This is a genomic window from Psychrobacter sp. CX21, assembly GCF_057396255.1.
The window spans coordinates 1-100,198 of the sequence record NZ_JBXYJG010000013.1 but is presented as its reverse complement, the minus strand read 5'-3'; the positions used below and the strand labels follow the sequence as shown (position 1 = coordinate 100,198).

Genomic DNA, 100,198 nt, shown 5'->3' with positions numbered 1-100,198 from the left:
GTAGATACCATCTTAAAAAATAAATATCAAGCAGAAATAAATTCAACTTTTGCCTGATAAGGAGATTGATGTTTCAATACACCATAGCAGATATGCACAAGCTTACGCATAGCAGCGCAAATCGCCTGCATCTTGCACTTACCATTGGCTAACAGCCTCTCGTACTGTGCCTTAATATCAGGATTCCATTTAGTGGATACCACTGCAGCCATATACAGTTTAGCTCTAATAGCACTTGAACCATTCTTAGCTAAACGTGATTTGCCTTTAAACTGTCCTGACTCAATATGTCTAGGAACAAGACCAATAAAGGCTGCAACCTGTGACGCTTTAGTAAACTGCTTATTGTGCATCAGCGATAGCATCTGTCTTGATGTGGCAGGGCCTACACCTTTGATAGTTTGTAGTAGCTCTTGGTCATGCTTTAACTTAGGATGTTTATCGATATGATCATCAATATCATCGTTAAGCTTTGCAATAGCAACTTCTAAAGCATCAATCATAGTGCCAATGGATTGCTTCACAATAGGCGCAGTATCAGTAGCATATGCTTTTTCTTGACGGTTAAGCTCACGTTGCAAGTCTTGCTGTAGTGCATCTAAACGAGTCAATAATGACTTTAATTGTCTTGCTTCTACTGGTGGCGGTGTCCACTGTTCTGGCTTAGCACTATTAGCATAACGAGCCAGTAAGACGCTATCCTTTTTGTCAGTTTTATTGCGACTACCAAGAGAGTTTGCATAGCTTCTGACATAGGCTGGATTTACGATACTTAGAGCAATACCTTTATCATGTAGAAAATAAGCCACATTCTCATGATAGACACCTGTTGCTTCAAGGGTTACGTGTATATCACTTAAATTATCGCTGACGTTTGTTTTTAGCCAGTTGATAAGATTATCAAAGTCGTCTTTGTTGTTTTTAAATACTTTGGTTTTAACCTTTAGCTTGTCTGCATCTTTAAGCCATGCAACATCAAGCTTTGCTTTACTAACATCGATACCAATATAATGAGTCATCTTGTCATCTTCCCTTGTTCATGCAGTGTCACTCGTATTGAGGCACTTGGATACCATTCAGAGTATTAAGATGATAAAAATGAGCATTGGGCATTATCTACGCTACAGTGTCTAGGCACTAAGGGTGCGCTCATGCTCTCAATGCTCGTGATTAACCGCTTTAGTTTATCAACTCTCGTTGATTGCGTTAAGGGGTCAGTCAAGATACAAGGGTGCGCCCCGCGCACCAACTCATTTGTATCATCAAATATAATAGGTGCGCATGGCGCACCCCACGCAAAATACCAAAGTCTAAGTTTAAACTCAGCCCAGTTTATCATCTTCGCTTTTTGCTATAGCGTCGCCTTAGGTGTGGTTTAGCCCTGATTGTAGCGGATATACTGGTAGGCTTGGCAAGTTGCGGAGGTTTGGTTTGGGGTGGCATGGCGTCTAGCCAATGACACTCCAAACCTTAGCCACCGCCTTGCTAAGACTGGCAGATAGTAGCGTAAAACAGGTTTCCGCTGCATATTTTTTGTTCTAGGGTGTGTGTTAATCTCTGTGTTGATTGCTGTCTTCACAAATGGTTATCGCAACCTTGCAATAATCGCCACTAAATAACAAATGCGCCACGTAATTTACGTTGTGCGACTGGTCTAGAACGTGACCTATTGGCATACTTTTAAGCAGTGATTAACGCAGATAACTACTATATAACCATAAGTCAGATAAGCTTAAGCCAGATAACCATAAGCGTTAATTACTTTAACAAACAAAATAATAAGTGATAAGGAGTATAACGATGGCACGTTTACAAGATAAAGTCGCAATTATTACCGGCGCGGCGCAAGGTATGGGCAAGTCGCATGCCGAACTGTTTGTAGCTGAAGGTGCAAAGGTAGTGATTACCGATATCAATAGCGAGAAAGGCGAGGCGGTCGCCAAAGCGCTTGGCGATGAGGTGTTGTTTGTTAAGCAAGATGTAACCGATGAACAAGATTGGCAAAACGTGGTTGAGCAAACCAAAACAACGTTTGGCAAAATTGATGTGTTAGTCAACAATGCGGGCATTACCATGCGTAAGTCGCTGTTGGATACGTCGGTAGAGGATTATATGCGTATTTTAAAGATTAACCAGTTGTCGGTATTTTTGGGTATGAAAGCGGTGATACCGTCTATGCAGGAAGCGAAGCAAGGCTCGATTATTAATGTGTCGTCTTTAAATGGGTTGGTGGGCGGTGCGATTGGTTATACTGATTCTAAGTTTGCGGTACGTGGGATGACCAAAGCCGCGGCACTTGAGTTTGCGCCCGATGGTATTCGTATTAACTCGGTGCATCCGGGGGTGATTGAGACGCCGATGATTACGCAAGGCGATACCAAAGATGCGGTAGAGCAGTTTGCAAAATCGATTCCGTTACGCCGTATGGCAACATCTGAAGAGGTTAGCCAAATGGTACTGTTCTTGGCATCGGATGAGTCCAGCTATTCTACTGGGTCAGAGTTTGTGATTGATGGTGGTTTATCCGCTCAGTAGGGTTTGCTTTCGGCCATAATAACAATTATTGCGGTCATTAATATTTGTAATAATAGTGTGCAGCCAAAAGTCTATTAGGTTGATTTATAAGTTTTTAGGCGGATTCATTAACGGGGCGCACACTATTTTTTCGTCCCAATTTTATATCAATGTACGTTACAATTAAGAGGCGTAATTGGTGATTTAGTATTAGTTATTGAACCATAAATTGTATAGTCAAAGAACTTTAAAGTAGTCACAAGGCAACCGAGTGCAAGTACTACAAGGGTAGGCTTAACGAGGTTAACACCGTGACTCTTTATAAGTTCGCTGACTATAGTTATAAACTCTCAAGGATGAGCGACATCATGTTTCCTTTCAACCAACGTCATCATAGGTCAGCATCTACGGCAGCTGACTCTAGTTCTAGTCCTAAAAATGATGACAATAGTAATACGCCGTATATCTCCTTTCGGCAGAAGCTGCCACAATTGCCAAGCCTGCCCAATTTGCCTAAACAAGCGGCTGCTAAGGTGCGTAAATTTAAGCCTACCCTGCCTTATAGCGCAAAAAAATCCCCCCAACTGGATGTTTTAATCATCGGTGCGGGGATATCGGGTGTCGATATGGCAAACCATATCAAGCGTGACACGCTGCTGTCCAAATCTATAAAAAAAGGACGGGTTAAGGTTGTTGAGAAGCGCAATGCGATTGGGGGTACGTGGGATCTGTTTAAGTACCCTGGTATTCGCTCGGATTCGGACATGACCACATTTGGCTTTGCTCATCGTCCGTGGATGGGTACAAAAACTTTGGCAGATGCCGATTCTATCAAGCACTATATCGAGGCGGCAGCAAGAGACGCTGCTATCGATAGCTTGATTCAGTTCAATACCGAGGTGACACAGATTGAGTGGTCAAGCCCGCTTAAGTATTGGACGGCCACGTTGACAGATACTCATACTGGCGAGAGCCAAACGGTGACCAGTCGCTTTGTTATCGGGGCAACAGGTTATTACGACTTTGATCAAGGTTATCAGCCGCATTTTAGAGGTGAGGAGCAGTTTGAGGGTCAGATTATTCATCCTCAGCAGTGGCGCGAAGACACGGATTACGACAACAAACGTGTGGTGGTGATTGGTAGTGGGGCTACGGCGGTTACTCTCGTGCCAGCACTGGTGGATCAAGCAAATACCTCTGATGCTGATAGCGTCCAACGTGCCGCGCATGTAACCATGCTACAGCGCTCGCCCACCTATATCGGCAGCGTGCCTAGCGAAGACGATAGCTTAAACTTACTCACTAAGTATTTAAGACTTAGTGATAAGACAGCATACGACATCGTGCGCTGGCGTAATATTCTTATTCAGCAAGGGCTGTATCAGTTTGCTCAAGCAGCCCCTAAGCTTGTGCGAAGAAGCCTACTCAATAAAGCCAAAGATGCGCTTAAGGGTAGCGATGTCGATATCAAACATTTTGAGCCAGAGTACAACCCGTGGGATGAGCGTTTGTGTGCAGTGCCTGACGGGGATTTATTTAATGTATTACAAACGGATAAGGCAGATATTGTCACCGATACCATTGAGTACTTTACGCCCACTGGGATTCAATTGACCTCAGGACAGCATTTGCCTGCCGATATTATTGTTACTGCCACAGGGCTTAAGCTTCAAATGCTGGGCGGCGCTAAGGTGATTGTCGATGGGGAGGTTAAAGCAGTGAGTGAGCGTATGACCTATAAAGCGGTCATGGTAGATAGCACGCCAAATTTGGCAGTTTTATTTGGATATACGAACGCCTCATGGACGCTTAAAATTGACTTGGCGTGTCATTACATCACTCGTCTTTTAAGGCATATGGTTTTGTACGGTTATTCAACCGCTGTTGCCAGTCCCGTTGCTAAAGATGGTGAAACGGTTTCTAAGCTGCCTGATACGGTCATGGGGTCTTTAACTGCTGGATATATCAAACGAGCAAAGAATGTGCTACCAAAACAAGGCGATCGTTATCCTTGGTACGTGACCAACAGCTACTTTAGCGACCTTATAATGCTTAAGCATCAACGGCTTAAGGATAAATGGCTAAGGTTTGGCAAATAGATTTTACTAATTTTATGACTAAAGGTTTGTGAATTTGTTTTTACCACACACTAAAAATGCTTAATAGCCAATTCTTTATGAATGACTATTAAGCATTTTGGTAAGCGTTTTGGTAAGCGTTTAATTGCTATGTAGCTACTAGAAATTAGTACTTAATATAATACAATATAATTTAATTAAGCTTTATCTAACAGAGTCCAGCAAAGTGTTCACTGCAAGCTTACCAAAGTCATTGGCGGCAAGTGGACCATCTCCTGAGATTAAGTTTCTATCTTTGTGCGTATTGCCAGTGGCCAATCTATTAGTTATTGTAACGCCAAGCGCTTCTAGCTTTTCGTTAAAGTACCAAGGCATCTCACCCGGTAAGTAGCCCATCTTCGGCATTTGTTTGTCCATAACATCTGGGAAGGCAACAATGTCATAGCCTTCATAGATAAAGTCTTGTTCTAAGTCCGAATCTGTATCTGTATTAGCGCTCATACCTTCTGGACGATCCAAATCAGCTGCCAATAATGCGGCTGGACCATGACAGATGACTAAGGTTAGCAGCTCATTTGATTTACCCCAGCGCAGTAGCTCCCCTAAATATTTGTCTTCAGGAAGCCCTAACATCGCCCCATGACCACCAGGTATAAAGATGGCGGCATACTCATCATTGTCTGCCATTTTGTTTTTGACAAAGTCTTCGATGCTATTAGGCGCTTCAAGTTTTGTCTTATACTCATTATAGATGTCTTTTACCTTGTCATCCTCTTCTGGCATCGCCCATTGTTCAATTTTGACCGCCTCGCCAGTTGGGGTGAAAATATCTACGTCAAATCCTGCTTTTTTAAAGTGCAGTAATGGCACAAACATCTCAACAGGATGGTTACCTGTATCAAACTTCTTACCATCCGCCATTGTCATGTACTGCTCTTGAGTACAAACCATTAAAATACGCTTATCGCCTGCATATGGCATGTCGTAATCGCTATCGTCATAGTTTGTTTTGTTTGGCGCAGCAATCTTAAGTGCGGACTTCGCAGGAATGTAGACGCCTTCTTCCACTTCTTGTGGCTGTATGCCTAGGGTTTCTTTGATATTGTCTAGTTCTACATTATCAAGCTTTTCCTCGATCTTTTTCTTAACCGTATTCAACGCGTCGTTTAAAGTGTCTTTGATAGTCATTATTCAATTGCCTCTTTTTAATTTTAAAGTGAGTGTTTTAATTTCGAAGTGAATGTTTTATAGCATATAGGATTTAATTGATATATTCCCTTATACATCCATGCTTTGTTATATGTTTCAATTTTATTTTCTTTAATTCTAGCTATATAAAATGGATAGGGTAATCGATCTCTGTGCTAATAACTGCCAAGTAGTCTGTGTGTTAAAACCATACTTTATTAAGATATCAAATTCGTCACCGTTTATAACGCGATTCATGTGCTTTAATTTTGGGTGTTTCGTAAGCTATGTTAAGACTAAGTATCTAAATTTGCGCGACAGTTTGCGCGGGTCGTGAGCTACGGATGTGCGTGTTTTGCGACGGTTTGCATGGATCTTGATAGTTTATGAATTTTAAAACACTGTTTTTAATTTTTGAAAAGTTCTAACGCGTTCCACTTTATTCTTATTTATATTTTATTTAATGGGTCATATTAATAACTTTGTAACACCAAACTGATAAAACTGAACTTGAAACTCTTATTGATAGTTAATTTATGGTTTACCTAGGATGTGAATATGACCTCTACCCCCTCTTTTAAAAATGATAATAAATACTTAATACCGTCGCCACTTTTTAAGACTGCCTATACCGCATTGACAGCCTTTATGATGACGATTACTTGTAGTACTGCCATGGCAGACGTATTGCCCGCCTATCAAACCAACGATCCTTGGTTTACCGATGCCAAAGCCAGCGTTCAGCAAAAAGTCAACAGCTCAAAAGACGTAGGCCGCGCCAAAAACGTTATTTTATTTGTGGGCGATGGTATGGGCATCTCAACCTTAACCGCAGCGCGTATTTTAGACGGACAACAAAAAGGGATGATGGGAGAGGAAAACTACTTAAGTTTTGAGCGTTATCCCAATACCGCCCTTATTAAAACTTATAACACCAATCAGCAAACGCCCGATTCGGCAGGTACTATGACTGCGATGGTATCTGGCGTTAAGACTCGAGCAGGGGTTTTAAATATTGCCCCTGATGCACGGCGCGCAGACTGCGCCAGTGCCAGCGGTCGAGAGTTAAACACCTTGTTTGAATATGCTGAAACTCAAGGGCTATCCACTGGTGTGGTGACCACTGCCCGTTTGACCCATGCAACACCTGCAGCAACCTATGCCAAGTCTCCTGAGCGTAATTGGGAAAGTGATGACAAGCTCACTGATGAAGCAAAACTAAACGGCTGTCAGGACATCGCCACACAATTTGTCGAATTTGGTACCAAGCCTGGTCAAGGCGATGGTATAGATGTCGCCTTTGGTGGGGGTCGTCGTCACTTTATCAGTAAAGAGGCGGTAGATAATGAAGGCCAAAATGGCAAACGCACGGATGGTAAAAACCTTATAGAAGAATGGCAATCTCGTACAGGCGGCGTATACGTAGAAGATGAAACTGGGTTTAATACTATTCCAAGCGATGCAGACAAGGTACTGGGCCTATTTAACGCCTCCCACATGCAATATGAGTCTGATCGTAGCAATGACGTGTCTGGTGAACCTTCACTTATTGACATGACTACCAAAGCCATCGAATTGTTAGAAAATCGCAGCGCAAAAACAGACAAAGGTTATGTGCTGGTGGTTGAATCAGGGCGTATTGACCATGCCCACCATGCAGGCAATGCATATAACGCGCTAGAAGACACCATCGAATATTCAGAAGCGGTGGATGCGGCGCAAAACATGGTAGGCGACGATACCTTAATCATGGTAACCGCCGATCATAGCCATGTGTTTACCCTAGCCGGCTATCCAAAACGTGGGAACCCCATCTTAGGTAAAGTCGTGGGAACGGATGAGCACGGGCTTCCAGAATCAGCGCCAAAGCTTGCATTAGATGATATGCCTTACACTACCGTAACGTATGGTAATGGTCTTGGTTATCGGGACTTAGGTGATGACACCAATGCAGATAAATCGTACGATGCTGGCCCTGAAACAGGACGCCGTGATTTAACTCATATTGACACGACGCGCCCAGGATATCATCAAGAAGCCTTAGTTTCTCTTGATTCAGAATCACATGCGGGCGAAGACATCTCATTACATGCTAAAGGCCCTGGATCAGCTTATGTACAAGGTGTTATGGAACAAAATGCAGTATTTCATGTCATTAACAAAGCGCTTGGGCTTGGCGTCGTCGCCAAATAGCCCTATGTTTTTCGATCTGTTTAGCGGTTTGTATAGCGCTCTGTATGACAATTTATATAACTAGCTATAGCCATTGTCAGATGAATAAGTCATACAGCAACCGACTCAAGTACAACTAAAGCTACTAAAAAACGATCAAGCTATTAAAACGATCAATCATTTTACATATACCAATTAAACTTATTCGTCGTTAATTCGGCAGGAGAAACTTATGTTGCACCGCAGAACCGACAACATTCATAAAAACAATACCTCTAGATATAGCCTTAAAAAAAGCCGTCTAAATACCGCCCTACTGACTGTAAGCATGACTCTACTAACAGCTACGATAACCAACTGTACTAGCCTGTCTGCACAGCAAACAAACTATCAAGATAATATGTCCCCCATTCAAGCGCCATTAAATGAAAAAAGCGAAGCTTGGTTTGAGGCGGGTGCTCTAAAAGTGGCGCAAAACGAAGCTGAAATAAATAAAATTATTTCAGAGTCAAAACAAACCACTATCGATCAAGGTAAAGCCAAGAACATTATTCTATTTATAGGCGATGGCATGGGCGTATCTACCGTGACCGCCGCGCGTATCTTAGAGGGTCAAAATCAAGGCAATACGGGGGAGGAGAACTTATTATCTTTTGAAACCCTACCTTATACTGGTTTGATCAAAACCTACAATACCAATCAGCAAACACCCGATTCGGCAGGCACAGCGACGGCAATGCTCACCGGCGTTAAGACAAAAGCTGGGGTACTAGGGATTACTGACCGTGCCAACCGCGCAACATGTACCGGATTTAAAGGTGAGAAGCATGCAGAGCTAGTGACAGCGCTAGAGCTGGCATCTATGGCGGGCAAGGCCACCGGGATTGTCACCACCGCACGCTTAACGCATGCAACTCCAGCTGCCGCTTATGCCAAAACCTCTGAGCGTAACTGGGAAAGTGATGACAAATTAAGTGACGAAGCCAAACGTGGCGGCTGTAAAGATATTGCCACCCAGTTCGTTGAATCGCCTTATGTCGATGTGGCATTTGGGGGTGGTCGCCGTCATTTTATTAATAAATCCAGCACTGATCTAGAAGGTAAGACAGGTAAGCGTCGAGATAACACTGACCTCACTCAAATATGGCAACAGAATACAGGCGGCGTGCTGGTACAAAACAAGGCCCAGTTTGATGCCATACCCAATCATGCCAAAAAAGTCCTTGGTTTATTTAATTCCTCGCATATGCAGTACGAAGCAGATCGGCATAATGATAAGTCTGGCGAGCCTTCGCTGACCCAAATGACCACCAAAGCCATAGATTTGTTAAATCAAGACGAGGATGGTTTTTTTATGCTGGTTGAGTCAGGGCGTATTGATCATGGCCATCACGCGGGTAGTGCTTATAATGCGCTAACCGACACTATTGAGTTCTCTAACGCGGTTGAAGCCGCCATGCGCAAGACATCCCCTGAAGATACTCTAATCATCGTTACCGCAGACCATAGCCATGTATTAACCTTGGCAGGCTACCCTACCCGTGGCAACCCAATCTTGGGTAAAGTTGTGGGCAATGACAAATACGGTGAGCCTAAAACAACGCCTGATTTGGCGATGGACAACAAGCCTTATACCACTTTAAGTTATGCAAATGGCCTAGGACATCATGACTTAGGAGACGAAACGAATGCGGATGTGGTGTATGATAATGACGCCGTTAGTGGCCGAGATGCGCACGATTTACACGCAGTCGACACCTTAAGATCGGGCTTTCATCAAGAAGCCTTAGTACCTTTAAAATCAGAAACTCACGCTGCTGAAGATGTGGCTATTTACGCCCGTGGTCCTGGCGCCCGACTGGTCTCTAGTACCAGCGAACAAAATGAGATCTTTCACATTATGGATTATGCTGGTAATTTGACGAATTTAGCACGGTCTAAGGCAGCCGCAAACTAAATAGTTAAATACATACATTTTATAAATCATTTATTGTTATTGATACTGACATCAAAAAGGACAGCACATAGGCTGTCCTTTTTGATACATCAAATTATATACGTCATATACAGAGCAATAATTTGATACGATAGACTAAACTATTCGATTTAAAATTTAGACTATAAACAGCAGTTATAACTAATATTCTATAACTTATAAATAAGTTAAACGCTTATTTCTTAGATTTTTTTGACGCTTTTTTCTTCGCTTTTTTCTTTTCTACCTTCTTGTCTATCTTTTTTTCATCTTTAAGCTTATCGAGCTTTTTGACCTTTTTTTCGATCTTCTTTTCAGCTTTTTTGATGTCTTTTTTCAAATCTTTAATCTTTGAGTTATTCGCCATAGTGATTTCCTTATTTTCTAGTTAACGGTCTTAATTGCGTCTTAATCACAAGCTATAGTCAGCGAACTACTAAACGGTTACAGTGTTAACCTCGTTAAGCCTACTCCAGTAGTACTTGCACTCGGTTGCCTTGTAACCATTTTAGACTTCATTGACTATATCTGCAATGAAAGCTTCGCTTATAAGACGGATTGCACTCATCAAGATAACACCTATTTTGTATATTGACTGCAAAAGAAGCTGTTACTGCAAAAGAGGCTAACGCTTTACATGACTATTTTACTTTAGCCTTCACTTGACTTTAACCTTAAAGCGGTCGTCCTATTGCAGACTCATTGAATGAGCTTAATTAAATACTAGCAAAGTAGGGTATAAATACAAATTTATACTGTATAAGCTGTGTACTATTAAGGTAGCTTCATATCACCGTAATTTATCAATCCAATACGGCGCATAACCCATGCTGCCCCGCCTGCGATTAAGGCGGGTAAGACAAACATTAACAGCACAATCCCCATCCACATCATGGTAGGTGACAGGATGTCTTTGGATGCTTCAAGTACCCCAAATACACCCACAAAACCTGCGGTTCCCATACCTGAGCCGCTCGCGGTACTCATTAGCCCAAATCCAACTGTGGCAATAGGGCCCACAATCGAACTGGCGATCACCACAGGCAGTAAGATAATGGGCTTTTTAAATATATTGGGTATTTGTAGCATACTTGTGCCCACCCCTTGTGCAATAAGCCCACTCATTCCATTGTCTTTATAACTTGCGACGGCAAACCCGACCATATGCGCAGCACAGCCAACCACCGCCGCCCCGCCAGCCAAACCATCTAAGCCAATAGCGATACAAATAGCAGCGCTAGACGTCGGCATGGTCAGTAGCAATCCCACCACTACCGCAATCACTACCCCCATCATCAACGGTTGTAATTGAGTGGCCACTTTAATGCCTTCACCAATGCTATTAACAACGCTGACCACAGGTGGATTTAACCAGGCGCAAACTGCCAACGCCAACAGCCCGACAACAGCAGGGACCAAAATAATATCAAGCTTTGTCTTACCTTGAATCCATGTACCAGCGCGATAAGCAAACACAGTGGCAAGGTAAGCGCCAATAGGATTACCTGGAAGCGCTAAAAAGGTAGAAGGCGCTCCTTCTTGCGGTATAAACAAACGCCCAGCCATTAACGCCTCTGAATGTGCGCCCATCATACCAGCCACCAAACACGCAAATACGACCAATGTGGGCGCTTTTAGATAATAAGCAATCCCTACCCCAATTCCCGCGCCCATTAATATTGAGGCAAGCTTTCCTAAGTCAATTAAAAGGGGTAAATCTAGCGCACGTCCTACTTGAGAGAAGATCAGCCCTGCAATCAAAGTCACAAATAAGCCTAGCGCCATACCCGTAAAGGCGTCAATAAAATATTTATTAAAAAAAGCTTTTACCGGGGCATGAACTGGCGTAGTAGACGGAGTCATAGACGTATCCTAAACAAAAGAGCGTATATTATAAATGTATTATTACTAAAATAACTATAAACACTTTTTCAATGCTCTTTTTATGCACTTTTTATTCGCAGCAACTTTATTAGCATGGGTTTTATCAAACATCTACATTAAACGACTACTTTTAGGTTATAGGAGCTCCTATGTCATCGGATTTACAACATCCCCTTTATCACACGCTACTTGATATCAGAGGTGCAGACAATGAAAAGCAGCAGGTTCGTCTTGCCGTAATTCAAGCAGACATTACCAAGCTTGAGGTAGACGCCATTGTCAATGCTGCTAACTCAAGCTTGTTAGGTGGCGGCGGTGTGGATGGCGCCATTCATCGTGCGGCAGGTCCAGAATTGGTTGAGTACTGCCGTACTTTGGGCGGTTGCCCAACTGGCAGTGCCAAAATTAGCTCTGGATTCAAACTGCCTGCAAACTATGTTATCCACACCGTTGGGCCTGTATGGCATGGTGGCGACTGCGGCGAGGCGCAGCTGCTTCGCAATTGTTATTTAAATTCAATACAGCTTGCGCAGCAAAACAATGTGACCAGCATTGCCTTCCCTGCCATTAGTACAGGCGTTTATGGCTATCCTGTTGAACGTGCTGCACGCATTGCAATCAGTAGTGTGATAGAAAACTTAACACAAGATAAAAAAGAACATGCTGCAACCGCTGACAATTCGATTAGAGACGTTATCTTTTGTTGTTTCTCAAAAAAAGATGCCGACGTTTATATACAAGCCATAAAGGCGCTATAACGCTTGTCTTTTAAGACCGTTAATCTGTTGACTATGCAGGCCATATCTTACCTGGGTTTAAGATATTTTTGGGGTCTAAGGCTTTTTTGATTGCCTGCATCACGCCTACCGCATCTCCATGCTCATACTGCATGTATTTTTGTTTGCCCTGACCAATACCATGCTCGCCGGTACAAGTGCCTTCCATGTCAATGGCTCGCTTAGCCAATCGTCCAATAATTTTATCAGCTGTCTCTATTTCTTCGGCATTATTAGTATCGACAAGCAATAATACATGGAAATTACCATCTCCAACGTGACCAACTATTGGGCCTATCATGCCTGAAGCTTCAATATCTTTTGCAGTCTCGCTGACACACTCAGCGAGTCGTGATATGGGTACACAAGCATCGGTAGAAAGTGCTTGCGCTTGAGGACGTAAGGCGCAACTGGCCGGATACGCATTATGACGAGCATGCCATAGTTTTTTGCGCGCCTCTTCATTGCTGTCCCAAGCGAAGTCTGAACCGCCACACCCTTCTACAATGTCAGCAAATATTTCGGCTTGTTCTTGTACGCCAGCCGTACTGCCGTGAAATTCAACAAACAATGTGGGCATTTCTTTTAAGTTTAAATTAGAGTAGCTGTTGCACGCTTTAACTTGTAAGGTATCAAGCAGCTCGATGCGGGCGATAGGCAAACACATTTGAATGGTCATCATTGTGGCTTCACAGGCTGCTTCCACACTGGGGAAATGACATACCCCGCTAGCCACACATTCACTAATACCAAATAGCTTTAGGGTAATCTCAGTCACGATACCTAGGGTGCCTTCTGAGCCAATCATCAATCGGGTTAAGTCATAACCTGCTGCAGACTTCTTAGCTCTGCTCCCCGTTTTAATGATGTTTCCTTCGGCAGTAACGACTTCTAAAGCCAATACCACATCTTTCATCGTGCCATAGCGTACTGCATTTGTCCCTGAAGCACGCGTGGCGACCATACCACCGATAGTCGCATTGGCTCCGGGATCAATAGGAAAAAACAAGCCAGTATCACGTAAGTAATGATTAAGCTGTTCGCGCGTGACACCTGGCTGCACCGTAACCGTAAGATCTTCGTTATTTACTTTGATAATATCGTTCAGGTTACTCATGTCGATACATAAGCCACCATACGGGGCGTTGAGCTGACCTTCTAAAGAAGAGCCAATCCCAAAAGCAATAACTGGCATCTGATGACGGTTACAAATCGCCACCGCTTCAGCCACATCGTCTTTAATGTTCGCCATCAATACAGCATCAGCAGGCTGGCTAGTCAGCCAAGTCATCGTATGCGCATGTTGCTCGCGATTAGTGAGATTGGTACTTAAATCATTACCAAATTTGGCCTTAAGCTCTTTAATGGCCTCATCGAATTTGAAGTTATGAAGGCCATGCTTAGCAGTACCTGCCCCAGAAGGGCTTACTTGTTCATTCTGGTTATCAAAAGGGTTATCTAAAGGATTATCTAAAGAGTTATCTAAGATTTGAGTATCGGATAATAATTGTGACATGACCACCTCTTATGGTTCTTTTTAGCTTATTAATAACGACTTTAAGCAGACGGATTCTAGGATATATTTGAAGATTTACAGCAGGTTAGAATTGTAGACAAGCTATTTATTGTCAATAAGATATCCACTATATTCAATGCACAAGTGTACAAAACAAATTTGAATTAATTGATTGACTATAGGTATTTGTTTTCTTAGAATAAAGTCCATATAAAGACTTTGTTACTATCTTTATTACTAGCATTGTTAATAGGTTTATATACTAATTTAATATGTGGCTGTGATTTAAGACATTGAAAGTTAGCTTACTATATTTGTTTATTATATTTAGCTTATCATCACCCTTTACATGTTTTATGGCTTTATAATTCTTATCTAATTTTTATATTGCTAATGATGTATATCGCTAGTAACGGTAAAATAGTAGACGCTAATCTAGTAATTGCTTATCGGTAACTGTAACATACTTTACTCGTCTTATCTGACGAGAATTCGGTGCATATGGACATCACTCTTATACCGAATTATTTATACTAAGCTGTATTTTTCGCCACAAGGACGTACCATGAAAAAATCAATCTCGCTTGCCTGCGCGCTTGCCGTACCCGCTTTATTTGCCCAATCCGCTAATGCCCAATTTGACTTTTTTAAAACTGATGGTAGTTTTAAGCGTTTCTCTGTCTCTGCAGGTTGGTTACATGCTGAACCAACTGGCGATGCAACACCGGTTAAGAATAAAACAGCCATTTATGACGGATTTTTAGCAGAAAATGGCAGTGTCACTGTAGGTCAGGTTAAAGAAGTTATTGATCCAGCACAAGGGGAAGCCCGAGTTAATGATATCGAAACAGCTCTAGGCTTGGCAGGAGATAATAATACCGATTTATCAGATACGTTACTTGGCGATCTATCAGGTGTGAGTAAAAGCTACGGCTTGAAGAACTTTGCGACACCTGGTACAGGACTGGAATCAGATAGCGTTGATACTATCGGTCTCCTATTTACGTATTATATTGATGAGCATTGGGCCGTAGAATCTAAAGCAGGTATTCCACCAAAAGTTGATATCTTGGGTAAAGGTGAGGTTTTCGCGCCTTTTGAAGGCACAGTAACTCCATCTGGTGCAGCAAACAATATTGTAGGCGACTTTGATATTAAAAAAGACATCCAAATCACTGACCTGACTCAAGGTAATGGGGTTTCTTCTACAGCACGAGCTTGGTTACCTGCAGCCTTAGTACAATATCAGTTCGGCAAGCCTGGGGTTAACAAATTCCGTCCTTATGTTGGCGCTGGCGTTATGTTTGCCTACTTTAATGACATTGACTTAAATAAAGGTCTGGTTAATGATTTGGCGATCTCTGCTGGTCGCTTGCAATTAATTAGCGACAACAAAGCCGGAGCTGCATTAGGAACTAAAGAAGATATCGTTAATAATGCTGATGCTCAAGTAGCCACTATGAAAGTAGAAGCAGAAGCTGACAGTGTTTTTGCCCCTATCATTAATGTGGGTGCCACCTATGATTTGAATGATGATTGGTTTGCTGTTGGTTCAATCAGCTATGCCAAGCTTGATAGTGACACGACCATAACGGTCAAAAACGCTCAAGGTGAAAAACTTATTAAAGCCGTGTCTAACATTGATATCGACCCATACATTACCTATTTAGGTGTGGGTTACCGTTTCTAATATAGTCGGCGAACTTATAAAGAGTCACGGTGTTAACCTCGTTAAGCCTACCCTAGTAGTACTTGCACTCGGTTGCCTTGTGACTACTTTAAAGTTCTTTGACTATATATTCGTATCTAGATTATTGTTAAATGCATTAGTATTAAACGCACCTATTATTTAGGTGCGTTTTTTATTTTTATTTCATTTAGGGTCTGTTGAACATTCAAATATGGAACTGGCGGCGGTTATTTTTTAGGCAATATGCAGGGAAATTTTAGACACTTAGTTATTCTAAGTTAGAAAATTTCACAATATATTTACAAAAAATAGACCCGCCCCGTAGGGCTGATGCTAAAATTGCCCCAAACGTTGTTATAAACCTAGCTAAGGTCTAGACATTATCGTTGGTTTACGCCTAGTTTGGAACAATTTTAGCTATCAGCAGTCCTAATATTTGAATGTTCAACAGACCCTAATATAAGAACATTACTTAAATGATTGTTCTTAGACTTAGCTGTCTATAATCGACTGTAGTCTAAATGACTATCTTTAAAACGACTGTCTTCAAAACAGCTATTTATAAAATACGGGTCTTACATGAATTAGCTTGTTTAAATAAGATGTTAAAGTATAAAACGCTAAATAGATGGCCAATTTGGGTTATAGTTAACACTATAAACTCTGCACATTGTAGAAAACTTAAAGTATATAGCCAATTATATAAAAGTGTATTCAAATTATGACTCAAAACGCTATCGATCATACTCGAGATATTACCAACACCGACCTTCCTTACCAAATCGCTAATTTGCAACAGGTTCGTACCGGACAAGCGATGCCTTTCACGCGTGAACAGCAAAGCGCCATTAATAAATCACCGACAAAAGTGCCTACTGAAGTTAATTATTTAGGTTTGGTTACGGATGAGCAAGCAGACAGACGTCATCATGGCGGTCATCTAAAAGCGATTCATCAGATGAGTACCAAAACCTATGATCGCCTTAATGAAGCTTTTGGACTTAGAGTGGAGCCTGGCCTATTAGGTGAGAACTTAATAACCACTTCTACCAATAGCGCCATGCCTATGACCGAGGCCAACGTATGTATTGGCGATATCTATCAATATGGCGACACTGAAGATTGTGTTCAACTTATGGTGGTTCAGCCAAGAAGACCTTGCTATAAAATCAATGATCAAATTGGTGTTAATACGGTTAAAACCAACATCGCCTCATGGATAAGCCGTCAAGGTATTTCGGGATGGTATTTCAAAGTCGTAAAACAAGGCGTTATACAAGAAAACATGCCTGTGTATTTGGTCGATCGCCCTTATCCCTTTGCAACTTTAGCAGCGTTATGGAAGCTTACCAATGAAAAGAATAAAGTAAATGAGACTATAATAGCGCCTTGGTTGAACATAGCCTGTTTAGAAGACAGTTGGAAAAAAGCTTTAGCTAAAAAGATACTTTAAGTCAGTTATGAAAAGAACAAGAAACTTGCATAAAAAAAGAGAGCGTTAAGCTCTCTTTTTATAACATATATTTTTAAATGAACGTATTTTAATACAATTTCATTAAATGACCCTAGTTGGATGAGACTATTTATATAAGAACTATAAATAGCAAACTTAAAATTTATAATTAATTAAGGTAAGCTCATATAATTAAGCTTAACGATCACTTACAACACGACGACTTTCTTGAATTTCTATTTCGCCTGGTTGTGTGGCTTCTAATTCACCAACTCTGTCTTTGATACGTTCTTGAAGCGTAATCGGTGCAGGTTGTGTACGCTGACTAGCAGGCGTTATATTACCATATGTTTCGCCAGGTAATAACGGCGTATTGTCCATAGCTTGAGTGTTTCGATTATTGGTATTATAACTAGAATTAGAAGCTGACTGAGCGCGGTTGTTTTCACTAATCTGCACCCTACCTGGTTGAGTTGCTAGTAATTCACCATCTGGACCTACAATCTTTTGCTGTAGTGTATTATCAACTGGGTGGTTAAGCGCTCTAGCAGGTGTCACCTTACCTCTATTCACATTAGATGCAGCGTTCGCAGAACGGTTCATGTTATTCATAGTAGCTTGATCACTTACACTACCAGTATAGCTCGAAATCTCAACTTCACCTGGCTGTGTCGCAATTAGCTCACCACGCTCATCTTCAATCTTTTCTTGTAAGGTTATCTTAACTGGCGTATTACGCTGATCAGCTGGTGTTACATTACCATAACTTATCGAGTTTGTATTGGCCATAGCTGAGCCTGATACAGCAATCAAACCTGCCAAAACAGAGGATACAATAACTTTAGGATTTTTTAGTGTCTTATTAAATGTCATGAAGATCTCCAGAATTATAATTATTAATATTTAAAGTAAATGTTTAGATTAAAAATCAAGCAGCTATAGGCCGCTTAAAAACATTTACTAAACTTAGTATCTATTACTTATTACTTATTACTTATTACTTATTACTTATTACTTATTACTTATTACTTAGAATATATTATAGATATTATCTGCAAGATGTTAATTAAGGTTTGTTAGTTTTATTTAAAAGATGTAGCGTAGCGCTCATATGTTTACGTATATTTTCACGATTTGCATTAAGCCAATACTTAGTTTAACTATTGTTACATTTAGAACTTACCAATATTCTATGGTCTACTCTTAAACCAGATAACCACACTATTATTTATAGTGATTTTCTATTTAATAGCGACCGTTTTAAAAGCGACCGTTTTGGCTCAATAATAGTCAAAGTTTAGTCTTTAAGGGTTAGACGTTAGCTATAAAAAAGCCTTTCAACATAATCATAAATTTTAACGTATAATTTGAATATTTGTTAACTAACTATTTAATGAGTACATCATTAAAACCATACAGACGCCACTACTTTCGTTTGTGAGACCGATATGACAAAACTTCCTAATCAAAAAGATACATCCTCCCATTCTAATAATGATAAATCAGCACCTACTTATCCTAACCTTACTTCGAAGCGTAATTACAACTGGTTATGGTTGTTGCTGGCATTAATAGCTGCACTAGCAATAGGGTTACTAGCAGGGCGTATGTGGGGTGTTAAACAAGCTACTGAATCTACAGCAGTCGGCGATGATAACAACTCTATAGTAGGTTCAAAGTCTGATAAAGCCGATTCTGAAAGTTTGGCCTCTCAAAAGCCCGTTTTGACTGTAGAAACGGTTAAGCCTTCTCAGTCTACCATTGAGAATGATATCAGTGCTGACGGTACTATCAGTCCTGAAAGCACTTCTACAGTAAGCGGTAAAATTAATAACGTGGCTATAGAAAGAGTACTTGTTAAAGAAGGCGATCAAGTTAAAAAAGGACAGGTTCTGGCTGTGTTCGACACCGATGCCTTAAACCAAGCATTGACGCAAGCCAAGGCAGAGCTCGCTGAAGCTGAGACAAGCTATGAACTAGCTCAGCGAGACGCTAATCGTATTCTGCCCTTACTTGAGATTGATGCTATCAGTCAGCAAGAGGCAGATCGCTATGTGGCGACAGCAGAGCAGGCTGCTGCCGCGGCCGCCGCTTCAAAAGCACGCTTAAACACTCAAACACTTAATTTAAATAACGCACAAGTGACTGCGCCAGTGAGTGGGACGATTAGTAATAAAAACGCAAATGTGGGCAGCGTACCTGGTCCAGAGCCATTATTTACAATTATTGAAAATGGTAAGCTTGAGTGGCAAGCTTTAGTCGACCCTAATAAAGTGGGTCAAATTAATGTCGGTACAGGCGTAGAAGTCAATCTACCCAACAATAAAAGCGTTTCAGGTCAAGTGACTCGAATATCTCCTACCGCTGAAGAAGGCAGTCGTAAGATTGCCATTTATGCCTCATTAGCCCCGCATCCAAATGCACGCGCTGGCATGTATCAACGCGGTACATTCAAGCTGGGTGTGGACAACAAAGTGACTATTCCAGTCAGTGCGGTAATTACTCAAGATGGCTATGATTACGTGATGCAAGTCAAAGCGGTAAAAGATGAGAATCGCAAGACAATATACCGTGTGAATCGCGTTAAGGTTAATCTTGGTGAGCGTCAAGGTGATCGCGTGGTATTGCTTGAGCCTTTAAAAGGAAAGGGTAATATTGTGCGTCAAGGCGGTAGCTTTTTAAGTGATGGTGATATTGTTCGAATAGCAGGTACAGATTCTGAAACGCAAACGACCACAAAAGATAATAATCAAGCTGAAAAATAATCTTGAAATAAACCTAAGGGCTAATTACTTAAACTTATTATCTAAACTAAGTATTGAAACGGATTACTTAAACCTAATAAATTAGCTTTTTATTTTATACTTATTACGCCAATTACATCAATAATAATTTACGAATTTAAAAGTATTATCAAATTTTGTTTAATCCCAGGCAGGATGCACTTATGAGCCTTAACGTCTCAGCTTACTCTATTAGAAACCCTTTGGTAGCCATATTACTATTTATCCTCCTAACGCTAGGAGGTATTTATGGTTTTATGCAAATGAAAGTGCAGCAGTTTCCCGACATTGATTTACCCGCTGTGGTCGTTACTGTCACCTTACCTGGAGCCGCGCCTAGCCAGCTTGAAAATGATGTCGCCAAAAAGCTTGAAAATAAAATCTCAAGCATTGAGGGCGTTAAGCACATGCGCACTACTCTACAAACTGGAGCGGCAACCATAGCGACTGAGTTTGTTCTTGAAAAAGATATTCAAGAAGCCGTAGATGATGTGCGTTCTGCGGTTGGTGAAGTTCAAGGTGATTTACCTGCGGCGGCTAACGATCCTATAGTCACAAAGGTGACCACTGCTGGACTGCCTGTAGTTACTTATAGTGTGTCTGCCAATAATATTAGTACTGAGGACTTGTCTTGGTTTGTTAATGATACCATCAGCAAACGCTTGTCTGATATTAAGGGGGTAAGCACCGTAAGCCGTGTTGGGGGTCTTGAGCGAGAAGTGAGTGTCGAAGTCGATCCTATTACATTAAACGCTTTACAATTACCCATTACTCAATTGTCACAGCAAATTGCCAGTATTCAGCAAGACAGCTCTGGGGGTGAGGCGGAAATAGGCAGTAGTAAACAAAATATTAGGGTCTTGGGTGCGGTTGAAAGAGCAAACGAATTAAATGATCTTCAAATCGCACTGCCCACGGGCGGCGCCCAGCGTCTAGGTGAAATTGCTACTATCACAGACGGTACAGCGGACCCTGGTTCTATTGCTAAATTAGATGGCGAAACGGTAGTGGCTTTTAACGTCACCCGCGCTAAAGGTGCCAGTGAGGTTGAGATTGTAGAGCTGGTTGATGCAGAGCTTGCTAAGTTACAAAAAGATATGCCCAACTATAAAATAAGTAAGGTATTCGATAGAGCAACCCCAGTCGATGAAGATTACCAAGCGTCTGTACGAATGCTAATCGAAGGCGGTATATTGGCAGTTGTCGTGGTATTTTTATTCTTACGTAACGTGCGAGCCACCATTGTATCAGCAGTTGCGCTTCCATTATCGGTAATACCTACCTTTTTGGGTATGTATCTGTTTGATTTTAGTTTGAATATTATTAGTCTATTGGCATTGTCGTTAGTAATTGGGGTTTTGGTGGATGACGCCATTGTCGAGGTGGAAAACATCATGCGGCATTTGCGTATGGGAAAAACACCTTATCAGGCAGCTATGGAAGCAGCGGACGAGATTGGGCTTGCGGTGGTAGCCACCACGTTTACTCTCATTGCGGTATTCTTACCAACTGCCTTTATGAGCGGTGTTGTTGGCCAGTTCTTTCGTCAGTTTGGATGGACAGCTGCCATATCTATTTTTGTGTCTTTAATGGTGGCGCGCCTTATTACACCAATGATGGCCGCATACGTCTTACGTCCTGAAAAAAACCATGTCGAAAAGACAAGTCGCGTGATGCAGCTATATCTAAAAACAGTAGGATGGACCCTGCATCATCGCTGGTTGACTTTAGGCATCACCTTACTGTTGTTTATGGCGTCATTAACATTAGTAACCCAATTGCCCACGACGTTCATCCCTGAGAATAATATTGATCAAACTCGGGTTGGGATTGAGCTTACGCCAGATGCGAGTCTGGAAGATACCAGTCGCATCGCTAAAATGGTAGAAGAGCGTGTATCGCAAGTTGAGGGCGTCAAGAGCGTCTTAAGTGTCGTGGGCGATCCACAAGAAGCCAGTTTGGACTCCGCATCCAACGCCGCCAGTGTCGAAAATGCAGCCAGTTTAGATATCGTGCTAGAGCCTCGCGGCACTCGTCCAAGTAAGATTGAGATTGAGCGTGAGATCAGCGATATATTAACCTCTGTCCCAAGTGCACGCTTTGATGTCGGGTTATCAAGCGGCGGTGAATCAGGATACAGTTTTGCCGTTACGAGTACCGATCCTCAACTATTAGAACAAACCGCACGCCAAATTATGTCCGAAATTCGCGCTTTACCTCTAGCAGGTAGCGTGACCAGCAACCGAAGTTTACCGCGTCAAGAGCTCTCCATCATCCCAGACCGCATAGCGATGGCCGATCAGGGGGCAACGACTCAAGGCGTTGCAGATACCTTACGTGTCGCTACACTTGGTGACTACGAACAGCGTCTTTCAAAATTGAATTTAGAGACGCGCCAAGTGCCTATTGTTGTACGTTTACCTGAAGAGGCTAAGGACAATGTGAGTCAACTCGGGGATTTATTTGTACCCAGTAATAGCCCTGCAGGCGCACGTGTTAGTGACGTTTCAAATTTAGAATTTGGTACTGGCCCATCAGAAATACTGCGATTTGATAGAGAGCGTGCTATTACAATTACAGTGCAAGTTGCAGACGGTGAGCTTGGAGAATTGGTAGAAGCCGTTAAAGCCATACCATCGCTTCAAGAGAAGAATATACCTCAAAGCATATCTATCATTGATCAAGGTCAAGCTGAGAGTATGTCTGAGCTATTTAGTGGCTTTATAGTGGCTATGAGTGTGGGTATTATCTGCATTTTTGGGGTCTTAATTTTACTCTTTGGTAAGGTGCTTCAGCCCTTTACTATTTTGATGGCCCTCCCTCTATCAATAGGCGGCGCGTTTGTCGGTTTGGTAATTACCAACAGCAGTTTGTCCATGCCCTCTATGATTGGTTTTATTATGCTGATGGGTATTGCCACCAAAAACTCAATTCTATTGGTGGATTACGCTATTTTGGCAGAAAGAGACCATGGTCTGAGCCGTTTTGATGCGTTACTCGATGCTTGTAAAAAACGGGCAAGACCCATCATTATGACCACGGTGGCCATGGGAGCAGGTATGCTTCCGTTAATATTTGGATTGGGTGATGTGGATTCAACCTTCCGCCGTCCGATGGCAGCCGCGGTATTAGGCGGGCTAGTTACTTCAACCTTCTTAAGTCTGATTGTTATTCCAATGGTTTATACTTTCATGGATGACGTTTCAAACTGGTTTGCAAAGTGGTTACGACCACATGGTAAAACACAAGAGTCGTCTTGAAGTAACCTGCACGATAGTACATAAAGATAGCTGTCTTAACACTTACTAGCTTTTGACATTTACTAGCTTTTAAAAATTAGCAGTTAATAAGTGTTAATGACGTTATCACACTTTTTTTTTGACGCTATTATCTTGGGGGCTGAGCATAGCCATTATCCGCTGGAAAAGATTGCGGATTTTGATATCTAGGTTTATTAGGATCATAGAGCTCATAGACCACGGTACCTATAACACCCGTGTTATTAATTGATCCTGCGGAAGTATTAGCCGCATAAGCACTTTCTGGTTTGCTGAATATAAAGGAGGCGACCGCATTTTGACTTTTGCGGAAACCTTCAATGACCAATTCATCATTTGGATATAGAACATAACCATCATTATATCTACTCGCCGACGCGCCATTAAGAACGTCTAAACCATCGACACTGGCAACAATCTCATAAATTTTTTGGCTATTATTACGATATGTCAGACGATAGGCTTGTCCAGCCTTACCTTGTAGATAGTAGTTACCTGCATCACGATATATCGGTAGCCTACCTCTATCACCCTGTACGGCGAAGTCGAGCTTCCCTGCAACCAATGAGATACTATTTAAGGCGCGCCCTGAATAATATTTATCGGCGTAATTCACTTGCATAGTATCAATTGGCTCGCTACTTACTCGGCGCATATCAACCTCATGAACTCTAGAGGTGACTTCATCGCCCCACTCTGTGCCCAGTCGCTCTGACTGTGCTGCCACTTGCGTCGACTCAACATTGTAATTATCGTTTTGCGAGGAGCACCCCACCAGTAAAGCTATTGAAGAAACAACAGCCACGCCAATAGTTTGCTTAAGCTTAAATCCTTGTAATGCCATCCGAGTTCCCTAATAGTAGTTAGTTAGCTAGTTAACAAATAAATTAATAAATGTATAGTAATTTTAGTTACTTTTTTAGTATATCTTAATAAAACAATTACACAACTTAATGTTTATATCAAATACTCGGCCTTGTAATTAAGCCCTGATAATCAAATAGCCAGTTTTATTGAAAGCCTTTAAAATTTATTGATTGATTATAATTATATGGGTTTAAAAGTTATGAAGAGTTTTAATAAATACTCTACTTAAAAGCTTAGAATTTACTAAAGTTAGAATTTACTAAAGAATGTAAACTGATGCAAGTTTATTCGTTTCTATATTGTTAAGCCTACGTTATTCTTATTTACATAGATACATATGTTGGATAATCTTTAATTAAAACAAGATTATTAAATCAAGGATAATTAAAAAAGGTGCGCATTTAGTATTTTGATAATAACTATATATCTCATAACTTTATATGGTATTGAAATATTTAAAGTATTGAACGTTTAATGTCCTACCCCTTATTTTAACCATTAAGCCAGTATATAAGTACTAGCCAAATGAGGAAGTTATGAAGTCCATATCTGCTTTATCATTTAACAAGCTGTCCCCTCGACACTTATCTTCGATGTCGTCCATATTCATATCAAAACTCATGGCGGCTACTTTATTCTGTCTATCTTTTGGCTCAGCCAATGCCGCACCTACTATGATGCCTTCGTATAGTGAAGCAAATAGTGCGCTTGTTAATCAAGGTGCTTATGTCGCGCGTCAAGCAGACTGTATGGGCTGTCATAAAGAAAATTACTCAGGCGGTATCCCTATTGAAACGCCAATGGGTAAAGTCTATGCCACTAATATCACCCCTTCTGTAAAATATGGAATTGGTAACTACACAGAGCTGGATCTCAAAAAAGCCATCACCCAAGGTAAAACACCGACGCATCGATTATATCCAGGTATGCCTTATCCTTCCTATAGTGGTATGACAGATGAGGATATTCACGCTTTATTTGCTTATCTTCAGACGGTCACACCCGTAGATAAAGAACCCGAATACGAAACCCAGTTAAAGTTCCCATTTAATATTCGCCAGTTTATGATTGGATGGAATATTATAAATATGCCGAATTGGGAAGTTCGAGATGGCCTGACCGAACAGCAAGTTAAGGGGCAGTATTTGGTCGATAATCTGGGACACTGTGGTACTTGTCACACGCCGCGTACCTCTACCATGGGTTACAAGTTTGATAAGTACTTGACAGGCGCTATATTAGGTAATGTATTTGCACCTAATATTACTCCAGATGATGCAAGTGGTATTGGTAGCTGGACAGAGGATGAGATTGTCGAATATCTTCGTTCTGGTGAACTACATGGCAAAGCTTTGGCAGCAGGCCCCATGGGTGAAGTAGTTATGAATAGCACTCGTTATTTAAGTGATGAAGATCTTAATGCGATTGCAAGCTATCTAAAAGCCATACCTGCTATTGAAACTGATGATACACTGCAGCCAGTTAACCTTGCGGCATTACCCAAAAAACATAGCGATGACATCGAAATCAATTTAATGAAGCAAATTGATTATCTTGAGACGGCTAAATCTCAAGCACAGTCACCTGCAGAATCTTTATATCTATCTAAGTGTGGCAGCTGTCATGGAGTGAATGGATATGGACAATCGGATGCGGGATATGCGCCAATTATCGGTTTATCCAGCTTACGTCGTGATAATCCAGCACCAGTCATCAATGTGATCAACTATGGGGTGCATGATGTCGTCAATACCCGCCCAAAAATGCCTGGATTTGCTAACGATTTAAGTGCAGGTGAAATTGCACAATTAACCAACTTTGTGCGGGTTAAGTTTGGCGGGTTATCAGAAAGTAATGTTTCTGCTGAGGATGTTATTACACATCTTAATGCGAGACCTGACACCCCTTTTTTGATTAAAAATGCTGGGTGGCTTGCCATCCTAGGTATTATCGCCGGATTAATCATATTGTTCTTGATCATTCGAGCCTTTATCAAACGCAATTAGTGCGCTGACTTAGTTAGGACGATCTAAACTTAGTTAAAACAAACTAAAGCTAGTTAAGACGATCTAAACTTAGTTTAATCAGGTCAAACTTAGCGATTAAAAGTTACAAGGACAAGATAATGTTAGACAATCTTAAATCCCCAACCCGCCGGCAGCTACTCACCATGATTGGTAAGACAGCGGGCGCTACTGCCATGTATCAGGCGATGACAACATTAGGCTTTGCATCTGAATCTAGTTTTAAAGATCAAATGGATCTTAAAGGCGCACCTCCAGGTGCTAGTATTGTTGTACTAGGCGCTGGTCTAGCGGGTATGGTAGCGGCGTATGAATTAAGAAAAGCTGGCTATAAAGTGACTATTCTTGAATACCAAGATCGTAGTGGTGGCCGCTGTTTGACCTTACGTGGAGGCGATAGCTTTACCGAACTTGGGGGCGAAGAGGTTACCTGTAACTTTCAAGATGGCAACTATTTAAACCCAGGGCCGTGGCGTCTTCCCAGTCATCATTATGCCGTGTTCCATTACTGTAAGAAATTCGGGGTGAAACTTGAACCTTTTATTCAAACCAACAACCGTGCTTATCTACATCGCATTAATCATTTCAATGGTGCACCGCAGCGTTTAGGTGATGTGGAAGCCGATGTGAGAGGTCATGTCTCTGAATTATTGTCTAAAGCGGTGAATGTTGGCGGCTTAGATCAAGCCGTAACCAATGAAGATAAAGAAAAACTTTTAGAAAATCTCAAAAGCTGGGGCGCTTTGGATAATAACTATACCTACAAGCGTAGTATGGATACCGCGACATACCGTGGGTATTCTGTTTACCCTGGAGGCGGTGACATGCCCAAAGCTCAGCCCTCTACGCCTATCCCACTTGATGCACTATTAAACTCAGGCGTGTGGTCAGACATCTACGCCAACTTCACTCCGTATATGCATCATCCCACCATGTTCCAGCCAGTAGGGGGCATGGATGCCATTGGTAATGCATTTGCACGCGAATGTCAGGATATGATCACGCTAAATGCCAAAGTAACCCGTGTGCATCAAGATGATAATGGGGTACGAGTAGATTATGTGAACACTAATGATACGGGTGGCGCAACCCAATCGGTTACTGCGGATTGGTGTATTTGTACCATACCTTTATCGGTATTAACACAAATTCCTGTTAACTTCTCAAGACCTATGCAAGAAGCTATATCAGCGGTACCTTACCAAACCTCATTCAAAGTAGGGCTTGAATTCAAACGTCGTTTTTGGGAAGAGGATGAGTGGATTTATGGCGGTATTTCTTACACTGATTTGCCCATTCAGCAAATTGCCTATCCGTCTCAAGATATGTTTAGTCAAGGAACTGGCGTTCTGTTAGGCGCTTATGGATGGGGTCCAACCTCGTATAAATTTAACACGCTAACTCCTCAAGAACGTATTGATGCAGCGCTTGCCTATGGTAAGCACATTCATCCGCAGTATCCTAAAGAGTTTTTATCAGGTACGTCGTTGGTTTGGCACCGTATACCGTGGACGTTAGGGTGTTACGGCATATGGACTTATGAAGCACGCGATCAATATTATAAGACCTTAACTAGCATTGATAACCGCATTGTGCTAGCAGGTGAGCATTGCTCACATATACCTGCATGGCAAGAGGGATCACTTTTATCTGGGCTTGATACCGCCAATCGTCTGCACAAAAGAGCCAAAGCGGTTTAATTTGCCTTTCAGTAGTATGATTGAATCATTGGTGATAAGTAATGCTAAGTTTCAAGAATAACAAAGGTTATTATTAAATACCGTTATTAGTTATTAACTTAGGCTTAGTAAAGTTATCTCGCATTGGTTTTTAAAACTATTGTTAATTACGACCATAAGGCTTGTCTACAAAATAATGAGATTAATATGACTTATTTTACATACCGACTCATCAGACCTATCAGCGCCCTGCTTATGGCATCCACATTAGGGCTATTATATGGCTGTTCAACCGCAGATCAAAATGCAGAAACTTTAGCAAAAACCACAGACGGCTATGCACCAACAACTCCGCAAGCACAGTTTGATCCGCAATCCAGTCGTAATAATGGCTCTTGGGGCGCAGTTTATATGACAGAAGCGGAATTAAATGATGCGAATAGAAATGTCGTTGACTTTAGCGACATAGCCCCCTATCAAGAAGACCCTGAACTTGATAAATGGAAGCAGAAGTTTGGGGAGGAAAATTCATTTGCCACGATAGATGGCAAAAAGCTATATCATGATTCTTGTGCAGGATGTCACATGCATCAAGGAGAAGGCGCCTTTGGTGCAGGCTATTATCCACCACTTGCTAATAATACTAAGATGGATTCTAAATACTATATTATCGATATCTTGATTAATGGGTTACGCGGTATGCCATCTTTTGACTTAATGATGAACGATCAACAGATAGCGGCAGTCACCCAATATGTGATGAATGATTTAAACAACTATAATGCTGAGGTTACCGAAGATGATGTTATTCATTTACGCCCTGACCACGCGCCAGTTGAAGATGAAAGATAGCTCAAACCGTTAAGCACGCTCTGGGTTAATTATTAACTAAGCTAACTATTGATTTAAACAAGCTGCTATGATTATCAGCTTGTTTATTGCTTTTACTAGATTGCTTTTACTAGATTGCTTTTACTAGATTGCTTTTACTAGATTGCTTTTACTAGATTACTTTTACTAGTTTACTTCTATTTATTAGTACTTATCTAATAATCTCAACCACTTAATTACCGCGATAGCTGAGTGCTTCACTCAAATGAGGCGTTTGTATATCAGCACTATTTGCCAGATCAGCAATGGTGCGAGCCACCCGTAATAATCGATGATACCCTCGGGCAGATAAATTAAGCTTACTTTGAGCCATTGCAAGTAGCTGCTTTTCATTTTCTCCTAACGTGATATGTTTGTCCATTTCACTGGGCGTTAACTCACTATTTGGCTTATTCTGCCTTTTATGCTGCTGCGCATAGGCACTGGTAACTCTTGAGCGCACCGTATGCGACTGCTCGCCCGCTTGGCTATTTTGTAAATCACTGATAGGTAGTGCCGGCACACTGACCTGCAAATCTATTCGATCCAGTAAAGGCCCAGAGATTTTATCTTGATAGCGCTGGATTTGCTCCGGGCGACAGTGACAGCGGTTAGAAGAATCACCATGATAACCACATGGGCAGGGATTCATAGCGGCCACCAATTGAAAGTTCGCTGGAAAGGTTGACTGTTGGTTAGCACGGCTAATGGTAATTTGTTTTGACTCTAACGGCTGGCGTAGTACCTCTAATACCTTTCTATCAAACTCTGGCATCTCATCCAAAAATAGCACCCCTTTATTAGCAAGGGTAATCTCACCTGGTTTAGGTCGTGAACCTCCGCCGACTAATGCAACTGCTGATATAGTATGGTGAATTTCTCTAAAAGGTCTGGTGCCATACTGATACTCAGTATTGGCTACTGAATAAGTACTGGCGACCTCTAATGCCTCTTCATCCGTTAAGTCTGGCAGTATGGTTGGCAAGCGAGCTGCCATCAACGTTTTGCCAGAACCAGGTGGGCCGGTGAACAATAGCGAATGCCCACCTGCCGCTGCTATCTCTAACGCTCGCCTGGCATGATGTTGACCTTTCACATCTGCCAGATCAACTTTATAGCTGGCATCACGTTTAGGTAGTTTGGAGGTTATGGGCGTTAATAAACCCGCTTGACTTGTCTTATTATTAGGGTCTAACGCGATGCTATGCTGTGCCTGAAGATGGTCACATACAGCAGCAAGCGTTGTGGCGCCAAACACAGTCACTCCAGCAACGCGGCTTGCCTCGCTACCATTGACAATTGGCAACATCAGCTTATGCGATATCTCATGGCTTTGTGATGACTGTGTATTATCATCTTGATTTGACGAGTTGGCTTGGCTATGTTTTTTGTTTAAGTCAGTTTTAATGGCTCGTGCTACAGCTAGCCCACCTGCTATGGGACGTAAATCACCATTTAACGCAAGCTCACCGATAAACTCATATTCATGTAACCATTCAGGATCTATTTGACCACTCGCGGCTAATATGCCCATCGCAATCGGTAAATCCAAGCGCGCGCCCTCTTTGGGGAGATCTGCTGGCGCAAGATTTATCGTTAGACGCCGATTAGGAAACTGGAAGTTCGAATTTATGATGGCCGAGCGCACTCTGTCTTTGCTTTCTCGAACTGCGGCCTCTGGTAGTCCTACAATGGTTAATGCAGGTAGGCCTTGCGATAGATGCACTTCTACCATAACTTTAGGGGCATGCAGCCCAACAACCGAACGTGTATTTACTTGGGCGAAAGACATGTATTACCTTAACGTATAGACATATATAAACAGGGATGTGAAATAAGTTTAAAAAACGTGAACATTAGTTGTTATGCTACATTTGAACAATTGATATGAGCAATTGATATGAACATTAGACAATAAAGATTCAAATAATAGATTAATTATCAAAACTTAGCAAAGCTCAATTTGAGTTTAGCTAGAATTTTTTGATGATATTGCTCATATTATTATATTTAATCAACATGATTAACAGACATAAAATGCACCGAATGACGCGAGGCATACGCCATAGAAGAGATTTAGGATCAGATTAAGGAACAGGCTAAGGATCAAGATGTTAAATAAAAACACAGTCACTGCACTGGCCTGTCTATTGGTTGGCGGCGCCCTTTTAGGCGTTTCGACCAATCTGGCCAAATATGCCGGTACTATAGATCTTAACCCTTTAGCATTTGTGTTTTGGTCTATTACTGGCGCAGCTTTGATATTATTGGTCAGGGCCAAAGCCCGTCACCAGCCGCCACTGATAACTAAACGCAGTCTCGAGTATTATTTGGTAGCCGCATTGGTCAGTGTGGCAGGCGCTAACTTAATCTTTTTTTCTGCTATTCCTCAAGTTGGCGCCAGTTTTGTGGCGTTAGTCATCACCCTTCCGCCATTATTGACTTATCTGGGTGCGCTATTGTTAAAGATGGAGCGCTTTGATGTGTTGCGCGCTTTGGGCGTGATATCGGCATTGGGCGGCGCAGGGGTCTTGGCTGGCAATAAATTAAATGCGCCTGATGCGAGTGTTTTTTGGATCTTAGTAACTTTGTGTGGTCCTGTGCTATTGGCGATAGGCAATCTTTATCGCACTCTACGATGGCCACCTAATGCCCCGCCTAGCGCCTTAGCACCGGGTATGCTAGTAGCGGCAGCCATACAGTTAACCGTGGTAAGTATTTTGCCAAACTTTTCATTATCCCTACCTACCCAAGATTCATTAACTTTTACCGTCTCAATCGGTGTAATCGTACTGCAAGCTTTTATTTTTGCTGCTCAATTTCAACTGTTATTTATTTTACAAAAATCTGGAGGGCCTGTACTACTAAGCTTACTAGGTTCTACCGCTGCCGTCTTTGCCATACCCATTGCGATATTTGTACAAGGGGAAGCTCCTCCTAAAGGACTGGCTATGGGGGCTTTATTAATCGTTAGCGGCGTAGCCTTAGTAACTTGGGGCGGTATAAGAAAATCAATGCTCAAATGAACTATGAGCTGCGCGGCATAACAAATAATATTATAACCAACCATTAAATTGTAAAAAAAATAGCTATAAAGTATAAGTTGCAGCTATATTTAAGAAGTATGATAACCCTGAGGTTACAGGTTATTTTGCTATAATTTGTTATAATTGACCAGGGGCTGTATAGAATTGATTCATGGAACTGGCGGAGACTATTTTTTAGTCAATATGCAGTGAATTTTTAACGCTTAGTCATTCTAAGCTAGAACCCTTAATTATTGAATGTCGCAATATATTGGCAAAAAATCGTCCCGCCCCTGAGAACGGATTAAGCTATTAGCAGTCCTAATTAATCAATTCTATACATCCCCTAATAAATCAATTTATCCATCCGCTTTATTTTATCGGCTTTCCGATAAGGCAATAGTTATGACCAATTCTGCAATATTTACAGACCAAGCCAACCTACTTCCTTCAACTGAACGTCCAGATTTTACGCCACCAAATCCTTATGCCAAAAGACAGTTTGATGCCGCGACATCTGATATGCCGCAGTTAGAATACGATGAAGCTTTGATTCAAAAGTATAATCGCTCAGGGCCTCGTTACACCTCATATCCTACCGCTTTGGAGTTTAAACCTATTCAAAGTGGTACTGAATTAAATATTTTGACCAGTCGCGACCCCAATGCTCCGATATCACTCTACTTTCATATACCTTTTTGCCGCCACCTTTGCTATTACTGTGCGTGCAATAAAATTATTACCAAAAAGAACAGTGATGCTGGCGACTATTTAGAGTATTTAAAACAAGAAATAAAACAAAAACGGGCTTTATTAGAGCGTCCAGACTCAGGCGGCAAACCCTATGTGAAGCAGCTACATTTAGGTGGAGGAACGCCAACCTTCTTTAGTGATGACGAACTGGTTGAGCTTTGGGGGTTTTTACAGACTCAGTTTGAATTTGCACCGTCGTCAATCGATAATACTACCGAAGCGCAGCCGGACGTTGGCGATTATTCGGTTGAAATTGACCCGCGTGAAATTAGAGGCACCACCCTTGATGTCTTACGTCACTTAGGCTTTAACCGCATCAGCTTTGGGGTACAAGATTTAGACCATAAAGTACAAATCGCGGTCAATCGAGTACAGTCTGAAGCGCTTATTCGCAGTGTGATGGATAAGACGCGCCAATTGGGCTTTCAGTCTACCAATATTGATTTAATTTACGGCTTACCGCATCAAACTCCTAAGACCTTCGCCAAAACGGTAGAGACGATTGTCGATATCTCACCAGATAGATTGTCTATATTTAACTATGCGCATTTACCTCATCGCTTCAAGTCGCAACGCCAAATCAAGGACGAGGATTTACCGAGCCCCAGTGAGAAGCTTGAAATGTTCAGCGATACTATAGCTGATTTAAATGAGGCAGGTTATCAATATATAGGTATTGATCACTTCGCTAAGCCTGATGATAGTATGGCTGTCGCACAGCGCGAAGGAGTGCTACATCGAAATTTTCAAGGCTATACCATACTTGGTGATTGCGATTTATTAGGTTTCGGCGTGTCCGCTATTAGTCAGATCAATAGCACCCTTCATGCCAATAGAGGCAATAGCGCCACACATATATTGCAAAATCATACCGATCTAAAAGAGTATGAAGCGATGGTAGATGCCGATAAATTGCCTGCTGTGAGACACATCAAAACCAACATTCAAGATCGTCTCCGTGGTTATGTCATTTCAAACTTACTTTGTCATGATTACATCGACTTTAAAGACTTAAATCAGAAATTCGGTATTGATGCCATCACCTACTTTATTGATGAGATTCAGCAGCTCGGTGATATGCAGCAAGACAGATTAATCGATATGGATGCTGCAGGAATTCGTATTTTGCCTAAAGGTCGTCTTCTCGCCCGTAACGTGGCCATGGTATTTGACACTTATTTAGCCAGTAAAGAAAAAGGTCGTTTTTCAAAAGTGATTTAGTAAGGAGCTATAGTCAAAGAAATATAAAATGGTTAAAAGGCAACCGAGTTCAAGTACTATTATAGTAGGGCGAGCGGAGTTAACACCGTAATCGTTTAGTATTTCGCTGACTATATTTGACAAAACATTAAATTAAGGAGCAGCTAAGCCTGCACCTACACTGGTCGGTAAGGTATAATCAATCGAGCCCCATAACGGTTGCCAATAAAAAGTGACTACTTCGTAAAAACGAACTTCACTTAAACACAATACGAGGTTCCCTGCCCTACCAATACTATATTATTCTGATCAAGACTATCAGTAATAATGTGCCATAAGTCTTTGTGTGGTATCGGTAGCGCCAGCCTATACGACTCGATCAAATAGATAGTCGGCAATGGTATATATACGTTGATCGTGTCATTATGAAATTTATTTTTATTATCTTTGTTGTTTATTTAACGAAGTTATTGTTAGAGTCCTTTAACTTTAAACTTTTAATAATCTTTTAGCCTTTGAGAATAAAACTTAAAATGATATCAAATCGACTTAAGATTTAAATTTGTTACCCACCATACCTTTAACAGTACTTAAAATATCCGCTGGCAGTATGACAGTTTTGGCATTATCAGACTCCGCAAGCTCTTGCATGGCTTTAATGTACTGCTCACCCAAAAGATAAACCACAGGCATCTCTTCTTCACCCATCGCATTGGTAATCAAGCGTATGGACTCTTCAGAACCTTTCGCCAATACAACTTGAGCCTCAGCATCACGGCGCGAGGCTTCTAAGCGTCCATCGGCTTCTAAAATAGCCGCCTGCTTCTGTCCATCGGCACGTGTCACGGTCGCACGGCGCTGTCGCTCTGCCGCTGCTTGCTCTTCCATCGCCGTCTGCATGGTATCTGAAGGATTAATATCTTGAATCTCTACAGTTTTGAGGGTAATCCCCCAGTCTGCGATGTCTTCAGAAATGGCTTGCTTAAGCAAGGCTTTAATATGATCACGGCTTGATAAGGCGCTGTCCAAATCCATTTCACCAATAATAGAGCGCAGAGACGTCTGTACTAAATTACGAATACCGTACTCATAATCTTCAATGCCATACACTGCTTTTTCTGGTTGAACAATACTGATATAGGCCACGGCATTAGCAATAATAACCACGTTATCGCGCGTAATAACTTCCTGCGACGGAATGTCTAAAACAATGTCCTTGGTGGTTAATTTATAAGCCACTTCATCCACATAAGGGATGATTAGATTAAGTCCAGGTTCAAGCGTCTGCTGATATTTACCTAATCGCTGGACTACCCATTTATACCCCTGAGGAACAATTCGCACGCCTTTGAATATCGTAAAGACAACCAAGGCGATAAGTACTAACATGACAATACTGACACTTCCCATCATAAACTCCGTTTACATTTAATCCATTTATCGACTATTTATTCTATAATCTGTTGTGATTCTATAATGGTCTATTGAGGTACTATACGGTTATCGGTGGTTGATATGTGCCTGTATTTTAGAGGGCGCAACAACCAGCTCATTACCTATAATATCAACCACCACTACCCGTTGCCCCATCTCAAGAGCTTCACCTCGCGTTCGGCATGGCCATTCGGTGGCACCGACTATAGGCACACTAAAGCGAACCGTACCTGTTCTTTTAAGCGTTGGTACCGAAGTAATCATTCCTGTTTCACCAACTATGACAGACCCACCAAGCCCAGCTTTGGTTCGGTCAATTGACAAAGGTTGTATAAATCTAAACCAGATAAATACCATGGCAATAGACATAATTAACCATATTACAATTTGCATTAACTCTGATATTGGAAACAGCCATGCCAACAGCGCCACAATGACCGCTGCCACACCAAACCAAAGCGTAGCAAATGTGGTCAAAAACATTTCAAGTATGATTAAAATACCTCCGAGTACTAACCAGTGCCAAGGTTCTATGCCAAACATACGTCATCCTTAAGTGTGTTAACTATGTTTATATTACCATCATTAACCCATAGCGTCTGTGGAACATTTAATAAACTCTAATTTTATCAACTTAATCAATATTACTTTGCATCAAAAATTATTTTAGACATAAAAAAACGACCGCCGAAGCGGTCGTTATATATACAATTAATTTAAGTCAACTTAGAACAAATTAATTTAAAAGATATTTTGCAGTTGATTAAAATTTGAAATTAGCACCTAAAGTAATACCTGAAGCATTTAAATTACCTTGGTCAGCAACGTTATCAACTTTTGGATACCAATCATAAGCAAGCTCTATAGCAGCATTAGGCGCTAAATTATAACCTAAGCCTAATCCACCTGCTAATCCAGTGTCTGATGAACTACCACTATAGGCGTTATAAGTGTAAGCTTTTGAATCAACATCAATTTTGTTTTTAGCAATACCTAGACGGCCTTTAGCATACATTTGTGAACCTGGGAATGTATAATTATAGGTACCATATAATCCATAAACTTTTGCGTCATACTCTGACTTATTAAGTACACCATCTTTAAACTTTTCATTACCGGTTGTCATATATTCAGCTTCAATACCCCAATTAGGATCAAAGGTCATACCGCCGTATACACCATATGATGTCGCGTCATCCTTAGCACTATCTAAGTCATACATACCAACTTTAGCACCAATATAAGGCTGCGCTACCATACCATTACCATAAGTAACGGCTGCTTGTGCACCCATTGTCATTAGTGCGCCAGTTGTTATTGCGAGTAGTGTTTTTTGAAATAGTTTCATGATTAACTCCTATTATTATTCTTAAATAATATTTAGATAATTGAATGTTAAAAGAGTATAAGAATTAACTTTTTATTTTTTATACTTTTTATTAGTTCCAACTCCTTATGTATCTATAATAGCAAAATATACAATTTAGTCTGTTGAGCTTTGATAGGCCAGTTGTAAAGTATTCCTTCCAAATATATCCATTAACGCTAATCAGTAACTTTAAGCAAATAGCTTTACAATAGAAAACGGCCACTTATGCGGCCGTTTTTAATTTTGCTTTGGGACTGTCTCAAACCTAAATTAAACTAAAACTTATAATGAGCACCTAATGTAATACCCGATGCATCAAAATCTTCATCGCCAACCTCAACAGGAGGATAAAGATTATAAGAAGCTTCTTTTGGAAGTATTAAAAACCATGACATATGAAAAAAACGACTACCTAAAGTAGTCGTTTTGTTAATTTAATACCAATTTTAAATAATAGTAAAAACTTAGTAAATTTAAGATTTAATCAAATTAGAATTTGAAGTGAGCTCCAAGGGTAATACCTGAGGCATCTAAGTCATCACTGTTATCTACTTCAATAGAAGGATACCAGTTATACATAGCTTCGATAGAAGCATTAGGCGATAAATCATAACCAAGACCTAAACCACCTGCAACGCCCGTGGTAGAACCTTCAGTGTTAACATTAATGTAGTTAGATTTAGTCTCTAATTCTACTTCATTTTTTGCTACACCTAAACGGCCTTTACCATATAAACCATTGGTATTTGGCACATAATAATCTGCAGTAGCATATAAACCATAAGTATCTGCAGAATATTCATATACTTTAGAGAAGTCTTCATCACCTGTAGTCAGATATTCAGCTTCAAGACCGAAATTAGGTGTGAATTTAGCACCACCATAAATACCATATGACATTGCTTCGTCGTCGGCACGATCTAGATCATATTGACCAATCTTAGCGCCAATGTATGGTTGAGCTGTCATGCCATTACCATAAGTTACGGCAGCCTGTGCACCCATAGTCATTAAAGCGCCAGTAGTTAATGCTAGTAGTGATTTTTGTAATAATTTCATAATGTCTCTCCAATTTAATAATAGTGAACAAGCTTAGTTTGTAACAGTTGAATCTCAAATCTAAATGTATTCTTATTCATCAAATAACATTTAAATCAGCTTGTTATCGACTTTGCTTGTCTTTCAATCGATGAGTACATAGTAACAAGATATTTCGAAATAACTGTTTGTGTTTGTTAGATTAGAAGTTAACTTTTGCACCTTTTAGTTATTCATCTAGTTACAAAGCAGGGTTTGTTAAAACATTTTGTTACAACTAACCTTTTTAAGTATATTCTAGTAACAATATCGAGAAGTTAAATGTTACTTTAATCCTTAATATTCAAAAAGATAATTCATATTTTAGTTTCTAAAATTTTAAATTTAATCATATACAGATTTTTATATACAAAAAAGGCCATACCTAGGTATGGCCTTCACGATTAACACCTATCAACAATAACTTAATCTGCACACTTGTCTTAGTTCATAATTCCAGTTATTGATGACGATGATTAAACACACAACTCTTATTTTTTATCATCTTCGTCTACTTCAGTAAACTCAGCATCTACCACATCATCATCGGCTGCAGCATCGTTAGTTTGCGCGCCATCTGCCGCTTGGCTAGGATCTACACCTTCTGCACCTTGACCAGCAGAGTAAATCTTCTGGCTAATAGGTAAGAATGCATTGTCTAGAGCTTCAAGCTTCGCTTTGATGTCATCATGATCATCTTCTTTAGTTGCTGTTTCAAGCTCACTAATGGCAGCCTCAACTGATGATTTTTCGTCATCGGTTACTTTATCCTCAGCTTCCTTCATGGCTTTTTGAACCGCATGAATACGACCATCTGCTTCGTTACGAACTTGAGCTAACGCTGCGAATTTCTCATCTTCAGCTGCGTTTGCTTCAGCATCCTGAACCATTTGCTCGATTTCATCATCTGATAGACCAGAGTCCGCTTTAATTTGGATACTTTGCTCTTTACCCGTACCTTTATCTTTTGCTGAAATATTCATAATGCCATCAGCATTGATGTCAAAAGTAACTTCGATTTGCGGGATACCACGAGGCGCTGGTGGAATATCTGTTAAGTTGAAGTTACCCAATAATTTGTTCTGCGAAGCAACTTTACGCTCACCTTGATAAACCTGAATGGTTACTGCTGGTTGATTATCCTCAGCGGTTGAAAACACTTGAGACTTCTTAGTTGGGATCATCGTGTTTTTCTCGATGATAGGTGTCATCACACCGCCCATAGTCTCAATACCTAGTGTCAATGGCGTAACATCTAATAATAGTACGTCAGTTTTGTCACCAGATAATACGGCGCCTTGAATTGCCGCACCAACAGCTACCGCTTCATCCGGGTTGACATCTCTACGCGGCTCCTGACCGAAGAAGTCTTCCACTGTTTTTTGTACCAGTGGCATACGGGTTTGACCACCAACCAAGATAACATCGTCGATTTCGTTGGCTTTTAGGCCCGCATCTTCTAAAGCGATTTTACAAGGTTCAATAGTACGCTTCACTAAGTTTTCAGTTAATGCTTCAAGTTTAGAGCGGCTGATGGTCACAACCAAATGCTTAGGACCAGACGCATCTGCAGTAATGTAAGGTAAGTTCACATCAGTGCTTTGGGCACTTGAAAGTTCGATCTTAGCTTTTTCAGCGGCTTCTTTTAAGCGCTGCATTGCTAATGGATCACCTTTTAGGTTAAAGTCTTGCTCTTTTTTAAACTCTTCCACTAAGAAATCAATCAAAGCTAAATCAAAATCTTCACCACCTAAGAACGTATCACCATTGGTAGAAAGTACTTCGAACTGCTGCTCACCGTCAACATCTGCAATTTCAATGATAGATACGTCAAATGTACCACCACCTAAGTCGTACACAGCAATGGTTCGATCGCCTTGCTTCTTATCCATACCGTATGCAAGTGCAGCTGCTGTTGGTTCGTTAATAATACGTTTAACGTTTAGACCAGCAATTTTACCGGCATCTTTAGTCGCTTGACGCTGAGAGTCATTAAAGTATGCTGGTACAGTAACCACGGCATCTGTTACTTTTTCACCTAAGTAATCTTCTGCTGTATTTTTCATTTTTGTTAGGATTTCAGCAGAAATTTGTGGTGGCGCCATTTTTTTACCGTTGACTTCTACCCAAGCATCACCATTGTCTGCCTTAACAATTTTATAAGGCACCATACCGATATCTTTTTGCACTACTTTATCGTCAAAGCGGCGTCCAATAAGACGTTTGATAGCGTATAAAGTATTATTTGGGTTAGTGACTGCTTGACGTTTTGCAGACTGACCTACAAGAGTTTCACCATCTTTATAAGCGATGATAGAAGGAGTCGTACGGGTACCTTCAGCGTTTTCGATGACTTTAACTGAGTCACCTTCCATTACTGCAACACAAGAGTTGGTAGTACCTAAGTCGATACCTATTGTTTTAGCCATAATATAAAACTCCAAAAAATTTATTGTTTATGTTTATTTAAAAATTAGCACTTGGCTTTGAATGTATCAATAATTTGATTGCCATGAATAATTTGATTGCCATGAATAATTTAATCATATTGATAACATCAACCTTCATAAGCCTTGCTTCTGGTCTTTATATCGGTTTACTGCGGTTATTTTTCAAGTTAAACATGCATAAAATTAGCAAATTTTTTGTCTTTTTATGTATGTACGGTTTAGATAACTACCGTATATTTAATTGCTGTCTATGCTTGTCCGGTTATGAACAGCCCGATATTGATGCACATTTAGTGAGAGATGAATTATTGACCCACTTTAACCATAGCAGGACGTAATAGTCGACCATTTAAGGTATAGCCTTTTTGTAAAACCTCACCCACTGTATCAGCTTCAGCATCAGGGTCGATACCTACAGCCTCATGAAAATCAGGGTTAAACTTTTCACCTTGTGGGTCAACTACTTCAACGCCATGCTTATTTAAAACAGTTAATAAAGATTTGTGGGTTAATTTTACCCCTTCCATGATAGCAGCATCTGCGTCAGTATCTGCCTGTACGCTAACGATAGCGCGCTCTAAGTTATCAACGACATCTAAAAGCTCGGTGATAAATTTTTGCAAGGCAAACTTACGACTCTTTTCCGTTTCTTGCTCCATACGCTTTTGTGCATTATAAGCATCCGCATTGGCGCGTGCTTGACCTTCTTTGGCGGACTTAACCTCACCTTCTAATTCGGCAATACGATCTTTAAAAGCTTGAAGGTCAATCTCATTTTCAATGGTTTGATTTTCACCACCATTTACATCAGGATTAAATTCATCTAATGACTCTTTTAATACGGTTTCCTTTTGATCTAAATTGGACTGTGCAGCAGTAACATTATCTGCATCATGTTGATGATTAGGGGCTGTATTATTTGTATCGTTACTCATGGTTTCTCCTTAATAGCCAAAACTTTAGGCAAATTATAAGATTAAAATTAAATGATATAGAAAAAATGATATAGAAATCAGAAGTCGGTATTTGATAACGACCTATTTGAATTTAATATTTATAGGCTTTCTTTATATACTTATTGCTTGATTAAGGTTATTCACTAAAATTTCAAGGCCTAGGAACAAACTTAAAACAATCTCAGTATCGTATCCAAAGAGACACGTAATCATTACTTAAGAAAGTACAGGTCATCGGTATACTAAGTTTTAATATCATTGATATTTTTGTTTTATAGTTATAGGTGATAAGCATTTCATATTGATATCGATATCGCTGATATATAAGACTGCCTAGAATTATCACAGGACCCATTTAGAATGCAATTGAACACACCTCCAAAACAGTACATTAATTTCTTTGAATCAGGACTAGGGTTAAAAGCCATTAGAGCGCTTATGATAAGTACGAGTTTAATGATGAGTGCTTCTTTAATGCTCAGTGGGTGTCAAAAAACTGATCATGGAAGCACTGAGGCGCCTAACGTTCAAATATTAGAAGATGAGGTGATTGTAGTTAGCTCACTTATTATGACCAGCAACCCAGAGCGATACCAACCTAGCTATACGCTAGAAGGTGCTTTAATTCCTGTGGATTTCACCGCTATTAATACTCCTTTTAGTGCAGATAACATCACCTTATATGTCAAAAAAGGTGAGCGTGTAGAAAAAGGACAGATACTGGCAACGATAGACACCTCCATGAGTGACGCCAATGCGTCCTCTATAGATAGCCGTTATATAGAAGTTATGGTTGATGGTATTCGTCAAAATCCCACACGGTCTGACTCTTCAAAAGAAGCTGCGTTAATAAAAGAAGCTACGTCAGTAAAAGAAGCTACGTTAATAAAAGATAATACACCAAATGGCGAGGCTTCAAACGATGTCAGCCGTGCTTATACGTCTTCAGCAGCGTCAAAGTCGTCACAAAATACGCAGTCATCAAAAGATAGTAGAAATAATAACGACTCTTCTAAAAGTACAACCCATAGTGTTTCAACCAATGCCGTTGATACTGTAAAAAATCTACCCGAAAAAGAGCCGTCGACTATTCTTAAAAATAATAATGGCAGTTTAAATGCCGAGTTCGAGGTTACGTTAATATTTAAGTCGCCTATTAAAGGTACTATTATTAATATTAACGAGGAGTTAATGGCATCGCTAGAGTCACTTAGCCAAGCATCACAAACTTCTCCTGCCAAAACTTCTCCTGCCAAAACTTCAGCTTTAAAAACTTTAGAAGCACAAAATTTAGGTCCCCAAACTTCTGATAATTCTAAATCATCGCAAATTCATAGTTCCCAAGATTCAGCCAATACTTTAGCCAATACATCTGCTAAAACGTCAATCAAACCTCAAGATAAGGCAAACACACAGCAAAGTATTGTAGAAACCAATATGATTGATGCAGCTGACACAGCCGCTAGCAAACCTCTTAAGTTGTCACATCCGCTTAATAAAGACATGACCTTACTTACAGTAGGCGATACTCACAAATTACAGCTAGTGGGTAGGCTTCCTTTAACGGCAGAATCCGAATTATCCGTTGGTGATTCCGTAAATTTCAAAGTCTTTGAGGCGCATAGTGAGTTTACCGGTCAAATCAGTCACATAACGCCGGTGCTTGATGAAGGGTATCTGGTGGTTCGAGCTCCACTCCTCTCTGAAGATGATGATAAGGCCATACTAGAGCCTGGAATGCTCGCCATTATGTCGATTGATTATGGTCAAAAACAGCTGGGTGTGCGCTTGCCAAAGGAAGGTATTTTTGAAGCTGATTTGTCCAAACTAAACGCCAAACATCCTAGACCAACTGAGGAGATACATGGTTATGTTTGGGTCATCGAGCAAGACCAGCACCTATCTTATACCCCCGTTAAAGTCATTGAGTATTTTGCTCAATCCGATAAATATTTAGTTCACGGTATTAATAATGACAGTGTCGTATGTTTAGCAGATTTACCAAAAGATTCTGCGGGCAAATTAATATCTGTGGAATAATTGTTGATTGTTTTAGCTCTTATTTTATTGACGTCTGGTTACGCAGTGCATTACCAAGATCAATATGCTTAAATTCAAAACCAAAGTTTTCTAGTGCGACGGGTAACACCTTTTGACCATCTATCAATAGTGTTGACATATCTCCAAACATTAGTTTTAGCAACCAACTGGGTAAAGTCATAAACGTAGGCCGATTGAGCCACTCGCCAACAGCGTTAGTAAATGCAGCATTACTGACAGGGTTTGGAGCAGTTAAGTTGTAAATAATGGGGTTTTGCTGGCTTAACAGTTTAGATTCATCAAAGCCTAAGTTTTGCTCAATAATAAACCACGTTGCACGTACCCAATCTTCACGGCTAATCCAGCTCATGATTTGCATACCATCTCCAAGCTTGCCCCCTGCTCCCATTTTAAAAGGTGTCAATAGGCGTGCAAGCATACCACCCTCTGGATGTATAACCACACCTGTTCTAACTATCGCCACTTGTGTGCCGAATGCAGCTGCACCTGCTGCTTCTATCTCCCATCTATCACAAAGCTCATGCGCAAAATCGGTATTGACAGAATTAGCATCATCATATTGTGAAACCGCGCTGCTGTTTTCATCCAAAGGTTTATCCCCTTGAGCACCATACCAGCCAATTGCCGATCCGCTCACGAGAAGTTTGGGTTTCTTATCTATTCGTGCTATATAATCCAAAATGGCTTGAGTGGGCTTAATACGACTTGCATATAAGTGTTGTTTGCGCGCATCACTCCATCGTTTATCCGCAATACCTGCACCTGCAAGGTTAATGATGACATCAAAGTACATGGTAGTGATTTTTAGCTCATCATAGCTCATCATTGTGATTTCACTAGGATGCGATTGATTCACATCTCGACTTAACCAAGTTATATTTATAGAGCTTGCGTCTTTTAGTATATGACGATAGGCATATTCAGGATTATTGACAACCTGCTGCAAAACCCAGTCGCTAAAAGCACGACCTAGAAATCCAGTGCCACCGCTTATTAAAATATTCATCTGTCTCTTCCTTATTTACCTGATGCACTTTGTTTGGAGTCTTTGTTTTAAAGTCTTTGTTTTAAAGTCTTTGTTTTAAAGTCTTTGTTTTAAAGTCTTATTCATCGTAATTATTTACAGACACGTTATCAAGCAAAATGACGTCTGATTGGACACTGATTATTATCAGTCCCTCGATTGTTATTGTCATGAGTGTTACGTTTTTTATTTAACCAGAGTTTTAAGTCTTTTATTTTTGGAACCACATGGTTACTTGTGGTTGCAGGCGCTATCGAGTCAATGCGTTTGGCAAGTGTCGGTAGATTATTGGTGGGTACAGCTGGATATAGATGATGTTCCACGTGAAACAGGAGACCAAAGGTTACTAAATTTATAAATCGATTGCGTTCAGTTCTTGCAATACCTTCATTTAAATCATGATGCACGCCCCAGACTGCAATCAAACCAACGCTAGCATTAGCGAGTATCATCACAATAAGATGGTAAATGGCCACTTTGAGTACCGACGCATTGATGAGATAAGTGTAGGATATGAGGTCTTTAGTAGTTAAATAGCTAAACGTAGCACCGACACAAATAGCGATTGTACATAGTCCTATCAGGCCAAATTCAATCCAAGCAATTCGTTTAGATTTTTTTGAACTTAATACCAGCCCTTTTTTATAAATTGCAAATCGATATCTGATTCCCCCTAATAAAGCTTGCCACCAAGACAATTTAGCCAAACTGCCTTCAATATCATCTTTACCCAATGGGTCCCGATGATGCTGCATATGTGTGGCTCTGATACTGTGTAACCCTGTAAATAGCAAAACACTCATGATCATTATCAGGAGTGTGGTACTGCGTTTGCCAATACCTAAGCTGTGGTGGTATCCGTCATGCGCTTGTCTGAATGCAGCCGCAAAAAACAAATAAGTGCTTATACAAGCAAACACAAACATAGAGTGCCATGCAAACCACCATGATAGGAATAAAAAGGGATAAGGAAGAATAATATTATAGATAACTTGAGCATGTGTCAGTTGACGTAAATCCTTCCATTGAACCTCTTTAAGGGTTTGCCGAATGGTAAGTGTTTTGTTGCGTGTTTTTGTGGACATTTTCATACTAAGTCCTTATGAGAATTTTGGATTTAGGCACTCGATAAATATGTTGCAATCGCAATAAAGGTTGGTGTAGCACTATAGTCAAAGAACTTTAAAGTAGTCACAAGGCAACCGAGTGCAAGTACTACTAGGGTAGGCTTAACGAGGTTAACACCGTGACTCTTTATAAGTTCGCCGACTATACTACTTTGACTTAACTACTTTCCAATCTGTTTTGATACAAACCTAACGTATCTTCTACAAATTCACGCATCACCCATTTACCCCAATATCCTGCATAAAAATTTATATTAGTAGTAATACGATAAGTCACTTTAAAGGTAAGCTCCGTCGAATTTTTAGAGATAGGTTTGATATCATATTGACCATATAATAATTTAAAATGAGCGCCATTAATCGTGACATGATCATCTAAGGTTTTTGGGGGAACAGAATCTGGATAAAAAACGAACTGCCAACGCAATTGTTTATTAGGAATTTGAGAAATTAAAGGTTCATCAAACGTTATACCGCCATACCATTCGCATTTGCGCACCCATTGCCCATTTTCAACGACCGTAATAGCAGATTTGGGAGTAGGAACCTGCATCAAAGGTAGCAGATGACTTTTTTTATAGAAATTCTGAGGTTTGATATCTTGGATATGATTAATAGATTGCCAAATCTTTTCAGGCGAAGCTTGAATAACTGTACTGTGCGTCACTTCATATGTTTCAGGCGACTGCTCAAGAGGTAAAAAAAGAATTATAAAAGGAAGAATAGCAACAGAGTGTAAGGCTTTACTTTTCCAAAAAAGAGTACATATCAAATGCATAATCAAACCGCCACTCAATAGCGCAGCATACAATATGGGTGACGCTAATACGATACATATGATGCCTTCTTTAAGTATGGGAATTGAAATAATTAGTATGCCCAGAATAACCCAAAAGGTGATCTTAAAAACTTTTTTTATGGTAATAGGGTCACTCAAACTTGCATAGTAAACAGCAGCTGCACCGATAAAAAAAGGCACACCAATTAAAAATTGTCCACCTAACAATTTGTCTTTATCTTCAGCTATCCAATAGCATAATGTAAATATTCCTAATATGAGAAGTAAACCTGTCAGCGCAGGAAGTAGCTTTTGGAAAAAACTACGTGAAACATATGCGCGCTCCTTCTTTCTAAGCTCATTATCTACGATGGTATTCTTCGAAATAAGCGCAGTGTGTTTAAACTCCTCCTCTAATATATGTTCGTTATCATTATCATGGGCTTTGACAGTTGGTTGTTCATCTGGTCTTACAGAAGCCTTCTCGATGACGTCAACACCCTCTAACTTCGAGCTTTTACTGTTAGCATTCTTCCTACTGTCATGATTAACCGGAGAGTTATCTTGTTGAGACTTGTCCGGCTTTTTGTCTTTAATGAACTTATTCATAATAGCGTCTTATAATTAATAATTTATAAGTAATAATCTAGATATTTCTTTATTTTTAGTTATTTCTGTTAAGAGTGAAATAAATATGTAAAATTTTTAACGAATTTTTTTCTTAATTCTCGCACCAAGTTTTAGAATCTTTTTTAACGTACTGGTTGGTAATCTAAGCATTTCATCAGACCAACTCGTTACTGTTTCGACAAACTCTCTGGTTTCAAGCATACGATCTTGCACATCGCTATTTTCTTGATTAAATTCTGAGCTTTCAACCAGTTCTGTCAAAAACTGCACCGTTGGCGCAAGCTCACGTTTTTGACGTTCAATGACAATAACACGTGCCAGCTCCCAAACATCTTGCTGGGTAGTAAAGTGATCACGTCTATCGCCTAAGATAGAAACCCTCTGTACCAAGCCCCAATGTTGAAGCTCTTTGATACTGTTAGAGACATTGGAGCGTGCTACCCCTAACGTTTCGGTTATTTCTTCAGCGTTAAGCGGTTTGCCAATGATGAAGAGCAGCGCATGAATTTGTGACATGGTGCGATTAACACCCCACTGAGAGCCCATTTCTCCCCAGTGCAATACAAATTGTTCTGTTGCTGGATTCAATTTCATACGTTGACTTTAACCTTTCAAATGATTGTATTGGCTACGACTGCTCTTTTTATAGCTTACTGGCTTTAAGTGTTTTATGTTTTATAACTAATTATTATCATGCTTTAAAATATACTTGTTTCTGATATTTCAGTCAATACAGAAATAATAAATTATTAACATTCTATTTGCAAGAAAAAACTTTAACCCTTAATTACTTTAAACTGCTGCGTGCCAGCTCCTTATCTTAAAGCTTTTCCTGACAATGCATCCTTGATCTGACTGGGTAAGGTATATCCTAAGGTTTCACCTTGTAGATAATAGATATCGTTCGCAAAATAGGCGAATGCTTCATCAAAGGTTGTGGCAGGGCTGAGCTGCGAGGGGTTACAGCTGGTCGACACTAAAAACCCAAAAGGATTATTATCGCTAACCAATCTTTGACAAAGCGCCTGAATCAAAGAATGTGCAATAACACGTACCGCTACAGAGTCATAACGCCCTGTAATCCATTTGGGAATTGGTCTAGACAGTTTGGTCGCCGAGTCATCAGTTGCTAATGGAAGTACCCACGTGTGTGCTTGTTGATATTTATTTATGTGATTTAAAGACTCTGTATTGGAGTTTTTATCTTCCCAACTTTGAGCAACCTGTTCCCGCTTAGATCTTGGTAAGTTTGCCAATAATGACTGAATACGATCCACCCTATCTGTGATCACTATCATTCCTTTTTCAAGCGGTCTATGCTTGATGGCAATGATTTTTTTGACTGCTACTTCATCATATGGATTACAACCGATGCCCCAAACACTTTCTGTAGGATAAGCCAGAAGTTTACCTTGATTAATCCATTCGGCAGCTTGTTTGGGGTCTTTTGTCACATTCATCATAAGGTGATTTCAATCATAAAGATTTTAGTATCAAAACTGTCTGTACGTCAAAGAGCCTGTTATATACGTTTGTATCGCCCACCAATTTGCACCAAACTACCTAAAAGCTCTAGTTCCATTAGTTGACTCAATAAGGTAGATGTGTCAATTTGTGTTTTACGTACCAATATATCTAAATCTTGACCATCAAAATCTATATGCGTCCATAATGGTTGCAAATGCGAGGGAATTGAGACCTTAGGTACAGGCGCTTGGTTACTTAATGAGGTTTGCTTACTTAACGTTGCTTGGTTACCTAATGGCATGGATGCAAAACCAGTCGCTTTTACGTCTGCCATAAATGCTGATGCTATAGGTTCAATCGGTTGAGAGGTATTAGATGGCTTCTTATTAGCCGAAATTGTTTTAGAAGTGTCATCAAACGCTGAATTTAAGGCTGCAGAAGAGTTTTGAACCGGATGTTGAACAGAGTTTGGAATTGAAAACTCAGCAGCCTGAGCAGTAAGTGATTCGCTGTGAGACTTTATATGTTGACGCTGTATGGGCGTAACCAGTTGATGCGACAAATCACTGACTACTTGCTCTGGATGATAGATCAGTGTCGCCCCTTCACGAATAAGATGATGACACCCTTGTGCATTAAGGTTATCAACGGTACTTGGCATAGCAAATACCTGTTTACCTTGATCAGAGGTTAGACGTGCGGTGATCATTGAGCCACTTTTTATCTGAGCTTCTGTCACGATTGTACCTAAGCTTAAACCCGCTACTAAACGATTGCGTCTTGGAAACGTATGCTTATTTGGTAGGGTGCCAGGCAATAGCTCACTGATAATACACCCGCCTTCCTTAACGATCCGATCAAACAAGGCTAGATGCTGTTTGGGATAGCAAACATCGATACCTGTTCCCATAACGCCTACCGTGCGACCAGCACAGTCTACAGGCTGCGATAAAGCACCCATGTGTGCCTGTGCATCGACCCCTTGCGCCAGCCCACTTGTAATAATATAACCTGATTTGGCTAAATACTGCGCCATATCAAATGTCAATTTTTGTGCACTAGGGGTGGGCTTACGACTGCCTACAATGGCTATTTGCGATTGATTTAATCGATCGATATTACCCCGGACAAATAAGACAGGTGGTGGATCAAATAAAGCGGCAAGCTGTAAAGGATAGCGCTCATCTTGTAGAAACAACAAACCATACTCGCCAGACTTTATGCTGCGTTCAATGTGAGCCAAAAACTGTATATCATACTCTGCACTGGCTTCAACATGCCGTGTTATATGCTTTGCATGAATCTTAAGCGCACGCCAAGTATCGGGCGAGCTTTGGAGGGCAAGCCTTGCATCACCAAAGTGTTTGGATAGTTTATGATAGGCAGACAACGAGGTATTCACCCGCTGCCATAGTAGTAAAATTGACTGTTGGGTATCGCTCAAACCTTGAGACATCATTGAATCACTAACTGGGCGGCTATCGTTTATCGTTACTGTCATCCTGCTTGCAAACTCTTAAAACTCATCAAATATCCTATACATTTTAATTCCAGTAGACGTCTATTTTTGCAATCAACTCATACTGGGCGGCATAAGCCAGATAAGTGTATATTAACACTCATGGTTTCGCCTACTGTTCAACTGGTTTTAGTCAATTTTATCTAAACGTTGGCGGTAATAATCGGTCGCCCACACTCAATGCTAATTCTGAATCTAGGACATAGGCATAGCTAATCTTATCAAAGGTTTTAAATATCATAAGATGACCCGCTTGCTCACTTGGTAGGCGTACCGCCATATCATTGTCATAGACATCACGTACCAATGCGCCGCGCTGGAATATGGTGAATACATCACCAGCACTTACCCCATTTTCGCTACCCAAATTCACTGCAACGACGTCACCGGCGCCAGCACTGCTAATAGAATCCATAATTCTAACGATCTGTCCGCCTCTGTTTGCAGTACCTGCTTTAGGATAAAACACGGGTGGCAATTGCGGACTGGTCTCGATAAAGACGCGATCGCCCTCACGTACCTCAGAATCAAAAGACTCTAGCAACTGCAGACTGGAGATACCATTGGCAGCAACACTCATTACTCTGCCAGACGCCACCTGTTGTACTTCAAGACCTATTAACTCTTTAGATCGTGAGTCAACGTAGGGCTGCTTTTCACGATAAATACCATAGCGCTGTCCGACAATTAGCGGCGCCCCTTTCACATAAATCTTATCGCCTGCACCAGTAATAAGATTACCTGTTTTAGAGGCCAGTACATAAGGCGTGGCATTAAAATGTTCTGGATTGACAATGGTATTTTTATCTAGCCAATGCATGATTGCTGATAACGGAATGGGAGGAATACTGTTATCTAGCGGGGTGATGGTGATCGTCTGCTGCGGAGTCGCCGCTTTAGTCATATTGCGTTCAATCCCAGCGCAGCCCTCACCCGTATCAATACCAATTAAGGTCTCCCCTTTGATGATACACATCAATAATATGTCGCCAGGGTATATGAGATGGGGATTTTTCACCTGTTTGTTCGCCGCCCATATTTCACGCCACTGCCAAGGGTTATTTAAATAACGGCCCGAGATATCCCACAAGGTATCGCCTTTTTTTACAACATAGCGGTTTGGTGCATCTGGCTTAACTTTAGGTGGTGGATTGTTGGCATGAGTAGCCGTTGCACTAAATAACATAGCTGCTGACATGCCTACTATAAGCCACTTCTTAAATACTGCGGTCTGGTTTAGTGCCACGGTCGACATAGTATGTGCTATTTTGTTGCGATAGGATGGGGTCATTGAATTATCCAAAAGTCGAGTTATGCCACTATTTTGCTACATTTTTAGGGTGAAGTCATAGTATTTAGTAAAAATAAGTCATAAGTTTTGATATAGAGAGCATTTTAGTGGCCTAAATAGTTGACGACTCAAATAGTTGACGACTTAGATTGACCACTTAGCAAGTATACAATTGTTTTACCCGCCTAAAGCTTTAGTTTATAAACACACAAAGGTTAGACCTATACCAATAATAACGAGCATTTCTATTAAGCAGGCGACACCACCGCTCTTATCTCATCAGCGACCAAACTGGCATCGTTGTCCAAAACCGTCACGTGCTGCTCTAGACTTTCAATATCTTTAGTGTGCTCTGGACGCTCAATATCCTGCTCTGATAATGAGTTACCCACTGCCTCAAAGATAGTTTCAGAGAACTTGGCTGGCAATGCCGTTTCTGCACAAATAATAACCTCACCGTCTTTTTGTAGTTCACGTGCTACCTTCACGCCATCGGCAGTATGCGGATCAATTAAGTCGTTGTAGTTTTCATACAGATCTTTAATGGTGTTTAGACGGTCTTGATGCGTTGATTTACCGGCTGCAAAGCCATAGCGCGTATTCACCGCTTCTAACACATCCGACAAATCAAAACCTTTACCTGATTTAACCCCATCGAACAACTCATGCACCCGCTTACTGTCTTTTTCCAATAACAGATAAATGAAGCGCTCAAAGTTAGATGCTTTGGAAATATCCATAGACGGGCTAGAGGTCACATACGTTTGTTCCGCAGGGCGAGGGCTATAACTGCCTTGATTAAAGAAATCGTTTAGCACATCGTTTTCATTGGTTGCGACGATTAAACGCTCAATCGGCAGACCCATCTCACGAGCAATATGACCGGCGCAGATGTTACCAAAGTTACCTGAAGGAATACAGAAGCTAACCTTTTTATCGTTATTGGTATTATTATTAGTGACAGCGAAATACGCCTTAAAGTAATACACGATTTGCGCTAAGATACGCCCCCAGTTAATCGAGTTCACCGTACCTAAACTATATTTGGCTTTAAAATCCGCATCTTGCTGCAAGGCTTTCACAATATCCTGACAGTCATCAAACATGCCTTTAATCGCAATGTTATGAATATTAGCATCGGTCAAGCTGTACATTTGCGCCCGCTGAAACGCACTCATTTTGCCATGTGGCGACATCATAAACACTTCGATATTGTCTTTGCCACGTAGCGCATATTCTGCTGCACTACCGGTATCACCACTGGTCGCACCAATGATGGTTAAACGCTTGTTTTTCTTTTTCAGCACATATTCAAACGCATTACCCAAAAACTGCATCGCCACGTCTTTAAACGCCAGCGTCGGACCATTAGACAACCCTAAAATATATAAATCATCCTCAAGCTTACGAACCGGCACAATGTCCTCAGAACCAAAAACCTTAGCCGTATACGTGCGATCAATAATATCTTTTAAATCTGCGTCATCAATATCGGTGGCATACAGGCGCATAATCGCAAATGCCAACTCGGGATAGCTTAGCTTACGCCATTTATCTAATGTCGCACCATCAATTTGCGGATAGCTTTCAGGCAACATCAAACCACCGTCTGGCGCTAAGCCCATCAACAACACATCGCTAAAATCCATCGGCTCAGTTTGACCACGGGTACTGATATATTTCATGTTTTGTCCTATCTACGAGTCTTATAATATTGAAGTAGAAAAAGAGTAGCATATTTTGAGAGATAAGCCATATTAAATAGAGGTATGATTGGTTTTTGTGAATGAGTTTATAGTAATTTCCCAGAGACTTATAGCTAATAACATTTTTAGAAGATGAATTGTTCAATATAAACATTTTATCCATCCAATAAGCCTTCTAAGCTTAGATTCTTTTTTGGGTACTGAGATTTTTTCATAGCACTGTGTTTCTTCTTCCAACAACCCTGTTTTGAATTGATAGTCAATAGCGTCTGCTTGGCTTTTTAAGGTTTCACCCTTATAAATTAACTGCTCATATATGCTTAATATGCCTTTAGGATACTGTTCTTCCCACAGCTTACTTTGAGTCAAAATGTAATGGTAAGACTTGTCAAACCTTTCCTTGTCCAACTTATCCCAATCACCATCTTGTATAATTAGATTTTTACCTCTCATTAAATTAAATTTTCGATAAAAATCAGCTATATTAACAGCTTCTCCATAATCAATACCTTGCCAGAAACTTAATATAGCTTCTGTTCTCTCTTCAATAGTCTTTGATACTTTAAGGCATTTGATATATTTAAATGTATTAGCCATTAGAGCTTGCTCAGTTGATGGTAATAAAAACCCTAAACCATTGATAACCTTTATAAAAGCGCAAAAATTATCAACCTGCTTAGAATTTAAACCTTCTATTTCTTCATAATACCAAAAGTAGAGCATAGCATCATCGTAGTAGCCCTGCTCTTGCCAATTTTCAATAAGACGTTTATAGAAACTGTAATTTTGCTCATCTATTCTCCAGCATTCAATGACAAGACTTATCAGTTCGTCAAGAAACGCTATTTGAGTCTCACTAATATGTGTTTTTAATTCCATTCAAATTGATCCAATTCTTCTTACTTCAACTATTTAAGATTCAACATTGTCCTATAAATACATTAGTCAGTTATGGTATGTATATGAGCTAAGATAAGTTTAGCTATTAACCCATTATATAGTGACAACTGACAGGTTAGAGTTATCAATCATGCTACATTAATTAATTAATTACTACCTATACAACTAAATGATGTAAACACCTTTCTTGTCTGACTACCATAGTCAGTCAAGATATAATTTTGTATTAATCCTAAATAACATAATAAAAGGTAATTCCATAGCAGATATTGAAATCAAAAAAAGAGCACAGCAATATCACGCGCGCAAACTAAAAAATGCTAAGAAAGAGCCAAATAAAAACATGGTATTAATGCCAATTATATTGAAGTCGAAAATAAAGACAATGCGACCATTAGTTGTAAAGGTATCGATGGGAAAGCCACTTTAGACGCTAATAAAATCTACTTTGAAGCGACCTTAGGCTTTTTAGCCAAACCTTTAAAAGGCAAAATTAAAGAGGTTTTAGAATCAGGATTAAATAAATATTTACGTTAACTAAATCATGGTTAACGATTATAATTAAATTGCTTTCATTTTAGTAAACCCCCTCTCATTTATAGCGCTGAGATGGGAGTCTTTAAATCAGTTATATCAGCTTAGTTAGGAATTACTACTTTGTTTTTCTAAGCAGCGCATAATAAAACCCATCACCACCTGATTGGTTTTGTTCATTTAACGGCAAACATTGACGCCCAATCTCTTGCTCAATACCCCAATTAGTTTCGTCATCGTCAAACGCCACAGCCACCGCATCATGATGATGCTCAAGAAATGCCTGCATTTGTTCCACGTTTTCTTGCTTTAATATGGAACAAGTTACATATAAAAAATAACCACCAGACTTCAGTTGCGGCCATAAGTTATCTAAGATTTGCTCTTGCAGTTGCACCGTATGTTGCACATCTTCCTCGGTGCGCAGCAAGGTAATATCTGGATGACGACGAATAACACCGGTAGCGGTACAAGGCGCATCGAGCAATATGGCATCAAAGCCAGTTGATTTATTGTCTGTCTCTTTTGCCTGCCAAGTGGTTGCATCCACGCATTCGATGTCTAAATATAATTTGCTATTCACGATAGGCGCAGGCAATTGCAACCGTTCTAAATTCTCAAATATACGGGTAATACGTGGCGCTTCGTTATCAATAGCCGTTAGCTCAACTTTATTAAGTGCAGTCGTCGATTCTTTAGGTTGTTTCACGTGAAACAAACCTGCATGTTGCTCTTCCTGCTCACCTAGTAATTCAAGCCAATGCGCCAACTTCCCCCCTGGCGCAGCACAGGCATCCAATAATCGTACCGTCTCGGTTGGATTAGCATTCACCACTTTTTGAAGTAGCGCGTCAATAATAGGCGCCGCCAATTGAGCATGCGCATCTTGTACGCTAGTAATACCCGTCTCAAACTCGGGCAGGCGACTGACAGGCACGCTATCTATTAGCGCTATAGCTTGTTGATTAATAGCAACCGTTTCATCAGCGTTCTCAGTATTTATTGAGGTTTCTAAAGAGACCAATTCTGCTGCTATCTCTGCCTCATTAAGTTGTGCCAAATAGCTTTCACAATCGGTTTGTAATCTATTCACCCGCAAAAACATCGGAGCCGACTGGCGCAGGCTTTGGGTTAGTTCATCATACTGATCCCGCCAATCTGATTTTAACTGCTGGGCCAACCAATTAGGAAGACTATGATTTTTATTGGCTTTCTTGCGGAATTTATTCGGATTCTTCGCCACTTTACGCAGCAGGGCATTAACTAACCCTGATGCGCGCGCATAGTCGATTTTTTTTACCGCTTCTACGGTTTCATTAATCGCGGCATGGTCAGCAACATTAAGGTATAGCAACTGCGTAATGCCCAGTTGAATGGTGGTACGCACCTCTATCTCATCAATTGGATTGTCGGCTAAGCTATCTAACAAACGTGCGGTTGCATGCCAATGGCGTAAGGTTGTGAGTAATAAGGCATGGGCAAAACCTTTATCCTCATCCCTAAAACTGTTTAATAGTGGGTCTAATAGATTGCTTAGTGACTGACCTTGCTGAATTGACAACAACGTATTTATCACAGCGACACGGACGTTCTTTTGTAAGGTGGCGTTGTTTGGTTTATTGCTCATTACATACCTAATTTATGGGTTACAAATACTTAATTTTATTACTGGAAGATTTGTTATTAATAGCTAGCTTTGAGACACAAAACGGTCACCGTCATCAAGCTGATTACCATGACAGATTTGCTCAGCGGTGACAGGTTTGCTACCTGCGAATTGTAGCTTGGTTAAGCGCAGGGTAGTTGCCACGTCATCATCTGGGCTGTTTTTACCACAAGCCACTAAGATAGCCTGTTTACCCACACTAATAACCGTACCCGGCTTTTCGCCCGTAGTTTGTGAAGGATTGACTGGCATGGCTGATAAAACTTTTACCCGTTTAGGCACGCTTTTGATTTCTGCATCTGCCAAAAAGGTGTGAGCACCCGGATAAGGATGCATGCCACGTATCTGACGCTCGATATGAGTCGCCGACTTGTTCCAATCAATCTCACCCTCTGCTTTGCTCAATTTTTCAGCATAAGTCGCTAGGCTATCGTCTTGTTTCTTAGCCTGAGCTTGATAGCGGGGTAAGTCTTTTAAAACCTCTATAATAGCCTTAGCACCTAACGCCGCCATTTTGTCATGTAAACTGGCAGTGGTCTCATCAGCGGCAATATCGTATGCCACTTTATATAGCATATCGCCGGTATCTAAGCCTTTATCCATTTGCATAATGGTAATGCCTGTCTGCTTATCACCTGCTAATAAGGCACGATGAATCGGTGCTGCTCCCCGCCAACGGGGTAAAAGCGACGCATGAATATTCAAGCAACCAAATGTCGGTGTGTTCAATACACCCAGTGGTAAAATTAAGCCATATGCAGCGACTACCATCACATCGGGTTGATAGTGTTTTAAAGTTTCACGTGAAACAGCTCCGTTATCTTTATTTAAACTAAAACTAAGGGGTTGCTCTACAGGAATATTGTGCTCAAGCGCTAACTGTTTAACGGGCGATGCGGTTAGCTTTTGACCTCGTCCAGCTTTACGGTCTGGCTGGGTATAAACCGCAACAATCTCTATATTTAGCGCATCACGTTGTTCTATCAAAGCTTGCAGTGCTACGGCAGCAAATTCAGGTGTGCCTGCAAAGATAAGACGTTTTTTAGCTGATTGTGACGAATTAGGTGAACTCATATAAGTCTCTTTATTAACAAAGTTGAGTTATTGCTTATTATGCAATCCATTGGGGCTTAAATTTTAAATATAAGAAATCAATATAGTCCAGATTAACTTCGATATGCATTATCCAGCATCAGCACTGTTCAATCTTTCTAGATAGCGAGCAATTAAATCCACCTCAATATTGACTTGTGCACCTTCTTTCCAGTGGTTGCCAATATTAGTCACGTCTGCTGTATGTGGAATAATATTTAAGCAGACGATATTGTCTTTAACAAGATTGGTCGTCAGACTAATACCATCTACAGTAATGGAACCTTTGGTCGCGGTGTATTTTTTTAGCTCGTCTGGAATGGCAATTTCGATATAAATTGACCGTGCGTCCTCTTTCATCAATTCTATCTTACCAACACCATCGACATGCCCTGATACCATATGCCCGCCAAATCGGGTAGTTGGCAACATGGCTTTTTCAAGATTTAAGGTATCACCAACCTGCCATTGAGACATTGCTGTTTTATTTAGCGTTTCACGTGAAACATCAACTGCATAGCTATTATCTTTAATATCAACAACGGTGAGACAGATACCATTGCTTGCGATTGAGTCTCCCAATTTAATATCATTAAAATCTAAACTTTTCGACTCTATTGTTAATCGAACATCTCCACCAACTTTATCTATAGATTTTAAAATGCCCGTACTTTCTATTATTCCTGTAAACATAAAAGACCCTATTTCAAATAATAATTATTAACTTAAGCTGTGGATAACTTAAATTCTAAGATTTTAATCCATTTAAATGGATACAAAATTGAATACTTATCCACAACCAACCCCTTAATAAGCGCCTACAAATAGATATTTCATAGTTTCACGTGAAACCTTTATATAGTAATCAATCCCATGAACATAAGATTAATTAAAGTTCCATGTGAAACCTATTTAATCCACAGTTTCATGTGAAACAGCTAGACATAATGCTATAAACTTTATATATGAGATATGAATTGTGGATAACTTTAAACTGTCTTAATTAAATCACTAAGTATAAATTTCTTTTTATAACTCGTTATCCTTGAATTAAAAGAACTATATGTAGCTACTATACTAAAGTTACAACTCTATGAGACAGACAGACATTAATTAAATAAACCATAAATATGTACTAAATATTTAATGGATTATCTGACCCTAATTTATTTTATTGGTTTGTAAACTATTTTTAAGTCATTACCTATACGCGAGGTATCAATAAGTTGTAAACGTAATTGTTGTGATAAATGTTGTAAGTCTATATTCAACATCGGACGAGCCGCATGTCCTAATATGCAGGGTGCTTGATATACCACCAGCTCATCAACTAAACCTGCTTGAATAAAACTGCCTGCAAGCGTCGCACCCGACTCTACCAATACATCATAAATCTGATTTTCACTCACTAACTGCGCTAATAACTTTTTGAGATCAGAGTCATGAACAATGTGGGTAGATGAATTCTGTAGAACATTGTAGTCTGATCCTGCTAAACGTTGCCGTCTATCAAGAATGAAAATCTTTGGTTGCGGCACGTCATTTACATCTACCCCAAGCTGGGTAGAGCGCATATTTAATAAAGGATTATCGTCAATAATAGTTTGACTGCCAGTGATAATTGCACCGCTCAACGCTCTTAACTTCTGTACGTCTTCTCGAGCTGCCGGACCTGTAATCCACTTTGACTGTCCAGAAGCCATGGCCGTTTTACCATCTAAACTGGTTGCAATTTTGAGTCTGACGTAAGGCATTTGGGTTCGCATGGCTTTTAAAAACCCCAAATTAAGCTTTTCAGCACTCTCAGCAGCAACACCTACCGTCACACGAATACCAGCTTTAATAATCATATCAGCCCCGCGTCCAGCGACTTGAGGATTAGGATCAAGTCCCGCGATAACTACACGGCCGACTCCTGATTCAATTAACGCTTTAGCACAGGGTGGTGTGCGTCCTGTATGGCTACAAGGTTCTAAGGTAACGTATGCAGTCGCGCCTTCAATATTAGCTTTGTTATTATTTAAAGCATCTCTTAACGCAAAAACTTCGGCATGAGGCTCTCCTGCTTTCGGGTGATACCCTCTACCAATTATTAAGTTATCTTTAACAATTAAACATCCTACCGCAGGATTTGGGCGGGTGGTGAATAGACCTTTTTTAGCTTCTTCAATCGCAATTGACATGAAGTAGCCGTCTTGGGGCTGTCTATCAGATACTGAAAACTGTGTGGAGGTTACCTCTAAGTTTGGCGATGAGGTCTTAGAGTGTGGTGACATGAGATACTCTTTATTTGGAGTTTGAGGCTAGATCGTTTAAGAACTTAATCATAACCATAATTAATTGTATAAAGTATAGGAAATATACGATTAAGTTACGTTTAAAATGCTTTTATCCTAGAAATGAAGTTATAAAGAACAAAGCTTTAAAGAACAAAGCTTTAAAGGATTAAATTTATAAAAACAATCACTTAGGCAAGTTTGTTATGTCATATCTGAACCAGAAGGGCGAATGTTTTGTAATTCTTGCCTAAACGCTTCAATATCTTGAAAGTCTCTATAGACACTGGCGAAACGTACATATGCCACGTCATCTACCTCTTTAAGCTCAATCATGACAATTTCGCCCAAATCCTTACTATTTATTTCACGCTCACCTAACTGACGTATGCGTTTTTCGATACGACTAATCATGGCTTCCTGTTCATCTAAGGTGACCGGTCTTTTTTGTAACGGTAATTGAATCGAACGTCTTAATTTTTGCGCATCGTAAGGCTCTATTCTACCGTTTGATTTAATAATACGCGGCATAACCACTTCGACCACTTCAAATGTCGTAAAGCGTTCTTGACATTGATTGCATTGACGACGACGACGAACCTGGGCACCTTCTGCTGCCAGCCTTGAGTCTATAACCTTGGTGTCATCGGCATTACAGTAAGGACATTGCATACTTTTTCTCTTTGATAATAAGTCAATCATTCACGTTATAAATTTTTAAAAAGCCAAATACAAAGCTAGATTGCACGCTATATAGAACGATTAAAATATCTTGTTTGAATCCAAGACGCAGTTTATAGGTTCCTAACAATATTTTGTATCTGGCTGTTGTATCTAGTTGTCGGATTAAAGTTGCCTGATCAAGTTACCGAATTAAAAACTAAAGGGTACTTTAAGTTTATAGGTTAATACCGACTTGTTGGTTTATTTACCAATACAAAAACTGCCAAATATTCGGCCTAATAGATCATCGGCGCTAAATTCGCCTGTAATTTCACCTAAGCTAAATTGGGCCTGACGCAAACTTTCAGCCACCAGTTCACCCGCCTGAAACTCAACCAGTTGCTCATAAGCATCATCTAACTGTTGTTGCGTCCGTTTCAGTGCGTCAATATGTCGAGTACGGGCAATGAGGCTATTTTCCGGGGGATGAAAACCGACCTTGTTACATAATGTGGTAATCAGAACATCTAAACCCTGTGATGTTTCACATGAAACATTAACTTGTTCGAAACCTTCAATAATGACCTTATCGGGTAACGTGGTCGTTTGGTTTGTCTGTGTCGAAACCCTTTTAGCAGAACTATCGATAAAGTTATTGTCAACCAAATCTCGCTTATTGCCAATGAGTAATAACTTAGCAGGTTCCAAATTCGACATTGATGTATTCTGGGTAGCAAACAGGTCTTTAGCCAATTGGATAGGATCAACTTCTTTAGATAAATCATACACCAAAAGTAGCAAATCTGCTTGTTTGATGGCGTTATGCGCTCTTTGTATACCGATGCGCTCTACCGTATCGGCAGTATCTCTGAGACCGGCAGTATCGGTTAAATGAATCGTTAATCCGTTTAAAACAATCGTCTCTTGTAGGGTATCACGAGTTGTCCCAGCTACCTCAGTCACGATGGCACGCTCTTGTCCCGCCAAACTGTTTAGAAGGCTAGATTTACCTGCATTAGGACGCCCCGCCAAAACCACATGCACCCCGTCACGTAATAATTGACCTTGCTGGGCAGTAGCCAGTATGTGGGTTAACTTATTTTGAATATCAGTCAGCTTATTCTCAATAATACCATCACTCAAAAAATCAACATCTTCCTCATCTGGGAAATCAATAGAAGCTTCTACATAAAGACGCAGCTCTATCAAAGATTCTAACACTTGATTAATTTTATTTGAAAATTCACCAGTAAGGGAGCGTATGGCACTGCTCGCGGCAGCAGCACTAGTGGCATCAATAGCATCGGCTATCGCTTCGGCTTGAAGCAGATCTAGTTTATCATTTTCAAAAGCTCGATAAGAAAACTCTCCAGCCTGAGCTTGCGATGCACCAAGTTCGAACACGCGCGCCAATAATTGATTTTGAAGTATGACGCCCCCATGGCCTTGCAACTCGATAACGTCTTCACCAGTGAACGAATGAGGCCCTTTAAAATACAGAACCACACCTTCATCTAGCACCTTGTCATCGGCGTCATAAAACCTGCAAAAGCTCGCTAATCGAGGTTTAAAATCCGCTTTCCCTGTTAATTGGCAAGCGATGTCATAAGCTTTAGATCCTGATAGTCTAATGATACCGACGCCGCCTCTACCAATGGGGGTGGCTATAGCAGCAATCGTTTTAGTATGGCTCATAGTGATTCATATACCTTAAGAATAAGGGCAATCATTAGCAGTATAAGCTGTTTTAAATACAACTGATAAATCGTCGCTAATGATAACGCAAATGATGAGTGGTTTACGCGTGCCTATTGACCAAAATAAACATATATAGTCAGTGAACTACTAAATGGTTACGGTATTTAATTCGCTAAGCCTACTTGTATCGTACTAGAATTTAGTTGCCTTTTTAGCATTTCAGAATTCTTTGACTATAGCTTAATCATGGTAGGTGTAACACAATAAATATTCAATACCATTTATAAAGTAAAAGCACCCATATGCTGACATATGGATGCTCTAAATAAGCTAAATGACTTATGAGTTACCGCTTTATTTAGCTTGCCATTCTTGCGGCTCTTTCTCTTTGTTCGCGCTCTACCTTTTTATTTACCACATACTGCTGACCCATCGTGAATAAGTTATTCACTGTCCAATATAAAACGAGACCTGCCGGGAAGAACAACATAAATGCGGTAAATATGATCGGTAAAAACTTCATTACCTTCGCCTGCATAGGATCAGTAGGTTGCGGGCTGAACATCTGCTGAGCGAACATACTTGCACCCATCAATATTGGTAAAATAAACCAAGGATCCATTGCTGATAGATCTTGAATCCATAATATCCATGGTGCGTGACGAAGCTCAACGCTTTCTACCAATACCCAGTACAAGGCTAAGAATATAGGCATTTGTAACAAAATAGGCAAACAACCCGCCATTGGATTGACTTGCTCTTCTTTATAAATGGCCATCATCTCTTGCGACATCTTCATACGATCGTCGCCATGCTCTTCTTTCAATGCCTGCAAACGTGGTGCAATCGCACGCATTTTTGCCATCGAATAATAGCTTTTGTTTGAGAACCACATCAGTGCAATCTTAACCAAGACGGTTAACGCAATGATTGACCACCCCCAGTTACCTACGATTTTGTGAATGCCTTCCAAGATTGCAAACAATACTTTAGAGATGGGCCATAAGAATCCATAATCTACAGTTTTGTTAAGACCTGGCGCCACTTCAATTAATGCAGTTTGATCTTTAGGGCCTGCATATAATGTCGCGGTAACATTTTTCTGTTTAGCAGCAGGCACTTCGATAGGCTGACTATTCATACCAATAAAATAGTCGCCGCCCGTTTCACGTGCAAAGAAGCTGCCTGTGAAGTTTTCGGGTGTCCATGCTGATACAAAATAATGCTGAACGATACCTACCCAGCCATCTTGACTTGACGCGGTTAGTTTCTCATCATTAAAGTCTTTAAATTTGAGCTTATTGTATTCATCTTCTGGCGTGCCCCAAGCACCCCCAAGATAGGTTGCCATACTTAAGGCACCTTTATCAGCCATACCAGGATCTTTACTGCCATCACGTTTTAGCTGCGCGAACATCTGGCCATTCCAAGCTTTGTTTGAGGCATTATTGATGTTGTAGTTCACCGCAATCGGGTACTTACCTTTGGTAAATGTAAAGGTCTTAGTAATCGTGACCCCATCTTGTTTGATGGTTAAGGGCACCTCTAAAGTTTCTTGATCGGGTTGCATGATATAGCTTGTCGCATCATAGCTATATTTAGCACGCCCTGACGGGGTATCCACACCATCTTCACCAATTAAACCGGATTGGGCAATGTATACTCGGTCTCCAGACATTTCAAGTAATTCAAACGGGTTTTCACTGTCGAGCGTGGCATCATAATCGCGCAAAGCCGCATAAACAACGTCACCACCTACAGGATCAATTTTGATTTGATAGCGATCTGTTTGAACGTCTATCAATGCCTGTGTTTCAGGTTTGGTTGTATCAGTGTCTGTTCCAACAGTTCCAACATTGGGGACATCGGTGGCTGCGGTCGCAGGGATATCACTCACACCTGTACTGGTCGGGATATCAGCAGAGGATGCGGCAGTGGTTACCGGTTGGGTCACTGCATCTTCTGAAACAGGTGGCTTATCGGCATAGTCCTTTTGCCAGGCTAATACCAACAAATAAGCGGTAATCAACATCGCGATGATGATGAGCACCCGTAGTATCTTTTGCATAAGATTGTCCTAAACAACTTAAATTAAATAATCTGAAAATGAGCCTCTAAAGACGTAACGGTCATATCATTAGCGTATCAATGACACAATGTTAAATCGACAGCACTTTAATAAATACATCTATAGCGGTTACAAAATGATGACTATTTTACTAAAAAAACCTCGTAAATGATATAGATACCAAATAGCTATGTTTATCAGTGCATAGTCAACTCTATTCGTTAATTTTATTATTGAATTATTTTGATTTAACTATTGTTATATAAATAAGTCTTTAGAGTTTAACGTTTTAAACGTTTAGATAAATGTGACATATAACTACTGGTGTCCACATAAATACCTCGATCAATAAATAAAGTTTCACGTGAAACATATTGCTGATTTACTAAAATCTTGCTAACCGGCTTGTAGGTATATTGATATAGAGGTAACGGTACAAAATCTATGCCATGACCGCCTAAAGGATGACAACGTGATAAACGCTTTACCAATAACCATCCTCCTTTTTTTGGACCATGCCACCGAATAGCCGTAAGACCATAATCTGAGCAAGTAGGATAATAGCGGCAACTTGCAGGCATAATGGGGCTTATAAAAAAACGATAGCCTTGAATAAGAGACAAGAGCAGTTTGGATAACATGGATGTCATCATGATAGACTGGCCCCCTTTTATATGTACCTCTGATAAGATATTAAATGAATACGCCGCTATGCTTATTACCCTTTGAGCGGCTTATGCCTTTCATACTTTTTTTTAGTCTGTGCCAAAATAGTCATAATTTCTTTATATAGGGCATCGTTACTTAGGCTCTTAGTTGACTGTTTGACAATAAAAACAATATCCACATGCGGTAAGTCATGCTGTTGATGTCTAAATACTTCTCGTACCATGCGTTTAATTCTGTTACGAGCAACGGCTGTCGGCACTTTCTTTTTGGTGATGGCCATCCCTAATCGAGCCTCAGAGTATCCTGTATCACTGACAAATGCCATCAAATGATTTTGATGTACTTTAAATAAAGGTTTATTAAAAACGGCTTTAAATTGATCGGGTTTGAGCAAACGTTTGGTTTTAGGATAGGTAAAATTTATCATTGAAGAACCAATAGTAAAATAATTTATTCATAAGATGTGCTAAACAGTCTACTTTATGTATGACTTAAATATGCGCAATAAAAAAGCACCTAATTTAGGTGCTTTTTATCATAGAATTCAACTTGTTTACAATACGATTAGGTTATGCCATTAGAACTGATTAATTGCAATCTGAATTAAACGGTTAAACGATGACGACCTTTTGCACGACGGCGCGCTAAAACTTGACGACCTTTTTTAGTTGCCATTCGAGCACGGAAACCATGGGTGCGTTTGCGTTTGATAACGCTTGGCTGGAAAGTACGTTTCATAAATCACCTATAGATAATCAACAAATAAGTTGAGGTAGACTTCACTAAGAATTTGTAATAACGAGCGATTATGCCACTGTAAACGCCTGATGTCAATAATAATTAAAGGCATTAATCAGATACCAGTGCCTTAAACCCTGATGAGTTTCTTTATTCATCCACTAAAACAATAAAACCCTCTGTATTAGAATACTATCTATACAAGGCTATATGGGAACAATAGCTAATATCTGTAGTCTATTACCTAAAGATTAAAAATAAAGGGTATGGACAAAATAAATGCTAGCTAATTCCAATATGCATAAAGTTTCATAACTCTATATGTAACATTAAACCGAAAGCTAGCGTCAGACTTAAACCACAACTACCTTCGTTATTAGGACACATTTGGGTTTCTATTAATTCATTCCCAAAAAATAAATATCAAACTTATTTAGATATTCAGTTATTCATCAATATTGAATTTTTAACCAAATTAATTGATTTAATATTCACTCATATTCTTGCTAAAGCCTTTGATAATAAGACGTTTAATTTAGTAAACTCTTTTAACGATTATTGAAGTTATCCACAAAAAGGTAATTACCCTATAATATTATATATATAAGTTCTTTTGTTATTATTAGTGTATGGTTTTACTGTGTATAACTAAAATAATTCTAATTAAATCAATAAATTATATTGTGGTTATCATTGTGCATAACCTGTTACTAATCTATGTATAACTTCTTATTAAAAGTTATACACAGGCTTACTAACAAAGTTATCCACAGAATAAATAAAGTGATAATTTAGATATTATATGCTAAAGTTATCACATTAGTCGTATGGGATATGAAAATATTCACGTCTCTTTTTTACGTATGTTTTTATCTGTCCTTAAAATTTGCAGGTATTCAGGATTGGCAAGTCCTTAAGGTAGGTAAAGTTTTAGGATTAGTGACTCATGTCAGATGGTTTATCAGTGTGGGATGAATGTCTTAATGATTTAAAGTATCAACTCAAAGAAAATGAGTTTACGATGTGGCTACGCCCGTTAACCGCAAAAGTTACGGGTAATACTTTAGAATTACTTGCGCCTAACCAATATTTTGTCTCTCATGTTCGTAAAAACCATGTTGAAGAAATTAAGAGATTGGCCAAAAAGCATAGCGGTGGTCAAATAGACGACGTTGTCATTCAAGTAGAAAGCAGCGCTCAAAACGATAGTACTGACGCTGTGGATGGACTAGCAACAGGTGCGCCTGAATCTTCTCAACAAAATACATCACGTGCTGCTGATACGCGTACTCGATCTGGAAGCAATCTTACCAATGATAAAGCGCTCAGCTATATTGACCCTCATTTTACATTTGAGACTTTTGTCAGTGGTAAGTCAAATATGCTCGCGTATAAAGCGTGTTTAGAGCTTGGTAAAAAACAGTCACAAAATCGCCATAATCCCCTATTTTTATATAGCGCTTCGGGACTAGGTAAAACCCATCTGATGCACTCAGTTGCACACCGGTATCTGAAGTTAGGTAAAAGTTTTTACTACTTTTCTTCTGAAAAATTCATCAATCAGTTGGTCTCTGCTTTACGCAATCAAAAGATTGAGCAGTTTAAAAAGAAGATTAAGCGTGTTGATCTATTGATTGTTGATGACATACACGTATTGGCAGGCAAAACCAAATCTAGTAACGAGTTTCTCTCTTTATTCGCTGATTTCATGGTAGAGGGCAAGCAGGTGGTATTGGCCTCTGACCGTCATCCTTCACAGATGACAGAGTTTGATGAACGATTTCGCTCACGGTTTTCATCAGGTTTGGCAGTGGCTATTGAACCACCTGAGATGGAAACACGAATGCAGATCTTACAAAAAAAGGCAAGTTTGTCTAATGTGATGCTGCCTAAAGAGTGTGCCTTGTTTATTGCGCAAAATGTGGTTTCCAACGTGCGTAGATTGGAAGGGGCTTTGAATCAAGTCATTGCCAATGCTAATTTAACAGGCAATGCTATCGATCTTGATATGGTGCAATATGCCCTAAAAGATGTGATTGCGATTCGCTCTCAAGCTGTCAGTATGGATAATATACGTAAAGTTGTGGCTGAGTATTATGATGTGTCTGTAAAAGATTTGATGGGTAAAAAGCGTACTCGGAGTATTGCCAGGCCGCGTCAGATTGCCATGTCGCTTGCGCGGGAGCTGACGAAAGATAGCTATCCTGATATAGGACAATCCTTCGGCGGCCGCGATCACACCACGGTGATGCACGCTTGCGATAAGGTTGCTCAGCTGCGTAGTGAAGATCCGGCTTTAGATAAAGAGTACAAAGCATTAGCCATGACGCTACAAGCGGGATAAAGTTGTAGTGTTTTCATAAGTATTTAAAGCCATTCTTGGCTAAGTTGTGCCGCTTCACTCTGAGTATAGCTTGGGATATCATAACCTTAAATGGTCTTAATAAATTCGCCACAGTTACCTTAATGCAGCAATTATAATATTTAGTTATACTAAGTGACTGCGAAATCTGTATAAGTTCATTGTGGTGCTATGAGATATTATGTGTCATATTAAATTCTAAGATCTAATTAATAAGATCAAACTATAAGAACAAACTATAAGATTAAACAATTAAGACCTAATCAAAGAGTCCTATCATTATGCAACTGACTATTAATCGTGAACTATTATTAAAAGCCATAAATCTGATTGCTAAGGCAGCAGATAAACGTCACAGCATGGCGGTTTTAGGAAATATAAAACTTGAGATTACCGAACAGATGCTTATATTGACGGCCTCAGATTTGGAGGTTGAGCTATCTGCACAAGTAAAGCTTGGTAATGGGTCAATTGGTGATATTGGTGCAACCACCTTACCGGCTAATAAGCTGCACGAAATTTGTAAGTTATTACCTAAAGATACGATGGTAAATATCAAAGCAGAAGCCAACGAGCGCTGCGTTATTACCAGTGGCAAAAGCCGCTTTGTACTTGGTACCTTACCGGCAGCAGACTTTCCACTATTGGGTAATCCAGCAAATATAACGCCCCTAACTTTAAGCCGTACGGTGCTTCTGGATTTAATGGCAAAAACTGAGTTTGCAATGGCGATTCAAGATGTGCGTTACTACTTAACTGGCATGTTATTTGAAGTTGGTCAACGTCAGTTAACCACTGTTGCCACTGATGGTCACCGCTTAGCTTTGGCGCGTAGCGCAATTGATGTGGCAGATGATTTTCAAATGCAAGCCATATTACCGCGTAAAGCAGTCATTGAGCTTGAGCGTCTGGCAAATGAGCTGGGTAAACTGGTGGGTGATAGCGATGGTAATCTGACCTTAAGTTTTGGCCGCGAGTTTTTGCAAGTTAGCTTGCCCTTTGGTAATGTTGACAGTACGGGTCAAATCGATGATTCAATTGTCGTTACCTTTACCGCACGCTTGATAGACGGTAAGTTCCCAGATTATCGCCGTGTTATGCCCAGTAACACGGACAAAACCGCGTTGGTGAACAAAGAGCAATTAACCGATGTGCTGCGACGTGTTTCTATTTTAAGTAATGAGAAATCTAGAGGGGTTATTTTTAACTTCTCTGCCGATGGCAATGTCGAAGTGCGTGCTAATAACGCTGAGCAAGATGAGGCTGTAGAGGCGCTGCAAGTGCAATATCAAGGCGATCCTATAGAGCTGTCTTTTAATGCCGCCTACTTGCAAGATGTACTTGATGTATTGATGGGCAGTGTGGAGCTGCACATGGGTCAAGCCAATAGTTCCGTACTGGTCAATCAACAAAATGACAGTCAGCATCAATATGTAATTATGCCTATGCGTATCTAGTTTTAAATTAGCTTAATAGGGGACGGTACTGTAATGGTTTAAGCGTAAAGGTTGGTCTTAGTGATTAGGCCAAAGGAGACACAATAATATTAACTTATTAAACCATATTTTTAAAAACTGATTAAACAAAAGCCGAATAAATTGAAGCTAAATAAACAAAAGCTTAACAAATTGCTAAAGCAAAACTCTAAAGTTTTGCTTTTTTATTTTAGCCAAATCAAATAGGTTAGGGCTAAGTTCTAAGTTCTAAGTTCTAAGCGAAGCTAAATAGGTTATACACGATAAAGTAAGGTCTGACCTTCTATCATCTTATTAACATTTTTATGGATTTATAGCGGTATAATCTGCTTATTGAGCACAAATGATGCAAGGTATTGTCTATGTTGACCCAGCTAAGCATATATCATCTACGTAACCTACACATGGTAAGCTTGCAGTTAGCACAGTGTAATGTGTTTATTGGGCCCAATGGTAGTGGTAAAACCTCCTTATTAGAATCTATATATCTACTCTCACGCGGCAAAAGCTTTCGCCATCATCAGCCAAAGCGCTACATCTCTCACCATAATCCACATACCACCGTATATGCTAAATTCTCAGACGGTAATAGTATGGCCATTCAAAAAGCGCAAGATGCGAGTACCTCATTAAGGCTTGGACAACAAACGGTCTATGTCCAAAGTACACTGACCAAACAGCTGCCTACCTTGCTTATTGATCCCTCTTCTATGGATGTCCTTGAGGTAGGGAGTGGCAGTCGGCGGCAAATGCTCGATTGGATAACGTTCCACGTGAAACCTGGTTTTCATGCGCAGTGGATAGCTTATCAAAGGTTACTAAAACAGCGTAATGCGTTGTTAAAACAAACCAAAGTCCTATCTGAAGCACAAAAAAAAGAGTTGGCTGCTTGGGATAAAGGCCTAGCTACCCACGCCGGATTAATTACTCATTATCGCAAGCATGCTTTTGAAGAATGGCGGCCACTATTTGATGACTTACTAAAACAACTGTTACCTGCCTACGCGCCATTTATCGAGTTGAGATTTTCAGCGGGATATAACATCGATGTGCCATTAGATGAGCTATTACAGCAGCGACTAGAACAAGACAGTCAAGCAGGGTACACTCGTATTGGTTGCCACCGAGCGGATATACAAGTGTTATGGATAGATAACGAGGAAACAAGACAACAGGCCCAAGCAAAATCACAACGTCACGCCATGGACACACTCAGACCTCAACCAAATTTAGAAGCATCACATGCCGTTAACGTCACAGATGCTATGCACAGTAATGAGCAACAGCACCTCCATTCTGAACGTTCTATGTTAACTAATGATAATACTGATCACAGTGACAACAACGACAGTGACAACAAAGACAATAAAGACAATAAAGACAATAAAGAAAATGATATTAATTCAAATGATGTCTTAAACAGCATTTCTAATGAGCGTACATTTGCAGAGAATGACTCAACTCATCATCAAGAAGCCGTAGACAGTCAAAGTAGTGTGCGAGAACAAGCAGCCAATGTTTTATCACGCGGTGAAAAAAAGCTTTTGGTTACCGCATTAAAGCTCTCACAGTTGCCGTTACTTGTGCATGCGCAACAAATGGAGTCAAATGACGGCCGGTTTATAGCTAATGAATCTTTGATGTCTAGCGTACCTGTGGTACTGCTTGATGACATTACCGCTGAGCTGGATGAGCGTGCGCTCGATATGCTATTAACGACCTTGTCGCAGTTAAACTGTCAAGTGTTTATTACCAGTTTGTATGACGCCATAATTGGCAAAGTAAGCATGTTATGGAAAGATATAAATTTGTTTCACGTGAAACAAGGTCAGGTTGTTCCTTTAAATCATGCGAATGAGTAATGCGTATGAATAATACGAATCATCGTAAGCCTGATTTACATCCTAAAACGTAGCGCTGCAAAAAGACATCAAAATAGCGTTAAAAGTAACGCAGCTCAAGCCCCAATTTTCATAAGATCGCTATGGAAGACAACATGATTTTTTTGCTAAAAAGTGGTATAATTATCGATTAAATTTGTACGCATTATTTATGCGTATGAGCAAAGATATTTGGCGCTTTATTTTGCCATAACTCAATAAAAATACGCTATGACGGAATACATTAAACCGTTTCACTGCGCTGTGTTAATGATACAAACTTGTCTTGTTCGTATTGCTTGCACACTCAGCATTGCTGTTTTAGTAAAGGATAACTCATGAGTGAATCAAATCATACTACTGATCTAGAACATGCTGATCTAGAACACGCTGATACCTTGCCTAAAGATATAGACATTGCAGACTTACCAAAAGGGGTAGACCCAGAAGAGTATAGCTCCAAAAACATTCGAGTATTAAGAGGACTTGAAGCGGTTCGCGTCCGCCCAGGTATGTATATTGGTGATACCGATGATGGGACAGGTCTACATCATATGGTATTTGAAGTCGTGGATAATTCCATCGATGAAGCTTTGGCAGGTCATTGTGACCAAATTGATATTATTATTCATGAAGATGAATCGGTCAGCGTGATGGACAATGGGCGCGGTATTCCTGTCGATATTCACCCTGAAGAAGGGGTGTCTGCCGCTCAAGTTATTATGACGGTGCTACACGCAGGTGGTAAGTTCGATGACAACAGCTATAAAGTATCTGGCGGTCTGCATGGTGTAGGCGTCTCAGTTGTAAACGCCCTCTCTAAAAAGCTTGAAATGAACATTTGGCGTGAAGGTCATCATTATCAGCAAACCTATAGCGATGGGGTGCCAGATGGTGATATCCAAATGCTTGAAGAGACTGATAAAACCGGTACGCAGGTTCGTTTTTACCCCAGCCCAGAAGTCTTTACTGGGACAGTATTTGATTTTGATATCTTATCCAAACGTTTACGTGAATTATCATTCTTAAACTCTGGCGTACGCATCGTCTTAACTGATGAGCGTACCGACAAACAGCATGTATTTGAGCACAAAGGCGGTTTATCTGAGTTTGTGGCTTATATCAATTCCGGTAAAGAAGGCTTAAATGAAGTTTTCCATTTTGTCAGTGAGCAAGATGACGGTATTGTGGTCGAAGCTGCCTTGCAGTGGACGGATACTTATAATGAAAAAGTTTTGTGTTTTACGAACAACATTCCTCAAAAGGACGGCGGTACCCATTTATCAGGATTCCGTTCGGCTTTGACCCGTTGTCTTAATAGCTATATGGACAGCGAAAAAATGATGAAGAAAGAGAAGGTTAATACCACAGGCGATGACGCCCGCGAAGGCTTAACTGCTATTGTATCTGTCAAAGTGCCTGATCCTAAGTTCTCAAGCCAAACCAAAGATAAGCTTGTGTCCAGCGAGGTAAAATCTGCCGTTGAGTCTGCGATGCATGATAAATTTAATGATTATTTGTTAGAGCACCCAGGGGCAGCGAAAGCAATCGCTACTAAGATTATTGATGCGGCGCGTGCTCGTGATGCGGCGCGTAAAGCCCGCGAGTTAACGCGTCGTAAAACTACCTTAGACATTGCTGGTCTGCCTGGCAAGCTTGCTGACTGTCAAGAAAAAGACCCGGCTCTATCTGAATTATACATTGTGGAGGGTGATTCAGCTGGCGGTTCTGCTAAGCAGGGTCGTAGTCGTAAGACACAAGCAATTTTGCCACTTAAGGGTAAAATTCTGAACGTGGAACGTGCGCGTTTTGATAAGATGCTGTCTTCTGCTGAGGTTGGGACTTTAATCACCGCATTAGGCTGTGGTATTGGTCCAGATGAATATAATCCAGATAAAGTCCGTTATCATAAAATCATCATTATGACCGATGCGGACGTCGATGGATCACATATTCGTACGCTATTATTGACGTTCTTCTTCCGTCAAACCCCTGAGCTTATTGAGCGTGGATATGTTTATATTGCACAGCCACCTTTATATAAAGTGAAAAAAGGCCGTCAAGAGCTGTATTTAAAAGACGATGAGGCCCTAAAAGCCTATTTGTTATCGTCCACTATTGATGATATGAACCTACACATTAGCGAAGACGCGCCCTCTATCACTGGCGAAGCTTTAGAGTCACTTCTTAATGATTACAACCAAACACAGTTGGTCAAAGGCCGCTTACAAATCCGCTATCCTGCGGTGCTGTTAGATGCCCTTACACATGTGCCCAAGCTTACGACAGATATGACGTATGATCATGATGTCATGGTCGAATGGAAAGATAGCTTACAGCAGCAACTAGAGCACTTTGGCAGCGAATTGAATCCAATGATTGAATTGGATAATATTCATGCGCCGCGTACCGAGGAGCTGACCGAAGCCGACAAAGACGCAAACAATCAGTTTAAATTTAGAATAGGGGCAAAAGTTGATAGCCCTAATGATGAGCTAGAAGATGCCAAAGTGGTCGAAGGGGAAGACAGTGATATGCTCTCAACCAAACCGCAGTGGCTACCTCGCATAACCATCTATTTACATAATTTAGCTCAGCACTATTTACTTGATGCTGGTTTCTTTAATTCTGGTGAATATGCTCGTTTGATGCGTTTGTCTAAAGAATGGAATACCTTGTTAACTGAGACGGCGTATATCCAACGTGGAGACAAGCAAATTCTATTACGTAACTTTGATCATTTATGGCAGCAAGTGATGCAAGAAGCAAGACGTGGTTTGTCTGTTCAGCGCTATAAAGGGCTGGGTGAGATGAATGCTGACCAGCTTTGGGATACCACGATGGATCCTGAAAATCGACGGATGCTTAAGGTAACGATTGAAGATGCAATTGCCGCTGACCATCTGTTTATGTGCTTAATGGGTGATGATGTTGAACCACGTCGTCAGTTCATTGAAGAGAATGCTTTAACGGTGACCAATTTAGACATTTAGTTTATCGACTCATTTGTTTAAAAACTTGATCAATATTATTAAGTTGCTGATTAATTCACAATAAAAAGTCATCTTGTTATTCAAGGTGACTTTTTCTGTTTCACGTGAAACTGAATTTGCTTAAATAACATTAAGTTATTTGAATAGGCATTACAAGGAAATCAAAAGCTTATAGTCAGAAAAGTACTAAACGGTTATGATATTAACCTCGCTAAACCTACTTTAGCAGTACTTGAGCCCGGTTGCCCTCTCACCATTTTATAGCTCTTCGACTCTAGTTTTAAGGTGGTTTTACTAAAATGCGACTTTAGCAGCTAAACAAAGGTATAAATGATGTGATTGAAGTCATTCTATTAGCGATTGCTCTAGCGATGGATGCCTTCGCGGTCTCGATTGGTTTAGGGGCTAAAAAGTCCACCGCTGTCCCTAGTGATACTACTGAATCTAATACTCATTCCCAATCAGTCATTAATCGTGCCATCCTAGTACTGGCTTTACTCTCTGCACTCTATTTCGGGATAGCTCAGGGCATCATGCCCTTAATAGGTTACTTATTAGGCTCAGCGATAATTGGATGGTTAGCCTCTGCAGCACCGTGGATAGGCAGTATCCTATTGATTGGCTTGGGGCTCAAGATGCTTTATGAAGCGTTTAGTGGCGGTCCTGATAAGTTACTACCTGATGAGCTACTAAGCAGCGAACTCAACAAGGGTTCCGAAAACAATATACGCACGATAACAACAGATCATAAGCTAATGCTGTCACTGGCAATCGCCACCAGTATAGATGCGCTCGCTGCCGGTTTTACTTTAAATTTACTAGATATCAATGCGTGGCTTGCTTGTTTAATTATTGCGATCATAACCGCTATGTTTGGCTTTGTGGGAGCCTACTTAGGATACAAGTCAGGCACTTGGCTTGAAGATAAAGCCGAAATATTGGGCGGATTGGTATTGATAGCGATTGGGGTTAATATGGTATTATAAAAATACCATAAAAAAGCTTTGGTTAATCTACGGTTTGATTCTTTTCAGCGAGACGTTTGCTTTCCTTTTTTAAAGGGCTACCCTTAGGGCAAAAGTTTGCGGTAAAATTAACCAATGTCGAAATTAAATTATCTTCTACGATTGAATAATAAACATACTGACCTTTTTTCTCACTTCTAACCAGACCTGCTCCTTCTAGTATTTTTAAATGCTTAGAAAGTGCAGGTTTACTCATTTCAAAACGCTCTGCTATATCGCTTGGCGTCAACGTAGCACTCGATAGATAACTTAGAATTAAACGTCTAGGTGTCGATGATAGCGCCTCAAAGACTTTGGCTGACTCATTATTATCAGACATAGTTCACCTCTGGATTTTATGATGGATTTAAATATAGGGAATACAAGCCGTTAAACTCAAACCACAGAACATAATTTAAATGATAATAAACCGTTAATCCTTTATATCATATTAAATTCTACGGCTACTAACGTCTATTATAAAACTTTCTGATAAATTAACTTGATTTATTCAGATATTATAATACAATAATTAACTAATTAGTTAAATAACTAATTATCTATATGGTTGTTATATCAAGTGGTTAATTAACCTTCATCATGACTTAAAATAAATAGTATAGGAAAAATCCAATGTTAAAAGCGAACACTATGGAAGGTGTAAAACATAAATGGCAACTTTCCACTCCGTTTGAACCACACTATAAACAAGAGCGATCAACTAAACTGCAAACTTGTCACTCCTCTTGTGAAACTCAACCTATCTTTGTTAATCTCGCTGAACCTGTTAATTGTAGCGAGTGTACTCGTAGTCTGCGATATCATAATTCTCAGATGGGGTATATGTTTCAAACCTATCCTAACTCCCTTATACATGAACAACACTCATTGCATAATTCAAACGAAAACGCCTCAAAATTTAGCCCTATAAATGACAATGTCTTTGCCAGAATTGCCAGTCGCTATGATTTAATATGCAACTTATTTAGTTTCGGTATACATCACCTCTGGAAACGTCGATTTATTGAGTTTATAAATAAAGAACGCTGGCATAACCTACTCGATATCGCGTCAGGAACAGGGGAGATAGCGTATAAGTTATTAACACAACATCCCGAAATTTTTCCAGAGTCTACTGGTAACCAGTTATATACACATGTCGCTGACAAGCCACTATATTCATTCAAGACGTCATCTCACTGCAATACACCAGCGCTTCCGCAAATAATAATATCTGACCTAAGTGACGAAATGGTGCACGCCGCTAGATTAAAACTTAATAAGTATCAAAGATATCTTAAGTTCATGGTGTTAGATGCGCATGATTTGACAAATGTGGCATCAAATAGCCAAGACGTAGTCAGCATATCAATGGGGTTAAAGCTACTCAATAGACAAAAGGCGCTGAGGGAGGTGTTTAGAGTACTAAAACCAAATGGTAGACTCATATCGATAGAAGTATCCATTATTCCGATTGCTTGGCTACATAAATGTTACCTAAAAGCCTTATCCATCATCATTCCTATTATAGCTAACCTTACGGCAGAAAAAGACCGGTCAGTATATCGGTATCTACTTCAAGGCATTCGGGATATCCCAACTGCCAGTAAGTTAGCTAAAGAAATAGAAGATATTGGTTTTGTTGATGTGACATTCGAGCGTCTCACTTTGGGCGTTGTGGCAATACATAGTGCGCGAAAACCGTAGTGGTGGTTTTTAGAAGTGCTGTTTACAAAGGTTTAAGACAAAAATTATTCAATAAAAAGATAAGATAGAACACACTAAACTATTAGGAATCACTATGTCTAGGAGTCACATGTCATATTCTAAAGCCAGCTTTTTTAGTGCTTTAAGCGTTTTTATAGCCTCATTTGTACTTACGGCTTTAATATTTAGTTATGGGGGTGCATATACGATGATTCTTATGGCTTTGATTATCGCAGTTGTTGCAACCTTAATAGGTATAGTAGGTTGTTTATTCATCGCGATACCAACCTATATGTACTTTAAATCACGCAACATCGACAATCCAATAGTGTTTAATATGATAGGTTTTATAACGCCTATGCTCGTCATTTTGCTTCCAATACAAATACCTGAAAACGGAGTTCAAAACGGAGGGAACATATTTGGATTGAGTATCATCATAGGCTTGTTTGGATTATTGGCTATGAGTGTCTTTTGGTATTATATGAATCAAGAGATAGATAAAGAACTGACTTAAGATTAAAATATAATCAAATATAGAGTGCTAACGATATCGCCACGCCAATATACGCGTCGCTTTTTGACCATGTTGCATATTGATGGTTTTAATCTGTCTGGCGCCCACTTCTCTTAACAGCGCGTCAAGCGCTTTTAGATTTTCAGCTTTTGAGACTAATGTTGTAAACCAATTAACTTGATTGGCATACTGTGCACTCTCTTTAATCATTTGGCTGATAAAGCCAAGTTCGCCGCCTTTGGTCCACAGCTCTGCATTCTGACCACCAAAGTTAAGATTGTTCGTCGCATCGACTTGTTTATTAACTAGCTTTGAGTTCGGATTGCGGCGCGCACGATTTTTTTGCAATTTAACTTGCTTACGTCGATTGGTCTCTAACACCTCTGCCATTGAGCCATGAAAGGGCGGGTTACACACCGTAATGTCAAAGTAATCATGCTCCCCAATAATACCTTTAAAGATATGTTTGCGGTCTGGCTGCTGTATGACAGTCACACGTTTTTGGAGGTTAGAGTTGAGCTCACAAATTGTTTTTGCGGTTCGTACCGATACTGGGTCAATATCTGTCGCAGTAAAATACCAGCCATAGCTTTGGCTACCAATAATAGGGTAAATACAACTGGCGCCGGTTCCTATGTCTAATACATGCGGTTTTTTTTTCTCCGAGCCACTATCATTATTATGCAATAAATCAGCCACCTGATGAATATAATCAGCGCGTCCTGGGATAGGTGGACACAAATAGCCCTTGGGCAAATCCCAATATTTAATACCATAATGTAGCGCTAATAAGGCTTTATTTAGAGTCAGGACTGCGTCAGCATCCGAAAAATTGATGGTCGGTTCACCGCTTGGGTTGGCAATCGTGTGCTTTGCCAGTTCAGGCAACGCTTTGGTTAATTTCTCGAAGTCATAACGACCCTGATGCGGATTGCGCGGATGCAGGCTGTTTTTAAAAGGCGTTGGTTTGCGATTAGGGTACGAAGGTTGTGTCATTATAATTTAAACATCCAAAAAGTAGGCAATATGCTGTAACGGTTAGTTTAACAGATTTACCGATATTAAACGCTTAACTAAATCGTCAAGTTACCCAGCACTATATCGCCCTAAATAGTATAGGATAGATACAATCAACATAATTAATCAGCCAATTTTCACCACACAACCATAAAATCAAAAAGGAGCTCCCCATGACAGCTCACGATACAAGCACCGCAAAAATTGAGCGCATTACCTACCAAACAGATGGTTATATTTGCCTAATTGGGCTCAATCGTCCTAAGAAACGTAACGCTTTCGACAGTCATATGATTACTCAGCTATCACAAGCGCTTACCGATTACGAAAATGACAGCGAACTACGCTGTGCGCTCATCTTTGCTCATGGCGAACATTTTACCGCTGGTTTGGACTTGATGGAGCTACAAGATAAGCTCGATAAAGGCGTATTTGCATTTGATGACACCCAAATCGACCCGTGGGGCATCAGTGGCAAACAGCGCACCAAGCCAGTCGTGGTTGCCGTACAAGGCACCTGTTTTACTGCTGGTATTGAGCTGATGCTAAATGCTGATGTTGTGGTAGCCAGTAGCGATTGCAACTTTGCGCAAATGGAAGTACAGCGTGGCATCATGCCGTTTGGCGGCGCAACCGTGCGTTTTGTGGCAGCGGCAGGCTGGCAAAAAGCCATGCCGTATTTGCTCACTGGTAAAGCCTTTGATAGTGAGACTGCTGACAAATTAGGTTTGGTCAGTGAGGTTGTAGAGCAAGGCACACAACTTGAACGTGCCAAGCAGTTGGCGAATGAGATTAGTAATGCTGCACCGCTTGGGGTACAAGCTTTATTGGCTTCCGCTCAAGATGCCGTACGCAATGGAGCGTCAACTGCATTTGATAACATTCATACCTTTTTACCGCCACTGTTTAACTCTGAGGATGCTAAAGAAGGCGTTATGGCAATGGTTAAAAGGCGTGAGGCTCATTTTAAAGGCCGGTAATATGCATGATTCTTTGCTATTCAGTGGTAAAGTCGCAATGGACACCGACTACAAATACAATCTAGGTTTATTCTTTATAAACTATCTTATTGTATGTGTCTTAAGTTATGATTTTTTAACACGGCATGTTTTTCATCAACATCCCATACAATTTTTATTGCTGTTTGGCATAGTGGGTGTGGGCATCGCTGCTTTGATATCTAAATTAAAGACTTTTATCCCACTAAAGACACTAGTGGTCAATATCTTGTCATCTGTGATAGCTGCTTGGATTTTTATTGCGCTATATGATGACTGCGGTGGCGCCGGTTGTGATAGAAACCTCCAAGATTATTTATACCTCACCTTTTACTTATTTATGATTTTGAAGTTTTATATTTCTATACCCGTCATAACTGTTATCTACGCGCTACTAAAAGCTAATAACACGTCTAAATAAAGGATGGGCTTTTATTAGTATCGTTATATGCCTTTGAATACTACGAGAGTTCTGAACGTGTTATTCCTCCCATGCCGATAAAAGGCGAACACTTACATGTTAGACATTATCAACATCACTGCACCGATTTTTATCATAATCGCACTGGGCTATTTAAGTGTTCTCACAAACCTTATTGACCCGCGCCATGCCAAGGGTATGGGCGCATTGGTGATGAACATTGCACTGCCTGCGCTCATGTTTAATGCGATTGCAGACATGCCGTTTCAGGAAGTGATATCACCGAGCTACTTGCTGATCTATGCCACTGGCTCGATCATGGCATTTATAATAGGGGTTATTATAACCAAAGGGATTTGGCGTCAAGATAATGTCACAGCAGCGCTTAACTCTACCGCTTTGTCCTACTCTAATACCGCTTTTATTGGTTTTGCCGTGCTGTCGGCGGTTATCGGGGCGACAAAAGCCGCTACCTATTTATCCATGGTGGTGCTCATAGAGAGTTTCATCATGTTACCAATGCTATTTATCATGGCAGATATGAGCAAGGACTCGGACAAAACTTTAGGGCAAGTGCTTCGCGGTATTGGCAGAAACTTATCCCGCAACCCCTTAATCATCGCCATTGTGGTCAGTGTCAGCTTCTCTATTTTTAGCATTCCTATTCCCCAAATCGTGTCCGAAACTGCAAAAATATTAACCGGTGTTGCCGCCCCAGTTGCCCTGTTCGTTATTGGTATGAGCTTGTATGGTTTACAGTTTAAGGGTGATTTACCTAAGCTTACGAGCATTGGCTTGGGTAAGCTTATCGTGCATCCATTGATGATATTACTTGCCATTATGCTGATTCCAAATGCCTCTATAGAAAACAAATATGTCGCCATGCTATTTGCATCAGCGCCCACCTTCTCGACCATTGCGATTATTGGTCAGCATTATGGTCTGGTTGAGCGGGTATCGGCAATTGTCATTATTTCGACAATTGGCTCGTTTTTTAGTATGAGTGCGGTGCTGATTTATTGGGAGATGACAGTTGGGTTTTAGAGGATAAAGGAAGATTTAAACGTCAGCTAAATAGGTCTGGAGCTGTCCCCGCTTTTTGCTACTATCTGCACGCCATGACGAGGCATGCGCTAAGCGATGTGGCGTCGCATGCTTCGCGCGCCACCGCATCGCAAGCGTATGCAACTCGCCCTGTCATGCAGTATATCCGCGTCAATCGGGGCTAAACCGCTCCCAAGGCAGGACTTTCATCTAAGAAAATAAGAACTAGCGATGAGTAGCATAGTTGATTTACACTAAGTTCAGTAAAAATGTTAATCATAAGGTATACCAGTGAAAAAAATTACTGTTAAAGAGGGTGAGTACAATACCTCAGCTCAAGTTAGCAAAGAAGAGTGGGTTGAAATACTATCAGATGATAGTTTTATATCTAATAACTATAAATATGCGCTCAGTATTTTTTACTTAGAACCTGAGTATAGATCTAGCTGTAAACATTTGGGCGAAAAATATAATATTCACTTCAACTCAATAAATTCTTACATTATGAATTTTAGTAAGGTGGTACAAAAAAGACTTAATCGCTTTGAGTTAATTGATAGTAATGGTAATGCACAATATTGGCCAATCACAATGACAGGTAGAAATATTGACGGAGGCTTTTTTGAATGGACATTACGTGATGAGTTAGTCGAGGCGATAGAGGAACTTGATTTTATCAAGAAAAATGCCTTTCAAGTAAACAATATAGAAGCGCTAGTTAACAGTATAAATAATGATATAGGTGGTTTTAAAGAACAGTTTGCTAAGACTAGAAAAGAGCTTGGCGGATTAAAGAACACCCCTGAGTCGAAAGTTTTATTTAATTACAATCCAAACAATAATAGTGAAAGGAACTGGGCTATTAGTGTTGGCGGAGCGTTTGAAATCCACTATCACATTGAGCTGGATGAAGGTGTTATTCGTTATGGTCTAGGTTTTAATACCCGTTATATTGAAAATGAAAGAGTTCCGGATTATGAGAATGTTAAACCTTATATGGAAGCTTTTATTCAGCTAAGAGAGAGTGAACTCATTAGCAAACTGACAGCAAGAGATTTTCAATTAAATCATAATATTCAAGATATCAATGATTTTAAGAAAGGTGAGTATTATTTATATGGGCGTCATTTGACTTTAAATGATAATACGCTTTCACTAATTGATTATTACAGTATCATCAATGACCTTAAAGGTGATTTATTTAATGCTTACAAAATAGTTTACGAGTCAGCTAAGAAACCTTCCGTAGTCAATAGGATAGATAAACAAACAATGCAAGAAATTACTTTGAGTCCTTTAATGCAAGAGGTCGGAGATTTGTTGTTAGCGAATAAAAACCTTGTATTAACCGGTGCGCCAGGTACAGGTAAAACCTATTTAGCCAAGCAATTGGCTGAATCATGGAACGCAGAGTTTGAGCTGATTCAATTTCATCCCTCCTATGACTATACGGATTTTGTTGAAGGGTTACGCCCAATCCAGAGTGAAGAAGGAGAAGTAGGTTTTGAGTTAAAAGATGGGAGTTTTAAACAGTTTTGCAAACGAGCACTAAAATATCAGAGAAATCAGCAATTAAGTAATTTCGAAGATGTGTATAAGAAGGTCATAGAAGATATTTCGGAGGAGCCTTTAGAACTTCAAACACGTGTCAAACATAACTTATTTACGATTGAGGTTAATACTAATGGTAGCTTAGTTGCTAAAGCTAAAACGGAAACCCAAGCACCAATGACACTAAGTAAAGAAAAAATTCAGACTTACTTAGAAACAGGTATAGCCTTGGTCTGGAAATCCTATTTAATACCGCTTTGTAAATATATTAAGAAAAACTATGATCTGAGAATGGCGAATACGGATGATGAGAATAAGAAATTTATCATTATTCTGGATGAAATCAATCGTGCTGAAATATCTAAAGTATTTGGTGAGTTGTTCTTTTCAATAGACCCAGGTTACCGCGGAGAAAAAGGTAGAGTTACGACTCAGTATGCAAATCTGCAAACAGAAGAAGATGTATTTAAAGACGGGTTTTTTATACCAGATAATGTTTATATTATCGGTACGATGAATGATATCGACCGTAGTGTTGAAACCTTTGATTTTGCGATGCGCCGCCGCTTTGCATGGAAAGAAATCAAAGTTACCGATACATTATCCATGTGGAATGAGAAAATAGACTCTTGGAAAGAGGAAGCCGAACAGCGTCTAGTTGCTCTGAATACAGCGATTGAATCAGTACAAGGTCTTAACGCCGCTTATCATGTTGGGCCTGCTTATTTTTTAAAGCTTGCAGACTATAACGGTGATTTTAGTAAGCTATGGGCATATCATTTAGAATCATTATTATTTGAATATTTGCGAGGATATCCTGACGCTGAAGATCAGCTTTTAAGCTTAAAAGAGGCTTATAATTTGCAAGTAGGGCTTGATAATGCTCGTAGCGACGGATAATTCATCACTGGCCTTAAATACGGATGATCTAGAGGATAAAAAGGTCATATCCGATTTATCAGTACTTGCTAATCAGTCAATAGCTGAGCTAGCAAAAACGCATCCAGAGCTTTTAATATTTCCTGATAGTTTTGAAACCAATGACGATGATATCAGTAAAAGCGCTATCTTCGAGTTGAGGATACAAAGCTCTAAAACGATATTAGAGACTGGCAATATCATGGGTTTTATCGGTGTTCAAGATACCCAATTAAAAATTCAATCTCGATTTGCTAAAGAATCTGGTGATGGTCAAGAAGATTACTTCTTACACTATATGCTGCATAAAGTGCTGAAACTTAATGTGCTGGACTTAAAGCATAGTCGTAGCCAAACCAATATATTTGATTTTTTAGCCTACTTATTTACATATTATCTTAAAAAAGCACTATCGCAAGGGCTGTATAAGTCGTATCAAAGAAGACGCTATAACGACAGTAATTTAAAAGGCAAGATTGATATTCAAACGCACGTCAAAAGAAATCAGCCGTTTCAGGGTAATATGGCTTATATGGTGCGTGAATATAGCTTTGATAATCCAATAAGCCAGCTTGTTCGCCATACTATTGAGCTTATTAAGCAAAAACCTAATGTGCGAGATGTCTTGCACAGCGATAGTGATACATTTGATTTTGTTAACTTGATAGTTCAGCACACCCCATCTTATGATGCTCGAGAAAGACAAACAGTTATTCATGAAAATCGTAAACCTTTCGTGCATCCCTACTTCACAGAGTATACCCACCTACAAAAAATTTGCTTACAGCTATTGCGTTATGAAGGGCTTAAGTATGCTAAAAGCAAAGACAAAGCCTATGGTGTTTTATTTGATGGTGCCTGGCTGTGGGAAGAGTATTTGGATACGCTATTATCTAAAATCGGCTATGCTCATCCGCAGAATAAACTGTCAAAAGGCGGTATCAATACTTATGTGGAGAAATTCGAGGGTAATAATGTAAGGCGCTATCCAGACTTTGTAAAAGACAATCAGATTATCCTCGATGCTAAATATAAACGTATGAAAGATAATAGCATTACTCGTGATGACCTTAATCAAATCATCTCATACCTCTATTTATATAAAGCAGATAGTGGTGGTTTTATAGCTCCAAGCGAAGATGAGAATATCGCTTTAAAGATGGGGACGTTAAATGGGTATGGTGGAGATATTTATAAATTCAAACTGGCAGTTCCACAAGCTGTAAATAGTTATCAACAGTTTAAATCTGCTATCGAGAAAAATGAGAAAGAACTGGTTGACTCGATTCAACAGTTATCAGTGACAACAGATAGCGTAAAGGAGGAAGAGTTAGCTACAAACCTACCTCCCAATTTGAGCATCGGTTTAAATCTTAATAGTCACCAAAGTTAGGTGAGTATTTAACAAAATTCATTAGCCAACCAGCAAGGCAAACCTCATGACCATCCGCCAAATGACCCTAAACGACTACGATGCCGTCTACAACCTATGGATTAACACGCCAAACATGGGGCTTAATGATATAGATGATTCACGGCAAGGTATTGAGCGTATGCTAAAGCGCAACCCAACTCTAAGCTATGTTGCAGAGAGTGATGATGAAAATGAAAACAAACAAATTGTTGGGGTGATTATCGCAGGCGAGGACGGTAGGCGTGGTTATTTCTATCATACCGCAGTACATTTAGACTATCGTCATCAAGGCATCGGACAACGGTTGGTAAAACAGGTATTGGATGAGATGAAACAGCTACACATCTCTAAAGTCGGCTTATATATCTTTAAGCGCAACGATATTGATAATGGGTTTTGGGATAAGTTAGGGTTCAGTGTTAGAGAAGATATCCATCATCGCAATAAAGCGTTGATAGCGCTTAAGCGTATCGATACTTAAACCTCATCAATTTTAATCATAAAACCATAAATAGTGACACTTAAATAACTGCTTCTAAGTAGGTTTTAATAAGTAATGTTTGTCCTAATCTCAACTCTTGACGTAGGCGGTGGCTTTAGCCCAGCTAAAGAATAAATTTTATGACCGATGCTGGGCTTGAAGCCCCAACCTACCGCACTACCCACCAAATCATGAGCTATCTAATAACTAAGCGTCGCCGTATATAAAGTTTCTAGCAAATTAAAACCTTGCTCCAAGAGCGGTTTAGCCTTGACCGAAGCGGATATACTGGTCTGCCCACTATACTGCGGTGCTAGGCTGGGAGCGGTATCGAGATAACAGGAACGTTACCAGCCACTAGTCACCGCATTAGTGGGCAGGGCAGATAGTAGCGCAGGGCGAGATTGGCTATTTATTAGTATGTTATTTTAATGATTATATTCATAAAGTCGCGTGCTGGGTGGTCTATAATGGGCAATAGAAAATGTTTATTTCGAGTTTAGGAGCAAGCAGTGCAATACAATTTTGACGAAGTGATTGACCGCAGTAACACCGGCTCAATCAAGTGGCATTATGACGATGACACCATTCCATTGTGGGTAGCGGATATGGATTTTAAGACGGCTCAGCCTATTTTGGATAGTATTCAAAAGGTGGTCGATCACGGCATATTGGGGTATACCAAACAAACGGAGGCGCTGTATGAGGCCATCATAAACTGGCACAGCAGTCGTTATGGGTTGTCGCTCACTCAAGATGAGATTTTGTTTTCACCTGGGGTGGTGCCGAGTATTGCGCTGATGCTAAATATGTTTACCGAAGTGGGCGATGCAGTACTCATCAATGATCCTATATATGCGCCTTTTGTAACCAAAACTAAGCTGAACGGTTGTCAGGCAGTTATGTCGGCGCTGGTAGAAGATCAGGGCAAATACACCTTTGATTTGACAGATATGGAAGCCAAAATCAAACAACATAAGGTGAAGGTGTTTTTGTTGTGTAATCCCCAAAACCCTGGCGGGCGGGTATGGACGGCAGAGGAGTTGACTGATGTTTTTGAAATCTGTAAAAAATATCATGTTGCTATTGTGAGTGATGAGATTCATCAAGATTTGACCTTAACAGGACATACGTTTACGCCCTTTTTAAATATCGCCAAAGGCTATGAGCATATGACCGTAAGTTTAACCTCAATGACCAAAACTTTTAATATCGCTGGTATTAAAGGCTCACTTATCTTTGCTAAAGATAAGGCGCTGATAAAACAGATTCATAATCATCAAAAGCTCAATGATGAATTTGAGTTAAATTTATTTGCTTATACTGTGATGCAAAGCGCTTATGAGCACGGGGGTGAGTGGCTGGAGCAAGTACTTGCGTATATTGAGAAAAATATAGAGTTAACTATTGATTATCTCGCGGCTCATTTGCCGGATATCAAGGTAATGCGTCCTGAAGCGTCGTATTTGATTTGGTTAGATTGTGCGGCGTATGGTGATGATGACAAAGCGTTATATAACCAACTAAGAGACGCCAAGGTAGATCTCAACTCAGGTATACAATATGGACAAGAAGGGCATTTAAAACTGCGTATTAACGTGGCATGTCCAGAGTCTATATTGCGTGAGGGGCTGGCTCGTTTAAAGCAAGCATTGGGCGATGCTTAGTAGACAGTGGTTAAAGCGAAAAAAAGAGGCTGGATTAATTAATCCAGCCTCTTTGCTATTTATTTTGATTAGATAACTTATGTATGGTCATCATCAAGCTTTTTAGCATGCAGCTTATCAAGCTCTTCTGCCGCTTCGGCCTCTTCATCACGAATCATATCCCCCCACTCTTCTTGTAGTGCTAACACAGAACCTTCTGGCGCATCGGAGGTTTCACCAATCTCCCATGGCGCAGTGTCTGCAAGCTCCTCAATATGAATGGTTTTGAGGTTATAATCAGGCTGATAATACAAGTCGTAACGAGCCGCTTTTATCACAGACAGCATCATCATACATAAAATGATAATCAGCGGTGCACCTGCGAATATAGAAGCCGTTTGCAGGGTTGATAAATCGCCTAAGAACATCAAAATAGCAGGCAATAGACACAGGGTGAATGCCCAAAATAGACGGTTCCAGCGGTGCGGCTCATCGTCCACTTCTACTTGTACCACCGACGCTAGAATGTATGAAATTGAGTCGAACGTGGTAGCGGTAAAGATTATCGCTAAGAAAGTAAACACAGCAACCACCGCATAGGACATAGGTAAGCTGTTCAAAATCGCAAAAATTGCCGCTGTTGCTGTCTCATTGTTTAGAATACCTACGACGTCAACTTCGCCATTCATCTGTAAATACAGACCATAATTACCAAGAATAATCATGAAAATAGCGCAGCCTAATGATCCGTAGAACATAGAGCCAACAACCATATTGCGAATGGTACGACCACGAGAGATTTTGGCAATAAATAGACCAATCGTGGGCGCAAATACTAGCCACCATGCCCAGTAGAATACCGTCCAGTCTTGCGGGAAGGTGGTGTGCTCAAAGCCTAATTCTGGATAGTCTTTGAAGGGCTCGATATAAGTCATCATACGCGGCATTTCGGTTAATGAACGACCAATTGCCTCAAGCCCTGTATTTAAAATAAATACTGTCGGACCGACAATCAAAATAAATGCCAGTAAGACAACGGCTAAATAAAAGTTAATGTTAGAGAGTTTTTGAATACCGCCTTTAAGCCCTTGATAAGCACTATAGGCAAAGATCAAGGTGGTGACTAATAACACCACCAATTGCATGGTAATATTACGAGGTAGACCAAAGAGGTTGTATAAACCTTCGTTAATAAGCGGAGAGGCTAGACCTAGCGTAGTCGCGCCGCCGCCTACCATACCAAATACAAACAATACATCGAGCATCTTAGCCCAATTACTATTGGCTATTTTTTCTCCCAATAATGGCATTAACGTTTGGCTAACCTTTAACACAGGGGTTTGGCGCACATAATAAAAATAAGCAATGGCTACCGCAGGCACTAAATAAATGGCCCAAGCCACGGGTCCCCAGTGAAAAATACCGTAAGTGGTCGCCCAGCGAATGGCATCAGGTGAGCCTGGCTCTAGATGAAAAGGTGGACCTTGGTAATAATATGCCCACTCAATCAAACCCCAATACAAAATACTGGCACCTATACCCCCACAAAATAGCATCGCCGCCCACGAGCTATCAGCAAATTCGGGCGTGTCTTCAGGACGGCCTAGTTTAATCTTACCAATGTCTGAAAATATAATATAAACAACAAACATGGAAGCGATCACACCAAAGGCCAAGTAAGCCACACCAAAGTTGGTGGTAACAAAGGTACGGGCAATGTTTACCCATTCTTTACCTTGTTCTGGATAGAAGATCAGCGGAATACAGATGGCAATAAGTATGAAAAGCACCATGCCGAAGGTGAATTTATCAATACTGGTATCAGGCTCATGATCAGGACGACGTTGACTCATATCCATACCAACGCTAAATGTCCCTAAATGCGGAGGTTTGTGATGTCTTGCATTGGTTCTTATGTAGTCTGGCAAGTATTCTTGTGAGGCAGCTTTAGTATCCGCTCTTGTATCAGCATTTGGTTTAGATGGGAGACGATTGTTGTCACCGCTAGAGGTGGTCATCATTCCGCTCCTGATTTGTTAGTGGATTGGTTAGCAATTGTGAGTTTTTAATAAAACTTAATGCTGCGACGTATATTAACATAACCAAACCCTAATGGTGCAAATGGTATCAAGAGCCACAGTCATGCTGCTCATAAATGGCAAAATGCACTTATTTAGACAATGTATTTATTTAGACAATGTACTTATATGGAAAATGCACTTATTTAGAACGTCGTCGTCTGATAAATGACATGAGGTAAAACAATAAAGTGGTGATGACACTTAGGATTAAGATATAAGACATATCGTGACCGAGATTGATGAATCTATTAAGTAGATAGTTGATAATGGTGACGGTGATAAAAAAGATAACTAAACTAGCAATTTTCATGGTCAAACCTTGGGTTCACATTGTGTTTTAAACAACAGCCTATCTCAAAATAGCCCAAATCAGCAACTGTTAAATCAGTCATTGATATATCAGTGACTGTTATATCGACCCCCATTATATTGACTACTATAATAAGAATTAGAGTGCGTCAGCTACTTTGCTGGGTAGCCGGTGATGTCTTGAATACTTTGATATAAGGGCTGCAACCGATTATACATTTTAAGATAGACTTCATGATATAAGCGTTTGTATAGCTCAACGTTATCCGCAATGGGTATAAATTCATCACCCAAATGCGTCATGGCGTCACAGGCAGTGGTGTAGTCAGGATAGATGCCTAAACCCACAGCGCAGTTGATGGCAGCACCTAAGCCTGAGGCCTCAAAAGTATGGGGACGATATGCTGACATACCAAATATATCAGCGGTGAGCTGCATGGCTGCATCGCTTTGGGAGCCGCCGCCTGACACACGCAGATGCTTGATGGGCTTGCGTGTGCGTTTTTCTATCGTATCAAAGCCAAGCTTGAGCTCATAAGCTAAGCCCTCCAGTATAGCGCGGTACACATGGGCGCGGGTATGCACATCGCCAAAGCCAATCAGCGCCCCTTTGCCTTCTATACCCGGATGACGAACGCCGGGCGACCAATAGGGCTGTAACATAAGCCCCATACATCCTGCTGGAATATCTTGCACGGCTTGATCTAATAAATGCTCGGTATCAATGCCTTGCGTCTTAGCAAGCTGGCTTTCGTAATGCGCAAACTGCTCTTTAAACCAGCTCACCATCCAAAAACCGCGATATATCATGTATTCATGATTGTAGTGATTCGGCACTGCCGCTGTGTACGATGGCATATGCTTTAGCACTTCGACATAGTTAGATGAGGTGGTGTTGATGGTGGCGGTGGTGCCAAAGCTCAAGCACGCTGTGTTTTCATCAAGCCCTGCTGAGCCTAGTGCTTCACAAGCTTTGTCGCTTGCTGCGGCAATCATAGGCGTACCCTCAATAATGCCTGTGGCGTTGGTCGCGCTCGCTGTGATGTGCCCCATAAGCTGCCCTGGTTCTACTAGGTCTGGCATCTGTTTAAGCCGGCAACTAAACAGCCGCCATTTGATATTGCTTGGCTTCATCCATTTTTGAGCTTTGTAATCATAGGGCAAATAACCAAGGGCATGCCCTGTAGAATCCATAAGTTTGCCCGTTAGCTGATAGGTGAGATAAGCAGACAAATTTACATAATGCGCAGTTTTAGCCCATATCTCAGGCTCATGATGAGATAGCCAGTTGCAGCGTGCCTTTTGCTGTGCGTCTTTTACCAATTGCCCCATGCCAACGAGCTTGGTAAGCGGGTCTAGCATACCAATATCATTGGCTTTACCATGGCGCATGTCCATCCATACAATAGCAGGTCGTAGTGGCTGTTTGTTGTCATCAAGACATATCATCGTATAGCGCTGAGTAGCAAGGCTAACGCCTGCAATTTGTTCAGGGCGAATGCCACTGGTTTGCCAAAGCTGCTGGCAGGCCTCGCTAAGCGTTTTCCAGTAATACTCTGCATGTTGTTCGGCATAGCCTGGCTGCGTCGAAAAATAAGGGTCGAGGGGAATACGGGCTTTGGCAATCTCGGTACCAAATTGATCAAAAATAAGCGCTCGCACGCTTTGCGTCCCATTGTCGATGGCTAAAAAATAAATTGGGGTAGGGTGCTTGCTCATATTGAAATACCGCTCAGTCCATTGAGTGATTAAAACTACGATTATTTTCAAAACCTTCAAATACTTAAACGCTTTTTAATCCTTTAGCGTTTTAAAAATCTTCAAGGGTTTTGAATTCTACATAAGCGATCATTAACATCGTGCCGCTAAAAAACCTAAACAATGAAAGCCTAAAAACAAATAGCTAGAAACAAATAGCTAGAAATAAAAGCTAAGAAAAGAAAATCTAAAATAAAGGTAAAGTGTTTGAAAAGGTCATAGTTTTAGTCTTGATTTAGGTTTTAGTTTTAATTAGAAGGTAGATGATAGTAGCGCTGCCATAACTGTTGATAGCGTGTTAACTCTTGCTGCCACATCTTATCATTCCAGCCAAGCTCTTGCTGGCAAATGGTTTTTAAAGTATCGACCACTTTAGGGATGATACCCCCGTTTGACAACACCAGTCCTAAACGCGTTCGGCGCAGTAACAAGTCATCTAAATGTATCACTTGCTCATAGCGTGCAGCATATCTAACCTCAGCCCAAAGCGTATTGGTATCAAAAATATTTGTATCAAAGGTATTGGTATCAATTATGGGCACAAGCTCTTTGCTATCTGCCATGTGCAATAACGTGTCTACTTGAAGCCCATAAAAGCCTTGCAAACGGCGTTGTAAATCTGGCGACAGCGTCGCAAACTTAGGATCAGTGGGAGTAGGATTGGTAAAAATAGCATCATCAATACTGGTATTGTCTATCGGCAATACCTGCTCACATATCTTGAGGACATCAAGGGCGATAAGCCGAAACGTGGTTAATTTGCCGCCGCTCACTGTCACTAGATTGTTGTCTAGCCACACACTGTGGTCGCGTTTTTCTTTACTGGGATCAACACGTTTGCCATTGCCACTGTCTGAGATGAGTGGCCGCACGCCTGCCCACGTGCTAATGACATCTTCGCGGCTTAGCTTGGCATGGTCAAACAATCCATTCATCGCTAATAGTAAATAATCCACTTCTTCATTGGTGATGCCCACCTCTTGTTCGTCCAGTGGGGGATGGTCTAAGTCGGTGGTGCCGATCACAGTACGTTTCTCCCACGGATATACAAACAGCGCTCTTTTATCAACAGGGTGTAATAAGGTGTAGGCTTGTTTGATCGGAAGGCGGTCTTGACTGACGACCAAATGACTGCCACGAGAAGGGCGAATTTGACTTTGTATGTTGGTATCGTCAGTGGCCTCAAGACGCAAATCGTCCGCCCATGCGCCAGTTGCACTGACCACAACTTTGGCATAGACATCATAAGTATCTGTACGTCCTGCTGCATCATCAGGATGCCTGGCCGTATCGACTAAGGTAGCGCCCACCACATGGCCTTGATTATTTTTTAGTAACGCGTCTGCTTTTAAATAGTTGATGGCATGGGCTCCATCATTAATGGCTTCATCTAGCACGCGCATTACCAATCGGGAATCATCTGTCACCGCATCACTAAACTGACTAGCGCCCAAAAGTTTGTCCTCTTTAATACCAGGATTTAGGGGTAAAAAGGCATTCTTTTTAAAATAGGTAAAGTAGCGTTTGCCTGCCAGCTTGTCGTAGACCCGCAGCAACGTATTAAACATCCACGGTGGCGGAAATTTGCCTTTATAGTGCGGCATCACATAGTGCATTTCATTGACCAAACCGTCTGCCTCTTTGAGCATTCGCTCACGCTCGCGCACACTATGTAGGGTAGTTTTATAATCGCCTGAGGCAATATAGCGCAGTCCGCCATGTACCATTTTACTGGAGCGACTTGACGTACCCCAAGCAAAGTCTTTTTGTTCAACCACTATGACATCCAAACCACGCTTAGCCGCCTCGCGAGCAATGCCTGCACCCGTAATACCGCCACCAATTATCAATAAATCCCAAGGTTCAGAGCGGTTAAGTGGCGCTAGAGATTGCTGACGGTGCTGGGTATGAGTCATAACTGTCTCTTTATAACGCTTAAAAATGATTACGGGGAATAGGGCATAATCTTCTATCTTAAACCCAATCCCAACTCTTGACGTAGGCTGAACATTTAGCCCATCAACCCTCATAAAATTTGTTCTTTAGCTGGGCCAAAAGCACCGGCCTACAGCAAATGCTAATAGGTTAAGAGTAGGAAATCTTAATGAATTCTTAATTTAGAAGTTTTTTACTCAAGTAGCTTTTAATAAAGGTGCTTATTAATTAAGGTGCTTTTAATTAAGGTGCTTTTTAATTAATAAGGCGCCTGGGTTCATACGCTCGTCTGGATCTAAGCTGCAAATCATGTCGCGAGTCACTTGTAAGCCAAGCTCCCCTTTTTCTGCTTTTAGATACGGCGCATGGTCACGGCCCACACCATGTTGATGTGAAATAGTGGCTTTGCCATTTGCGACGCTACTGCTTGCGGCATGTTTGATCTTTTGCCACCGTTTTAAGGTTGTGGCATGATCTTTAGCCGCTCTAAAAAAGTAGGTGGTATAAAGACTCGCACCTTGTTTATAAACATGCGAGACATGGGTAAAAGCCATGACCTGTTCGCCCTCATCTATCAACGAGTCTCGAACGCCCGCCTCCATTTGCGCCATTTGCGTATCAATATCTGTCCAATTAATAGACGTTTCAAAGGTATCTACCATGATGCCTTTTTGCCACAACGTGCCGCGCAAATAAGGAAATTTAAAACGGCCATGTGCCCAGATTGAGCCCATAACATCTGTCAGCTTACCACTCACGCCATTATATTGTTTAAGCAGCTGTTTAAATTGGCTGAGAGCTAACTTGTTTTGTGCTTTGTTTCCGCTAACCCCATAGGTTAACATCACTTTATTCGAGTCAAGACCACGGGTTTTAAGGTAAGTACTTAAGGCTAGAAATTGGCTACGGGTGGTGCCTAAATGTAGATGCGCGTCCGTCTCTTTAGCATTACTTAAACGCAGCATAGATAAGGCAATGTTTTTTTGCACGGCATGTCTTAATACGGCTTGGCCCGCATCCCAACTGGGAAAAAACACCACTTTAAAGACCTCTTCCTCAGGCTGCGGCTGCACTCGCATTTTTACCTCAGTAAATATACCCACTCGCCCCTCAGTGCCCATCATCATCTCACGCAAGTCGGGACCTGCCGAAGATGCGGGAATATCTGGTATCTCAAGGGTACCTTGCGGCGTCACTAGCGTACCACCGGCAAACATTTGCTCAATACGGCCATACCCTAAAGACTGCTGCCCACTTGAACGCGCCGCAATCCAGCCGCCGAGTGTCGACAGCTCCCACGATTGGGGATAATGACCCAAACGGTAGCCATGCGTGTCCAACTGTGCCTCTACCGTAGGACCTTGAGCGCCAGCACCGAAGGTTGCTATTTGACTCTCAGTATCTAACTTAATGAGTCTATCCATCAAATGCATGGCAATGGTCAGCACAGGGCGGGCGTCTTTTGGTGGGTTGATGTGTCCTGCCACCGAAGTCCCGCCACCAAATGGAATCACAATAAGATCATGCTCACTGGCAAGCATTAATAACCTTTCAACCTCTTGGGTAGAGGTAGGTAGGGCAACACCATCAGGAAATTGACCAAAATCACCACTGTGCATGGCTATCCAATCAGGAAAGCTTTGCCCGCGCGCATGGCGTACACGCGTCTCTTTATCTATTGTGACTATATCTAATTCTTTTACTGCATTTGGCAGGCGTGTGTCGGGTACATGGCTGATGACTTTGTTTAGGGTTACCGAGGACAGTTTTTTGGTTTTACCAATATGGGATTTGATGAGCTTAGCCCCATGCGGTGAGACTTTTTTAGTGATATTAACGTTGCCCCACCCATTCCAGCGTGTCTCTTGCATGAGCGTGTTACCATTTTTAGCATTTGCTAAAAAATCATCAGCGTCTACAGAATTATCGTCGGGGTTGGTTTTGGCCGTATTACCAAATAAAGATGCAAATTTGCTCATGCGATATAACCTGTCCATTTGTTATAAGTAGATCGTTAATAGGTGAATTTGATGACGCCATAATTGGTTAAGCCACGCATATAAACTTGCTAGGACCAAATCAAAACCATATTAAAGCTGATACAGTATCAATTTTTAGATTAGGTATAAATTGCAACTGTCAATTTATATTACTGATAGTTTTTAATATAAGCAATATAAATAACTATTTTTTAGCAGTGATGTGTTGATCAATACTTATAGTTGCGAAACTGTAATCCACCACTGTCCTAAATAGATATTAAATAGAAAAAAAACGGACAATTAATAGGCATTGTTTCAAATACAGCACCCACATTTCGGTCTAATCTTGTTAAAATAGGAGTTAAATTATGACAAGCGACGCACCACTGTTTCATACCCATATCTAGCACCTTATTTTTCAGTAGCTTATTTTTCAAAACCCTTTTTTCGTCAACCTATATGCATTACCCTATACCCATTTAATAAACCCACTTCTTAACTTGACTCTAAACTTGGACGACATCATGAGCAATTCATTGAGCAACGATGCACCCACCATCAAACAAGACCGAATTTTAATCATAGATTACGGCTCACAGTACAGTCAGCTTATCGCCCGCCGCGTACGTGAAGCTGGTGTGTTTTGCGAAATGTACCCTTACGACATCGATGCAGACCGCATCAAAGACTTTGATGCAAAGGGGATAATCTTATCTGGCGGACCCGAAAGTGTACACGGTGACGACGCACCACAGATTAACCAAACCGTGTTTGACTTACAGGTGCCAATACTCGGTATTTGCTACGGTATGCAAGCGATGGCAGACCACTTTGGTGGTGAGGTGCAACCGAGCGCCAAGCAAGAATTTGGTGCAGCAACCATTGAGGTGACGGGTAAAAGTCAATTGCTTGATGGACTAGACGACGACATCCATAGCGGTGAACACGTACAGCATTTGGATGTATGGATGAGTCATGGTGATAAAGTCACCCGTGCACCAGATGGCTTTAATGTGGTCGCAAATACCCCCAGTTGCCCAGTGGCGGTAATGGCGAACGAAGATAAGCATTATTATGGCATTCAGTTTCACCCCGAGGTGACTCACACCTTGCAAGGGCAAGAAATACTATCGCGCTTCGTGCACAACATTAGTGGCTGTGCTGGCGACTGGACGCCCGATAACATCATCGACATGCGAGTAGCACAGCTCAAAGAAGAAATTGGCGATAAGCAAGTTTTACTAGGACTATCAGGCGGCGTCGACAGCTCCGTCGTGGCGGCGCTATTGCACAAAGCCATTGGCGATCAGCTTACCTGTGTGTTCGTGGATAACGGCTTACTGCGTCTGCACGAGGGCGACCAAGTCATGCAAGTGTTTAGTGAGAACATGGGCGTCAAGGTTATCCGTGTCGATGCCGAAGACCGTTTCCTAAATGCCTTGGCAGGTGAGGCAGACCCTGAAGCCAAACGTAAAATTATCGGTAAAACCTTTATTGACGTATTCGCTGATGCTGCCCGTGATGTCAGCCAAAGTAGCGACGGCAAACCGATTGAATATTTGGCGCAAGGCACCATTTATCCCGATGTGATTGAATCTGCAAAATCACACCAAGGCAAAGCGCATGTGATTAAAAGCCATCATAATGTAGGCGGCTTGCCCGACGATTTAGCGTTTAAACTCATTGAGCCACTACGCGATTTATTTAAAGACGAAGTGCGTAAACTCGGTTTAACCCTCGGCCTACCAGCGAAGATGATTAACCGTCATCCGTTCCCTGGACCTGGTCTTGGTGTGCGTATTTTGGGTGAAGTCAAAAAAGAGTATGCCGACATTCTACGCGAAGCTGATGCCATCTTTATGCAAGAGCTTGAGCGTTCGGGTTGGTATGCAAAAACGGCGCAGGCGTTTGCGGTATTCACCCCTGTAAAATCGGTTGGTGTGGTCGGTGATGGTCGCCGTTATGCATGGGTGATTGCGCTGCGTGCTGTTGAAACGGTGGATTTCATGACTGCCCGCTTTGCTCATCTGCCGTACGAACTCATCGAGACGGTCAGCAACCGCATCATGAATGAAATCGCTGATGTCTCCCGAGTCACCTATGACGTATCGAGTAAACCGCCTGCGACGATTGAGTGGGAATAGCTTAGCAAACCAAATAGACGCCTATTACAGCGTCACACTCGCTTAATGCACTTGATGTGCAATCTGCGCTCGTATTGCTTGTACTAGACGTCTATTTGATTCCCTAAAACATTTGTATGAAAAGCATCCGCAAGGGTGCTTTTTTTGTAGCTAATCCCGCTTTCCACTGCTATCTGCTTATTTATCCGAGGCAGAGGCTAAGCTTTGGGGTGTCGCTTACTTCGTGCGCCTGAGGAGGGATAAAGTGAAGCACTGCTTCACCCCGACGCAAGAGAAAATCTACGATTTTCTGAAAAAAACAAGCCTCTGCAATTCGTCTCAATAAGCAGGATATCCGTTGCAATCGGGGCTAAACCGCTTTTGGATTTTGGATTGGGAGTGTTTAACTGATTTAGCTACAGATTTAAAGATCAAATATTTGACTACAGAATTGGAGTTGATTTTACAATTTTTAAAAACTACATCTTGATGTCTAAAAACTACGCTTGAATGACAAAATTAGGACCATCCTGAAATCACTCTATCTTCAATACAATAGCCACCGCTGGTATTAAATTAAGCGTAACCCACAAAAAAAGGAAATACCAAAGACGTTGCCATTCTCTAAATCTAAATAAGATTTCCAGCTAAAACTTAACTCTAAGGCTTAACCAAAATCTTACCCACCTTTTCAGACTGCACTTCATTTGAAATCGCCTTTTAAAACCAGTCTATTAAATAGATTTAGTGACGAAGTAAGTAAAAAGTAGTAGTGCCGACAAAGCAAAGTTGGCAAGAGCGCTTGTTCGCAAGGGTTTAAATCTTGGACTCTGTTTATTAAATGATATTTGATACAACCGAATCAAATCTTAGATTAACACACCAAGTGCAACGCTACATAATATTAAAGAACACCTGATTAGGCGTTTTAAATCCTAAGCGTTTCCTTGGTCTATTATTAAGTCTATCCTCAATAGCCTGCATCTGCTCATCAGAGACCGCAGTAAAATCAGAACCCTTAGGCAAATACTCTCTGATAAGACCATTGGTATTCTCGTTTGTACCTCGTTGCCAAGACGCGTAGGCATCAGCGAAGAAGAAACTGCTATACAAGCCTTTTGTAACATCCTTATGGTGAGCAAACTCTTTACCATTATCAGAGGTAATAGTTTTTACCTGTATTTTAACGGGGGTGAGTAACCCTATCATAGCGTCTGATACATCACTTGCAGTCCGTCTTAGCACACGTTTCATTTTAAGCAGTCCTGTCTTACGTTCAACTAGCGTGACAACAGCTTGCTTATGACGCTTACCAACAATGGTATCGGCCTCCCAGTCACCAATACGTGAACGCTCATCTACACAACAAGGACGATCATGTATGGATATCTTATCGTTGATACGCCCTCGTGTTTCGGTAGTTAGTCGTTTGCGATAGCACTTAGCCTTACGTCTGAGACTCTGATACAGTCTGCCTCCTTGCTCCTTGTCCTGCCGTATGTAACGGTAGATACTTGTATGACTAATTTGTCCATGTACGCCTGCTATTTGTTCAGGACTCCAGCCTTCTTTAAGCTTTGTGGTAACCCAGTTCCATAGAGTGCTCATGATGCTATAAGCATTGTTAGCTCGTCTTATGAGTGCGCGTATATGAGCGTGGTTGGCTCGATAACCTCGCAAACTTTTATTGCGCCTAAGCTCTCGTGATATGGTGCTTGGACTTCTGTTTAGTTGGTCAGCTATAAATTTGTTGCTGTGTTTTGCTGACTTTAGGGCATTTATCTGGTATCGTTCACTTAGGCTTAGTTGTGTATAGCTCATGGTTACAATCTCACTTTGGTCGGTGGATATTAACTTTGATGCTAGCGCATCTAGGTCTTTTTTTCACCTGTCATTTGATATTGCACTTCATGTGTTAATCTAAGAATATATAAACCCTGTAAGAAAGACGATAAAGAAAGGATATAAAGTGACGGTAGAAGTGAACTCACTGCTCCTGAAGTCTTTTATCATGATAAAAAGTAACTGCAAACTACAATAAAGCATCGCTATGATGATTATAAACTTTAACCAAAATATCGCTTTACTCTGTTTGTAATCAGCTCGAATTCTATCAAACAGCTTCATTTTCTAATTACCTCTATGCGCTAATTAATGAGTTTAATTCTACATTAAAGCTTACTTTAACGCGCATGCTGTATAGACTACGCTTTATTGCAAATCTTCCTTCAAACTCTACTAAGGTTAGAAATAAGGTGATTCTTCTGATGTATCTATCATTACTTATGAACCAACAAGTAATCCGCAAGTTAAAAAAGTAGCGCCATAGACGTCGCCACGCTCTGAATAAAACTAAAATTTAAATAAAACTAAACCCTAAGGCTTAACTAAAATCTTACCCACCTTGTCAAACTGCACCTAATCCGAGATTCTCTTTCGAATCTAATAAAGTACACAAACATTGGGTAATCCTCCCAAAAAATAATAACACCTAAAAGTAGAAACTAACTGCTAAAATACTAGCAGGAGATTTCGACATGAAAAAATCAAGATTTACCGACACACAGATTGTTAACATACTCAAACAAGCAGAACAAGGCGTACCCGTCAGTGACATATTACGTGAACACAATATAAGTCAGAGCACCTTCTATAAATGGAGGAGCAAATACGGTGGTATGGATGCCTCACTCATTACCCGTCTTAAAGAATTAGAAGCTGAGAACGCTCGCTTAAAGAAGATGTACGCTGAAGAGCGTCTAAAATCAGACATCTTACAGGATGCCATGTCAAAAAAGTGGTAGCGCCGTCTAGGCGCAAAGAGCTTGCTGAGCATTACATCAAAGCCAGAGCCATTAGCGTACGCTTGGCCTGTCTGATCTTTAACATCAGCATAACCTGCTATTACTATCAGCCAAAGACAGCGGATGATAATGAGCAAATAGCCAAGCTGTTGATTAATCTGACAAACGACCATAAAAACTGGGGCTTTAAGCTATGCTTTCTATACTTAAGAAATGTACTCAGACTACCTTACAACCATAAGCGTGTTTATCGTATCTACCGTGAGCTTGAATTAAACTTAAGAATAAAGCCTAAACGCCGTATTAAGCGAGACAAACCACAAAAGCTTGCTGTACCAACTCATATCAATCAAAGCTGGAGCATGGACTTTATGCACGATGCTTTAACCGATGGTAGAGCCATTAGACTCTTTAACGTCATTGATGACTTTAATCGTGAAGCATTAACCATAGAGGTCGACTTCTCACTACCAGCTCAAAGAGTCATACGCAGTTTAAATCAGCTAATAGAATGCCGTGGCAAACCTGATCAAATCAGGTGTGATAATGGCCCTGAATATATCAGCAATGATTTAAAAGACTGGGCAACTGAGCAAGGTATTGTTATCGAATACATTGAGCCTGGCAATCCTCAGCAAAATGCTTATGTAGAGCGCTTTAATAAAACAGTTCGTTATGATTGGCTTAATCAGGAGTTGTTTAATAGTTTAGAGCAAGTGAGACAGCAGGCTGAGGCTTGGCTCAATCACTATAATAACGAGAGACCCAATATGGGTAATGGTGGCTTTACGCCGATTCAGAAACTTAATATGGCAGCTTAGTTCTACTTATTTAGTGTTTTAAATATGGGGGTATTTCC

General features: G+C 40.6%; 75 protein-coding genes. 33 read left to right on the top strand and 42 right to left on the bottom strand.

Annotated features, from left to right (window positions below; all coding sequences use genetic code 11):
* Nucleotides 1–26 precede the first annotated feature (26 nt).
* Together AC2SLP_RS08760 and AC2SLP_RS08755 are read right to left on the bottom strand one after the other, a co-directional pair.
* Nucleotides 27–1,019 carry an IS110 family RNA-guided transposase gene (locus AC2SLP_RS08760; RefSeq protein ID WP_486535649.1) on the bottom strand — a complete coding sequence of 331 codons (993 nt, stop codon included), beginning with the start codon at nt 1,017–1,019 and terminating at the stop codon, nt 27–29.
* Between the two features lie 356 nt (nt 1,020–1,375).
* Nucleotides 1,376–1,528 carry a hypothetical protein gene (locus tag AC2SLP_RS08755; protein WP_486536292.1) on the bottom strand — a complete coding sequence of 51 codons (153 nt, stop codon included), beginning with the start codon at nt 1,526–1,528 and terminating at the stop codon, nt 1,376–1,378.
* A gap of 272 nt (nt 1,529–1,800) precedes the next feature.
* Between AC2SLP_RS08755 and AC2SLP_RS08750 the strand changes: the two genes are divergently transcribed.
* Nucleotides 1,801–2,535, top strand: coding sequence for an SDR family NAD(P)-dependent oxidoreductase (locus AC2SLP_RS08750; protein ID WP_486536291.1), 735 nt, complete (start codon nt 1,801–1,803; stop codon nt 2,533–2,535).
* A 347-nt stretch (nt 2,536–2,882) separates the two neighbouring features.
* Nucleotides 2,883–4,613 (top strand): flavin-containing monooxygenase, encoded by a 1,731-nt coding sequence (locus AC2SLP_RS08745; RefSeq protein WP_486536290.1) that lies wholly within the window; start codon nt 2,883–2,885, stop codon nt 4,611–4,613.
* 183 nt (nt 4,614–4,796) lie between these two features.
* Here AC2SLP_RS08745 and AC2SLP_RS08740 read toward each other — a convergent pair whose 3' ends face one another.
* Nucleotides 4,797–5,780: a DJ-1/PfpI family protein gene (locus AC2SLP_RS08740; RefSeq protein WP_486536289.1), complete on the bottom strand. Its 984-nt coding sequence runs from the start codon at nt 5,778–5,780 to the stop codon at nt 4,797–4,799.
* Between the two features lie 558 nt (nt 5,781–6,338).
* On the opposite strand from AC2SLP_RS08740, the gene AC2SLP_RS08735 reads away from it, so the two are divergent.
* A complete protein-coding gene (locus AC2SLP_RS08735; RefSeq protein ID WP_486536288.1) occupies nt 6,339–7,973 on the top strand; it encodes an alkaline phosphatase in 1,635 nt (544 codons plus the stop codon).
* Between the two features lie 211 nt (nt 7,974–8,184).
* Nucleotides 8,185–9,909 carry an alkaline phosphatase family protein gene (locus AC2SLP_RS08730; RefSeq protein WP_486536287.1) on the top strand — a complete coding sequence of 575 codons (1,725 nt, stop codon included), beginning with the start codon at nt 8,185–8,187 and terminating at the stop codon, nt 9,907–9,909.
* A gap of 214 nt (nt 9,910–10,123) precedes the next feature.
* Here the strand turns inward: AC2SLP_RS08730 and AC2SLP_RS08725 are convergent, their stop codons facing one another.
* Together AC2SLP_RS08725 and AC2SLP_RS08720 are read right to left on the bottom strand one after the other, a co-directional pair.
* A complete protein-coding gene (locus AC2SLP_RS08725) occupies nt 10,124–10,294 on the bottom strand; it encodes a hypothetical protein (RefSeq protein WP_486536286.1) in 171 nt (56 codons plus the stop codon).
* 407 nt (nt 10,295–10,701) lie between these two features.
* Nucleotides 10,702–11,790 (bottom strand): PTS sugar transporter subunit IIC, encoded by a 1,089-nt coding sequence (locus AC2SLP_RS08720; RefSeq protein ID WP_486536285.1) that lies wholly within the window; start codon nt 11,788–11,790, stop codon nt 10,702–10,704.
* 170 nt (nt 11,791–11,960) lie between these two features.
* On the opposite strand from AC2SLP_RS08720, the gene AC2SLP_RS08715 reads away from it, so the two are divergent.
* Nucleotides 11,961–12,569, top strand: a complete 609-nt coding sequence (locus AC2SLP_RS08715; RefSeq protein ID WP_486536284.1) for an O-acetyl-ADP-ribose deacetylase — start codon at nt 11,961–11,963, stop codon at nt 12,567–12,569.
* Nucleotides 12,570–12,600: 31 nt separating this feature from the next.
* On the opposite strand, the gene AC2SLP_RS08710 is transcribed toward AC2SLP_RS08715, so the two are convergent.
* The gene (locus AC2SLP_RS08710) at nt 12,601–14,103 is read right to left on the bottom strand and encodes an FAD-binding oxidoreductase (protein ID WP_486536283.1); all 1,503 of its coding nucleotides are present in this window, start codon (nt 14,101–14,103) and stop codon (nt 12,601–12,603) included.
* Between the two features lie 565 nt (nt 14,104–14,668).
* On the opposite strand from AC2SLP_RS08710, the gene AC2SLP_RS08705 reads away from it, so the two are divergent.
* Together AC2SLP_RS08705 and AC2SLP_RS08700 are read left to right on the top strand one after the other, a co-directional pair.
* A complete protein-coding gene (locus tag AC2SLP_RS08705) occupies nt 14,669–15,793 on the top strand; it encodes an OmpW/AlkL family protein (RefSeq protein ID WP_486536282.1) in 1,125 nt (374 codons plus the stop codon).
* A 721-nt stretch (nt 15,794–16,514) separates the two neighbouring features.
* Nucleotides 16,515–17,246 (top strand): MOSC domain-containing protein, encoded by a 732-nt coding sequence (locus AC2SLP_RS08700; protein ID WP_486536281.1) that lies wholly within the window; start codon nt 16,515–16,517, stop codon nt 17,244–17,246.
* 198 nt (nt 17,247–17,444) lie between these two features.
* Here the strand turns inward: AC2SLP_RS08700 and AC2SLP_RS08695 are convergent, their stop codons facing one another.
* Nucleotides 17,445–18,119 (bottom strand): hypothetical protein, encoded by a 675-nt coding sequence (locus AC2SLP_RS08695; RefSeq protein ID WP_486536280.1) that lies wholly within the window; start codon nt 18,117–18,119, stop codon nt 17,445–17,447.
* A 575-nt stretch (nt 18,120–18,694) separates the two neighbouring features.
* Between AC2SLP_RS08695 and AC2SLP_RS08690 the strand changes: the two genes are divergently transcribed.
* The gene (locus AC2SLP_RS08690) at nt 18,695–20,011 is read left to right on the top strand and encodes an efflux RND transporter periplasmic adaptor subunit (protein WP_486536279.1); all 1,317 of its coding nucleotides are present in this window, start codon (nt 18,695–18,697) and stop codon (nt 20,009–20,011) included.
* A 182-nt stretch (nt 20,012–20,193) separates the two neighbouring features.
* Nucleotides 20,194–23,289 carry an efflux RND transporter permease subunit gene (locus AC2SLP_RS08685; RefSeq protein WP_486536278.1) on the top strand — a complete coding sequence of 1,032 codons (3,096 nt, stop codon included), beginning with the start codon at nt 20,194–20,196 and terminating at the stop codon, nt 23,287–23,289.
* A 127-nt stretch (nt 23,290–23,416) separates the two neighbouring features.
* On the opposite strand, the gene AC2SLP_RS08680 is transcribed toward AC2SLP_RS08685, so the two are convergent.
* Both AC2SLP_RS08680 and AC2SLP_RS08675 read right to left on the bottom strand, forming a co-directional pair.
* Complete coding sequence (locus tag AC2SLP_RS08680; protein WP_486536277.1) at nt 23,417–24,151, bottom strand: hypothetical protein; 735 nt, start codon at nt 24,149–24,151, stop codon at nt 23,417–23,419.
* A 540-nt stretch (nt 24,152–24,691) separates the two neighbouring features.
* Entirely contained in the window at nt 24,692–24,835 is a 144-nt protein-coding gene (locus AC2SLP_RS08675; protein WP_486536276.1) for a hypothetical protein, read from the bottom strand.
* 13 nt (nt 24,836–24,848) lie between these two features.
* Between AC2SLP_RS08675 and AC2SLP_RS08670 the strand changes: the two genes are divergently transcribed.
* From AC2SLP_RS08670 to AC2SLP_RS08660, 3 genes are all read left to right on the top strand, one after another.
* Nucleotides 24,849–26,180 (top strand): cytochrome c, encoded by a 1,332-nt coding sequence (locus tag AC2SLP_RS08670; protein ID WP_486536275.1) that lies wholly within the window; start codon nt 24,849–24,851, stop codon nt 26,178–26,180.
* A 119-nt stretch (nt 26,181–26,299) separates the two neighbouring features.
* Nucleotides 26,300–27,898 (top strand): flavin monoamine oxidase family protein, encoded by a 1,599-nt coding sequence (locus AC2SLP_RS08665; protein ID WP_486536274.1) that lies wholly within the window; start codon nt 26,300–26,302, stop codon nt 27,896–27,898.
* A gap of 186 nt (nt 27,899–28,084) precedes the next feature.
* On the top strand, nt 28,085–28,729 hold the full coding sequence (locus AC2SLP_RS08660) for a c-type cytochrome (protein WP_486536273.1): 645 nt from the start codon (nt 28,085–28,087) through the stop codon (nt 28,727–28,729).
* Nucleotides 28,730–28,940: 211 nt separating this feature from the next.
* On the opposite strand, the gene AC2SLP_RS08655 is transcribed toward AC2SLP_RS08660, so the two are convergent.
* Entirely contained in the window at nt 28,941–30,539 is a 1,599-nt protein-coding gene (locus AC2SLP_RS08655) for a YifB family Mg chelatase-like AAA ATPase (protein ID WP_486536272.1), read from the bottom strand.
* Between the two features lie 319 nt (nt 30,540–30,858).
* On the opposite strand from AC2SLP_RS08655, the gene AC2SLP_RS08650 reads away from it, so the two are divergent.
* Both AC2SLP_RS08650 and hemN read left to right on the top strand, forming a co-directional pair.
* Nucleotides 30,859–31,773, top strand: a complete 915-nt coding sequence (locus AC2SLP_RS08650; RefSeq protein ID WP_486536271.1) for a DMT family transporter — start codon at nt 30,859–30,861, stop codon at nt 31,771–31,773.
* 405 nt (nt 31,774–32,178) lie between these two features.
* Nucleotides 32,179–33,747, top strand: a complete 1,569-nt coding sequence (hemN, locus tag AC2SLP_RS08645; RefSeq protein WP_486536270.1) for an oxygen-independent coproporphyrinogen III oxidase — start codon at nt 32,179–32,181, stop codon at nt 33,745–33,747.
* 528 nt (nt 33,748–34,275) lie between these two features.
* Here the strand turns inward: hemN and AC2SLP_RS08640 are convergent.
* The 6 genes from AC2SLP_RS08640 to grpE all read right to left on the bottom strand — a co-directional run bounded on the left by AC2SLP_RS08640 (nt 34,276) and on the right by grpE (nt 40,991).
* Nucleotides 34,276–35,136: an SPFH domain-containing protein gene (locus AC2SLP_RS08640; protein ID WP_486536294.1), complete on the bottom strand. Its 861-nt coding sequence runs from the start codon at nt 35,134–35,136 to the stop codon at nt 34,276–34,278.
* Nucleotides 35,137–35,226: 90 nt separating this feature from the next.
* Complete coding sequence (locus tag AC2SLP_RS08635; protein ID WP_486536269.1) at nt 35,227–35,703, bottom strand: NfeD family protein; 477 nt, start codon at nt 35,701–35,703, stop codon at nt 35,227–35,229.
* Nucleotides 35,704–35,923: 220 nt separating this feature from the next.
* On the bottom strand, nt 35,924–36,508 hold the full coding sequence (locus tag AC2SLP_RS08630) for an outer membrane beta-barrel protein (protein ID WP_486536268.1): 585 nt from the start codon (nt 36,506–36,508) through the stop codon (nt 35,924–35,926).
* Between the two features lie 510 nt (nt 36,509–37,018).
* The gene (locus AC2SLP_RS08625) at nt 37,019–37,588 is read right to left on the bottom strand and encodes a porin family protein (protein ID WP_486536267.1); all 570 of its coding nucleotides are present in this window, start codon (nt 37,586–37,588) and stop codon (nt 37,019–37,021) included.
* 509 nt (nt 37,589–38,097) lie between these two features.
* Nucleotides 38,098–40,035: a molecular chaperone DnaK gene (dnaK, locus tag AC2SLP_RS08620; protein WP_486536266.1), complete on the bottom strand. Its 1,938-nt coding sequence runs from the start codon at nt 40,033–40,035 to the stop codon at nt 38,098–38,100.
* 326 nt (nt 40,036–40,361) lie between these two features.
* Nucleotides 40,362–40,991, bottom strand: coding sequence for a nucleotide exchange factor GrpE (grpE, locus tag AC2SLP_RS08615; protein WP_486536265.1), 630 nt, complete (start codon nt 40,989–40,991; stop codon nt 40,362–40,364).
* 381 nt (nt 40,992–41,372) lie between these two features.
* Here grpE and AC2SLP_RS08610 point away from each other — a divergent pair, with 381 nt between their 5' ends.
* A complete protein-coding gene (locus tag AC2SLP_RS08610) occupies nt 41,373–43,052 on the top strand; it encodes an efflux RND transporter periplasmic adaptor subunit (protein WP_486536264.1) in 1,680 nt (559 codons plus the stop codon).
* Nucleotides 43,053–43,071: 19 nt separating this feature from the next.
* Here the strand turns inward: AC2SLP_RS08610 and AC2SLP_RS08605 are convergent, their stop codons facing one another.
* The 9 genes from AC2SLP_RS08605 to AC2SLP_RS08565 all read right to left on the bottom strand — a co-directional run bounded on the left by AC2SLP_RS08605 (nt 43,072) and on the right by AC2SLP_RS08565 (nt 53,494).
* A complete protein-coding gene (locus AC2SLP_RS08605) occupies nt 43,072–44,079 on the bottom strand; it encodes a TIGR01777 family oxidoreductase (RefSeq protein WP_486536263.1) in 1,008 nt (335 codons plus the stop codon).
* 128 nt (nt 44,080–44,207) lie between these two features.
* Nucleotides 44,208–45,188, bottom strand: coding sequence for a fatty acid desaturase family protein (locus AC2SLP_RS08600; RefSeq protein WP_486536262.1), 981 nt, complete (start codon nt 45,186–45,188; stop codon nt 44,208–44,210).
* Between the two features lie 193 nt (nt 45,189–45,381).
* Nucleotides 45,382–46,611: a hypothetical protein gene (locus AC2SLP_RS08595; RefSeq protein WP_486536261.1), complete on the bottom strand. Its 1,230-nt coding sequence runs from the start codon at nt 46,609–46,611 to the stop codon at nt 45,382–45,384.
* A gap of 96 nt (nt 46,612–46,707) precedes the next feature.
* On the bottom strand, nt 46,708–47,226 hold the full coding sequence (locus AC2SLP_RS08590; protein ID WP_486536260.1) for a GbsR/MarR family transcriptional regulator: 519 nt from the start codon (nt 47,224–47,226) through the stop codon (nt 46,708–46,710).
* Between the two features lie 221 nt (nt 47,227–47,447).
* Entirely contained in the window at nt 47,448–48,095 is a 648-nt protein-coding gene (locus AC2SLP_RS08585) for an L-threonylcarbamoyladenylate synthase (RefSeq protein ID WP_486536259.1), read from the bottom strand.
* A gap of 59 nt (nt 48,096–48,154) precedes the next feature.
* Nucleotides 48,155–49,600 (bottom strand): DNA-processing protein DprA, encoded by a 1,446-nt coding sequence (gene dprA / locus AC2SLP_RS08580; protein ID WP_486536258.1) that lies wholly within the window; start codon nt 49,598–49,600, stop codon nt 48,155–48,157.
* Nucleotides 49,601–49,757: 157 nt separating this feature from the next.
* A complete protein-coding gene (locus AC2SLP_RS08575; protein ID WP_486536257.1) occupies nt 49,758–50,909 on the bottom strand; it encodes a LysM peptidoglycan-binding domain-containing protein in 1,152 nt (383 codons plus the stop codon).
* Between the two features lie 248 nt (nt 50,910–51,157).
* A complete protein-coding gene (gene thrC / locus AC2SLP_RS08570) occupies nt 51,158–52,594 on the bottom strand; it encodes a threonine synthase (protein ID WP_486536256.1) in 1,437 nt (478 codons plus the stop codon).
* A 162-nt stretch (nt 52,595–52,756) separates the two neighbouring features.
* Nucleotides 52,757–53,494: a hypothetical protein gene (locus AC2SLP_RS08565; RefSeq protein ID WP_486536255.1), complete on the bottom strand. Its 738-nt coding sequence runs from the start codon at nt 53,492–53,494 to the stop codon at nt 52,757–52,759.
* Between the two features lie 369 nt (nt 53,495–53,863).
* On the opposite strand from AC2SLP_RS08565, the gene AC2SLP_RS08560 reads away from it, so the two are divergent.
* Nucleotides 53,864–54,052 carry a polyhydroxyalkanoic acid system family protein gene (locus AC2SLP_RS08560; RefSeq protein WP_486536293.1) on the top strand — a complete coding sequence of 63 codons (189 nt, stop codon included), beginning with the start codon at nt 53,864–53,866 and terminating at the stop codon, nt 54,050–54,052.
* A gap of 115 nt (nt 54,053–54,167) precedes the next feature.
* Here the strand turns inward: AC2SLP_RS08560 and AC2SLP_RS08555 are convergent, their stop codons facing one another.
* From AC2SLP_RS08555 to rpmH, 10 genes are all read right to left on the bottom strand, one after another.
* The gene (locus tag AC2SLP_RS08555) at nt 54,168–55,676 is read right to left on the bottom strand and encodes a transcription antitermination factor NusB (RefSeq protein WP_486536254.1); all 1,509 of its coding nucleotides are present in this window, start codon (nt 55,674–55,676) and stop codon (nt 54,168–54,170) included.
* Nucleotides 55,677–55,739: 63 nt separating this feature from the next.
* Nucleotides 55,740–56,789 (bottom strand): methionyl-tRNA formyltransferase, encoded by a 1,050-nt coding sequence (fmt, locus tag AC2SLP_RS08550; protein ID WP_486536253.1) that lies wholly within the window; start codon nt 56,787–56,789, stop codon nt 55,740–55,742.
* A gap of 108 nt (nt 56,790–56,897) precedes the next feature.
* Nucleotides 56,898–57,500, bottom strand: a complete 603-nt coding sequence (locus tag AC2SLP_RS08545) for a riboflavin synthase (protein ID WP_486536252.1) — start codon at nt 57,498–57,500, stop codon at nt 56,898–56,900.
* Nucleotides 57,501–57,973: 473 nt separating this feature from the next.
* Nucleotides 57,974–59,083, bottom strand: a complete 1,110-nt coding sequence (gene ribD, locus AC2SLP_RS08540) for a bifunctional diaminohydroxyphosphoribosylaminopyrimidine deaminase/5-amino-6-(5-phosphoribosylamino)uracil reductase RibD (protein ID WP_486536251.1) — start codon at nt 59,081–59,083, stop codon at nt 57,974–57,976.
* 204 nt (nt 59,084–59,287) lie between these two features.
* Entirely contained in the window at nt 59,288–59,755 is a 468-nt protein-coding gene (gene nrdR / locus AC2SLP_RS08535; protein ID WP_486536250.1) for a transcriptional regulator NrdR, read from the bottom strand.
* Between the two features lie 252 nt (nt 59,756–60,007).
* Nucleotides 60,008–61,441: a tRNA uridine-5-carboxymethylaminomethyl(34) synthesis GTPase MnmE gene (mnmE, locus tag AC2SLP_RS08530; protein WP_486536249.1), complete on the bottom strand. Its 1,434-nt coding sequence runs from the start codon at nt 61,439–61,441 to the stop codon at nt 60,008–60,010.
* Nucleotides 61,442–61,802: 361 nt separating this feature from the next.
* Nucleotides 61,803–63,512 (bottom strand): membrane protein insertase YidC, encoded by a 1,710-nt coding sequence (gene yidC, locus AC2SLP_RS08525; protein WP_486536248.1) that lies wholly within the window; start codon nt 63,510–63,512, stop codon nt 61,803–61,805.
* A gap of 281 nt (nt 63,513–63,793) precedes the next feature.
* Entirely contained in the window at nt 63,794–64,165 is a 372-nt protein-coding gene (gene yidD / locus AC2SLP_RS08520) for a membrane protein insertion efficiency factor YidD (protein WP_486536247.1), read from the bottom strand.
* A 65-nt stretch (nt 64,166–64,230) separates the two neighbouring features.
* Complete coding sequence (rnpA, locus tag AC2SLP_RS08515; RefSeq protein WP_486536246.1) at nt 64,231–64,608, bottom strand: ribonuclease P protein component; 378 nt, start codon at nt 64,606–64,608, stop codon at nt 64,231–64,233.
* 176 nt (nt 64,609–64,784) lie between these two features.
* Nucleotides 64,785–64,919 (bottom strand): 50S ribosomal protein L34, encoded by a 135-nt coding sequence (gene rpmH / locus AC2SLP_RS08510; RefSeq protein ID WP_007394757.1) that lies wholly within the window; start codon nt 64,917–64,919, stop codon nt 64,785–64,787.
* 946 nt (nt 64,920–65,865) lie between these two features.
* On the opposite strand from rpmH, the gene dnaA reads away from it, so the two are divergent.
* The 5 genes from dnaA to AC2SLP_RS08485 all read left to right on the top strand — a co-directional run bounded on the left by dnaA (nt 65,866) and on the right by AC2SLP_RS08485 (nt 74,615).
* Nucleotides 65,866–67,263 (top strand): chromosomal replication initiator protein DnaA, encoded by a 1,398-nt coding sequence (gene dnaA / locus AC2SLP_RS08505; protein WP_486536245.1) that lies wholly within the window; start codon nt 65,866–65,868, stop codon nt 67,261–67,263.
* Between the two features lie 299 nt (nt 67,264–67,562).
* On the top strand, nt 67,563–68,738 hold the full coding sequence (gene dnaN / locus AC2SLP_RS08500) for a DNA polymerase III subunit beta (protein ID WP_486536244.1): 1,176 nt from the start codon (nt 67,563–67,565) through the stop codon (nt 68,736–68,738).
* Nucleotides 68,739–69,118: 380 nt separating this feature from the next.
* A complete protein-coding gene (gene recF, locus AC2SLP_RS08495) occupies nt 69,119–70,618 on the top strand; it encodes a DNA replication/repair protein RecF (protein ID WP_486536243.1) in 1,500 nt (499 codons plus the stop codon).
* A 356-nt stretch (nt 70,619–70,974) separates the two neighbouring features.
* Nucleotides 70,975–73,629: a DNA topoisomerase (ATP-hydrolyzing) subunit B gene (gene gyrB, locus AC2SLP_RS08490; RefSeq protein WP_486536242.1), complete on the top strand. Its 2,655-nt coding sequence runs from the start codon at nt 70,975–70,977 to the stop codon at nt 73,627–73,629.
* A 335-nt stretch (nt 73,630–73,964) separates the two neighbouring features.
* Entirely contained in the window at nt 73,965–74,615 is a 651-nt protein-coding gene (locus AC2SLP_RS08485) for a manganese efflux pump MntP (RefSeq protein WP_486536241.1), read from the top strand.
* Nucleotides 74,616–74,637: 22 nt separating this feature from the next.
* On the opposite strand, the gene AC2SLP_RS08480 is transcribed toward AC2SLP_RS08485, so the two are convergent.
* Nucleotides 74,638–74,973: an ArsR/SmtB family transcription factor gene (locus tag AC2SLP_RS08480; RefSeq protein WP_486536240.1), complete on the bottom strand. Its 336-nt coding sequence runs from the start codon at nt 74,971–74,973 to the stop codon at nt 74,638–74,640.
* Nucleotides 74,974–75,266: 293 nt separating this feature from the next.
* Here AC2SLP_RS08480 and AC2SLP_RS08475 point away from each other — a divergent pair, with 293 nt between their 5' ends.
* Nucleotides 75,267–76,340 (top strand): class I SAM-dependent methyltransferase, encoded by a 1,074-nt coding sequence (locus AC2SLP_RS08475; RefSeq protein WP_486536239.1) that lies wholly within the window; start codon nt 75,267–75,269, stop codon nt 76,338–76,340.
* A 109-nt stretch (nt 76,341–76,449) separates the two neighbouring features.
* Nucleotides 76,450–76,857, top strand: coding sequence for a hypothetical protein (locus AC2SLP_RS08470; protein ID WP_486536238.1), 408 nt, complete (start codon nt 76,450–76,452; stop codon nt 76,855–76,857).
* A gap of 27 nt (nt 76,858–76,884) precedes the next feature.
* On the opposite strand, the gene rlmF is transcribed toward AC2SLP_RS08470, so the two are convergent.
* Nucleotides 76,885–77,853, bottom strand: a complete 969-nt coding sequence (gene rlmF, locus AC2SLP_RS08465; RefSeq protein WP_486536237.1) for a 23S rRNA (adenine(1618)-N(6))-methyltransferase RlmF — start codon at nt 77,851–77,853, stop codon at nt 76,885–76,887.
* A gap of 194 nt (nt 77,854–78,047) precedes the next feature.
* Between rlmF and AC2SLP_RS08460 the strand changes: the two genes are divergently transcribed.
* From AC2SLP_RS08460 to AC2SLP_RS08425, 8 genes are all read left to right on the top strand, one after another.
* Nucleotides 78,048–78,854: a crotonase/enoyl-CoA hydratase family protein gene (locus AC2SLP_RS08460; protein ID WP_486536236.1), complete on the top strand. Its 807-nt coding sequence runs from the start codon at nt 78,048–78,050 to the stop codon at nt 78,852–78,854.
* Between the two features lies 1 nt (nt 78,855).
* Complete coding sequence (locus AC2SLP_RS08455; RefSeq protein WP_486536235.1) at nt 78,856–79,293, top strand: hypothetical protein; 438 nt, start codon at nt 78,856–78,858, stop codon at nt 79,291–79,293.
* 96 nt (nt 79,294–79,389) lie between these two features.
* The gene (locus AC2SLP_RS08450; protein WP_486536234.1) at nt 79,390–80,337 is read left to right on the top strand and encodes an AEC family transporter; all 948 of its coding nucleotides are present in this window, start codon (nt 79,390–79,392) and stop codon (nt 80,335–80,337) included.
* Nucleotides 80,313–80,522: a hypothetical protein gene (locus AC2SLP_RS08445; protein WP_486536233.1), complete on the top strand. Its 210-nt coding sequence runs from the start codon at nt 80,313–80,315 to the stop codon at nt 80,520–80,522. The genes AC2SLP_RS08450 and AC2SLP_RS08445 overlap by 25 nt, the downstream gene beginning before the upstream one ends.
* 106 nt (nt 80,523–80,628) lie before the next feature.
* A complete protein-coding gene (locus AC2SLP_RS08440; RefSeq protein WP_486536232.1) occupies nt 80,629–82,788 on the top strand; it encodes an McrB family protein in 2,160 nt (719 codons plus the stop codon).
* A complete protein-coding gene (locus tag AC2SLP_RS08435; RefSeq protein ID WP_486536231.1) occupies nt 82,769–84,199 on the top strand; it encodes an McrC family protein in 1,431 nt (476 codons plus the stop codon). Before AC2SLP_RS08440 ends, AC2SLP_RS08435 begins: the two co-directional genes overlap by 20 nt.
* Nucleotides 84,200–84,245: 46 nt before the next feature.
* Complete coding sequence (locus tag AC2SLP_RS08430) at nt 84,246–84,701, top strand: GNAT family N-acetyltransferase (RefSeq protein ID WP_486536230.1); 456 nt, start codon at nt 84,246–84,248, stop codon at nt 84,699–84,701.
* 512 nt (nt 84,702–85,213) lie between these two features.
* The gene (locus AC2SLP_RS08425) at nt 85,214–86,368 is read left to right on the top strand and encodes a MalY/PatB family protein (protein ID WP_486536229.1); all 1,155 of its coding nucleotides are present in this window, start codon (nt 85,214–85,216) and stop codon (nt 86,366–86,368) included.
* A gap of 77 nt (nt 86,369–86,445) precedes the next feature.
* Here AC2SLP_RS08425 and AC2SLP_RS08420 read toward each other — a convergent pair whose 3' ends face one another.
* From AC2SLP_RS08420 to AC2SLP_RS08405, 4 genes are all read right to left on the bottom strand, one after another.
* A complete protein-coding gene (locus AC2SLP_RS08420) occupies nt 86,446–88,368 on the bottom strand; it encodes a BCCT family transporter (protein ID WP_486536228.1) in 1,923 nt (640 codons plus the stop codon).
* A gap of 522 nt (nt 88,369–88,890) precedes the next feature.
* A complete protein-coding gene (locus tag AC2SLP_RS08415) occupies nt 88,891–90,456 on the bottom strand; it encodes an FGGY-family carbohydrate kinase (protein WP_486536227.1) in 1,566 nt (521 codons plus the stop codon).
* Between the two features lie 287 nt (nt 90,457–90,743).
* Nucleotides 90,744–92,411, bottom strand: a complete 1,668-nt coding sequence (locus AC2SLP_RS08410; protein ID WP_486536226.1) for a glycerol-3-phosphate dehydrogenase/oxidase — start codon at nt 92,409–92,411, stop codon at nt 90,744–90,746.
* A gap of 258 nt (nt 92,412–92,669) precedes the next feature.
* Nucleotides 92,670–94,409 (bottom strand): FAD-binding oxidoreductase, encoded by a 1,740-nt coding sequence (locus AC2SLP_RS08405; RefSeq protein WP_486536225.1) that lies wholly within the window; start codon nt 94,407–94,409, stop codon nt 92,670–92,672.
* A 527-nt stretch (nt 94,410–94,936) separates the two neighbouring features.
* Here AC2SLP_RS08405 and guaA point away from each other — a divergent pair.
* Nucleotides 94,937–96,556, top strand: a complete 1,620-nt coding sequence (guaA, locus tag AC2SLP_RS08400; RefSeq protein WP_486536224.1) for a glutamine-hydrolyzing GMP synthase — start codon at nt 94,937–94,939, stop codon at nt 96,554–96,556.
* Nucleotides 96,557–97,429: 873 nt separating this feature from the next.
* Here guaA and AC2SLP_RS08395 read toward each other — a convergent pair.
* Entirely contained in the window at nt 97,430–98,356 is a 927-nt protein-coding gene (locus tag AC2SLP_RS08395; RefSeq protein WP_486536223.1) for an IS30 family transposase, read from the bottom strand.
* Nucleotides 98,357–99,072: 716 nt separating this feature from the next.
* Between AC2SLP_RS08395 and AC2SLP_RS08390 the strand changes: the two genes are divergently transcribed.
* Nucleotides 99,073–100,160 (top strand): IS3 family transposase gene (locus AC2SLP_RS08390; protein ID WP_486535860.1). Its coding sequence is split into 2 segments (ribosomal slippage): nt 99,073–99,325 and nt 99,325–100,160, totalling 1,089 coding nucleotides; the frame shifts between segments, so codons are not numbered across the junction.
* The last annotated feature ends 38 nt before the right edge of the window (nt 100,161–100,198 follow it).

Excerpts from the sequence above, each read along its gene's own strand:
- AC2SLP_RS08760 (WP_486535649.1), bottom strand. The coding sequence starts at position 1,019 with ATGACTCATTATATTGGTATCGATGTTAGTAAAGCAAAGCTTGATGTT.
- AC2SLP_RS08755 (WP_486536292.1), bottom strand. The coding sequence starts at position 1,528 with ATGCAGCGGAAACCTGTTTTACGCTACTATCTGCCAGTCTTAGCAAGG.
- AC2SLP_RS08750 (WP_486536291.1), top strand. The coding sequence starts at position 1,801 with ATGGCACGTTTACAAGATAAAGTCGCAATTATTACCGGCGCGGCGCAA.
- AC2SLP_RS08745 (WP_486536290.1), top strand. The coding sequence starts at position 2,883 with ATGTTTCCTTTCAACCAACGTCATCATAGGTCAGCATCTACGGCAGCT.
- AC2SLP_RS08740 (WP_486536289.1), bottom strand. The coding sequence starts at position 5,780 with ATGACTATCAAAGACACTTTAAACGACGCGTTGAATACGGTTAAGAAA.
- AC2SLP_RS08735 (WP_486536288.1), top strand. The coding sequence starts at position 6,339 with ATGACCTCTACCCCCTCTTTTAAAAATGATAATAAATACTTAATACCG.
- AC2SLP_RS08730 (WP_486536287.1), top strand. The coding sequence starts at position 8,185 with ATGTTGCACCGCAGAACCGACAACATTCATAAAAACAATACCTCTAGA.
- AC2SLP_RS08725 (WP_486536286.1), bottom strand. The coding sequence starts at position 10,294 with ATGGCGAATAACTCAAAGATTAAAGATTTGAAAAAAGACATCAAAAAA.
- AC2SLP_RS08720 (WP_486536285.1), bottom strand. The coding sequence starts at position 11,790 with ATGACTCCGTCTACTACGCCAGTTCATGCCCCGGTAAAAGCTTTTTTT.
- AC2SLP_RS08715 (WP_486536284.1), top strand. The coding sequence starts at position 11,961 with ATGTCATCGGATTTACAACATCCCCTTTATCACACGCTACTTGATATC.
- AC2SLP_RS08710 (WP_486536283.1), bottom strand. The coding sequence starts at position 14,103 with ATGTCACAATTATTATCCGATACTCAAATCTTAGATAACTCTTTAGAT.
- AC2SLP_RS08705 (WP_486536282.1), top strand. The coding sequence starts at position 14,669 with ATGAAAAAATCAATCTCGCTTGCCTGCGCGCTTGCCGTACCCGCTTTA.
- AC2SLP_RS08700 (WP_486536281.1), top strand. The coding sequence starts at position 16,515 with ATGACTCAAAACGCTATCGATCATACTCGAGATATTACCAACACCGAC.
- AC2SLP_RS08695 (WP_486536280.1), bottom strand. The coding sequence starts at position 18,119 with ATGACATTTAATAAGACACTAAAAAATCCTAAAGTTATTGTATCCTCT.
- AC2SLP_RS08690 (WP_486536279.1), top strand. The coding sequence starts at position 18,695 with ATGACAAAACTTCCTAATCAAAAAGATACATCCTCCCATTCTAATAAT.
- AC2SLP_RS08685 (WP_486536278.1), top strand. The coding sequence starts at position 20,194 with ATGAGCCTTAACGTCTCAGCTTACTCTATTAGAAACCCTTTGGTAGCC.
- AC2SLP_RS08680 (WP_486536277.1), bottom strand. The coding sequence starts at position 24,151 with ATGGCATTACAAGGATTTAAGCTTAAGCAAACTATTGGCGTGGCTGTT.
- AC2SLP_RS08670 (WP_486536275.1), top strand. The coding sequence starts at position 24,849 with ATGATGCCTTCGTATAGTGAAGCAAATAGTGCGCTTGTTAATCAAGGT.
- AC2SLP_RS08665 (WP_486536274.1), top strand. The coding sequence starts at position 26,300 with ATGTTAGACAATCTTAAATCCCCAACCCGCCGGCAGCTACTCACCATG.
- AC2SLP_RS08660 (WP_486536273.1), top strand. The coding sequence starts at position 28,085 with ATGACTTATTTTACATACCGACTCATCAGACCTATCAGCGCCCTGCTT.
- AC2SLP_RS08655 (WP_486536272.1), bottom strand. The coding sequence starts at position 30,539 with ATGTCTTTCGCCCAAGTAAATACACGTTCGGTTGTTGGGCTGCATGCC.
- AC2SLP_RS08650 (WP_486536271.1), top strand. The coding sequence starts at position 30,859 with ATGTTAAATAAAAACACAGTCACTGCACTGGCCTGTCTATTGGTTGGC.
- hemN (WP_486536270.1), top strand. The coding sequence starts at position 32,179 with ATGACCAATTCTGCAATATTTACAGACCAAGCCAACCTACTTCCTTCA.
- AC2SLP_RS08640 (WP_486536294.1), bottom strand. The coding sequence starts at position 35,136 with ATGGGAAGTGTCAGTATTGTCATGTTAGTACTTATCGCCTTGGTTGTC.
- AC2SLP_RS08635 (WP_486536269.1), bottom strand. The coding sequence starts at position 35,703 with ATGTTTGGCATAGAACCTTGGCACTGGTTAGTACTCGGAGGTATTTTA.
- AC2SLP_RS08630 (WP_486536268.1), bottom strand. The coding sequence starts at position 36,508 with ATGAAACTATTTCAAAAAACACTACTCGCAATAACAACTGGCGCACTA.
- AC2SLP_RS08625 (WP_486536267.1), bottom strand. The coding sequence starts at position 37,588 with ATGAAATTATTACAAAAATCACTACTAGCATTAACTACTGGCGCTTTA.
- dnaK (WP_486536266.1), bottom strand. The coding sequence starts at position 40,035 with ATGGCTAAAACAATAGGTATCGACTTAGGTACTACCAACTCTTGTGTT.
- grpE (WP_486536265.1), bottom strand. The coding sequence starts at position 40,991 with ATGAGTAACGATACAAATAATACAGCCCCTAATCATCAACATGATGCA.
- AC2SLP_RS08610 (WP_486536264.1), top strand. The coding sequence starts at position 41,373 with ATGCAATTGAACACACCTCCAAAACAGTACATTAATTTCTTTGAATCA.
- AC2SLP_RS08605 (WP_486536263.1), bottom strand. The coding sequence starts at position 44,079 with ATGAATATTTTAATAAGCGGTGGCACTGGATTTCTAGGTCGTGCTTTT.
- AC2SLP_RS08600 (WP_486536262.1), bottom strand. The coding sequence starts at position 45,188 with ATGAAAATGTCCACAAAAACACGCAACAAAACACTTACCATTCGGCAA.
- AC2SLP_RS08595 (WP_486536261.1), bottom strand. The coding sequence starts at position 46,611 with ATGAATAAGTTCATTAAAGACAAAAAGCCGGACAAGTCTCAACAAGAT.
- AC2SLP_RS08590 (WP_486536260.1), bottom strand. The coding sequence starts at position 47,226 with ATGAAATTGAATCCAGCAACAGAACAATTTGTATTGCACTGGGGAGAA.
- AC2SLP_RS08585 (WP_486536259.1), bottom strand. The coding sequence starts at position 48,095 with ATGATGAATGTGACAAAAGACCCCAAACAAGCTGCCGAATGGATTAAT.
- dprA (WP_486536258.1), bottom strand. The coding sequence starts at position 49,600 with ATGACAGTAACGATAAACGATAGCCGCCCAGTTAGTGATTCAATGATG.
- AC2SLP_RS08575 (WP_486536257.1), bottom strand. The coding sequence starts at position 50,909 with ATGACCCCATCCTATCGCAACAAAATAGCACATACTATGTCGACCGTG.
- thrC (WP_486536256.1), bottom strand. The coding sequence starts at position 52,594 with ATGAAATATATCAGTACCCGTGGTCAAACTGAGCCGATGGATTTTAGC.
- AC2SLP_RS08565 (WP_486536255.1), bottom strand. The coding sequence starts at position 53,494 with ATGGAATTAAAAACACATATTAGTGAGACTCAAATAGCGTTTCTTGAC.
- AC2SLP_RS08555 (WP_486536254.1), bottom strand. The coding sequence starts at position 55,676 with ATGAGCAATAAACCAAACAACGCCACCTTACAAAAGAACGTCCGTGTC.
- fmt (WP_486536253.1), bottom strand. The coding sequence starts at position 56,789 with ATGAGTTCACCTAATTCGTCACAATCAGCTAAAAAACGTCTTATCTTT.
- AC2SLP_RS08545 (WP_486536252.1), bottom strand. The coding sequence starts at position 57,500 with ATGTTTACAGGAATAATAGAAAGTACGGGCATTTTAAAATCTATAGAT.
- ribD (WP_486536251.1), bottom strand. The coding sequence starts at position 59,083 with ATGTCACCACACTCTAAGACCTCATCGCCAAACTTAGAGGTAACCTCC.
- nrdR (WP_486536250.1), bottom strand. The coding sequence starts at position 59,755 with ATGCAATGTCCTTACTGTAATGCCGATGACACCAAGGTTATAGACTCA.
- mnmE (WP_486536249.1), bottom strand. The coding sequence starts at position 61,441 with ATGAGCCATACTAAAACGATTGCTGCTATAGCCACCCCCATTGGTAGA.
- yidC (WP_486536248.1), bottom strand. The coding sequence starts at position 63,512 with ATGCAAAAGATACTACGGGTGCTCATCATCATCGCGATGTTGATTACC.
- yidD (WP_486536247.1), bottom strand. The coding sequence starts at position 64,165 with ATGATGACATCCATGTTATCCAAACTGCTCTTGTCTCTTATTCAAGGC.
- rnpA (WP_486536246.1), bottom strand. The coding sequence starts at position 64,608 with ATGATAAATTTTACCTATCCTAAAACCAAACGTTTGCTCAAACCCGAT.
- rpmH (WP_007394757.1), bottom strand. The coding sequence starts at position 64,919 with ATGAAACGTACTTTCCAGCCAAGCGTTATCAAACGCAAACGCACCCAT.
- dnaA (WP_486536245.1), top strand. The coding sequence starts at position 65,866 with ATGTCAGATGGTTTATCAGTGTGGGATGAATGTCTTAATGATTTAAAG.
- dnaN (WP_486536244.1), top strand. The coding sequence starts at position 67,563 with ATGCAACTGACTATTAATCGTGAACTATTATTAAAAGCCATAAATCTG.
- recF (WP_486536243.1), top strand. The coding sequence starts at position 69,119 with ATGTTGACCCAGCTAAGCATATATCATCTACGTAACCTACACATGGTA.
- gyrB (WP_486536242.1), top strand. The coding sequence starts at position 70,975 with ATGAGTGAATCAAATCATACTACTGATCTAGAACATGCTGATCTAGAA.
- AC2SLP_RS08480 (WP_486536240.1), bottom strand. The coding sequence starts at position 74,973 with ATGTCTGATAATAATGAGTCAGCCAAAGTCTTTGAGGCGCTATCATCG.
- AC2SLP_RS08475 (WP_486536239.1), top strand. The coding sequence starts at position 75,267 with ATGTTAAAAGCGAACACTATGGAAGGTGTAAAACATAAATGGCAACTT.
- AC2SLP_RS08470 (WP_486536238.1), top strand. The coding sequence starts at position 76,450 with ATGTCATATTCTAAAGCCAGCTTTTTTAGTGCTTTAAGCGTTTTTATA.
- rlmF (WP_486536237.1), bottom strand. The coding sequence starts at position 77,853 with ATGACACAACCTTCGTACCCTAATCGCAAACCAACGCCTTTTAAAAAC.
- AC2SLP_RS08460 (WP_486536236.1), top strand. The coding sequence starts at position 78,048 with ATGACAGCTCACGATACAAGCACCGCAAAAATTGAGCGCATTACCTAC.
- AC2SLP_RS08455 (WP_486536235.1), top strand. The coding sequence starts at position 78,856 with ATGCATGATTCTTTGCTATTCAGTGGTAAAGTCGCAATGGACACCGAC.
- AC2SLP_RS08450 (WP_486536234.1), top strand. The coding sequence starts at position 79,390 with ATGTTAGACATTATCAACATCACTGCACCGATTTTTATCATAATCGCA.
- AC2SLP_RS08435 (WP_486536231.1), top strand. The coding sequence starts at position 82,769 with ATGCTCGTAGCGACGGATAATTCATCACTGGCCTTAAATACGGATGAT.
- AC2SLP_RS08430 (WP_486536230.1), top strand. The coding sequence starts at position 84,246 with ATGACCATCCGCCAAATGACCCTAAACGACTACGATGCCGTCTACAAC.
- AC2SLP_RS08420 (WP_486536228.1), bottom strand. The coding sequence starts at position 88,368 with ATGATGACCACCTCTAGCGGTGACAACAATCGTCTCCCATCTAAACCA.
- AC2SLP_RS08415 (WP_486536227.1), bottom strand. The coding sequence starts at position 90,456 with ATGAGCAAGCACCCTACCCCAATTTATTTTTTAGCCATCGACAATGGG.
- AC2SLP_RS08410 (WP_486536226.1), bottom strand. The coding sequence starts at position 92,411 with ATGACTCATACCCAGCACCGTCAGCAATCTCTAGCGCCACTTAACCGC.
- AC2SLP_RS08405 (WP_486536225.1), bottom strand. The coding sequence starts at position 94,409 with ATGAGCAAATTTGCATCTTTATTTGGTAATACGGCCAAAACCAACCCC.
- guaA (WP_486536224.1), top strand. The coding sequence starts at position 94,937 with ATGAGCAATTCATTGAGCAACGATGCACCCACCATCAAACAAGACCGA.
- AC2SLP_RS08395 (WP_486536223.1), bottom strand. The coding sequence starts at position 98,356 with ATGAGCTATACACAACTAAGCCTAAGTGAACGATACCAGATAAATGCC.